Source organism: Zobellella endophytica, from assembly GCF_003012775.1.
GTDB lineage: Bacteria > Pseudomonadota > Gammaproteobacteria > Enterobacterales > Aeromonadaceae > Oceanimonas > Oceanimonas endophytica.
Map to the genome: position 1 here is coordinate 169,918 of NZ_PXYG01000001.1, position 112,970 is coordinate 282,887.

The following is a 112,970-nucleotide window of genomic DNA, read 5'->3' on the forward strand; positions in this document are numbered from 1 at the left end:
AGGATGACGCGTTGCACCGGTACCTCGACCTCCACCTGACGGTTGGCGATGTCGGTGACGGTAATGGTTTCGGCACTCAGGGCCAGCGACCAGACGGCCGCCACGGCGGTGATCGCCTTGGTCAGAAGGGGGCTTCGAAGCATGGTGTTCTCGTGCGGTTATTAGGACGGGATATGATACTACAAACGATTCTTATTTTGTAAGTGGGAAGTATTCATTCCAATATCACACGGGGCAGATTTTAATCGTCGTCAAAAAACGTAACAGCAACAAATGATTAGCAAAGGGGAATAGCTTGGTATACTCATTGAGTACCATCATAACGAGGACTCGCTCATGGATCTTATCCGCATTATCGTCGCCATTCTGCTGCCGCCCCTGGGGGTATTTTTGCAGGTGGGCTTCGGCAAGCACTTCTGGCTCAATATTCTGCTGACCCTGCTGGGCTATATCCCCGGCATCGTGCACGCGGTGTGGATCATCGCCAAAAAATGAGCCGCCGGCCTTTATGCTCGGGAGCGGCGGATGCCTGACCGGCGCCAGGAGCAAGCGGGCGGTGGTGCGGATGCCACCAGGGCTCGCCTGAGTCGTCTTGCCTGGCTGCTGGACAGCTCAATAAGGCTGCCCGGCGGCTTCAGGATTGGCCTGGACGGCCTTATCGGCCTGGTTCCCGGGGTGGGGGATCTGGTCGCCGCCGGCCTGTCGGCCTATATCATCGCGGAAGCCGCCCGCATGAAGCTGCCCGCCGGCGTGCTGGCCCGCATGGGGCTGAATGTGCTGCTGGAGCTGCTGGTCGGCGCCATCCCGCTGTTCGGCGATCTGTTCGACTTCGCCTTCAAGGCCAACCAGCGCAACGTGCGGCTGATGGATGCCCACTTCGACAAGATGGATCGCACGCGGGCCTGAGCGACGTGCTTGGGGCCATTTTGTTGAAGTGGAAGGGGCAACGCCTGTCGGCTTGCCCCTCTGTCGTCCTGCCTCAGGGCAGGCTCTGCGCCGCCAGTTGGCGGCATTCCCGTCGATCCTGGTCGATCTCCGCCATGCTCAGGCGGGCGGTTTCCCGCAGCAGGCAGGAACACAGGGCGACCAACCCCAGGGCGCCGGCGGCATAGAGCGCCACCCCCAGGGGGTTCTGATCGCTGGCGATCAGGATGGCGGTGGCGATGCTCGAGGCGGTGCCGCCGCCCAGGGCCGCGCCTATCTGGTAGGTGGCGGAAATGCTGGAAAAGCGCATCTCCCGCGGGAACTGCTCGCCCAGAAAGGCGGGAATGGGCCCCTGGGTGGCCCCCATCAGGGCGCCGACGAGGGCATAGGCCGCGAGGCTGAGCCAGAGGCTGTGCTGGCTGATCAGCGGGAAGAAGGCGAAGAAGCCCGCCGCCATCAGGGCCGAACCCAGTATCATCACCCTTTTCCGGCCAATATGGTCGGACAGCAGGGCGAACAGCGGCGCGGAAATGACGATGGTGATCGACAGGGCAAAATCGAACAACAGGGCCTCGGTATTGCCGTAGCCGATCAGGGTCGCGTAAGACAGGAAGAAGGTGGTGCCGATATAGGCGATGGTGGTGTAGCCGAAAGCGACGCCGATGCACAGCAGCAGCTCCCGCGGCCGGGCGCGCAGGGCGGCGAGCAGCGGCACCGGGGTCTCTTTCTGACGGGGGGCGGGCGCTTCCCGCGGGGCCTGCAGCCGGGCGTAGAGGCCGATCAGCACCAGTACGCCGCCCAGCAGGAAGGGGATGCGCCAGGCAAAGCCGGTGAGATCGTCGTCGTAGGCCAGGCTGACCGTGGCGAACACGGCGGAAGCCAGGATGCCGCCGATGCCGATGCCCATGCTGGTGAAACTGCCCCAGAGGCCGCGGCGGCCGCGGGGTGCGTTCTCGATGCCGAACAGGGCCGCGCCGCCCCATTCGCCGCCGGCGGCGAAGCCCTGCAGCAGACGCAGCAGCACCAGCAGGACCGGCGCCGCCACCCCCACACTCGCGTAGCTGGGCAGGCAGCCGATCAGCAGGGTGCTGACGCCCATCATCAGCAGGGTGAACACCAGCACCTTCTGGCGGCCCACCTTGTCGCCGAAGTGGCCGAACACGATGCCGCCGAGCGGGCGGGCCAGAAAGCCGGCGCCGAAGGCGCTGAAGGCGATCAGGGTGGCGGTGAGCCGGTCCATCTCCGGGAAGAACACGGCGGGAAAGACCAGCGCCGCCGCGTAGCCGTAGATGAAGAAGTCGTAATACTCGAGGGCCGTCCCCATGCCGGAGACCCAGAAGGTCTTGCGGGCGGACAGGGCGCCCGTTCCTTGATGCTGATTGTCCATTCCTTGTACTCCTTTACTGCTGTTTACGATTAAAAACGGATCTGCCCCCGGCGGGCAAGCGCCATGGGGTTGCCGGCGCCGTATTCGAGCGCGCAGTTGTCCGTGTCGATGCCGACGGTGAGCAGGGTTTCCCAGCGCTCGGTGGGCGGCATGGCCGGATCGGGGGTAAAGCAGACGGGCGCCCGCTCTCCGGCCGCGCCGCACATGGCGGCGGCCCGTTGCCGGATATCCCCCTCTGCCATGGCGGCGCGGGCCGCATCCACATGCGCCAGCCGGGCATAGGTGGTGCCGGCGTCCGGGGTGCGTTCGCCGCGGCTCAGCGCCGGGTCCAGGAAGTGGTTGGTGTGGGTGAGCCAGCCGTCTGCGAGGGGTGGCACCACCGCCGTTCCCGCCGGTGCCAGTTCGATGCTGGCGGCACGGGGCGAAGCGTCCTCCCGGCTGAACACGGTCAGCACGGTGGAGGCGCTGACCCGGGCGGAGCGGGCGAGGGCGACGGCGTCCGCCACCGTGGTGGCCTCTTCCAGGATACGGCGGGCGATAGCGTGCACCGGCACCCCGGCATCGGCATGGTCGCTGGCGTGGTGGAGGATGTTGAAGTGCAGGCCCAGGCCGGCGCTGTTCACCCCTATCTTGCCGAGCATGCCGGACTCGGTAAACAGCTTGACGGTCAGGCCGCCACGGCCGAGCAGCCGCAGCATCAGGCCGTGGGGCACCAGGCTGTCGTGCCAGTCCCAGGTCTGGATGGTCCTGGGCGCCGCCATGCCCTTGGGGGCGTACACGGCGGTGGAGCATTCCCCTTCGGTGGCGGGCATGGTGGCGAGCACCTCGGTGCGGGCGTTGAGGCAGGCCAACTGCCATAACGGCAGACCGGCGCCGCTCGCCATGGCCGCCACCTCGCGGGCGAGGTCCGGGCTCCAGGCTTCGAGCGCGCCCAGGCTCCGCTCGCCGAGGGTACGGGCCTGCTGCAGGCTCACGCCCACTTGGGGGAAGAAGTCGAGATAGAGCCGGACCGTGTGGGCGATTTCATCGGCCCATTGTTCACCCAACTGCCGGCCACGGGCTTCGGGATCCTGGATATCGGTACTGAAGGTATGGATATGCACTGAAATCACTCCTTGTTGTTATTGCGGTAATGGCGTCATGAAGCGGCGCGGCCTCAGTCGGGCCGGGCGTCGTCCCGGCGGAAGACTTCCCGTCCGGCAAAAAAGGTGTTGAGCACCCGGGTGTCGCGCAGCTGTTGCGGCGCGACACCGAAGACGTCCCGGTCGAGCACGATCAGGTCCGCCTGCTTGCCGGGCTCGAGGGAGCCGGTCTTGTGGTCGAGGCGCAGGGCCCGGGCCCCGTTGAGGGTGTAGGCCAGGAGCATGGCTTCGCGGTCGATGGTTTCGTCGGCGTTGAGCAGGCCCTTCGGCCCTTGGCGGCTGACCGCCTGGTAGATGGCCTTCCACGGGTCGGCGGTGGTGATCGGCCAGTCGCTGGCGCCGGCGAGGGTGGCCCCCTGTTGCAGCAGCGAGCGGGCCGGGTACATGTAGTGGTAGGCCATGGCGCTGACGTAGGGCTGCACCAGGTCCACGCTCATTTCGTCGGCCATGGCCCAGTACAGCTGCATGGAGGCGATGACGTCGAGCGGCTTGAAGCGGGCGAACTCCTCGGGGTTGACCAGTTGCAGGTGGGTGATGGAGTGGGGCACGCCGCTGTTGCGCTGCCGGCGCGCCTGCTCGATGGCGTTGAGCGACTCGCGCACCGCGCGGTCGCCGATGGCGTGCACGTGTACCAGCCAGCCGCGGGCGTCGGCGGCGTCGACCAGCCGGGCGAAGTCCTCGGGCTCGAACAGCAGCTCGCCGCGCTGGCCCGAGTTCCGGTAAGGTTCGAGCAGGGCGGCGCTCTGGGCCGGATGCTCGGCCACGCCGTCGGCGAACACCTTGATCCCGGGCAGGCTCAGGTTGGGGATATTGGCAAACCGCCGGCGCACCCGATCCAGCTCGTCCAGATCGGCGGGACCGGCCTTGGCGTCTGCCATCAGCAGGGCGGCCACGTGGGCATTGAGTTCGCCCCGCTCCGCCAGCGCCCGGTAGGCGGGGAGCACGCCGACGGATGCATTGTCGATGGGCCCACCGGGGTTCTCGTTGGCCAGCGGCTCCATCCAGGCGGTGATGCCGAGGCGGTGGTAGTGGCGCATGGCATCGCGCGCGGCGACCAGCAGTTCGGCATCGCCGGCCAGCGGCAGCAGCTCATGGACCTGATAGAGTCCTTCATCGACCAGGAAGCCGTTGGCCTCGCCGTCCGGGTGCCGGCCGATGGTGGCGATCTTTTCGCCCCCCAGGGCCGCGATCCGGGCGGCGTCGATGCCGGCGCGTTTGAGCATGGCCTGGTTGGCCCAGCCGGTGTGGTAGTCCCAGCCCGCGAACAGCATGGGCACCCCGGCCCATTCGCCCCGGTTGAAGCGTTGCTCGAACTCCGCGATCTGCTCCCAGTAGCGGGAAGGCAGGCCACCCACCACCAGGAAGTCGCCGCGCCTGGCCTTGCCGTCGTCGCGCCACTGGCGCAGGCGCCGCTCCAGCTCGTCGAACGGCAGCCAGTCGCCGTCCAGGCTGGCCTGGCGCAGCTGCAGGCCGCCCTTGACCACATGGGCGTGGGAGTCGACAAGGCCGGGCATCAGCACCTTGCCGTTGAGGGCGATGTGGGTGGTGCCCTCGCCGCCGAGGGGGAGGATGTCCTCGTCGGTGCCCACCGCCAGGATCCGGCCCTGCTCGATGGCCACCGCCTGCTGCAGGGGCTGGCCCGCGACCGCGGTGAACACCTTGCCGCCGTGCAGGATGAGATCGGGGGCGGCCATCGTTTCCCATGAGGAAAAAGCGAGGGCCGTGGTCAGCAGCGATGGTAAGAGTCCCTTCATGTTAATCACCCTGGCTGGTTGTTAATTGTTTGATATATTAGCCGGGGTGTTCTTGCCCCATCATTACCCCTTTGCACACAACTTTTTTTCCAGTGAGGAAAAAATCATGGACAAGCTGAGCGTGCTCACCACTTTCGTCACCGCCGCCGAGCTGGGCAGCTTCAGCCGGGCCGCCGAACGGCTGGGCAAGACGCCGTCCGCCGTCACCAAGGCGGTGGCGCAGCTCGAGGCCGAGCTCGGCACCCGGCTGTTTGAGCGCACCACCCGGCAGATGGCGTTGACGGAAGCGGGCCACACCTACCTGGAAGGAACCCGCCAGGCGCTGATGCAGCTGCAGATCGCCGGCGAGGAAGTGGAGCAGCTGCAGCAGGAGCTGCGCGGCCGGCTGCGCATCATTTCGCCGCCGTCCTTCGCACCCGCCTTTCTGCGCGAAGTGTGCTGCCGTTTTATGACCGAACATCCCCTGGTGCGGCTGGAGGTGGACCTGAAGGAAGGGAGCCAGGACCTGATCGAGGGCGGCTACGATCTGGCGGTGCGGGACGGGCCCACCGATCTGCCGGGGCTGATCGCCCAGCCCCTGTTGGAAAACCGGGTGGTGCTGTGCGCCAGCCCCGCCTACCTGGCCCGCAAGGGCATGGAAGTGACGCTGGACAACATCGAGCAGCACGACTGGCTGATCCTGCGCAACCCGCTGCTCAGCCGCCATTACTGGTGGGTGGAGCTGGAAGGCAGGAACACCCGCCTGCGGCAACCGGTCCCCCGGCTGACGAGCGATGATTACGACTTTCTGCTGGCCTGCCTGCTCGACGGCCAAGGCCTGCAGTTTGTCCCCACCTGGAGCGTGGCGCCCTACCTGGCCCGCGGCGAACTGGTGGAGGTGCGGGTGAACCAGTGGCGGGTGCTCAGCGCCTTCGGCCCCTGGATCCACGCCATCTTTCCTCCCCATTGCCGCAACAACCGCAAGGTGAAAGCCTTTATCGAGCTGTTGAAGGCCCATGTGCAGGAAAGCGGACGCTGCGCGCGCTGATGTTCATCACCGCTGTTCTCGATTTGCCATTCCCGCTGCCAGCCTTGTCACTCCCGCGCAGGCGCTGAGGAGTCCAGGGGCTTGCTCCGTTGATAGCGGCGAGATGGCAAGCCCGCCATTGTTGTGTGGATTGCGCCTCCTTTTTTAGTTAGTTAGTCTAACTAAAATTATTTCGGAGAAGATCCCATGACACTGACCGACAGCCTGAAGCAACTGGAGTGGTTTATCTGGCACCGCTGGCGCGAGCATTCGCGCCAGAGCGGCAGCATGGAGCTGACCAGCAGCGAACTGGAATACCTCTATGCGCTGATGTCGGCCCAGGGGCCGGGCCTGCGGCTGACCGAACTGGCGGCGCTGATGCAGGTGAGCAAGGCCTCGGCCAGCACCATGGCGCGCAAGCTGGATCGCCAGGGTTACCTGCGGCGCGAAGCCTGCCCCGAGGACGCCCGGGCCAGCCGCCTGTTGCCCACCGACAAGGCGCTCTACCTGCAGAAGGAAGAAACCAGCGTCTACCGGGAAACGGCGACGGCCATGGGGCGGGCGCTGAGCGAGGAAGAGCTCGCCCAGCTCGAACGGCTGTTGGCCAAGGCCTGTCGCGCCCTGGAACTGCCCCAGGCGCCGCTGCCCGTGCCGGATATTTCCCCCCGCAAACAGGACTGACACCATGAACCTGAGTTCGGCGCCGCTCCAGCGCGCCTTTTGGCATTACACCCTGCCTTCTCTGGCCGCGCTGCTGGTCAGCGGCACCTATCAGGTGGTCGACGGCATTTTCGTCGGCCACTTTATCGGCGGCGACGGCCTGGCCGGCATCAACCTGGCCTGGCCCTGGGTGGGCGTCATGCTGGCCACCGGCATGATGATCGGCATCGGTACCGGGGCCCAGGCGTCCCTGGCCCAGGGTGGCGGCAAGCGCGGCCGGGCCGCCCTGTTTGTGGCCCAGGGGTTGTGGCTGCTGCCGCTGCTGGGGTTGCCGCTGGCACTGGTGTTGACCCGCTCGAGCCCGTTATTCCTGGTCTGGCAGGGGGCCGAGGGTGCGGCGGCGGCCCATGCCCAGAACTACCTGGATCTGATGGCGCCGGCCACGCCCCTGGTAATAGCCAGCGTGGCGCTGCCGTTTCTGGTGCGCAACCTCGGGGCGCCCCGGCTGGCGACCCTGGCGCTGCTGCTGGGGGCCGTCGGCAATATCCTGCTCGATGCGGTTTTTATCGCCTGGCTGCAGTGGGGGCTGACCGGCGCCGCCCTGGCCACCCTGCTGAGCGAGGCGCTGGTGGTGGTGCTGTGCCTGGGCTTCGTGCTGAGCCGCCACAGCCGGGCGCCGCTGGACCGCCGGGCCTGGCGGTGGCGGCCGAGGGCGGGCACCGTGCTGCTGGGCACCGGCTTTTCCAGTATGCTGATGTACCTGTACCTCAGCCTGGCGGTGGTGCTGCACAACCTGCTGCTGCTCAAACATGGCCAGGCGGTGCAGGTGGCGGCCTACGGCATCGCCGGCTACCTGATGGCTTTCTACTACCTGGCGGCGGAAGGGGTGGCCGGGGGCATGCAGCCCCTGGTGAGCTACTACCAGGGCGCCGGTCAGACGGCGCGGGTGCGCCAGACTCTGCGCCTGGCCTGCCTGGTCGGGGTGGGGGGCGGTGTGCTGCTGGTACTGGCCATGATGGCGGCGCCGGCCTGGTTCGCCTCGGTCTTTATGGGGGAGGATCCGGCCCTGCTGGCGGCCACCACCTGGGCCATCCGGCTGCACCTGTGGGCCCTGTTCCTGGACGGCTTCCTGGTGCTGGCGGCCTGCTGGTTCCAGTCTCTCGGCCTGGGCCGCAAGGCGACCCTGATCACCCTGGGCAACATGCTGATCCAGCTGCCCTTTCTGGCGTTGTTGCCGCTCTGGCTGGGGCTGGACGGGGTCTGGCTGGCGCTGCCCCTGTCCAACGTCTGCCTGTCGTTGTTCGCCGGTTGGCTGCTGTGGCGGCAGTGGCGGCGGCTGGCACCAGGGCCAGCCGCCGCCACTGGCGAGCGATCCTGAAATGGGCACAGTCGGCGCTCGTGTGCCGGGAGTGATCACCGGGCAGAGAGTGCCTCTGCCAGCGTCACCTCTCCGGCAACGCCGCCTGCGCTCACGGCGGGTCGCTGCTGCTCGACGGCATGGGCGAAGATCACCGCCGGATCCTGCGCCAGTTTGCTGTACAGCCGTTGCAGGTTTGGATAGTCACTGCGATCCACAACCTGGAGATACTCGGCCCAGCGGGCGATACCGGTAAAATAGGCGTCGGCCACACTTCGCTGCGCTCCCAGCAGCCATGGCCGGTCGGCCAGCATCATCTCCAGTTGCCGATTATCCTGGTTGCGGCTCCCGCCTATTTGCAGTGGCGACGGGAACCGGCCGCACCGGACGACGTGGCCGGACACGGCGGCATTCTTACCGGACCGGCGGCGGGCTGCTGGTCGCTGAGCGACGGGCAGGGCCGCTCCGCCAGCGTGACACCACATCCTGTGATGGTAGCCAATGAGTCGGTCATGCTGCTGGGTGCCGCCGAGGCCGGGTTGGGCATTACCTGCCTGCCGGCGGACATGTGCCGGGCGTCGATGGATGACGGCCGGCTGGTGCGGGTGCTGCCCGAGTGGGAAGCCGGGCAGGTAACCACTTCCCTGGTGATGCCGCATCGCCGCGGCCAGTTACCCGCGGTGCGCGCCGTAGTGGAGTGCCTGGTGGAGATGTTTGGCGCCGGGGAGGGGCCTGCGGATTGACTGCCGTTGTCCGTATGATTGCATGACTGGGCTAACCCGATGAACCTCAGGCACTACGCCATTTCCCGGTACCCGATGATACCCGACGAGCCAACTTCACATTATTTTTACCGGCATCCCTCGTCCTGGAGGGAGGGAGATGAAATATTATTCATCCGTGTTCTTTATATTTCGGTGATTTGTTGAAGGTTGGTGGTATTAAATATTCAATGCATGAATAATTATTCCAGGCTCTGATTTTGTTGATATTTTGTTTTTGTTGTGTGATATTTCATCTCGCTGCTATTTATCCAATTGGATGTTAATACTGACAGGGTGTCTTTATGGGATTGTCTTTAAGTTATAGAAAACTGATCGTACCTGCCGTTTTATTGTGTGCGGGTTCTTTTTCTGCATTGGCCTCCGAAGAAGCCGAGCCTTCCAAACCTCTTTCAGGTTCGAACCTGCTGATATCCGCAGTGGCCTGGAAGCAGACAGCTGCGGAATATCGAGCCTTGTATTATCAGGGATTCAATATCGCGAAACTGCACTTGGACAATGCCTTGCAGCGCCACGGCGAGGGAGATAAACCCCTGGCCATTATTACCGATGCCGATGACACTATTCTGAGTACCAATGCTTATTGGGGCCACCTTATCGAGCAGGATATGGAGTTTTTCAATGATCCTATATGGGACAGGTGGGTGGTCGAGGCTCAGCCGGTCGCGACTCCTGGCGCGAAAGAGTTCCTGGACTATGCGGCATCGAAAGGGGTAGAGATTTTTTATGTGACCAGCAGAGAACAAGGCGAGGATACATTCAATATCGCCTTGAATAACTTAAAGGGAAACGATTTTCCTTTTGTCGATGCTGAGCACTTGACCGTTTTAAGGGAAACATCAAATAAAGAAACAAGGCAAAAGGAAATTGCCAATGACTTTAATGTTGTTCTCTATCTTGGTGACAATCTGAATGATTTATCACGAAGCTACTATGTGACCGATGTGGAAGAAAGGCTGGCCTTGGTTGATGAACAAAAAAGCAAGTTTGGTTTTGAACATATCATTTTCCCCAACCCCACCGATGGTCATTGGGTAAGGGCCATCTTCGGTGAATCGGAACCGCCGGCCAGTGTTGAAAACGTGAACAAGTTCCGGGATGCGGCAACCAGACATTCCTGGCAAGCACCTACGGAATAACTGAACTGACGGAACCATAAAATCGAAGTAAACGGATCCCGCGGATGGTGAGACTATCCGCGGGATTTTTTACTGGCCGGAACAAGAGTCACGATGCTGCTTTATGCCCCGGTGCGAGTCAGGAGGTGGCGGTGTCCAGTAGGCCGCTTAACTGTTGGGCCAGCGCCTGGACCAGGGGATCGGCGGTGGGTTTGTGCAGTATCACCACCTCCATGGTGTCCACGGTGGGAAAGCCGTCCACTTCGGTCAGCACCCGGTGCGCCGGCGTCCTGGCGCGGGCCGGCAGCAGGGTGACGCCCAGGCCGTCGGCCACCGCGCCCTGAATGCCGCTCAGGCTGGAGCAGGTAAAGCTGATGCGCCAGCGCCTGCCCGTCAGCTCGACGGCGGTGATCATGTCGTCCCGGTACAGGCCCCGGGGTGGAAAGGCCACCAGCAGCAGCGGATCCTGCTGCCAGGTCGGGTTAGCCGCGCTGTCCAGCCACAGCAGCGGCTCGGGGCGACAGGCCACCCCGGCCCGGCTGTGGCGCCGCTGCTTGATAAGGATCAGATCCAGCTCGCCGTGATCGTAGCCGGTGGCCAGATCCGGGCTCAGGCCGCTGGTGACTTCCAGTTTCAGCCGGGGATGCCGGCGGCTGAAGGCGGCGAGGGTGGCGGTCATCGACGGGGTGACAAAGTCGTCCGGCACTCCCAGGCGAATGGTGAGCGCCACATCCGGGCCGGCCAGGGCTTCCAGCAGCCCGTCGTTCAGCGCCAACATGCGCCGGGCATAGCCCAGCAGCGCCGGCGTCGGTGGGTTGAATGTCCCGGCTGCCCCGTTCCAGCAGCCGGTGCCCGGCCATCTCTTCCAGCCGGCGCACCTTCTGGCTGATGGTGGACTGGGTGGAATGCAACCGGGCGGCGGCGGCGGTAAAGCTGCCGCTGTCGGCCACGGTTACCATCACCCGCAGCAGGTCCAGCTCGAACAGGGGCCTATTCGGTTTTTCACTGATATCCATTCAAATATTTAATTTTCAAATAATGTGTCCGACTTCTACCATGCTCACAGCGGCGCTGGCAAGCCTGCCACCCCCCTTTTTCCTATTCCCGAGAGACGATGCGATGACGACAGTAAGCAGGCCGGTGGAGCAGGGAGCCATGCTGCTCCTGGTGGTGTTGATTGGCCTGAACCTGCGGCCCTTTCTCACCGGGCCCGGACCCATCATCGAGCTGATCCGGGCCAGTACCGGCCTGAGCTATACGGGCGTGGCGCTGCTGACCCTGCTGCCCACCCTGCTGATGGGGGTGGGCGCCTTTGTTTCGCCGCGGATCCAGGCCTGCTGGGGCACCCGCCGGGGCATGCTCACGGCGCTGGTGCTGCTGATGTTGGGCTCGGGGCTTCGGCTGCTGGTGCCCGGCGGCGCGACCCTCATCCTGACCGCCCTGCTGTGCGGGCTGGGGGTGGCCTTCGTTCAGTCCGCCTTTCCCGGCATCATCAAGCAGTATTTTCCCGGCCGGGTGGCCATGGTCACCGGTCTCTATTCGGCCATGATCATGGGCGGCGGCGCCATCGGCGCCCAGTTGACCCCGCTGCTGGCCGGCGGCAGTCACGACTGGCGCGCGGCCCTGGCCTGGCTGGCGTTGCCGGCGCTCATCGCCCTGGCCTGCGCCTGGCGGACCCTGTCGGACCGGCAGAGCCGCCCGCCCGATCCGGGCCTGGCCCGGCGCCTGCTGGGGCGGCCACGCACCTGGCAGCTGATGCTGTGCTTCGGCCTGGTCAACGCCGGCTATTCGACCATGGTCACCTGGCTGGCGCCCTACTACCAGCAGCAGGGCTGGAGCGCCGCCGACAGCGCCGTTCTGGTGTCGGTGATGGCGCTGGCCCAGGCCCTGTTCGCGGTGGGTATCACCCTGCTGGCGCGGGGGCGGGACCGGCGGCCCTGGCTGTGGCTGACCCTGCTGCTGCAGGCGACCGGCTACGCCGGCCTGTTGTTCTGGCCCGGGCAGTGCCCGCTGGTGTGGGCTGCGGTGTGCGGCATGGGGCTGGGCGGCAACTTCTCCCTGTCACTGGTGACGGCCCTGGATCACCTGCCGGTGCCGCAGCAGGCGGGCGTGCTCACCGCCCTGATGCAGGGCGGCGGTTTCCTGATCGCGGCCATGGGGCCTCTGGTGGTGTCGTTGATTCGGGAAGCGAGCGGCAGTTTCGCCGGGGGCTGGGCGCTGCACCTGACGCTGGTCGGCGTGGTGATGCTGATCTGCCTGCGCTTCGATCCCCGACGCTACCCCCAGGCCATGGCCACGGCCTGAAACCCTCCTCCATTACCCGACGGACGAAAAGTCATCGACCATGGCGGGTCCATGGTGCATGCTTGTTATTCAATCGGGTCTCCAGGAGGCGTGGTCTGGGTGGTACCTCCATTCCCATTGGCAACGCTGAAAATATTCGGCCGTTAATGGTCCCATTCGACAGGAGTCGTCCATGAAGCTATCCGTCCACGCGATCGCCTTATCCCTGCTGCTCGCCGGCTGCACCGGCCAGCCCGAGTCATTCAGCTATCAGGCCCCGCCACCCCAGCCCGAGGTTGCCTCCGGCTATCAGGATAAACCCGGCTGGTCGCTGCGGGACTATGCGGTGGCGGCCGCCAATCCGCTCGCCACCGACGCCGGCCGCCAGGTGCTGGCGGCGGGGGGATCGGCGCTGGACGCGGCCATCGCGGTGCAGATGGTGCTGGGCCTGGTGGAACCCCAGAGCAGCGGTATTGGCGGGGGCGCCTTCCTGATGTATTACGACGGCGAGCGGGTCAGCGCCTACGACGGGCGCGAGACGGCGCCGGCCGCCGCCGATGAAAACCTGTTCCTCGATGCCGACGGCGCGCCGCTGCCGTTCAACGAGGCCGTGGTCGGCGGCCGTTCGGTCGGCGTGCCGGGCGTGGTGGCGATGCTCGAACTCGCCCATCGTGAGCACGGCTTGCTGCCCTGGGCCGACCTGTTCCAGCCGGCGATCCGGCTCGCCGAACGGGGCTTTACGCTCAGCCCGCGCCTGTACACCCAGCTCGAGTCCGACGCCTTCCTCAGGCAGGATCCGGTGGCCGCGGCCTACTTCTACCAGCCCGACGGCAGCCCCTACCCGGTCGGCCATGTGCTGCAGAACCGGCCCTACGCGGCGGTGCTCCGGCACATCGCCGCCCAGGGCAGCGCGGCCTTGCACCGCGGCGAGATAGCCGAGGCCATCGTCGCGAAAGTCCGGGGCCATGCGACCAATCCCGGCCAGATGACGCTGGCCGATCTTGCCGGTTACCGGCCGAAGCAGCGCGAGCCCTTGTGCAGCGACTACGGTGCCCGTGGCCGGGAATATGTGCTGTGCGGCTTCCCCCCGCCCAGCAGCGGTGCCATCGCCGTCGCCCAGATCCTCGGCATCCTAGGCCATACCGAGGCCGCCGGGCTGCCGATGCAGCGCACCGACGACGGCAAGCCACAGCCCTCGCCACAGTGGCTGCACCTGTACACCGAAGCCTCGCGGCTCGCCTTTGCCGACCGTGCCAAGTACATCGGCGACCCCGACTTCGTCAGCGCGCCCGGCGGCAACTGGTCGAGCATGCTGGCACCCGACTACCTCGCCGCCCGGGCCGGCTTGATCGGCGAACGCAGCATGAAGACCGCCGAGCCCGGCCGGCCCGGCGAGATGCAGGTATCCCTGGGGTTATCCGCAGTGCAACCCGAGTACGGCACCAGCCACATCAGCATCATCGACCGCGAGGGCAGGGCGCTGAGTATGACCACGACCATTGAGGCCCAGTTCGGCTCCCGCCAGATGGTGAACCCCTACGGCACGGACACCGGCGGCTTTCTGCTCAACAACGAGCTGACCGACTTCAACTTCGCGCCCAACGACGCCGCCGGCCTGCCCACCGCCAACCGGGTGCAGCCGGGCAAGCGCCCGCGCAGCTCGATGAGCCCGACGCTGGTCTTCGACAAGCCGAGCGGCCGGGTGCTGATAAGCGGCGGCAGCCCCGGCGGCGCGCTGATCATCCACTACACCGCCAAGACGCTGTACGGCATGCTCAACTGGGGTATGGACGCCCAGACCGCGATTAACCTGCCGAACTTCGGCGCCCTCGGCGCGCCGACCCTGCTCGAAGGCAACCGTTTCCCGGCCGAGACCCTGGACTGGCTCAGGGCGCGCGATCACGAGTTGACCGAAATGGACATGACCAGCGGCCTGCAGGCGATCGGACGCACCGACCAGGGCTGGTTCGGCGGCGCCGATCCGCGCCGTGAAGGCGTGGTGATGGGGGAGTAACCACGCCCCGCCGTCAGGGCCATGACGACGGCCTGGGGCGGCGGGGCCGTTGGGAAGAGGTGCTCAGCCGGCAAGCCACTGGGGCAGCCACAGGGCCAGGCCCGGGTACAGGCTCACCAGGGCGGCGGCCAGGCACATCAGCATAAAGAATGGCAGGGCGGAGTAGGCCACCCGGCCGATATGCTCGCCGGTGAGCCCCTGCAGTACGAACAGGTTGAAGCCCACCGGCGGGGTGATCTGCCCCAGCTCCACCATGATCACCAGAAAGACCCCGAACCACACCGGATCGAACCCCGCCTGCAGCACGATGGGCAGGGTAATGGGCAGGCTCATCACCGTGATGGAAATGCCGTCCAGGAACAATCCCAGCACAATATAGAACAGCGCCAGTGCCACCAGCAGCAGGGCGGGGGAAAGTTCCAGCCCGGCGATAAACCCCGCCAGCTCCCGCGGCAGATGCAGGTAGCCCATGGCGGTGGAAAGCAGGGCGGCGGTGACCAGAATGCTGCACACCATGGTGGCGTTGAGCAGGGTGGCGGCCAGGGCCTCTTTGAACATGGCCAGGCTCAGTTGCCGCTGTGCCGCCAGCAGCCCCAGGGTGGCGGCCACGCCCACCGCTGCCGCCTCCGACGGGGTGGCGATACCCGAGTAGATGGAGCCCATCACCAGTGCAATCAGCAGGATCACCGGGGCCAGGCAGGCAAAGCTGGCCAACAGCGAGAGCCCGGCGGTCGTGCCGCGCGGGGCTTTTTCGGGCCGGCGCAGGGCCACGGCCGCGATATAGCCGGAGTAGAGCAGGGCGATCAGCAGCCCGGGTATGACCCCGGCCATAAACAGCTGGCTGATGGACACCTCGGCCTGCACCCCGTAGACGATCATCACGATGGACGGCGGGATCAGCAGGCCCAGGCTGCCGGCCCCGGCCAGGGAGCCGATGGACAATTGCCGGTCGTAGCCCCGGCGGGACAGCTCGTGGGTGGTTATCTTGCCGATGGTGGCGGTGGTGGCGGCGCTGGAGCCGCTCACGGCGGCGAAGATGGCGCAGCCGAACACATTGGTGTGCAGAATTCCGCCTGGGATCTTCTGGGCCCAGGGCTCCAGCCCGCGGAACAGCCGCTCCGAAATATTGGAGCGGAAAATCAGCTCCCCCATCAGGATGAACAGCGGTATGGCCGACAGCTCCCAGGCGTTGCCGGCGCGGTAGAGGATGCGGCTCAGGATCATGCCCGCCCGATCCAGGTCGAAACCGCCCAGCCACACCAGCGAGCCCAGCGCCACCGCCGCCAGCCCGGCAAACACCCAGGTGCCCAGGCCCAGCAGCAGGAAGATAAGGCCGATCACCCCGGCCGCGGTCAGAAGGGTATCCATCAGTGTGTTCCTTGCCGGGTAGCGGCCCGGGTAACGAGGCCGAGCACCCGGCCCAGCAGGCTGAGGCACAGCAGCGCCATGCCCAGCCAGACCATGCCTTCGGGCAGCCAGAGCGGGGTGTCGGCCAGGGTGTCGCTGGTGGTGCCGCGCTGGTAGCTGCGCCAGACGTTCCGGCCCCAGAACCAGGCCAGGGTGGCGAAGGTGAACAGCGCCACCAGGGTGGCCAGCAGTTCGGGCAGCCAGTGCCAGCGGGGCGGCAGCTTGTCCACAAGCAGTTTCACCCGGATAAGGGAGCCCCGCTCCAGGGCGTAGCCGAGCCCGAGAAAGGTCATGGTGGCCACCCCGTAACCCACGAACTCATCCAGTACGAAGGTGGAGCGGCCGAACAGCCGCAGCACGATTTCCAGCAGGATATGGCCGGTGATATAGAGAATAAGCCCCATGGCGAGCCCGCCCGCCAGCTGGTTGAGCCGGTGGCTGAGCAAGTTGACCAGCGCGGCCATGGCTCAGCCTTCCTGCCGGAACTGCTCGAGGAGCTGCCGCCCGCGTTCGCCGGTTTCCTTCAGCCAGCCGTCTATCGCGACCTGGGCGGCCTGTTGCAGCGCCTGGGTGAAGTCGGCGGGCAGCTCCTCCCTGATGGTGACGCCGTGCTCGTTCAGGGTCCGGTAGTTGGCGGCTACCCGGGTGCGTACCTGCTGCCAGTTGTGGGCGTCGGTCTGGCGCGCGGCCTCCAGCAGGGCGGCCTGCTGTTCGGGCGTGAGCCGGTCGAACTCGTCCTTGTTCATGTGCACCATATTGAGCGGAATGGCGTACTGGATGGCGCTGTAGTGCCGCAACTGCTCCCAGAAGCTGGCGTTGGCGCCAGCCTCGGCGGAGGTGAGCACGGCGCTGATGCCCCCGGTGGAAAGCTGGGGCACCACGTCGGCCCAGGACAGGTTCACCGGGGTGGCGCCGGCTTCCTTCAGGGTGAGGGTGCCATTCTTGTCGTAGGTGCGGATCTTCAGGTTTTTCAGGCCGGCGGCGGAGGCCACCTCCTGCTTGGCCCAGATGCCGCTGGCCGGCCAGGGCGAGGCGTAAAGCAGGATCTGATCGTTGTCGGCGAACACCTGGTCGTAGTGGGGGCGGGCCAGACGGTACAGCTGCTCGGCCTGGTCTTCATCGCGCACCAGGAAGGGCAGGGATGATAGCGAGAAAATCGGGTCTATCCCCGCCAGAGTGCCGGCCAGGGTATCGGCCAGCTGGATGGCGTTGTCCGCCACCGCGTAGAAGTGATCCGCCGACTTGTAGCCTAGGGCGCCGCCGGTATGCAGGGTGATCACCACCTCGTCGTTGGTCAGCTCCTTCACCTTGTCGATGAAGTAGCTGTCGCCTTCGGCATGGATGGAGCTGTGGTTGTATTCGTTGGAAAAGTCCATTCGGGTAGCGGCGGCCCCCTGCAGCGGCAGCAGGGCGGCGAGGGAAAGGGCGAGTACGGAAAGGGTGTGTTTCATGGCGGCGTCATCCCTGAGAGTGAGTTTCACTCGAGTATGGGAGCTTGTCGCGAGGGGGAAAGGCGCAGAAACGACACGGAAATAGCCGACAGCGGCGTGGCCAGGCGGGCATTAACCCGGTTGTCACATTCGGCCGGGTTGTGCTACATCCTTGGGCTGCAGGAGCCGCTTGTCGTTATTGGGCAGGAAGCCCTTCAGGGTTGCTTGTCGAACACCCTGACGCCCTCGGGGATCTGGAACCAGTCCTGTTTCTGGCTCACCCACACATGGGCGCTGGGCTGGATCAGGCGGGTGTCGGCCAGGTTGGAGGGCTTGAGCTTGATGACGCCCGGTTCATCGGGATTGAAGTGGTAGAGGCGGTTGCCGCAGACCGGGCAGAACCTGGCGCCGTTGATATTGCCGCTCTCGGCCACCCGGCGCCACTCGGCCATCTCCCCCTCGAATTGCACCGCCTCGGCGCGCACCACGGCGGTGATGCTGAAGGTGCTGGTAGAGAGCTTCTGGCACTCCTTGCAGTGGCAGGCCACCACCATCAGCGGTGGTTCTTTCAGTTCGTAGGTTACGCCGCCGCACTGGCAGGAACCCTGGATGGGGTAGTTCATCGTTGTTACTCCGCATGGGCGATACAGGGAACAAAGAAGTGGCTCTTTGGGAACCATCCTTGAGTATGCCTCATATGAAACCACAAGTGCGGCGAGCCGGGAAGTGACTCACCGCCGGGCCCGCAGCCGATGAAGCCGCAGGCCACGGCGGTTATTAACCTGGCCTACAAATAGATAAAGTGTTACCTTTGTCATCTATGGACAAAATTGACACCAGAAAACTGAGCTCTGAGCTTCAGCAGCATAATCGAAACCTGGCTATCCGCATGTTCAACTCCGGTCATTCTCGCCAACAGATTGCCGAGGTGCTGGATGTTCACTACGGTACCGTGTGTCGCTGGATACGGGGATATCAACAGCAGGGCGAGACAGGCTTTCAGCTTGGCAAGCGAGGTCGCCGAACCGGCGAAGACCGTTTGCTTACCCCTGCTCAGGAAGACACACTTCAGCAGCTGCTGCGTGAAAAGTGCCCGGATCAGCTCAATCTGCCCTTCGCGCTCTGGAGCCGACCGGCCATCAAGGCGCTGATCTGGCAACGCTGGCGGGTCAAGATCGCCACGCGTACCCTCAGTACTTACCTGGCCCGCTGGGGATTTACGCCCCAAAAACCGGCGAAGCAGGCCTATGAGCAATGTGACAAGGCCGTGCAACAGTGGCTGGACACAACCTATCCGTTTATCCAAGCGCGAGCCAAGCTGCATTACGCCGAGATCTTCTGGGGCGATGAGACAGGCATCAAGAATCAGTGTCAGCATCAGCGAGGTTTTGCTCCCAAAGGCCAGACACCGGTGGTGAGACTCAACGCCAAGCGCTTCTCGGTCAACATGATGTCGGCCATCAACAACCAGGGCAAAGTTCGCTTCATGGTGTACGAAGAGACGATGACCACGAAGGTACTATTGCGTTTCTTCAAACGTCTGATCGCCTCTTCACGCAAGAAAGTCTTCCTGATTCTGGACAATTTGCGGGTCCATCATGCCAAGCTGGTTCGCTCCTGGCTGGAAAAGCATAAGCAAGAGATAGAGGTGTTTTATCTGCCGTCTTATTCACCCGAGCTCAACCCAGATGAATACCTGAATGGTGATCTGAAGCAAGGGATCCGGGCGTCATCGCCGGCTCGCAGTCACCAAGATCTCAAGGCTAAGGTCACACGACATATGAAGGGGCTTCAGAACAAACCTGACCGGGTTAAAAAATACTTCAAACATCCTCTTATCCGGTATGCGGCGTGATCTATTTGCAAGCCGGGTTAATATGCCGCTACACCAGGCGGCAGCGGGCGCTCAACCCCCGTAGCGCGATGTCGCTCAGGCCCTGGGTGGGCGCCGCGCAGCCCTTGGCGATGATATGAACCCGCATGCCCTGTGCCTGGGGCGACAGCGCGGTGTGCGTCACGCAGTGCTGGGTCATCATGCCGGTCAGGTAGATGTCGGTGATGTCCGCGTCACGCAGGATGGGCTCCAGTCCGGTGTCGAAGAAGCTGTCGGCCTGATGCTTCGGGATGACCGGCGCATCGCCCAACGCGGCGGCGATGGCGGGATGAAGGTCTGCGCCTTTGGTGCCGGAGCCAAGCGCCGAGGCCAGTGGCGGATTGAGGTGCTGCACCCCCACCACCAGCCAGCCGTCGCGCCTGGCCTGTTCAATCGCTTCCACGGCCGCCTGGCAGGCTGCTTCTGCATTTTCCAGGGTGAAGGCGCCGCCGGGGAAGTAGTCATTCTGGATATCGATCACGATCAATGCGTTGTTCATGGCATTTTTCCTTTGGTGAATCGGGATGAAGACTGCCTCGGGCATAGAGGCAGCCGGGATTGTTCGGAACGTCATCACTTCGCCGTCGGCCGGCACCCGCACCCGGTCCTGGGTGTCCCGGTTCGGGCAACGGCGTTGCCTGTGCTCAGGGCCAGCGCCAGGATCAGGGAATGGGCGAGGGTGTTGATTTTCATGGTATTGCTCCTGAGTGGTTAAGCGACGGAAGCCATTATCGACGCCTTTGGCCACGCAAAAAATTGACCTGTATGCCAATGATCGAAAAGATTGGGCCATGCTGTTAGGATAATGCTCCCGCCATTTGCAGAGGTATCCTTATGTCCAGGCCCCTGGTCGCCCTTGTGCTCTATCCGCGCTTCAGTCCCTTCCATGTGTCGGTGCCTTACGCGATATTCGATTCGATGCTGCCGGATAACCCCTTGTTCGAGCTGAACATCGTGTCTCCCGGGGGCCGGCCGCAGCAGGCCAAGCGGGCGATGACGATAGCGCCCGACGGCGGGCTCGAATTGCTGGACAGGGCAGACATCGTGGTGGTGCCGGGATGGCACGATCTGAGCGAGCCGCCGGAGCCGGCCCTGGCCGAGGCGCTGGTCCGTGCCCACACCCGGGGGGCCCATGTGGTGGGACTGTGCTACGGTGCCTATGCCCTGGCCTACGCGGGCCTGCTGGATGGCCGCAAGGCGGCGACCCACTGGATGGCCGAGCAGGACTTCGGCCGGCGCTTCCCCTCGGCGGCGCTCGATACCAATGCTCTCTACGTGGAAGACGATCGTTTGATCACTTCCGCCGGTACGGGGGCGGGGCTGGATTGCTGCCTGTACATAGTGCGCGCCTATTACGGCACCCGGATAGCCAACAGGGTTGCCCGCATCATGGTGGTGCCGCCGCACCGCGAGGGCGGGCAGGCCCAGTTTATCGAGCAGCCCGTCGCCCTCTCCACCCAGGACGCCCATATCAACCGCCTGCTCGACTACCTGCGGGAAAACCTGGCCCGGCCGCACGGTATCGACGAGCTGGCCGCCCGCACCGCCATGAGCCGGCGTACCTTTACCCGCCATTTCCACAAGGCCACCGGCATGACCTTCGGCGAATGGCTGGTGAACGAGCGCTTGCAGCGCAGCCTTGAACTGCTGGAAAACCATTCCTTCTCGGTGGAAAAAGTCGCGGAAATGGTGGGCTTTCATACCGCAACCTCATTCCGCCAGCACTTCCGGCAACGGTACCAGGTCAGCCCCCGGGCCTGGCGCAAAACATTTGGCGAAGTTGAACGCTGAGGCTTCGCGCTGCCCGTCCGAACGGTGGTGGAGCAGCTAAAAGCCTGTTTAAATGGTAAAATAAGCGAAAACGGACTGTTGCCGGATCGTATCCAGTATGACCATGAAGCTTAAACCGCTGCCGCCCATGAACAGCCTGATCGTATTCGAGGCGGCGGCACGCCATCTGAGTTTTACCCTCGCCGCCAGTGAGCTGAACGTGACCCAGGGGGCGATCAGCCGCCAAATTCGCCAGTTGGAAGACTACCTGGGCAAGGCGTTGTTCGTGCGGGCCAGCCGCAGCATTACCCTGACGGCCACCGGTCTGCAGTATTACCAGACCGTTTACCGTGCCTTGCTGGACGTGGCCCAGGCCACCGGTGAAATCAAGAAGTGGCAGGGGGAGCAGCAGGTGACCGTGGCCACCACCAACGCCATGGCGGCGCTCTGGTTGCTGCCCAAGGTGGCGGCCTTTCAACAGCAGCACGAAGAGATCGACCTGCGCATACTGGCGACCGACAACATCATGGATCTGCGCCGGCTCGACTGTGATATCGCCCTGTTCTATTGCCGGGTGCCGCCGGCGGAGATGAAGGTGACCACCCTGTTCCCGGAGGAGGTGTTCCCGGTGTGCAGCCCTGCCTATCTGGAACGGCTGAAAGCATGCGAGACTCCGGAGGACATCTTCGGCAAGACGCTGCTGTATCTGGATGATTCGCAGCGGGACTGGGTCAACTGGCCGGAATGGTTCGAATCGGTGGGGCTGCCGGTGGTGGCGCCGCGCAACAGGGTCAACATCAACAACTATCCCATGTTGTTGCAGGCGGCCGTCAACGGGCAGGGCATCGCCCTGGCCTGGGGTTCGCTGGTGGATGACTACCTGCAAAGCGGGGCCCTGGTCAGGCCGGTGGACACGGTGCTGCGTACCCAGGACAATTTTTCCATGCTGGAGCCCTCGGGGCGGGGGGTGGTGCCGGCCAGCGTCAAGCTGTTCCGCAGCTGGCTGCTGGAGCAACTGCCGGGGCAGGTGGGAGAGAAGGGTCTGGCCTGAAGCCGAGGTGAATACAGCAAAACGCCGGGAAACTTCCCGGCGTTTTTTGCTCACTTGCCGAACTGGGGCTCGGCCTGCCACTGCTCTTCCGGCTCCTGCTCCGGCAGCGGGCCGTCCAGCCTGGCGGGCTCGGGCCGCACGTGCTCCGGCAGCATGGCCCAGGGCTGGGGTTCGCGGCGGATGCTGTGGAACAGCGTCAGGCTCATCACCGCGATAAAGATGGCGATGGGGAAGCCGGCGATGATGGAGGCGGTTTGCATCGCCTTCAGCCCGCCGGCATACAGCAGCACGGCGGCGATGGCGGCGATGATCACCCCCCACAGCACCCGGATCATGGTCGGCGGCTCAGTGTCGCCGGCGGCATCCAGGGTGCAGAGCACCAGGGTGCCGGAGTCGGCCGAGGTGATGAAGTAGGTGCCGAGCAGCACGCAGGCCAGCACACTCAACAGCTTGCCCAGGGCGCCGGCGTCCAGGTTGTCGAACAGGGTGAACAGCGCCCGGGTGGTGTCGGCCTTGGTGGCCGCCAGGATGGGGCCGCCGGCGAAGGGCGCCTGGGCCGGCTCGCCGGCCTCGGCCAGCACCACCGCCTGTTGTTCGTAGGCGGTGCGCGCATCCTGCTCTACCTTGAGTGCCGCGCCGCCGAACACCGACATCCACAGGAAGGTGATCAGGGTGGGCACGATCAATGCGCCGCCGATCAGCTCGCGGATGGTGCGTCCCCTGGAGATGCGGGCCACGAACATGCCGACGAAGGGCGCCCAGGTCATCCACCAGGGCCAGTAGTAGGCGGTCCACCAGTTCTGCCAGCCGGAATCGTTCTGGGCATCGCTCCACAGGCTCATGCCGACGATGTTCTGGGCATAGCTGCCGGTGCTTTCCAGCAGGGTGTTGAGCATGTAGCGGGTGGGGCCGACATAGAGCACGATCAGCACCAGCAGCAGCGACAGCAGCATGTTCCACTCGGACAGCCGGCGGATGCCCCGGCCCACGCCCGACAGCACCGAGGCCACGGCGCAGGTACAGAGCACCACGATGATCAGCAATTGCACGCCGAGGCCGATGCCCACCCCGAACACCTGGTTCAGGCCGGAGTTGATCTGGATGACGCCCATCCCCAGCGTCTGGGAAATGCCGAAGGCGGTGATGGCCACGGTGAGGATGTCCACCCCATGGCCGATGGGGCCGTAGATGCGGTTGCCGATCAGCGGATAGAGGATGGATCTGAGGGTAAAGGGCAGGTTCTTGCGGTAGGAAAAATAGGCCAGCGCCAGGGCGACGATGATAAACACCGACCAGGGATGCAGACCCCAATGGAAGAAGGCCAGCTGCATGGCGGTGCCGGCCGACTCGTTGCTCAGCCCGGTGGTGAAGGGATTGTCGGCATAGTGCCACATGGGCTCGGCCACCGACCAGAAGATAAGGCCGATGCCCATGCCGCCCGAGAACAGCATGGACACCCACGACAGATAGCTGAACTCGGGCTTTTCATCGTCCTTGCCCAGGCGGATATGGCCGTAGCGGCTGATCATCAGATACAGCAGAAAGCCGACCACCAGGGTGACCAGCCCAAGATAAAACCACTTCATGTTCTGCAGCAAAACGCCGGAAACGGTTTCGAAATATTGCCCGGCCTGGTTGGCCAGAATGGCACAGAACAACACGAAACCGATCACCAGCACCTTGGATGCAATGGTCACGGTTGGGTTCAGTCCCTTCAGGATCCCGGATGTCGCACGCATAACTCCTCCCTCTGCGTTACTCATTGTTGGTTAACCAGTTGTTAACATGGTGGGGAGGTTAGGGCGCGGCGTGGGTTCGCTCAATCGATTTATTCTCATCCATCGGTGAGTTTTGGTCATGGATAGCCGCTACCTCGGACAGGTTTCCGGGCAGGAAGGGCAGGGCCATGGATGGATGACAAAAGCTCATCCATACCCGGCCAAAAAGTCGTTTGTTTGTTGCCGCTATGTTAACGACACTCTCCCCCATCGGTACCCCGGGGTGCCAATGACAACAAACAGCGCAGGAAGCACTGCATCATTGTGGAGAGAACAGCATGATCAACGTCAGCCAAACCCTTATTCCGGTACAGCAGGTGGAAAGCGTACTGAACCCGATCGTCGAAGCCAACGGCATGCCGAATGCCTGTTATACCAGCCAGGAATATTTCGCCTTTGAGCGAGATCAAGTTATCGGCAAAACCTGGGCCTGCATCGGTTTCGCCTCCGACCTGCTGAAAAACGGCTACGTCAAGCCGGTGAGCTTTATGAATCTGCCGCTGCTGATGATGCGCAACCGCCAGGGCGAGGTGCAGGTGTTCCACAACGTGTGCAGCCACCGGGGCATGCAGCTGGTGCATGAAGCCGGCGAGGTGCAGGGCATGATCCGTTGCCCCTACCATTCCTGGACCTACGATCTGGACGGCAACCTCAAGGGCACTCCTCATATCGGCGGCACCGGCCAGCATAAAGATGAGCGCTTCAAGTGCGAAAAGCACGGCCTTAAAGCCCTGCGCTCCGCGGTGTGGATGGACATGGTGTTCGTCAACCTGTCCGGCGACGCGGCCTCCTTCGAGGAGCACATCGCGCCCCTGGTCGAGCGCTGGCAGCCGTTCTGGGGCGACGAGGGCCTGAGCCTGCTGCGCCGGGTCAACATGGGCGGCCACCTGGAAATCGAGGTGGAGAGCAACTGGAAGCTGACCGTGGAAAACTACTGCGAAGCCTACCACCTGCCCTGGGTGCACCCGGCCCTGAACACCTATTCCAAGCTGGAAGATCACTACAACATCATGTTCGAGGACCGTTTCGCGGGGCAGGGCAGCTACAAATACAACCTGTCGGACACCGCCGGCACCCATTTGCCCAAGTTCCCCGGCTGGCCCGCCGACAAGCTGCGCCACGCGGAATACGTGGCCCTGTTCCCCAACGTGCTGCTGGGCATCCAGGCCGACCACGCCTTCGCCATGATGATCGATCCCATCCACGCGGAGAAAACCGTGGAGAACCTGCGCCTCTATTACGTGGGCGACGAGTCGCTGAAGGACGAATACGCCGGCTGCCGCACCGCCACCCTGGAGTCCTGGCGGGTGGTGTTCGGTGAAGACATCGGCGCGGTGGAAGGCATGCAGAAGGGCCGCCATTCCCCCGGCTTCGGCGGCGGCGTGTTCTCGCCCGAGATGGATCTGCCGACCCATTTCTTCCAGAAGTGGCTGGCCAACCAGGTGAAAGCGGCGCTGGAGGCGTAAACGATGCAACATTATCTGAACTATATCGACGGCCAGTGGCGGGATGCCTCCCGCCAGATCACGGTGATGAACCCGGGCACCGGCGAGCCTTACGCCACCATCGCCCAGGCGAGCATCGAGGATGCGGATCTGGCCATGGCCGCCGCCCGCCGCTGCGTGGACAGCGGCGCCCTGACCGAGGTGCGCCCGGCCATTCGCACCGGCTGGCTGTTGCAGGCGGCCGAGGCCATCCGCGCCATCGCCGACGACGGCGCCCTGGTGGCCTGCCGGGAAAACGGCAAGGGCCTGAACGACGCCCGCGACGAATTTCTCGAGGCGGCCCGCTACTTCGAATATTACGCCGGCATGGCCGACAAGATAGAAGGCATCTCGGTGCCGCTCGGCAAGGACTACATGGACTTCACCCAGTACGTGCCCTTCGGCGTGTCGGTGCAGATCGTGCCCTGGAACTTCCCGGTGTCCATCTGCGCCCGCTCCCTGGCCCCGGCCCTGGCGGCCGGCAATGCGGTGGTGATCAAGTCGCCGGAAATCTCGCCGCTGGCCATGACCCTGCTGGTCAGGGCCGTCGAGCAGGCCGGTTTCCCCCGGGGGGCGGTCAACCTGCTGTGCGGCAAGGGCTCGGAGGTGGGCAGCCACCTGGTCAAACACCAGGACACCAACCAGATAGTGTTCACCGGCTCGGTGCCCACCGGCCAGCGCATCCTGCGGGACTCGGCCGAGCGGGCCACCCCCTCGGTGATGGAGCTGGGCGGCAAGTCCGCCGCCATCGCCCTGGCAGACGTGGATCTCGACACCCTGCTGGCCAGCGTGAAATCCGGCATCTTCTTCAACGCCGGCCAGGTGTGCTCGGCCATGTCGCGGCTGCTGGTGCACCGCAGCCGCTACGACGAGGTCAAGGCGGCGGTGGTGGCCCTGGCCGAGGGCCTGAGCATCGGCCAGGGCGAAGGCAACCCGGATCTGACCCCGGTGGTGTCGGCGGATCAGCAACAGCGGGTGCTGGCGATGGTCGAGCAGGCCCGGGCCGAAGGCGCCAACATCCTTACCGGCGGCACGGCGCCGGACCTGTCCGGCTACTTCGTGGCGCCCACCGTGATCGAGGCGACGCCCGACATGACCATCGCCCGGGAGGAAGTGTTCGGCCCGGTGCTGGTACTGATGCCCTTCGACGACGAAGACGAGGCGGTGACCCTGGCCAACGGCACCGATTTCGGCCTGGTAGCCGGGGTGTTCGGCGAGGGCCTGAGCCAGACCCTGCGGCTGGCCAACCGGCTGCGCGGCGGCCAGGTGTTCATCAACGAATGGTTCGCCGGCGGCATCGAAACGCCCTTCGGCGGGGTGGGACTGTCGGGCTTCGGCCGCGAGAAAGGACAGGAAGCGATCTACAGCTATGTCCAGACCCGCAATATCGGCATTCGTCTGAGCAACCGTTAAGCAGTAACAGGGTAGTGGGGAGGACAAGATGAAAAAGTGGTTATGCATCATCTGCGGACTGATCTATGACGAGGCCAAGGGCTGGCCCGCCGACGGCATTGCCCCGGGCACCGCCTGGGAAGACGTGCCGGATGACTGGGTTTGTCCCGACTGCCTGGTGGGCAAGGCGGATTTCGAAATGCTCGAGATCACCGACGAGGAGCCGGCCCCCCTGGCGGCGGTGGCCGGGGCCGTTACCCCGGTAACCGAGACGGCGCTCGAGCCGGTGGTGATCATCGGTACCGGCCACGGCGGCTACCAACTGGCGGCGGCGCTGCGAGCCCGCTCGCCCGAACTGCCCATTACCCTGTTTACCGCCGATGACGGCGCCCTTTACAGCAAGCCGGCCCTGTCCAACGCCCTGGCGCTGGGCAAGGACGGCGACAGCCTGGTGAGCGAGCCGGCGCTGGCCTGGGAGCAGCGGCTCGGGGTGCGGGTCTATCCCCATACCCGGGTCGAGCGTATCGACCGGGAAAACAAGCGGCTGCACACCAGCATCGGCGAGTACCCTTATGGCCGGCTGGTGCTGGCCACCGGTGCCTCGCCCATCGTGATCCCGGTGGAGGGCGAACAGGCGGCCATGCTGAGCGTCAACGATCTCGCCGACTACCGGCGCTTCCGCCAGCAACTGGCCGGCAAGCGGCACGTCACCATCCTGGGGGACGGTCTGATCGGCTGCGAGTTCGCCAACGATCTGGCGGCCCAGGGCACAGCGGTCACCGTGGTCGGCCTGGGCCAGTGGCCGATGGAACGGCTGATCCCGCAACCGCTGGGCCATGCCCTGCAACGGGCCCTGAGCGGCCTGGGCGTGGAGTGGGCATTGCAGGACAGCATCGGTCAGATAGACCGCCAGGGTGAGGGTTACCGCCTGCAACTGCAAAGCGGCCGGGTACTGGACACCGATCTGGTGCTGAGCGCGGTGGGCCTGCGCCCCAATGCCGCTCTGGCCAAGGCGGCCGGGCTGAGCATCGGCCGGGGCATCAGCATCGACCTGGAGCACAGGACCAGCGACTCGTCCATTTTCGCCCTGGGCGACTGTGCCGAAGTCGCAGGCCAGTGGGCACCCTATATCGCGCCCATCAACCAGGCCATACCGGCCCTGGTGAACAACCTGCTGGGCCAGCCTACCCAGGCGGCGCTCAAGGCCACCCCGGTGCTGGTAAAAACCCCGGTGCTGCCGCTGTCGGTGCTGCCGGCGGCGGGCGAGGGCGAGTGGCGCACCGAGGAACACGGCGCCGAACTGGCCGCCGGCTTTTACGGAGCGGACGGTGAACTGAAAGGATTTGCCCTGCTTGGCAGCCAGCTGCAGGGGCAGCGAAGCGCCTGGCTGGCCCGGCTTAATGTGCAACAGAACGCGGCTTGAGGAACAGAAGATGACAGCCTTACCCTTGGATGATAATAGCTGCGGTTGGTATCAGGCCCTGCCGGCACCCACCCCCGCCCGGATGCTGAACGGCAAGCACAATGCCGACTATGTGGTGCTGGGCGCCGGTTTCGCCGGCCTGGCCGCGGCCCGGCGGCTGGCCGAACACCAGCCCAATGCCCGCATCCTGCTGGTGGATGCCCAGCGGGTGGCGCAGGGAGCCTCCGGGCGCAACTCCGGCTTTGTAATCGACCTGCCCCACAAGTTCGCCCTCGAGCATCCGGATCCGGCCCATAAGCAGAAACTGCTGGGCCTGAACCGGGCCGCCATCGCCCAGTTACAGGGGCTGGTGGACCAACACGGCATCGATTGCCAATGGTCCCACGCGGGCAAGTACCAGGGAGCGGTGGGCGAGCGGGGCGAGGCCTTCCTCGACCATTTTGCACACCTGATGAAAGATCTGGGTGAACCCTACCGCCGGGTGGAAAAACAAGAGCTGGCCGGGGTGCTGGGCACCGAATATTACAGCCGGGCCATCTTCACTCCCGGCTGCTACCTGATGCAGCCGGCCGCCCTGGTGCGCGGCATGGCCGAACACCTGCCGGACAACGTCGAACTGCTGGAGCAGTCGCCCATCCGCGGCCTGCAACGGGAGCAGGGCCAGTGGCGGTTGCAGGGGGACGAGGGCAGCATCACCACGCCCAGGCTGCTGCTGGGCACCAGCATCTTTACCCGCGAGTTCGGTTACCTGAAGAACCGGCTGCTGCCGGTGATGACCTTTGCCAGCTGGACCCGGCCGCTGACCGACGAGGAGCTGGCCCGCTACGGTGGCCAGCTGAACTGGGGACTGACCCCGGCGGATCATGCCGGCACCACGGTGCGCATGACCGCGGATCGGCGGCTGTTGATCCGCAATACCTATAAGCACGTGCCCAAGTACGGCGCCAATGTTGATGAGGGCGTGCGCAAGAAGATCCGGGCCGATCACCGCAACGCCTTTGTGGCCCGTTATCCGGCCCTGGCCGAGGTGCCTTTCACCCATACCTGGGGCGGGGTTTATGCCATTTCCCGCAACTTCACCAACTTCTTCGGCCAGCTCGAGGAAGGGGTGTTCGCCAGCGCCTGCGACAACGGCGTGGGGGCGGCCTGGGGCACCATTTCCGGCACCCTGCTGGCGGACCTGGCGGTGGGCGCGGACTCCCGGCAACTGCAGGACATCCGGCAGGTGACCGGCATGCCGAGCCTGAACCCGCCCGAGCCTTTCCTCGGCCTGGGGGTGAAGAGCCGCATCCGGCTCGCCAAGTGGCAGAGCCGGAGCGAAATATGAGTGAAGTAAGATTAATCGACAGCAAGGAACTGGATTTTACCGTGCGTGGCGGCCCGCCCGGCGCCGCCTACGTGGCCAGGGCGCTGAGCCCGGAGGTGTCGCCCCATATCGGGGTCGGTTTCGCCCGATGGGAAGGCGCCGAGGTGGCCTGGACCGTGCTCTATGATGAGGTGGTGTTCGTGATCGAAGGTTGCTTCGAACTCACCGCCAACGGCAAGAAACATCAAGTCCGGCCGGGCCAGCTGCTGTGGATCCCGGAAGGCACCGAGCTGGTCTATGGCGGCCATGCCCTGTTCGGCTATGTGGTTCATCCGGGCAACTGGAAGGAACTGCACGGCCTGGTCTGAGCAACAGAGCGTCTCCAAGCACTACTTTGCCGGCCGATTGGCCGGCTTTTTTACTGGCTTATATTTTCATCCCCGGCTGGTTGGCAGGCAGGAGCACGGGAGCCGGAAAGGGGGCCTTCAGGACGTTTGCATACCCGCCTAAAATCCACATCGATGCGAACGGTCACGGATACCTCAATTCGGCACAATTGGCCCCGCCAATATGTCGGAGGTTGTTTGGCGCACCAGCGGCACCCGCTCTTGATGTGCGCCTGCGCCGCCGGAATGGGATGGACATCCGCCAGCTCGGGCCTGGGCAAGAGCGCCTTCGACCTGCCGTACTTGCAGTTCGGCGGCCAGCCCCTTGCTGCCAGCATGTCGGCACTGGCGTGCCGTTGTGCCACCGCCGCCTGGCCCAGGTACCGTTCCGGCATGGGCGTGTCGGGCCTGACGTAATCGGGGCCGACGGTGCAACCGGCAGCAAGGCCGGCAACGATAAGCATGGCAAGGGGGTGTTTTGGCAGCATAATGTGTTCCGGAATAAAAGATGTGGACCCTGAGCTTTGTGACTAAAATTCTATTTGGTTACTCGTTGTCAATCTCCAACACTGGCGGTACACTCCAGACCATGAGCAAAGCAAACACCTATCCCGTTTCGGCCCGTGGCCCGATGACGCACGACGTTCGAGATCAGATCGTGGCCGCCGCCACCGAGCACTTCCGCCGCTATGGCTACGAGAAGACCACCGTCTCCGATCTCGCCAAGGCCATCGGCTTTTCCAAGGCCTACATCTACAAGTTCTTCGCGTCCAAGCAGGCCATCGGCGAGATGATTTGCGCCAACTGCCTGCGCGAGATCGAAGCCGAGGTCAGAGCGGCCGTCGACGAGGCCGAACGGCCGCCGGAGAAGCTGCGGCGGATGTTCAAGGCCATTGTCGAGGCGAGCCTCCGCCTGTTTTTCCAGGATCGCAATCTCTACGAAATCGCGGCCGCGGCGGCCACCGACCGCTGGCCGGCCGCGCGAGCCTATGAGGAACGCATACAGCAGTTGCTGCAGGACATACTGCAGGAAGGGCGGCAGACGGGGGATTTCGAGCGCAAGACCCCCCTCGATGAAGTCACGATGTCGATCTACCTGGTCATGCGGCCTTACCTCAACCCGCTGCTCTTGCAGCACAGCTTCGATTACACCGACGACGCACCGGCCCAGCTGTCCGGCCTGGTGCTGCGCAGCCTGTCGCCATAATGTAGCGAGATGACTGGTGACTATTGACTAAATTGGTCACTGGTATCATAGTGGGAGCCCTGACTGGTTCACCAAGGGGGCTCCCATGCTTCGTCGCCGTCTCATTTTACCTACCGCCATCTGTGCATTACCGCTTGCCCTGGCCGCCTGCGGCGAAAAAGCGTCGCCGGATCCGCGCACCGAAGCGCCGCTGGTGCGTGCCGCCTCCGTCCAGCCAGCCACCTCCGCATCACGCGCTTTCACCGGGACCGTAGCCGCCCGGGTCCAGAGCGACCTGGGTTTTCGTGTTTCCGGCAAGGTGCTGGAGCGGCTGGTGGATACCGGGCAGAGCGTCCGGCGCGGCCAGCCGCTGATGCGCATCGACCCCGTCGATCTGAAGCTTGCGGCCCATGCCCAGCAGGAAGCGGTTGCCGCCGCGCGCGCCCGGGCGAAACAAACGTCCGAGGATGAAGCCCGCTACCGCAACCTCCGTGGCACCGGCGCCATATCGGCGTCGGCCTACGACCAGGCCAAGGCGGCGGCGGACGCCGCCAGGGCGCAACTCAAGGCGGCCGAGGCCCGGGCCGAAGTGGCCCTCAACGCGACCCGCTATGCGGAGCTGGTGGCCGATGCCGATGGCGTGGTCATGGAAACGCTGGTCGAACCCGGCCAGGTGGTGGGCGCCGGTCAGGTGGTGGTGCGCCTGGCCCACGCCGGACCGCGCGAAGCCGTTATCCAGTTGCCGGAAACCCTGCGTCCCGCCATCGGCTCGACCGGGCAGGCCAGGCTCTTCGGCACAGAAAGTCGTCGTGTTCCTACCCGACTCAGGCAGCTCTCGGATACGGCGGACCGACTGACCCGTACCTTCGAGGCGCGCTATGTGCTGGAGGGGGAACTGGCCGACGCGCCCTTGGGCACCACCGTCACCATCCGGATCCCGGATGAACCTCCGTCCGTACAACATGGCCTGCAGGTGCCGATCGGCGCCTTGTTTGACCCGGGCAAGGGGCCGGGAATCTGGGTTATTGATGGCGATCCGGCAAGGGTTTCCTGGCGTCCGGTCAGGGTCCTGCGCCTGGATGAGGATGGCGCCCTCATCGCCGGCGAACTCGAGGACGGCGACCGGATCGTCGCGCTCGGCGCCCACCTGCTGCGCGAGGGCGAACAAGTGCGGGTGGCCGGCCAGGCCGCTGCCGTTGCGAGTGCAGGAGTACAGCCATGAGCGAGGGCCGTTTCAACCTGTCGGCGCTCGCCGTACGCGAGCGCGCCATCAGCCTGTTCCTGATCTGCCTGATCTCATTGGCCGGCGTTGTTTCGTTCTTACAGTTGGGGCGGGCGGAAGACCCGGCCTTTACCATCAAGGTGATGACCATAGTGACCGCCTGGCCCGGCGCGACCGCCCAGGAAATGCAGGACCAGGTCGCCGAGAAGATAGAAAAACGGCTGCAGGAGCTGCGCTGGTACGACCGCACCGAAACCTACACCAGGCCCGGGCTGGCCTTTACCACCCTGACCCTGCTCGACAGTACCCCGCCTGCACAAGTTCAGGAGCAGTTCTACCAGGCCCGCAAAAAAGTCGGCGACGAGGCCATCAACCTGCCGGCCGGTGTGATCGGGCCCATGGTCAACGACGAATACGCGGACGTCACCTTTGCCTTGTTTGCGCTCAAGGCCAATGGCGAGCCGCAGCGCCTGCTGGTGCGCGATGCGGAGACGCTGCGCCAGCGGCTGCTGCACGTGCCGGGGGTGAAGAAGGTCAATATCGTCGGCGAGCAATCCGAGCGCATTTATGTGGAGTTCTCCCACGAGCGCCTGGCCACCCTGGGCGTCAGCCCGCAGCAGGTGTTTGCCGCGCTCAACAACCAGAATGCCCTGACTCCGGCCGGCTCGGTGGAAACCCGGGGGCCGCAGGTGTTTATCCGCCTGGACGGCGCTTTCGACGAATTGCAACAGATCCGCGACACGCCGGTGGTGACACAGGGGCGCACCCTGACGCTGTCGGACATCGCCACCGTCAAGCGCGGCTATGAAGATCCGGCGACTTTCCTGGTCCGCAACGGCGGCGAGCCCGCCCTGCTGCTGGGCATTATCATGCGCGAAGGCTGGAACGGGCTCGACCTGGGCAAGGCGCTGGATGCCGAAGTCACGGCGATCAACGCCGAGCTGCCGCTGGGCATGAGCCTGACCAAGGTCACGGATCAGGCGGTCAACATCAGCGCCGCGGTCGATGAGTTCATGCTCAAGTTTTTCGCCGCGCTGCTGGTGGTGATGCTGGTGAGCTTTCTGAGCATGGGTTGGCGCGCGGGCCTGGTGGTCGCCGCGGCCGTGCCGCTAACCCTGGCGGTGGTGTTCCTGGTGATGCTCGCCACCGGCAAAAACTTCGACCGTATCACCCTGGGCTCCCTGATCCTGGCGCTGGGCCTGCTGGTGGACGACGCCATCATCGCCATCGAAATGATGGTGGTGAAAATGGAAGAGGGCTTCAGCCGCGCCGCCGCCGCCGCTTATGCCTGGAGCCATACCGCCGCGCCGATGCTGTCGGGCACGCTGGTCACGGCGGTCGGCTTTATGCCCAACGGCTTTGCCCGCTCCACCGCGGGTGAATACACCAGCAACATGTTCTGGATCGTCGGCATCGCCCTGATCGCGTCCTGGGTGGTGGCCGTGGTGTTCACGCCCTACCTGGGCGTCAAACTGCTGCCTCATTTTAAGAAGACCGAGGGAAAAAAAGTCGAGGGTGGCCACGCTGCGCTCTACGACACGCCGCGCTACAACCAGATGCGCCGGGTGCTGGAGCGCGTCATCGCCCGCAAGTGGCTGGTCGCCGGCTCGGTGGTGGGCCTTTTCGTCCTGGCCATCCTCGGCATGGACGTCGTCAAGAAGCAATTCTTCCCGATCTCCGACCGTCCCGAGGTGCTGGTCGAGGTGCAGATGCCCTATGGCTCTTCGATTGCGCAGACCAGCGCCGCCACGGCCAAGGTGGAAGCCTGGCTGGCCGAACAGGAGGAGGCCGGGATCGTCACCGCCTACGTCGGTCAGGGCGCGCCGCGCTTCTTCTTGGCGATGGGGCCGGAGATGCCCGATCCCTCGTTCGCCAAAATAGTGATCCGCACCGGCAGCCAGGAGGCACGAGAAGCCTTGAAACACCGGTTGCGCCGGGCGATCGCCGATGGCCTGGCCCCCGAGGCGCAGGTGCGCGTCACCCAACTGGTGTTTGGCCCCTATTCGCCGTTTCCGGTCGCCTACCGGGTCACCGGCCCGAACCCGGACACGTTGCGCGACATCGCCGCCGAGGTGCAGCGGGTCCTGGATGCCAGCCCGATGATGCGCACGGTCAACAGCGACTGGGGCACGCGTACGCCCACGCTGCACTTTACCTTGCAGCAGGACCGCCTGCAGGCCCTGGGCCTGACCTCCAGTGCCGTGGCGCAGCAACTGCAATTCCTGCTGAGTGGCGTGCCGGTCACCAACCTGCGCGAGGACATCCGCACCGTGCAGGTCGCCGCCCGTTCTGCCGGCGATACCCGGCTCGATCCGGCCAGGATCGGCGATTTCACCCTGGTCGGCGCTAACGGCCAGCGCATCCCGCTGTCGCAGCTGGGCGAGGTCGAGGTACGCATGGAAGAGCCGGTCATGCGCCGGCGCGACCGCATGCCGACCATCACCGTGCGCGGCGACATCGCCGACCATTTGCAGCCGCCGGACGTGTCTGCCGCCATTACCCGTCAGCTCCGGCCCATGATGGAAAAACTGCCGAGCGGCTACCGCATTGAAGAGGCCGGCTCCATCGAGGAGTCGGGCAAGGCGATGAGCGCTATGCTGCCGCTATTCCCCATCATGGTGGCGATCACCCTGCTTATTATCATCCTTCAGGTGCGCTCGAACGCCGCCATGGCCATGGTGTTCCTGACCGCGCCGCTGGGGCTGATCGGCGTGGTGCCCACCCTGCTGCTGTTCCAGCAGCCGTTCGGTATCAATGCGTTGGTCGGCCTGATCGCACTGGCCGGGATCCTGATGCGCAACACCCTGATCCTGATCGGGCAGATCGAGCACAACAAACAGGAGGGACTGGACCCGTTCCGGGCGGTGGTCGAGGCCACGGTGCAGCGTGCCCGGCCGGTGATCCTGACCGCGCTGGCGGCGATCTTGGCCTTCACGCCGCTGACCCAGTCGGTGTTCTGGGGGACGCTGGCCTACACGCTGATCGGCGGCACTTTCGCGGGGACTGTGCTTACCCTGGTGTTCCTGCCGGCTATGTATTCCATCTGGTTCAGGATCAGGCCCGACAACGGTGCCTGAGCGGCCTGTTATTCCGTTTATCTGTTTATTAAAGAGAGGTGGTTATGTCGAACTCAAAAGTTGTCGTTGTGACCGGTGTATCGTCAGGCATCGGCCGCGCCGCCGCGGTGAAGTTTGCCGCCCGGGGTTGCCGGGTATTCGGTACCGTGCGCAACAGGGCAACGGCACAGCGAATAGCCGGTGTTGAGCTGGTCGAGATGGATATCCGTGACCAAGTGTCAGTTCAAGCCGGGATCCTGGCCATCATGGCTCAGGCCAAGCGCATCGATGTGCTGGTCAACAGTGCGGGCGTGACCTTGCTCGGCGCGACGGAGGAAACGTCGATTGCCGAAGCGGCATCGCTGTTCGACACCAACGTTTTTGGTATCTTGCGCACCACACAGGCGGTATTGCCACACATGCGCGAGCAAGGCTCTGGTCGCATCGTCAACATCAGCTCGGTGCTGGGCTTTCTTCCGGCGCCCTACATGGGGCTCTATTCGGCGTCCAAGCATGCGGTGGAGGGGCTGTCCGAGACCCTGGATCACGAGGTGCGCCAGTTCGGCATCCGCGTCGCGCTGGTCGAGCCATCCTTCACCAACACCAATCTGGACATCAATGCCCCCCAGGCGGCCGCCAGGATCCCGGTCTACGACACCGAGCGCAGCGTCGTTTCCCAGGCCATTCAAAACAATGTCCATAAAGCGCCGGATCCCGATGGGGTCGCCACCACGGTTGTCGATGCCGCTTTGGGTGCATGGAAAATGCGGCGCACGCCCAAAGGCGAGGCCTCTCTTCTGAGCAAGTTACGCCGCTTTATGCCTGCGGGCCCCGTCGCTGCCGGCATACGGAAAACCTTTGGGCTAGCCTGACAACGCAGCGGCGCCCGCGGTGAGGCGCCGCAACTGTGAAAAGCGAGGAATAATGATGGGTGATCGAGATGCAGTTCGAATCGTGGTGACGGGGACAGGTACCGTCGGACCACTGGGGTGCGGTACGGAGACGGTCTGGTCCCGTCTGTTGGCGGGACAATCCGGCATTCGGGCCCTGTCTGCCGATGTGGCCGACGGCACCGGCTCCGCCATAGCCGGACAGGTGCCAACCCTGGCGGACGATAGCGAGGCGGGCTACGACCCGGAGCGCAGAATCGCTGCGAAAGAGCGCAAGAAGATGGATCGCTTTATCGAGTTTGCGCTGGTTGCCGCACAGGAAGCCCTGGCGCAGGCTGGCTGGCAGCCCACGGACGAGAAGCAGCGGGGGCGAAGCGCGACCATCATCGCTTCCGGCGTCGGTGGCTTCGGCGCCATCGCCGAAGCCGTGCGCACCACGGACCAACGCGGGCCGCGCCGGCTCTCACCCTTCACCGCGCCGTCGTTTCTCGCCAACATGGCGGCCGGGCACGTTTCCATCCAGCACGGCTTCAAGGGGCCGCTCGGGGCGCCGGTGACCGCCTGCGCGGCCGGGGTGCAGGCGATCGGTGATGCGGCCCGGCTGATCCGCAGCGGCGAAGCGGATATCGCGCTATGCGGCGGGACCGAGGCCGCCATCCATCGCGTTACCCTCGGAAGCTTTGCCGCGGCACGCGCCTTGTCCACCGGGTTCAACGACCGTCCCCGGGAAGCATCGCGCCCCTTCGACCGCGACCGGGACGGCTTCGTCATGGCCGAGGGCGCCGGCCTGCTGGTGATCGAATCGCTGGAGCATGCGCTGGCACGCGGCGCACGTCCGCTGGCGGAGCTGGTCGGCTACGGCACCAGCGCTGATGCCTACCACCTGACCGCCGGCCCCGAGGATGGCAGCGGCGCCCGGCGAGCCATGCAACAGGCGTTGCGGCAGGCCGGCATTGTGGCCGGCGACGTTCAGCATATCAACGCCCATGCGACCTCCACGCCAGTTGGCGACCGCGGCGAGCTGGCCGCCATTCGCTCGGTGTTCGGCAGCGACTCGGGCGTGGCGATTACCTCGACCAAATCCAGTACTGGCCACCTGCTGGGCGCCGCGGGTGGGATCGAAGCCATCTTCACCGTCCTGGCGCTGCGCGACCAGGTGGTCCCGCCCACGCTGAACCTCATCAACCCCGACGCCGCCGCCGACGGCCTCGACCTGGTTGCCCTGACCGCACGGCACATGCCGATCCAGTACGCCCTGTCGAACGGGTTCGGATTTGGCGGAGTCAATGCCAGCGTACTGTTTCGACGCTGGGAGTAAAGTCAATAACACGATATTCGCGAGAGGTAACCAACATGGAAATAGGTATCATCGGAACCAGTAGCATCGGCGGTACCATTGCCCGCAAGCTGAAGGCCGCAGGGCACAAGATACGTGTGGCGAACTCGAAAGGGCGGGAGGGCGCACAACATTTTGCCGATGAGGTTGGTGCAACGTCTGCTGACATGCAGGGGGCGGTCGACGGTGTTGAACTGGTTATCCTGTCGAACCTGCTACCCGCCATGGTCAAGCTCCCAACCGACCGGTTTTGGACCTGCCGATGCCGGTTCTCTCGATGGTCCCAACAGAGTTAAGCCCAGCTGTCACGCCGATACAGTATTCCGTGTTGATGGGTGGTCTAAAGCCTCAAGGATGCTGGTCTGAACGAAGACCGTCTCCAGGCACTACCTTGCCGGCCGATTGGCCGGCTTTTTTATCCCTGAGGCTCGATATTCACAATTTCCTGTTTTCCATTTTATTGTCTTCGCGTTCTTGACACTGAACCAAACAATAACCTGAAGTTATCACTAGCGCGTCATCTATGTTGCTTGAGCTGGCAGGATCAAAGCCATATCGTAACAAATAACCATCAACACCAGAAAAGGGTTGTTGGAGAGGCTTCCTCAAACTCTGAAGCCTTAACTCATTCAAGTAATGATGCAGGAGAAGAAAAAAATGGATTTGTCTATAAAGCAGTTTTTGAGTCTTTCGCAAGCAGTTGCTATTTCCACGACCATCATGCTCGTCAGCGCCAATGCGGTTGCCAGTGATCAGAAATACAACTTCAAACTGGCGCTGGAATCGGGAGATCGCGATTCGGCATCGGGCAAGTCCATGCAGATGTGGGCCGATCTTATCGAAGAAAAATCCGCTGGGCGAATGAAGGTTGGTATTTTCTATCAGGGTGAGCTGGGTGGCCAGCAGGAGCTGTTCGACCAACTGGTCAAGGGCAACATCGACATGATGTTGACCTGGCCGCAAACCTCTTATGACGAGCGCCTGGCGGTTAACTATATCCCCTATCTGACGTTGGGCTGGGAAGATGCGCTGAATGCCTACAGCGAAGATGGCTGGCTGAAAAACATCCTGGGTCCGGTGTACGCGGATATCGGACTTAAATACTTCGGCCCTTACCCGGAAGGCTTCGGCGGCATCGCGACCAAGGGCCGCTACGCCACCAATTTCGACGATGCCCAAGGTATAAAAGTGCGTTCACAGCCCGTTTTCCCCCTTCCCCAGACCGTGCAGGCCATGGGCTTCCAGGCCGTACCCATCGACTGGGCTGAAGTCTATACCTCCATCCAGACCGGGGTGGTCGACGGTGACTCCAGCAACGTTATCTACTGGGACTACGAATACTTCCGCGATCAGCTGGATTACTTCGTCCACTCCAAGCACAACTTCTCCTCCTATGCCTTGCTGATGAACAACGATACCTGGGAAGAAATGGACGAGGAAGATCAGGCGATCGTCGCAGAAGCCGCACAAGTCGTGATTGACAAGCAGTTCAAAGACGCCAGGGCGGAAGACGAAAAGTGGATCAAGGCGGCCCAGGAAGCGGGAATGGAGTACGTAGTGCCGACCCGGACCGAGATGCAAGCCTGGGTCGATCGTGTCAGGGCCGAAGTCTGGCCGCAGGCCGAACCGTTAATTGGCAAGGAACTGATGGACCAGCTCCACGCCAACGCCTCTGACCCGCACACTGCCTCTCAACAGTAAGCATTGATATTGACTGTCTGACAGAGGCACCCGGATGGATGCCTCTTAATTCAAAAACGGAGTTTTCGATGAACAAGCTACTTGGGATCATGGCGGCAATAGACCGGATGCTGGCATTCGTTATCAAGCCGGTCGTCGTGTTCATCAGTCTTGCCGTGGCCACCATGCTGGCTTACGGGATCTTCAGTCGCGCCGTGCTGAATGTACCGGTGTTCGGCCTGGAGGAACTGGTATTGCTCGGCGCCATGTGGCTGTACATGCTGGGCGCCGTACTGGCTTCTCGCGAGCGCTCCCACCTCAGTGCCGATTTTATTCAGGTGATATGCAAGAACCAGACGGTGATCCGCGTTATGCACATGGTCGCGACGATCATTTCGCTGTTTATGGCCATCATGTTTGCCACTTGGAGTTATGACCTGCTCGCGTGGGGGATCAGTAAAGGCCAGTCAAGTACGGTGCTTAAACTGCCCTGGTACCTGTCTCAAAGCAGTCTCTTTTTCGCCAGCGTACTGTTTATATTCTACCTGTTCCGGGATTTCATCGGCGATCTACGTGATTTTTGTTCTCCGGAGCAGGTCACGGCTGAACCTGAAAAACAGTCTTAATTTTTAACAGGAACTTATTATGGGCGCTTTACTTGCAATTGTGGCAGTGGTGCTGCTGATGATGATCGGCGTTCCGGTTGTCTTCTCGTTCGCTGCCATGACCTTGATTCTTTCGATCATCTACGAGGTTGATATATCGTCGTTGATGACCACCGGCTTCTGGTCGGTCAACTCCATCATTCTGCTGGCGTTGCCGTTATTCGTCATGACCGGTTACCTGATGCAGGCAGGGGGCATGGCCGCCCGCCTGGTGAGTTTTGTCGAGGCGCTGGTGGGCAAATCACGCAGCGGCATGGGCTCATCCATGGTGGTTGCCTGCGGCGTATTCGGTGCCATCTCCGGTACGGCCTCCGCTGCCGTGGCCTCCATCGGCACCATCATGATCGATCCCATGGAAAAGCACGGCTACAAGCGGGAATACACCAGCGCCCTGCTGGGCATCTCCTCCCTGCTGGGCCTGCTTATCCCTCCCAGCATCACCATGATCCTCTACGCCGTGGTGACGCGACAGTCGGTCGCGGCCTGCTTTCTGGCCACCATCGGTCCCGGTATCCTGCTGATCCTGGTGCTCTGCGTTCTCAACTGGTTGAAGATGCGTCGCCATCCCGACGCGGCCGCAGAGATACTCAGTTTTCGCCAGCGGGTGGATGCTGTCGGCAGCAATATGTGGAAGGCGCTTCCGGCCTTGATGCTGCCGGTGATCATTCTCGGCGGCATTTATGGCGGCGTGTTCACGCCGACCGAAGCCGCCGCCATCGCGGTTGTCTACGCCATTCCGGTCGGTTTGTTTGTTTATCGCGAACTGGACGTCAAAAAGATGGTGCAGTGCCTGGTCGCCGCCGCCACCACTACCGGCGTCATCATGGTGATCCTGCTGTTTTCGTTCGTGGCCAGCCGCATCTTTACCTATGAGCGCGTGCCTCAACAGCTGACCGATCTGCTGATGGATCTGTTCCAGAACAAGCTCCTTATCCTGCTGATGGTCAACATCTTTCTTATCCTGCTGGGCATGATCATGGACGATGTCAGCGTGGTGGCCATCGTCAGCCCGCTGCTGCTGCCGGTCATGGTCAATATCGGTATCGATCCCGTCCACTTTGCCGCCATTGTAGGGACCAGCGTGGTCATCGGCTGTAACAGCCCGCCCATGGCCCCCATCCTGTTCATGACCTGCCGCATCGGCAAGGTGGGCATGTCTCAGGTGATGCGTCCAGCCCTGGGCTTTATGGCATTTGCCGCCTTGCCGGTGATGCTGGTTACCACCTATTGGCCGCCGCTGGCACTCTATCTTCCCAGGTTGTTCGGCTATATCAATTAAATAGCTGTTCCGAATAGTAGATCAATCAAGACAGCGGGCGGGTACTGCTAAGCAGACCCTCTGCGCCAGGGATGGCGCGGCGGAGCCCCCAGGGATGGGTTTACGGCGTGTCTGTGTGCGGTGCCCGGCCGATGTAGCACCATTAGGATCAGTTAATTAACCCAACAGACAAGAAGCAGGATTTCATCCTGCTTCTTGTCTGGACAGCCTGACTAACGGAACCGACTTACGATGGTAGATAAACAAAACATTCAACCAGGTGGGAAGCGTTTTGTTCTTGAGGGGGTAAAGGATTTGCTGCCCATGATCCCGGGCGTATTGCCGTTTGGCCTTATCACCGGGGCCAACAGTGCCAGCCTGGGGTTGAGCCCCGAGATGACCATAGGGGCCACACTGTTGTTTTTTGCCGGCTCGGCACAGCTCGCCGCCTATCAGCTGATTCAGGATAATGCACTGCCGGTCGTCATCCTGTTTACCACTCTGATGGTGAATATACGCTTTGTCATTTATAGCGCGGCCTTTGCTCCTCTGTTGCACACGATGAAAATCCGCCATAAATGGCCGCTTGCCTACCTGTTGAGCGATCAGGCCTACGGCTTGTGCGCATCAAAATTTGCTCCTGATGACCATGGCCGGGAGAAGCTGTTTTACTATATCGGGGCGGCAGTGGCGATGTGGGCGAGCTGGGTTGCCTGTGTCATCATGGGGATGCTGGTCGGGGAGAAAATACCCTCATCGTGGTCGCTTGAGTTTGCCATTCCCCTGGCTTTCCTGGCCATGCTGGTATCGATAATCCGTGACCGGGTATCGTTGATAACGGCGGTTTCCTCCGCGGTGATCGCGAGTTGTTTTGTTCACCTTCCTTATAATATGGGATTTATCTCGGCCATTATTGGCGGTGTGATCGCCGGTTTTTTCTTCAGCTCCTTTTTTTCCCTAGTACGTTTGAAAAACCAGGAGGGGAGAGATGGATAGTACTTCGCTTTGGCTGCTTTTTATCGCCATCGGCATCGGTACCTTTGCCATTCGCCTGTCGTTCATCCAGCTCCATGGCAGGGGAGGCTTCAATATGGGGCGATATCAAAAGATATTGCAGCTGTTGGCGCCGGCCGTGCTGGCCGCACTGTCAATCCCCGCCATCGTGTTTCAACGTGATGACGCCATGGGGGAGCTGAGCATGGTACAAATCGTCGCCGCCGCTGTTACCGCGTTACTATCCTGGTATTTCAAAGGGGTATTCTGGCCGCTGTTGATGGGCATGGTGACCTTTTGGATGATGCAGTTTTATCAGCTGTGATAATCCTCGTGCTTCACCTTATTCCTGCCCTCTCTCTGGAGCTTTTGCTGTACCGCGATGGCCGGCTGAACATCGACCTGCTTCCCGTCGGCTAAGGTGGCGGCGACAGGCATGCGCTTTCTCTGGCCCTGACGATAGCCGGTGGATTAGGGCTGTGTCGCAAACAGAATGGTATATCGGCCTGGGCCGGTTTTGTATCCTGCGCCGACCTGACAAGTGCTATACAATGGGAGGAACCGATTTTTCGCCATGGAAATTGAAAAAAATATTATGACCAAGCATGTAGAGCCGGACAAAATCCTGGTCAGGATGCCGTCATTAAGGGCCGTCAGATCCTTTGTGGCCGCGGCCAAGTACCTGAGCTTTACCCGGGCTGCGGAGGCGCTCTGTGTTACCCAGGCGGCGATCAGCCGCCAGATCCGCGAGTTGGAGGCCCACCTGGGCGTGGAACTGTTCAAGCGGACCGGGCGGGCGGTCGAGCTGACCGAGGCCGGCACCCTCTTTTACGACGCGGCCTACCTGTCGTTCGTGAATATTGCCCAGGCCGCCGAACGTATCCAGAGCACCAGGGCCGGCAAGCCGGCCCTGACCATCTGCTGCTCCACCGCCTTTTCCGGACTCTGGCTGTCGCGCCGCCTGCCCGACTTTTTCGCCAACAACCCGGATATCGACATCAATGTGGTGACCACCGGTAACTTCCTGCAGATGGAGCCGGGTGTGCACCCCGACTTGTTTATCAACAAGATTTCGGACCCGCGGGAAGGGTATCACTCGATACCCTTGTTTTATGACCTTATCTATCCGGTCTGTACCCCCGATTTTCTGCGGGACAATCCGGCCATCGCCAGCCTGGAAGGGCTGCGGGACACCGTGCTGCTGAACCTGAGCCCCTATGGCAGAGCGCAGGTGGCCGAACATGTGGACTGGAGCGTCTGGTTTTCCTTTTTCGATATCAACCTCGAAACCCGTACCCGGGACGACAAGCACCTGTTCAATGCCAATGACTACAACATGTTGATCCAGATGGTGCTGAATCACCAGGGCGTGTCCCTGGGCTGGCACCACCTGGTGGCGCCGCTGGTGGAGCAGGGCCTGCTGGTCAGGCCGGTGGCGCAGGAGATGATCTTCCGGGAGAAACGGCATTACCTCACCTACCCCGAAAGCAAGGCCGATAACGAGGTATTGTGTCGTTTCCGTGACTGGTTCCTCGGCTGCATGGACGACGAGCGGATCTCGGCACTTGAAGCGAAATAAATTGGAGTGGCTCTCATATGGCGCCATTTTGCGTTCATGATTTGGCTCGGTCAATGTCGTGAATGAAGCATGCCTTGGTTAAAATAAATAACCTGCCGTTATCACTTTTTTGAGGTCAATGTCACTCGTCGTTTCACTCGCTTTATCTTAATGTGTGGCTGTGAGTGATAACGGTTTATCTGTCCTCTCGGTTTATTGTCCGTTTAATTTATGAAATGATTTTTTATATCAAGTTCTGATTGCGACGTTGTGAAACATTGTCATTTTTGGCCTGTCTTGTGTGGGCTTTTTTTAGGCTGCCGGGATTGGATAACGTAAGGTTATGTTTACCCTTCAGTAAATGTTTGTTGTGGCTTCCGGGGGCATCTGGTTAATCTTTCGTTGAACAGATAATTGAACCCTGCCTGGATTGTCACATATCCGTTGTGCAGAAAATTGAAACGAAAAGATATAAGGATATAGGTGAAACCGATGCGATTCGAAGGAATTTACACCCCCGTTATTACCCCTTTTGCCGAAGACAGCAGCATTGATTATCCGGCATTCGAGTCTCTGATCGACTCGCTGGTCGACGCTGGTGTCCATGGCATTATCGTCGGTGGCACCACCGGCGAGTACTACGTTGAAACCCTCGAAGAGCGGGTCAAGCTGCTGCAGCTGGCCGTGGCGCGCTGCGCCGGCCGGGTGCCGGTAATTTTCGGTACCGGCTCCATCAACCCGGAAGAATCGCTGGCATTGGCCAGGGCCGCCGTCGAGCAGCGGGCCGACGCCATCCTGGTGGCCACACCGCCCTATTCACTGCCCACCGAGCGGGAAGTGGCGGAGCACGTGCTGGCCGTGGACAAGGCCGCCAACCTGCCAGTCATGCTGTACAACTACCCCGCGCGCATGGGGGTTTCCATGGGCGAGGAATTCTTCGAGCGGGTGAGCGGTTCCGCCAATATCTGCGCCATCAAGGAAAGCTCCGGTGACATCAATCGCCTGCACCTGCTGGCCAATAACTATCCCGCCATCCAATTGTCCTGCGGCATGGATGACCAAGCGCTGGAGTTCTTTGCCTGGGGCGCGAAGAGCTGGGTCTGTGCCGGCTCCAACTTCCTCCCCGAAGAGCATGTCGCCCTGTACAACGCCTGCGTGGTGGAAGGCAACTTCGACAAGGGCCGCCGCATCATGGCTGCCATGATGCCGCTGATGAGCGTGCTGGAGCAGGGGGGCAAGTTTATCCAGAGCGTCAAATACGGGGTCACCCTGTCCGGTCAGTTCGCCGGCGCTACCCGCAAGCCCCTGCTCGGCCTGGAAGAAGGCGAGAAACGTGAGCTGGAACAGGTGATCGGCACCCTGAAGGCGACCATCGCCGGCATCCAGAAGGGAGAATAAATCATGAGTGATCTGTTGACCCGGGAACAATACCACGCCATCGCCGCGGACCTGACATTTCCAACCCTGAGCTTTATCGACGGCCGCTTCCGCCCTGCGCTGTCCGGCAAGACCCTGCCGACCGCCAATCCGGCCACCGGTGAAGTGCTGGCGGAAATCGCCGCCTGTGGGCGTGAAGACGTGGATCTGGCCGTGCTGGCTGCACGGGAAGCCTTTGATGATGGTCGTTGGAGCCGCCTGCATCCGGCCGAGCGCAAGAAAGTGCTGGTCAAGCTGGGCGAGCTGATGCAGCAACACAGCCGCGAGCTGGCGGTGCTGGAAAGCCTCGACTCCGGCAAACCGATTGCCGAGTGCGAGACCGTCGATGTGCCCGAAACAATCCACTTTATCAAGTGGCACGCCGAGTCGACCGACAAAATCTACGACCAGACCGCGCCGGTCGGCTCGAACGCCGTGGCCATGGTGGTGCGCGAGCCCATCGGGGTGGTGGGTGCCGTGCTGCCCTGGAACTTCCCGCTGCTGATGCTGGGCTGGAAGCTGGGGCCGTCGCTGGCGGCCGGCTGCTCGGTGGTGGTCAAGCCCGCCACCCAGACCTCGCTGACCGCCCTGCGCGTGGCCGAGCTGGCCCAGGAAGCGGGCCTGCCGGCCGGCGTGCTCAACGTGGTCACCGGCCGGGGTTCCGAGGTGGGCGCGGCCCTGGGCCGCCATCCGGATGTGGACATGGTGACCTTTACCGGTTCCACCGAAACCGGTCGTCTCTTCCTGAACTACGCCGCCGAATCCAACCTGAAAGAGGTGGTGCTGGAGTGCGGCGGTAAAAACCCCTGCATCGTGCTGGACGATGCCGAAGATCTGGATACGGTTGCCGACCACGTGGTGGCCGCCGCCTTCTGGAATATGGGAGAGAACTGCTCCGCCGGCTCCCGCCTTATCGTGCACGAGAAGATCAAGGATGCCCTGCTGGAGCGCGTGTGCGCCAAAACCCGTGAGTGGCGCACCGGCGACCCACTGGATCCGGCCAACAAGTTGGGCGCCCTGGTCGACAAGGGCCATTTTGACAAGGTGGTGAGCTACCTGAAACGAGGCAAGGAAGACGGTCACACGCTGTTGCTGGGTGGCGAACCGATGGAAGGCAACTGTGTACCGCCGACCATTTTCGACGGGGTGAAGAATGGTGATGCCCTGGCGCGGGAAGAGATCTTCGGCCCGATACTGGTAGTGATCACCGTTGCCAGCATTGAGGAGGCGATCGTGGTCGCCAACGATACCGACTACGGCCTGGCGGCCTCGGTGTTCACGGCCAATGCCAAGAAGGCGCTGCGTGCGGCCCGGGCGATTCGGGCCGGTACCGTCACGGTGAACTGCTTCGGCGAGGGGGATGCCACCACCCCGTTCGGTGGCTACAAGCAATCCGGCTTCGGCGGGCGAGACAACTCCATTCATGCCCACGATCAATACACCCAACTGAAGACCATCTGGATTGACCTGAGCGAGTAACCCGAGAACGCCCGGCATGATGCCGGGATCCGGTATGGTTTGGGCCTAAAGCCCAAACCATACCCCATCGTTTCTCCCCGAGAGGAACTGGATAATGACCAGAACCATCAATGTCAGCCGCATCCCCAAGGATACCGGGCCTGCCGGCTGGAACTGCATCCTGCCCCCCGCCAAACACTACCCACAGCTGAAGGAAGATATCCGTGCCGACTGGGTGGTGGTGGGTGGGGGCTTTGCGGGCATTGCCGCTGCCCGGCGCCTGAGCCAGTTGGCCGGCAATGACCGCATCGTGCTGCTGGAAGCGAGCCGGTTGGCGGAAGGGCCGGCGGGCCGCAACAGCGGCTTTATGATCGACCTGCCCCATGATCTGAATTCGGAAACCTATGCGGGGGCGGCGGACGCCGATGTGCAGCAGATCCGGCTCAACCGGGCCGCCATCGACTTTGCCCGCCGGATGGCGGAAGAGTTTGCCATGCCGGAACGGGTGTTCGACCCCTGCGGCAAGCTGACCGGCGCCGCCTCGTTAAAAGGCGAGCACCATATCGACAGCTATGCGAACCACCTCGCCAGCCTGGGCGAGCAGTATCAATTGCTGGGCGCGGCCGAGATGAAGGCCCGCACCGGCATCGATTTTTACCGCAAGGGGCTTTATACGCCGGGAGCGGTGATGATCCAGCCGGCGGCCTTTATCCGGATGGCGGCGGAGGGGATTGATGAACGCGTTTCTATTTACGAGCAAAGCCCGGTTCTGGCGATGGATCTGGGCGACGAGCATGTGCTGCACACGCCCAAGGCCAGGATCCGCGCCCGTAACGTGATACTGGCGGTGAACGGCCATATCCAGTCGTTCGGCTTTTTCCCGCGCCGGTTGCTGCATGTGTTTACCTATGCGTCCATGACCCGAGCCTTGAGCCCGGAAGAAGTGGCCCGCCTGGGGGGGGACCCCGACTGGGGAGTATTGCCGGCGGATCCCATGGGCACCACGGTGCGCCGGGTATCGAGCCTGATGGGCAGCGGTGACAGGGTGACGGTGCGCAACCGCTTTACCCTGAACCAGTCCATGGAAATCTCGGAGCGTCATATCCGGGATGTGGTGCGGGCCCATGACAAGGCCTTTGCCGCCCGTTTTCCCATGCTGGAAGGGGTGCCGATGGAGCATCGCTGGGGCGGGCGGCTGTGTCTGTCCTGGAACTCGGTACCGGCCTTCGGTGAGCTGGAGCAACGTGTCTTTTCCGCCGCCTGCCAGAATGGCCTGGGGACGGTAAAGGGCACCTTGTCCGGTATGATGGCGGCGGAGCTGGCGATGGGCCAACGTTCTTCCTTGTTGGATGAGTTTGTTGGCTGTGATTCCCCGCGACAATTGCCGCCCGAACCCTTTCTGTCGGTGGGCGCGAATCTGACCATGCGCTGGAAGGAGTGGCTGGCAGGTATCGAACTGTAATGGCCGTGTATCCAGGGATGAACGAGTAAGGTCCCAACCTCGGTGAAACGACAAAGCCCCGGACGCAACGCCGGGGCTTGTTTTTTCGCTTGCCGTTACCACAGCGCATTCGTAAGTAATGCCGAGTATGGCTATCTCCATGCTCAGCTGTGGTTTCATGGAAAACTAAGCGAAACTTGGAGAACATTGCCCAGACGCAGCTCTCTGGTTCTCTTTCATACCCGTCCAAACAGAGAGGGGAGGGAAAGGTATATTCCGTGGGTGTAGTCCCACCGACCCGCCAACTGCAACCCCCATCGAAAACGACGTGGGTTGCAGTTGGCGGGTTTTCCTACAGGGCTCCTGGTGTTACTTGGCCCACGCCTGGGTAGCCAGGGATTCGGTACCGCCGGTTTGAGCGGCTTCCTCCGCACTCAGCCGGGGCGAGAACCAGCCCAGGTAGCCGTACATCATGCCGATCAGCGGCGACAGCCAGCAGGCGAAGGCCAGGGGGATGTACAGCAGGTTGATGGTGTTGCCCTCCGCAATGCCGAGCCCCAGGGCGGTGATCACCACGGCGCCGCCGGCGTTCCAGGGCACGAGCGGCGAAATCAGGGTGCCGCCTTCCTCGGTGGCCCGCGACAGGTTCAGGGCCGAGTAGCCCCTGGCCTTGTAGGCCGGCGCAAACATACGGCCGGGCAGGGCGATGGACAGGTAGGGGTCGCCGCCGATCACATTGGTCATGGCCGAGGTGGCGATGGCCGAGGATTGCATGGCGCCGAAGCTGTTCGAGCGGGACAGGATTTTTTCCACTATCACCGCCAGGCAACCGGTGCGTTCCAGCACGCCGCCGAAGGCCAGGGCCACCAGCATCAGGGTGATTACCCAGGTCATGGACTGGATGCCGCCGCGGTTGAGCAGGGCGTCTATCTCGTGCACGCCGGTCTCTATCCGGTAGCCGCTGAACATGAACTCGAAGGCCTGCTGCAGATGCACTCCCTGCATCAGCATGGCGGTGGCCAGGCCCAGCATGGCGCCGGCGAACAGGGTAGGCAGGGCGGGCATTTTCTTCAGCGCCAGCACCACGGTTACCGCCAGCGGCAGCAGCAGGGGCCAGGACAGGCTGAAGTGCTGATCCAGGCCGCCGATGATGTTCTCGATGCGGACAAAGTCCACCGCCTGATCGCCGATCAGGCTGAATCCCGCCACAAGGTAGACGACCAGGGCGATCAGCATGGCGGGGATGGTGGTGGGCAGCATGTTGCGGATATGGGCGAACAAGTCCACTCCGGTCACGGCCGGCGCCAGGTTGGTGGTGTCCGACAGCGGCGACATCTTGTCGCCGAAGAAGGCGCCCGACACCACGGCGCCAGCGGTCCAGTACATGGGGATGTCGAAGCCGTTGCCGATGCCCATCAGGGCCAGGCCGACGGTGCCGGTGGTGCCCCAGGAGGTGCCGAGCGACACCGACACCAGGGCGCAGATCAGCACGCTGGCGGCCAGGAACAGCTCGGGCGAAATCAGGCTCAGGCCCAGCTTGATCAGATAGGGCACAGTGCCGCTGGCAATCCAGATACCGATGATCATGCCGACGATGATGAGGATGCCCACCGACTGCAGGCCCAGGCGCACCACGTGCATGATGCCGTCTTCCATGTCGTGCCAGCGGTAGCCGCGCAGCCAGCCGATCAGGGCGGTCACGGCCACGCCGATGGCGAGCGGGATATGGGGGGTGAAATTGTTGAAATAAAACAGCTGTATGCCCAGCACTACAAAGGTCAGGGCGATGGGCAGGCAGGCCAGCCAGAAGCCGGGTTTTTGAGGCATTCTCGTTGTCATCATGGTTCTCTCCTTAGATCCTGCGCAGGTAACCGGCGTTGTTGTCGGACCTGCATCGATTATCCCGAGGGATACCTCAGGCTAAGGGGTGACTGTAAAGAGGGTTTGCGCCGGCTGTGCGGAATTGTAAAAAGTTGTACCGTTAATCCACCACCAGCCTGGCCTGCACTGCCGCCAGCTCCGCCAGGGTCTGCGTCAGCAACAGATCCAGCCTGGTTTTTTGCTCCTCCGATATCGGTTGCCGGTCCTCTGCCAGCGACTCCATCTCGTTCAACAGGGTGGCCAACTCATCAAAACCGAGCAGCTGGGCCGAGCCGCGCAGGCGGTGAGCCAGCTGCGCCAGCTCCAGATGATCGCCGTCGGCCAGCTCCCGGCGCAAGACGGCGTGCTGGCGGGGCAGCTCCTCGGCAAAGCGGGCGAGCAGGGCTTGCAGTCGTGGCCGGCCCAGCATCCGCAGGTGTTCCTGCAACAGCGGGTGAGCGAGTTCGGGCGGCAGATCCGTGGCCAGCGCCATGCCGGTGCCCAGCGCCATGGCCTGATGCAGCCGGGGCCATTGTACCGGCTTGGCGACCACCGCTTTTATCCCTGCCGCCAGGTAACGGCTGATGTCCTGCGGGGTGACACTGGCGGTCAGGGCCACCACCGGGGTATCCCGGTTCAGTCCCTGTTGCTGTTGCTGAATGTGGCGGCGGGTCTCCAGGCCATCCATGCCGGGCAGGTGCATGTCCATCAGGATCAGATCAAAGGCCTGCTGTGCCGTCAGCGACAGGGCCTGTTCGCCGCTTTCCGCCAGGCAGACCAGGTGGCCCTGCTGTTCGAGCAGGGTGCCGATGATCTCCTGGTTGATGGCCACGTCTTCCACCAGCAGCAGGCTCAGGCTGGGCAGGGGAGGGAGAGTGTGGCTGGCGGTGACCGGTGCCGGTCCGGCGTTGTCCAGCGGCAGCGAAAACCAGAACCGGCTGCCCCGGCCCGGCCGGCTTTCCACCCTAATCCGGCCCCCCATGGCGTTCACCAGCCGCGCGGAGATGGCCAGCCCCAGGCCGGTGCCGCCATAACGCCGGGTGATGCTTTCATCGGCCTGGGTAAAGCGCTGGAAGACGCGCGACTGTTGCTCGGGTGCGATACCGATGCCGTTGTCCTCCACGCTGAACTGCCAGTGTCCGTCCTGTCGGTTAACCCGTACCGCTACCCGCCCCCCTTCATCGGTGAACTTGATGGCATTGGACAGCAGGTTGATCAGCACCTGGCGCAGCCGGTTGGCATGCCCCAGCAGCCGGGTCGATGGCGGTGCGCTGTTTTCCAGCCGCAGCCTTATCCCCTTGGCATCGGCATAGCCCTGCATCATGGCCAGGGTGCTGTTGAGCAGTTCATGCAAGACAAAGGGTGCGGCCTCCTCGGACAAGGGGCCCTGCTCCAGGGCGGCGAAGTCGAGCACGTCGTTCAGCAGCATCAGCAGATGCTCGGCCGATTGCTGGAGGGTGTCCAGCCGGTGCTGCTCGGGGCCGTCGGCGAGCACCGGCCGCAGCAGGGTGATGGTGCCCAGAATGCCGTTCATGGGCGTGCGCAGTTCGTGGGTCATGTTGGCGATGAATTGGCTCTTGGCCCGGTCGGCCGCTTCCGCCGTGTCCTTGGCCTGGCGCAGGCGCTGGGTGCGCTTGTCCACCAGGGCTTCCAGCCTGGCCTTGTCCAGCTGCAGTTCGCTCTGGCGTTGCTCCCGGTGTTGGCGGTCCTGTTCGACCGACTGGCGCAGGATGTTGATGGCGCGTACCAGGGTATCCAGTTCGTCCTGCTGCCGGCGAGGCCGGCGGTTCAGTTGCAATGCCTGGCTCCACTGTCCCCGGCCCAGTTGCTCTACATGGTGGGCCATCCGCTCCAGGTGGCGAGTGACCAGGCGCTGGAACAGCAGCATCAGGCTGAGGGCGATGGCCAGCACCGTCAGGCTGTGGCCGAGCAGGGCCGAGAGGGCGTTTTGCGTCAGTTGCCGGCGGATGCTGGACTGGCTGAATTCCAGCTCGAGCTTGCCTACCTGTTGCGGCCCCAGCACCGGGCTGGGGTAGATCAGCTCGAAGACGTGACGGTAGGGCTCGCTGTCGCCGGCCTGGTCCCGGGCCAGTACCAGCGGCACGGCCAGGGCGTCGGCGGTCACGCTGAGGCGGGCCATGTGGGGCATGTCGAGCATGCTCTTGAGCTGTAACCTGGCCTGGGGCAGGTTCAGATCCCACAGACTCTGGGTCAGCCCTTCCAGGTAGCTCTGCTCGATAAGGGACAGCCGCGCCGCCATGTCCTGCCTGGCCTGGCGGTAATCCAGGGCCAGTTGCACCGCGGTGGAGATCAGGGAAAAGACCAGGCTGAACCCCAGGATCAGCAGGAACAGCCGGAAACCCAGCGGGTGGCGGCGGCGGTAGCGGGGCAGTAGGGCGAGAGGGTTATGCATCTCAGGGGCCGTCCAGGTAGCGGCGTTCGTAATAGCGGGTGATATGGCTGATGTACTTGTCCTCGGTCAGTTGGCGCAACCGCTCCGACAGCGCCGGCAGGAGCGGCGCCAGCACCGAGCCCCTGGGCAAGGACAGGTGGTAGCGTTCCACGGTCAGGACCTGATCCAGGGGAAATACCCGTTCGGTCAGGCTCAGCTTGCGGGCCTGCAAGCGGCCGGTGGTGAGCCCGATGGGCATGTAGTCGATGCGTCCTTGTGCCAGTTTATGAAAATTCTGCTCGCCGGTGGAGACGCGCTCCACATGAGGGTGCCGGGCCATCAGCCGGTCGAATTCATCGCCGAAGCTGTCGCCGAACAGCAGCCCCAGGGTGCGGCCGCCCAGCTCGGGGGCCTTGCCCGATGGCATTGCATGGCCGGCATGGGTAAAGAGCACTACGGGATCGGCGATGATGGGGGTGTCGCTGAACAGAAAATCCTGCTCCCGCCGGCGGGTTTTGTAGGCGGCCACGATCAGGTCGACCTTGCCCTGGCGGGCGGCCAGCTGACAGCGTTCCCAGTTGCCGAAGATGCGCATGTCGAGGCGGTAGCCGAACTCGCCGAGCAGCCGGCGGGCCAGGTGGGGAGCAATGCCGGTGAGTTCGCCTCGTTCGGCCCAGGATAGGGGCGGATACATGGGATGGCCGCAGGCCACCAGGGTTTTGGCCGCTGATGCGGGCAGGGCCAGCAGCAGCCCGAGCAGCAACAGGCTGAGGTTCAGTGGCACGGCACAGGCCTGGGGGTGAACACGTAACCCGTGCCGTGTACGGTGAGAATGGTTTTGGGGTGGGCCGGGTTGTCCCCGAGTTTGCGCCGCAGGCGGCCGACCAGCACGTCCACTGTCCTGTCGTTGGGGGCCCATTCCCGGTTCTTGATCTGATCCAGCAACTGATCTCGGGACAGGGTCTGGCCCGAGTGGCGGATAAAGGCGCACAGCAGCTGATATTCACCGTGGGTGAGGGGTGTCTGCTGGTCGTCCCCGTCGATCAGCACCCGGCGATCCAGATCGAAGCGCCAGTCGTCGAATTGGCGCACGTTGCCGGTGGTTGCAACGGGCTGGTTGTTGGCCGCGGCGCGTACCCGCCGCGCCAGGTTCTTGGCGCGGGCCAGCAGTTCCCTGGGATTGAAGGGCTTGGATACATACTCGTCGGCACCGCATTCCAGCCCGATGATGCGCTCTATCTCGTCCTGGCGGCTGGTCACCAGTATGATGCCGGTTTCGGCGTTGGCCCGGATTTCACGGGTGAGGGTCAGGCCGTCCTTGCCGGGCAGCCGGATATCGAGCAATACCAGATCGATTCGTTCATCTTGCAGTATTTTTTCGGCCTGTTCGGCGCACTCGGTCGAATAAACCCGGTATTGCTCCGTCTTGAAATACTCCACGAGGCAGTCCCTCGTTATATCGTCATCTTCAACAATCAAGATGCTGATATCCATATCGTGCTCACCTTCAGGTCAATCGCGTACCGGGCGTCCGCGGGCCGGAAACTTCTAACACCGCGCGGCCTGGCTTGTCAACGGCGGTGCTGTTCGCCGCAAATGCGAACAAATCGGCACATATTATTACATTTTTTACAACCCGGATGGTTCACCCCTTGCGCAGCTGCCGGGCCTGGCTGGGGGAGACGCCGAAGAAGTCCTTGAAGCAGTGGCTGAAGTGGGTGGAGCTGACGAAGCCGCAGGCCACGGCGATGTTGGCGATGCTGGCGTCGCTCTGCAGCAGCAGGCGGCGGGCGTGGGTGATGCGCAGTTCCAGGTAGTAGCGGGAGGGGGTGGTTTCCAGATGACTCTGGAACAGCCGCTCGATGCGCCGGCGCGACAGGCCCACGTAGGCGGCCAGCTCCTCGATGCCCAGCGGCTCTTCGATATTGCTGTTCATCAGGTGCAGCAGGTTGCGCAGGGGCTCGGGCAGGCTGGGGTCGTTTTCCGCCAGGGTGAGCCGGGTTTCATTGCTGTCGGCGATGCGGTCGCTGCTCAGGATTTCGCGGATGGCGCGTACCGTGTCCTTGCCGTGCAGCCGCTCGATCAGCACCAGCATCATCTCCAGGGCGCTGCTGGGGCCGGCGCTGGTCAGCACCCGTTCGGTCACCACCATCACCTGGTGCGACACCTGCACCTGGGGGAAGCGCTCCCGGGCGAAGGTGTGGTTGTCCGGGTGGACGGCGCAGGCCAGACGGTCGAGCAGGCCGGCGTGGGCCAGGGCCACGGCGCCGTTCCACAGGCCGCCCAGCACCTTCTGGCGCTTGGCGGCCAGTTTCAGCTTGTGGCTGAGCGGCGCCTGTTCGTTCAGGCTGCAGCGAAAACCGCCGCACACGATCACCACGTCCGGTGCTTCTTCCCCTTCCAGCGGCAACTGCGCCAGGGTGGCGTTGGCGGAGATGTCGATGGCCAGATCGCTGCGCACCGTGGTGCTCTCCAGGCCGTAGGTGGCAAAGGCGAACAGGGGGGTTGCCTGCACCAGGTTGGCGGTGACCAGGGCGTCCACCGCGGCGGTGAAGGCCATCATCGAAAAATGGGGCAGCAGCACAAAGCCCACCCGGGTCGGCCGCTCCTCTTGCTGGCGGGCCGGGAGAAAGGCGCTGTTGGTGTCGCGCAGGCGATGGCTGAAAAGGCGTTTTTCACTCACAGGGGATATGGCATCTGTTAACGGTCCGCAAGGGCAAGTTGCGTGACGGTGACAACCTGGTTGGGATAGTACCCCGCCGGGCCTGGCTTTGCATCACCATCAGACGATATCGGGGTTGGAAGAGGCAACAGGGATTACCTCCGCCGACCGTCACATGCCAGGGGGCGCGAAGCGCCTTGCACCGGAGGTATCGCCGCGACCGAGTTGCCAGTGACAAGTCGCAGCGCGGCGATACCGACGGTTTCCGCGACATCCGGCATGTGCGAGCTTACATGGGGCGAGCTTGCCTCGCCGTGACGAGCCGTTTCAGTCTGACCGAACATCCAGTGAATGTTCGCAGCAGACTGAAAGGGCGAGTGTCATTTATTGCGGCGTGTCGGCGGAGGTGACCCTGTTGCCTCTTTGCGGCGTCGTACTAGGCAAGCTTCACAAAGATTTCAAACCGGCCTTATCACATCCATTATCTGTTTCCGACCTCTTGCCGGTGTTGGGGCTTTATCCCCCGGCACCGGTGGCCGCGGTCTTCGGCGGCACGGCGGCGTGCCCGCCCGCGCCATCCTTGTCGCAAATACGCAGCTTTAGGCCGCAGCCAGTCATCCCCGCCCGCCGGGCCCTCAGTAGTATGCAAGTCAAAGCAGAACCCGGCAGCCCGCCGAGACGCGGCGCCGAAGGGATGGACAATGTCAGGCTGGGGGAGGCCCGAGCCGAGCAAGGAGGTCACAAGATGTTCAGCAAACACACCCGCATTCAGGATATGGACCCGGCACTGTGGGCCGCCATGGAAGAAGAGGCCACCCGCCAGGAGCAGCATATCGAGCTGATTGCCTCGGAAAACTACACCAGCCCGGCGGTGATGGAAGCGCAAGGGTCCGTGCTTACCAACAAGTATGCGGAAGGCTACCCCGGCAAGCGCTACTACGGCGGTTGCGAGGCGGTGGACAAGGTGGAGCAGCTGGCCATCGATCGTGCCAAGGAGCTGTTCGGCGCCGACTACGCCAACGTCCAGCCCCACTCCGGCTCCCAGGCCAACGCCGCCGTCTACATGGCCCTGTGCGCCCCCGGCGACACCGTGCTCGGCATGAGCCTGGCCCACGGCGGCCACCTCACCCACGGCGCCAAGGTCAGCTTTTCCGGCAAGATCTACCACGCGGTGCAATACGGCCTGAACGAGGCCACCGGCGAGGTGGACTACGACCAGGTCGAGGCCCTGGCCCTGGAGCACGAGCCCAAAATGATCGTGGCCGGCTTTTCCGCCTATTCCCGGGTGATGGACTGGGCCCGTTTCCGCGCCATCGCCGACAAGGTGGGTGCCTACCTGTTCGTGGACATGGCCCACGTGGCCGGCCTGGTGGCCGCGGGCTGCTACCCCAACCCGCTGCCCTACGCGGACGTGGTCACCACCACCACCCACAAGACCCTGCGCGGTCCCCGTGGCGGCCTGATCCTGGCCAAGGCCAATCCGGAGATCGAGAAAAAACTCAACGCCGCCGTCTTCCCCGGTGGCCAGGGCGGCCCGCTGATGCACGCCATCGCCGCCAAGGCGGTGGCCTTTGCCGAGGCGCTCACCCCCGAATTCCGTGACTACCAGCAGGCGGTGGTGGACAACGCCCGCGCCATGGTGGAGGTGTTCAAGAGCCGCGGTTTCGATGTGGTGTCGAACGGTACCGACAATCACCTGTTCCTGCTCGACCTGTCCGCCAAGGGCATCACCGGCAAGGACGCGGATCGGGTGCTGGGCGAGGCGCACATCACCGTCAACAAGAACGCGGTGCCGAACGACCCGCAGCCGCCCTTCGTGACCTCGGGCCTGCGCATCGGCACCCCGGCGGTGACCAGCCGCGGCTTCAAGGTGGAGCACTGCCGCCAGCTGGCGGGCTGGATCTGCGACATTCTCGACAACATGGACGACCCGGAAGTGATTATCGCGGTGAAGGACCAGGTGGCCAGCCTGTGCAGCTACTTCCCGGTATATCGCTGATTGCTGATGGCCAACTGCCTCGTAGCCAGAGCGCAGATTGGGGCAGTCCTCTAAGCCGACCGTTGGCGCCAGGGATGGCGCCGTCGAGCCCCCAGGGATGGGTTTACGGCGAGTCGGCGTGAGGATGGCCCAAGCTGCGGACGCCGAGGTCCGGACACTGACTTAAAGATAACAGGTGACACTATGCAAAAATATTCCGGGTTCGGGCTCCTCAAGCATGCCCTGAGCCATCACGAGAACTGGCAGAAGGTGTGGCGCAACCCCACTCCCAAACAGGAAGGCTACGAAGTGGTGATCGTCGGCGGCGGCGGCCACGGCCTGGCCACCGCCTATTACCTGGCCAAGGAGCACGGCATCACCAACGTGGCGGTGATCGAAAAAGGTTATCTCGGCGGCGGCAACACCGCCCGCAACACCACCATAGTGCGCTCCAACTACCTGTGGGACGAGGCCGCCTGGCTCTACGAGCATTCCATGAAGCTGTGGGAAGGCCTGGCCCAGGAGCTCAACTACAACCTGATGTTCAGCCAGCGCGGCGTGCTCAACCTGGGCCACACCCTGCAGGACATGCGTGACATCGAACGCCGGGTCAACGCCAACCGGCTGAACGGCATCGACGGCGAAGTGCTCAACACCAAGCAGGTGCAGGAGCTGGTGCCGATCCTGGACTGCTCCAAGAACGCCCGCTATCCGGTGCTGGGCGCCTCCTGGCAGCCGCGTGGCGGCACCGCCCGTCACGACGCCGTGGCCTGGGGCTTTGCCCGTGCCGCCGACGCCATGGGTGTGCACCTGATCCAGCAGACCGAAGTCACCGGCATCCGCCGGGAGAACGGCGCCGTGGTGGGGGTGGAAACCAACCGTGGCCTGATCAAGGCGCGCAAGGTGGCCTGCGTCACCGCCGGCAACTCCGGGGTGATGGCCAACATGGTGGGCATGAAGCTGCCGCTCGAGTCCCATCCGCTGCAAGCCATGGTGTCCGAGCCGGTCAAGCCGATCCTCGACACCGTGGTGATGTCCAACCACGTGCACGGCTATGTGTCCCAGTCCGACAAGGGCGACCTGGTGATCGGTGCCGGCATCGACAGCTACCTGGGCTACGGCCAGCGCGGCTCCTTCCCGGTGGTGGAACACACCATGGCGGCCATCGTGGAGATGTTCCCCATCTTCAGCCGGGTGCGCCTCAACCGCACCTGGGGCGGCATCGTCGACACCTGTCCCGACGCCTGCCCGATTATTTCCAAGACCCCCATCAAGGGGCTGTATTTCAACTGCGGTTGGGGCACCGGCGGCTTCAAGGCCACCCCGGGCTCGGGCAACGTGTTCGCCCACACCATCGCCCACGACGAACCGCACCCCCTGGCCAAACCGTTCAGCGTGGATCGCTTTACCAGCGGCCACCTTATCGACGAGCACGGCGCTGCCGGCGTAGCCCACTGAGGAGAGAGCCGATGTTACATCTTTACTGTCCGCACTGCGGCGAGCACCGCGAAGAAGAAGAGTTCCACTACGCCGGCGAGGCCCACATCGCCCGTCCGGCGGATCCGGACGCCCTCAGCGATGAGGAATGGGCCCAGTACCTGTTTATGCGCAAGAATCCGCGCGGCCTGCATCGGGAAATGTGGTACCACGCCGCCGGCTGCCGCAAGTTCTTCAACGCGGCCCGGCACACCGTGACCTATGAAATCGAGGAAACCTACAAGGTTGGCGAGCAAGGAGGCCAGTCATGAGCCAGCAACACCGTATTCAGGGCAAGGGCCGGGTGGACCGCAGTAAGCCGCTCAGCTTTATTTTCAACGGCAAGCGCTACCAGGGTTATGCGGGCGATACCATCGCCTCGGCGCTGCTGGCCAACGGGGTGGACGTGGTCGGCCGCTCCTTCAAGTACGCCCGGCCGCGCGGCATCATGGCCGCCGGGGCGGAAGAGCCGAACTGCATCCTGCAGGTGGGCGGCAGTGAAGCCACCATGATCCCCAACATCCGCGGCACCCAGGCCGAGCTGTACGACGGCCTGACCGCCGCCAGCACCAACGGCTGGCCGAGCGTCGACAAGGATCTGATGGGCGTGATGGGCAAGCTCGGCGGCAGCATGATGCCTCCCGGCTTCTACTACAAGACCTTTATGTATCCCCAGTCCATGTGGCCCAAGTACGAGCACCTGATCCGCAAGGCCGCCGGCCTGGGCCGGGTGCCGCAGGAGCGGGATCCGGACAGCTACGACAAGCTCAACCACCATTGCGACGTGTTGGTGGTGGGCGGTGGCGCCGCCGGCCTGGCCGCGGCCCTGGCCGCCGGTCGCCGTGGCGCCCGGGTTATACTGGTGGACGAGCAAAATGAATTCGGCGGCCACCTGCTGCACAGCACCCAGCCCATCAACGGCCAGGCGCCGGGCCACTGGGTGGCGGCGGCGGTGAAGGAACTGAGCAAGCTGCCCGACGTGACCCTGCTGCCGCGCAGCACCGCCACCGGCTATTACGATCAGAACTTCGTGTCCGTGCTGGAGCGGCGCACCGATCACCAGGGCGAGCGGGTGAGCGGCAAGACCCGCCAGCGCCTGCACCGCATCCGCGCCAAGCGGGTGGTGCTGGCCACCGGCGCCCACGAACGCCCTCTGGTGTTCGGCAACAACGACTTGCCCGGCTGCTACGTGGCCGGCGCCATCTCCACCTACGTCAACCGTTACGGCGTGGCGCCGGGTCAACGGCTGGTGCTGATGACCTGCAACGATTACGGCTACCAGGCCGCACTCGACTGGCTGGATGCCGGCCGTGAGCTGGTGGCGGTGGTGGACAGCCGCCACCAGCCCGACGGCGCCCGCTACCAGCAGCTCAAGGCGCGCGGCGTGAAAGTCTACACCGGCCACGGCCTGATCGAAGCCACCGGCAAGAAACGGGTGAACGGCGCCAAAGTGGCTCCGCTGTCCAGCGACGGCAGCAAGGTCACCGGCAAGGCCGACACCCTTGCCTGTGACACCATCGCCAGTTCCGGCGGTTGGAGCCCGGTGGTGCACCTGACGGCCCACACCGGCTCCCGTCCGGTATGGAATGACGACATCATCGGCTTCGTGCCCGGCGACACCGTGCAGAAGCAACTGCTGGCCGGCGGGGTGCAGGGCACCTATGGCCTCTCAAGGGTGCTGTCCGAAGGGCTGGAGGCCGGTCGCGCCGCCGCCGAGGCCACCGGCTACGGCGAAATCGCCGCCCAGGTGGTGGATGCGGAGATCAACACCGTGGATCCGCGGGAAGACAAGTCCCAGGCGCTGTTCCTGGTGCCCCACGACAAGCCGGTGAGCCGTGCGCCCAAGCAGTTCGTGGATTACCAGAACGACGTAACCGCCGCCGGCATCGAGCTGGCCGTGCGCGAGGGCTTCGAGTCCATCGAGCACATCAAGCGCTATACCGCCATGGGCTTTGGCACCGATCAGGGCAAGCTCGGCAACATCAACGGCATGGCCATCGCCGCCAAGGCCATGGGCAAGTCGATTCCCGAAACCGGCACCACCGTGTTCCGCCCCAACTACACCCCGGTGACCATGGGCGCCCTGGCCGGGCGCGACGCCGGCCAGCTGTTCGATCCGGCCCGCTTCAGCGCCATGCACGCCTGGCATGTGAAGCACGGCGCCGAATTCGAGGACGTGGGCCTCTGGAAGCGCCCCTGGTACTTCCCTCAACCGGGTGAGGATCTGCACCAGGCGGTGAACCGGGAGTGCGTGGCCACCCGCACCAGCGTGGGCATCCTCGATGCGTCCACCCTGGGCAAGATCGATATCCAGGGCCCGGACGCCCGGGAATTCCTGTCGCGCATTTACACCAACGCCTGGGCCAAGCTCAACCCCGGCAGCTGCCGTTACGGCCTGATGTGCAAGGAAGACGGCATGGTGTTCGACGACGGCGTCACCTCCTGCATCAGCGACCAGCACTTCATCATGACCACCACCACAGGTGGGGCCGCCGGGGTGCTGCAGTGGCTGGAGCTGTGGCACCAGACCGAATGGCCGGAGCTGGAAGTGTACTTCACCTCCGTCACCGACCACTGGGCTACCATGACCGTATCCGGCCCCAACAGCCGCAAGGTGCTGGAAAAAGTGGTGGAAGGCGTGGATCTGTCCGGCGAGGCTTTCCCCTTCATGGCCTGGAAGGATGCCACCATCGCCGGGGTAAGCGGACGCATCTTCCGCATCTCCTTCACCGGCGAGCTGAGCTTCGAGGTGAACGTGCAGGCCAACTACGGGTTGCATGTGTGGGAGGCGCTGATGGCGGCGGGGACCGAGTTCAACATCACCCCCTACGGCACCGAGACCATGCACGTGTTGCGGGCCGAGAAGGGCTTTATCATCGTCGGCCAGGATACCGACGGCTCCGTGACCCCTTACGATCTGGGCATGGACTGGTGCGTGGGCAAGACCAAGCCCTTCCCCTTCATCGGCAAGCGCTCCTGGTCGCGCAGCGACACCGTGCGCACCGATCGCAAGCAACTGGTGGGGCTGAAGTGCAAGCAGCCGCAGGCGGTGATCCCGGAAGGGGCGCAAATCGTGCTGGATCCCAAGCACCCGGTGCCGGTGCCCATGGTCGGCCACGTGACCTCCAGCTACTACAGCGCCAACCTGGGCTACAGCATCGCCATGGGTGTGGTGAAAGGCGGCCTGGGCCGCATGGGTGAAACCGTGTTCTTCCCCCTGGCCGACGGCCGGGTGCTGGAAGCCGAGATCACCAGTCCCGTTTTCTATGATCCCAAAGGAGAGCGTCAGCATGTCTAACGTCACCGCCAAACTGGTTCAGGCCCAGAGCCGGGTGCGGGTGGAATCCCCGCTCTATCACGCCAACCTGCCGGCCCTGGCGGCCGAGCGGCAGCAGGGGGAGGTGGTGCTACGCGAAAAGGCGATGCTGGGCCACCTGGTGCTGCGCGGCAACGCCGGCAACGAGCTGTTTGCCAAAACCGTGGAGAAGGTGCTGGGGGTGGCGCTGCCCACCCAGGCCTGCAGCTCGGTGGAAACCGACCGGGTGCTGGTGCAGTGGCTGGCGCCGGACGAGTGGCTGATCATCACCGAAGGCGGCCGGGAAGGGCAGCTCGAGGCCCAGCTGCGCGAGCAGCTGTCCGGTCACTACGCCATCACCGACGTGAGCGGCGGCCAGACGGTGCTGGAGCTGTCCGGTCCCAAGGCGGAGCTGGTGGTGCGCAAGTCCTGCCCCTACGACGTGCACCCCTCCAACTTCCCCACCGGCAAGTGCGTGGGCACGGTGTTCGCCAAGAGCACCGTGCTGCTGCGCCGCACCGGGGCGGAGAGCTTCGAACTGGTGATAAGGCGCAGCTTCGCCGACTACCTCTGGCTCTGGCTGCAGGACGCCAGCCGCGAATACGGCCTGGTGATCAGCCGGTAAGGGCGGCGGCGCCAAGGCTGGAAGTTGGGCAAAGGGAGCGGCTCCGCCGACCGTCACATGCCAGGGATGGCATGTGCGAGCCTACATGGATGTATTTACGGCGTGTCGGCGGAGTTGGCCCTTTGGCCGACTGATATGAGCGGTTCCAAACCGGACTGTTTTCCACAAGGAGGTTGCCAATGAACACCCCCGATACCCTGATCCTCACCGCCACCTGTGCCAGCCGGCTGGGCACCGTGGATGTGGTTACCCGCTACCTGTACGAACAGGGCTGTTACGTGGCGGATATGCAAACCTTCGACGACGCCCGCGCCGGCCAGTTCTTTATCCGTGCCGAGTTCCGCCGGCCGGCGGACGGCCAGTTCGACGAGGTGGCTTTTCGCGACGGCTTCGCCCCCCATGCGGCCCGGTTCGAGCTGCAATGGCAGCTGACCGAACGCAAGCGCAAGCCCAACGTAGTGATACTGGTGTCGAAATTCGACCATTGCCTGAACGATCTGCTGTACCGCTACCGTACCGGGCAGCTGGCCATCGAGATCCCGGCCATCATCTCCAACCACCCGGATCTGCAGCGGCTGGCCGACTGGCACCATATTCCCTACTACCACCTGCCGGTGACCGCCGACACCAAGGCCGAGCAGGAGGACAGGATGTGGGACATCATCAACGAGAGCGAGGCGGAGCTGGTGGTGCTGGCACGCTACATGCAGGTGCTGAGCCCCGAGCTGTGCGACAAGCTCGCCGGCTGGGCCATCAATATCCACCATTCGCTGCTGCCCGGCTTCAAGGGCGCCCAGCCCTACCACCAGGCCTACGCCAAGGGCGTCAAGCTGGTGGGGGCCACCGCCCACTACATCAACAACGAGTTGGACGAAGGCCCCATCATCACCCAGGGCATCCAGCCGGTGGATCACAGCCACTACCCGGAAGACCTGGTGGCCAAGGGGCGGGATGTGGAATGCGTCACCCTGGCCAAGGCCATCCAGTACCATATCGAAAAGCGGGTATTCATGTACCAGGGCAAGACGGTGGTGCTGGGCAACTGACCAATCCGATATAAACCAATAACCACAAGCGACAAGGAGACATCATGTCCGACAAGATCACGGTATTGCGCGATACCCAGCCCACCGTCCTGCTGGATGCCACCAAATGGGAAAAGCTCTCCGGCGACCCCCACACCGTCAACCTCAACGCCTACACCTCGGAAGACGGCAGCAAGATCATGGGCACCTGGCTGTGCACCCCGGGAAAATGGGCGGTGAACTACACCAAGTGGGAATACTGCGACTTCCGTGAAGGCTACTGCATCCTCACCCCGGAAGGCGGCGAGCCCATCCACCTCAAGGCCGGCGACATCTTCGTGGTCGAGCCCGGCTTCCGGGGCACCTGGGAAGTGGTGGAAACCGTGCGCAAATACTTCGTGTTTGCCTGATAACCCTACTGCGGTGCCGGCGCGAGCCGGCACCAACCATCCAGAACGCCATATAGTTTAAAAATCAAGCGGTCCGGCGTGTACTACCCCTGCCGCTCTCGCCGGCAGGAAAACACCGCCGTTTGCAGATTTGCACCTGGCTGGTGGAGCGCAGGCGGCCCGCCTGCCTTCGCGCCCAGCGCGCGCCCTCGGATTGGCCTGCCACACCACAGGTTTAAAAAGGCGCGAGGCCGAACAGGCATCACGGGTTGGGCTGTGCCTTTGCCCTCCTCGGTGCCACCCTCATGCGGGCGGGCCGCCCGCGCCCCAAGAGTCCGACGGCGGCACAGTCTCTCTGTCACCCCCTCCCAACCTCCCCCAGGCGAGACATGGGGGGCCAGTCCGCCGCCAAGGGGGAGGTGCGGCCCGCGCCGGCTGCACGCTTTGCTCTCTCCACCGAACACCGGATGGCCGGACTGGCTGCGTGATGGTGCGAGGTGACCCGGTACGGCTCTTGTCACTCCCCCTTGCTATGCTGAAAAAGAGGATCACAACCCGGGAGGCGTTATGAATGGGCGATGGCAAGGTGTGCTGGTCTTGCTGGCGGCGCTGGGGCCGGCATGGGCCGAGCCCATGCCGGCCCGGCTCGATGCCGACGGGGTGCAGCGGGTGGAGGTGGTCGGCGGCAACTATTTCTTCCGCCCCGATCACATCGTGGTGAAAGTGGGGGTGCCGGTGGAACTGATGGTCAGCAAGGAACCGGGGCTCACGCCCCACAGCCTGGTGATCTGGTCGCCGCGCATGGGTATCGACGTGGATGCCATGCTGGGCGGCAGCAGCCGGGTGATCCGCTTTACCCCCACGGTCACCGGCCGGGTCGATTTTTACTGCCAGGAAAAGCTGCTGTTTTTTGCCAGCCACCAGGAGCGGGGCATGGCCGGGGTGCTGGAGGTGGTGGAGTGAACCATGCTGAGTGGAATGCTGTTGCTGATGGCGCTTGCACTGGATAGTCCGGACCCGCTGGAGGAAGCCCTGGCGCGTTTCGAGGCGCTGCAGGGCTACCGGCTGGAGCTGCGCAGCGAAGGGCCCGGGGGCAACCAGCAACTGCGCTATGCCTACCGCAAGCCCGGCCTGGTGCGGCTGGACGTGATTTCGCCCCACGCCGGCGCCGTGCTGATCTACAGCCCCTACAGCGAGCGGGTGCGGCTCTGGCCCTTCGGTCTGAAGGGGCCGTCCCTGAGCCTGAGCCCCGACAACCGGCTGGTAAAAAGTCCCCGCGGCCACCGGCTGGACCGATCCGACGTGGGGGCGCTGCTGGACAATGTGCAGTGGCTGCGACGGCAGGGGGAGGGGCGGCTGCTGCGAGACATCACCCTGGCGGGCCGACCGGTGCGGCAACTGCTGGTGCGTGGCCCGGCGGAGCCGGGACAGGTGGCCCGCTACGAGCTCTGGCTGGACAAGATCCTGCAATTCCCGGTGCGGGTGATAAGCCATGATGCCCGGGGCAATTTGCTCGAAACCGTCTGGCTGGAGCACATCGAGCTGGATCCGGATTTTGCCGACGATGTCTTCTTTCCCTGAGCGAGGCGGCATGGCGGCGTACCGGTTTGTCACCTGCTGGCGGATAGAAGCCCCCCTGGCGGTGGTATACCAGGCCATCAGCCAGTCCCAGCGCTGGCCCCTGTGGTGGCCGGGGCTGGCCCGGGTGCGGGAGCTGGCCCCCGGCGACGAGCGGGGCATCGGCCGGGTATACCGCTATCACTGGCAGAGCCGGCTGGGCTACGGGCTCTGTTTCGACATCCGGGTGCTGAAGGTCTACCCGCCCCGGGTAATAGTGGGGGAGGCCCGCGGCGATGTGCGCGGCTGGGGTTGCTGGCAACTGACGCCGGAGGGCGATATTACCCGGGTCCGCTACGAATGGCGGGTAGAGACCACCCGTTGCTGGATGAACCTGGCCGCGCCCCTGGCCCGGCCGCTGTTCGTCTGGAGCCATCACGCCATGATGCATCAGGGCGCCACCGGCCTGGCCCGCTGGCTTCGCGCCCGGCTGCTCGACAGCCGCCGGGGGTAGCGCCGGGCTTGTTCCCCCCTTGCCGGGCAGGATAAGCTGCGAAAGGACCTTATCGAATACCTAACGGCGAGGGAACGGGATGAACATCATCAATGCCAGGCTGAGAAAAAAGGAAGGGCTCTTTACCCTGGAAGTGGCCGAGGGGCGCTTCACCGCCATTCGGCCCCAGGTCGCCGCCCTGAGTGCGGCTCCGGAAGCGCTGAATGCGGGCGGCAACCTGTTGTGCGCGCCCCTGGTCGAGCCCCATATCCACCTGGACGCGGCGCTGACCGCCGGCGAGCCGAACTGGAACATGAGCGGTACCCTGTTCGAGGGCATAGAGCGCTGGGCCGAACGCAAGCCGCTGCTGACACCGGAGGATGTGGAGCGGCGGGTGCTGAGCACGGTGGAGCTGCTGGCGGCCAACGGCGTCCAGCATGTGCGCACCCATGTGGACGTGACCGATCCGGAGCTGGTGGCGCTGAAGAGCATCGTCCACCTCAGGGAGCGGTTGGAACCGGTGCTCGATCTGCAGATCGTGGCCTTTCCCCAGGAGGGGATTCTGTCCTACCCCGACGGCCAGGGGCTGATGGAGCAGGCGCTGGCGGAGGGCGCCGACGTGGTGGGCGGCATTCCCCATTTCGAGTTCACCCGGGAATACGGGGTGGAGTCCATGCGCTGGGTGATAGATCTGGCCAAGCGGCATAACAAGCGGGTAGACGTGCACTGCGACGAAACCGACGATCCCTCTTCACGCTTCCTGGAGGTGCTGGCCACCGCCGCCCTGGAGGCCGGCATGGGGGACAGGGTCACCGCCAGCCATACCACCGCCATGCATTCCTACGACAACGCCTACTGCTCCAAGCTGTTCCGGCTGCTGAAGCGCTCCGGCATCCACTTCGTGTCCTGCCCCACCGAGAGCATCCACCTGCAGGGGCGCTTCGACCCCTATCCCAAGCGCCGGGGCGTGACCCGGGTGAAGGAGCTGCTGGCAGCGGGCATCAACGTGGCCCTGGCCGAAGACTCCATCCGGGATCCCTGGTACTCCCTCGGCAACGGCAAGCTGCTGCGGGTGCTGGACGCGGGCCTGCACATCTGCCAGATGATGGGCTACGAAGACATTTCCCGGGCGCTGGATCTGATCACCGACAACGGCGCCCGGGTGCTGGGGCTCGACGACTACGGCATCGAAGTCGGCAAGCCGGCCAGCTTCGTGATCCTGGAAGGGGAGGATGATTTCGAGGTGATCCGCCGCCAGGGCGAGGTGCTCTGTTCGGTGCGCCGGGGCCGGGTGCTGGTGGAGCGCCGGCCGGCGGAACTGGTCCGCCGGCCGGTGATCTGAACGGAAGGGGCCGGCGAAAAGAGGGTCATTGCCGCGAAGGCGGGAATCCTGGGGCGGCGCGAGCCGAACCGGACTGCCCCAACCGCCGCACCATGGGCCCCGCCTGCGCGGGGGAGACGAGCTTAAGTCGCGGGGCGACGGTCTGTCACGCCTGGCCAATGGCTCCGGCATGGTTATCAGGGTGCCGGATTGGACCATTTGCTGTGGATCTCGGCGATGCCTTGCAACACCTCGGCACCGAGCTCGATCTCCACCGACGCGATATTTTCCTTCAACTGCGCCAGGGTGGTGGCGCCGATCAGGTTGCTGGTCACGAAGGGCCGGCTGTTGACGAAGGCCTGGGCCAACTGGGTCGGGGTCAGGCCGTGGGCCCGGGCCAGCGCCACATAGGCGGTGGTGGCGGCGCGGGCCTGCGGGTTGCAGTAGCGCTGGAAGCGGCTGTACAGGGTCAGGCGGGCGTTTTCCGGCCTGGCGCCGTTCTCGTACTTGCCGCTCAGCATGCCGAAGGCCAGGGGCGAGTAGGCCAGCAGGCCCACCCGCTCGCGCAGGCTGAATTCCGACAGCCCCACCTCGTGGGTGCGGTTGAGCAGGTTGTAGGGGTTCTGGATGCCCTGGATGCGCGGCAGGCCGTGCTGGTCCGCCGCGGCCAGGAATTTGTGCACGCCCCAGGCGGTTTCGTTCGACACGCCGATATGGCGGATCTTGCCCGCCTTCACCAGCTCGTCCAGCGCCGTCAGGGTCTCCTCGATAGGGATGCTCTCTTCCTCCACCAGGGTCTCGAAGCCGAGCTGGCCGAACATGTTGGTGGTGCGATCCGGCCAGTGCAACTGGTAGAAGTCGATGTAGTCGGTCTGCAGCCGGCGCAGGCTGTCGTCCAGGGCGGCGACGATATTGGCCCTGTCGAGTTTGGGCTGGCCGTCGCGGAAGTAGGAGGGGCGCTTGGGATCCCGGGAGCGGCCCACCACCTTGGTGGCCAACACTATTTTGTCGCGGTTGCCGCGTGCGGCCAGCCAGTTGCCGATCATGGTTTCGGTGCGCCCCTGGGTCTCCTGGCGCGGCGGCACCGGGTACATCTCGGCGGTGTCGACAAGGTTGACGCCCTGATCCATGGCCAGGTCGAGCTGGGCGTGGGCCTCGGCCTCTGTGTTCTGCTCGCCCCAGGTCATGGTGCCCAGGCCGATCAGGCTGACGTCGAGGTCGGTGTTGCCCAGTTTTCTGTATTTCATGATATTTCCTTAACGGGATTAATGAGTTGGAACAGAAACGCCATGACCACAGGGTAACAGTAAAAGCGGGGGGAAATCACGATGGCGGCTCATCTTCGTGCTGCTCCTGCCGATAATACGGGGTCGGAGTCCATGACGGAAAAATCACTCCGGCCCCATTGATTCAGGAGGATGTGATGACGGTGCCACCCATTTTGAAGACCCAGGTCACCCACCCTGGCCGGGCCAATCCGGAAAACGCCAAGGCAACGGACAAGCAGGCCGAGCACAGGCCGGGAGGGGCGCTGTCGAACCCTCGGGATGAAATCAAAGCCCGTACCAACAAGGGGTTGATCGAGGCCATGTTCGGGGCGGCGGATAAAAGCAACGACAAGGCCATGCGTATCTTCTACCGGGAGGTGCTGGACAAGCTTAATACGGAGCTGGGCGAGGCATTCGCCGCGACCGAGGACAGGCTGGCGAGTAAGGCGGACGATTTCTGGTCGCCGGAAAATACCGCCGAGCGCATCGCCAACGGGGCCCTGGGCCACTTCGATACCTTTAAAAAGCAACATCCCAGCCTGAGCGAAACGGAGCAGGTAGAGCAGTTTCTGGTGAAGATCGGCGGGGCCATCGACGAGGGGTTCGGCGAGGCGCTCAAGGTGCTGGACGGGCTGGGGGTTTACGCGGGCAGCATCAAGGACAACGCCGACAGCACCCGTGCGCTGGTGGACGAGCGGCTGGCCGCCTTCCGCGAGGCCAGGCTCAATCCGCAGCAATAAAAACGGGGTCGGCGTCACTGACGCCGACCCCGTTTATCCGTTTATCAGGCGCCGATGATGCCGCCGTCTTCCCGGGTGACTACCATCACGCTGGAGCGGGGGGTGCTGTCGCCGCCCAGGGGGAAGTGGGAGCCGGCCAGCTCTTCGCCCGGGTGCTGGATGCCCACGAACAGGGTCTTCTGATCCGGGGTAAAGGCCAGGCCGGTCACTTCACAGGCGACGGGGCCGGTGAGGAAGCGGCGGATCTCGCCGCTATCCGGGTCGGCGCACAGCATCTGGTTGTTGCCCTGGCCGGCGAAGTCGCCTTCGTTGGAGTAGTTGCCGTCGGTCTGGATCCACAGCCGGCCGCCCTGGTCGAAACCGATGCCGTCCGGGCTGTTGAACATGTTGTCGGCGCTGACGTTGGCGGAGCCGGCGTAGAGATCGCCGTTATGCACCTCGGGGTTGCCGGCCAGCACGAACAGATCCCAGTCGAACTCGGCGGCGGTGTGGCGACCCCCCGCCGGGCGCCAGCGCACGATTTGGCCGTAGTGGTTTTCGGCGCGGGGGTTGGGGCCGCCCACCGGCTGCTTGTCGTTGGTGCCGCGGTTCTTGTTGTTGGTCAGGGTGCAGTACACCACCGGCTCGGTGGGATGGGCCGCCACCCACTCGGGCCTGTCCATGGTGGTAGCGCCCACCCGGGTTGCGGCGAGGCGGGCGTGGATCAGCACCTCGGCCTGGCTGTTGAAGCCGTTTTCCGGGGTCAGGCCGTTCTTGCCGAAGGAGAGCTCCAGCCACTCGCCCTTGCCTTTCAGCTCGCTGTCGGGGCCGTTGTGAAATTTGGCCACGTAGAGGGTGCCGTTGTCCAGCAGGTTGCGGTTGGCGGCCTGGTCGTCGGGGTTGTATTTTCCTTCGCTGACGAAGCGGTACAGGTGCTCGCCGCGCTCGTCGTCACCCAGGTAGACCACCACGTGGCCGTCCTGGTCGACCACCAGCTCGGCATTCTCGTGCTTGAAACGGCCGAGGGCGGTGCGCTTGATGGGGGTGGACTGGGGATCCTTGGGATCGATTTCCACCACCCAGCCGAAGCGGTTGGGTTCGTTGGGGTTTTTGGCCAGATCGAAGCGCTCGTCGAACCGGTGCCACTGGTAGCCGGCGTCTTCGGCGGCCACGCCGTAGCGGGCCAGGGCCGGGGTGATGTCGGCCTCGCCGTCGGTGCCGAAGTAGCCGTTGAAGTTTTCCTCACAGGTGAGGTAGGTGCCCCAGGGGGTCATGCCGTTGGCGCAGTTGTTGAAGGTGCCGAGTGCCAGTTCGCCCTTGGCATCGGCGCCGGTCTGCAGCAGGGCGTGGCCTTTGGCCGGACCGCCGATGGCCATGGGAGTGTTGGCGTCGATGCGGCGGTTATACTTGCCGTCCTTCTCGAAGCGCCAGCCGTCGGCCTGCTTCTTGATGGTGATGACGGACACCCCGTGGGCGGCCTGGGCGCGCTTGACGTCGTCCTCGCTCATGTCCTTGCCCTGGTGGGAGAACATCAGCTCGTAGTTAGTGTATTCGTTGTTGATGGCCAGGATGGCGGTGCTGTCGTCGACCGGGAAGAAGCTCATGCCGTCGTTGTTGTCGCCGAACTGACCGGCCTGATCCGCCGCGGTGTTGCCGCCGTGGTTGGCGAACTCGGCCACGTTGGAGAACAGAGGGTCACCCCAGGAGATCAGCCGCTCTACCTTGTAGCCTTCCGGCACCACTATGGTGTCGGCAGTGCTGGTCGGCACGGCCTTGAAGCCCAGCAGCGGGCTGTTGCCGGTGGCGGCGGCGATGGCGCGGGAAATCGGCGAGGCGGTGAAGAAGGCGGCGGCACCCAGGGCGGCGGCGCCACCGAGGAAGCGGCGGCGGCTCAGGCCACGCTCGACCATCTGGGTAAACGCGGGCACCTGGTCACGGGGATGGTTCTGTTCATCCTTCAGTTCAAACTGGCTCATTTTAATTAATCCTTTGCTCACATGGGGTTACGACCACGCCATGGTAGAAGGCAAAAATGGCAGTTTGATAACGGCGAGATGACAGGAAGACGACAATGAAAGTGGAAACCGCCGAGCAGGACGCCGCCTGGCTATGCCGTGCCGCCGGGCCCGGTCCGGTTCTCTGTCGACCGGGGGCATGAGGCGACAGTGGCCGTTCTGGGTGCGGGCGGCGGTGCAGCTGCCGTCCTTTCCCCTGGGCACCGTCATGGGCGCGGGGCTGACTTTCCTGAAGATCAGGTTCCATCCCCACAGCCAGTAACAAAAAGGCCTTTTGTGGGGCGCGGGCGGCTCGCCCGCAAAAGTGTTGCACCGCCGGTTTCCCGCTGCGCTCCTGTTGTAGGGTCGACTTCAGTCGACCAAATCACGGCGCCGTGGGTGGGCGGTCCATTGAAATGGACCCTACGGCAAACCCGGCTCCCCCGTAGGGGCGACTTCAGTCGACCAAAAACAGGCCTGGTTTTTACCGGGCCTTCTTACTATCAGTCGTCCCAACGGTGACGATGCTTGTGTTTGCGCTTTTTCTTCTTCTTGCCGTGATAGTGGTGGTGCACATCGGTGCGGTGGTAGTTGTCACCGGACTTGGCGCCCAGCGCCGAGCCGGCGGCGCCGCCCACCCCGGCGCCGATCAGCTGGCCGCCGTCGCCGGCCAGGTTCTTGCCCAGGGCCGCGCCGCCCAGGGCTCCCACGGCGCCGCCCAGGGCGGCTTCGTTCTTGTTGCCCCGGTTGGCGGTGGCGGCCCCGCCGGCGGCGCCACCCAGGGCGGCCCCCACCAGGGCGCCGGTGTCACCGGCCATCTGTTTGCCAAGCAGGGCACCGGCGGCACCGCCGGCGCCACCACCGATAATGGTGTTGAGCGTCTCGCCGGCCATGGCCGGGCTCAGACCGAACATCAGCGGCAACAGGGCAAGGGTCATGGTTTTTTTCAACATACAGACTCTCTATCAGACTGTTTAATTTGCGGCCGACTATACAAAGCTTTGTGCGCAAGAACAGGAAAATCGGCAAGGCTCCACTCGGGTCTTCTTGTGTGGTTGGATATTAACGCATTGTTATAAAAGAATTTTTTGTTTTCACCTTCGGTCTGGCGACCACTTGTGACCGACAGATATTGTCGACAGCGGCCGCTTATCCGTTCTTGTACACCCATACCAGGGTGCGCAGGCCGTTCTGGCCGTAGCGGGCCAGGCGGTCGAAGCGGCTGCGCTCTATCGGCAGGTACTGCTTGTCCACCGGGCTTTCGCCGGCGTCGTCGTCGATGTCCGGATCGTGGATGTAGACGAACTCCTTGTCCATGGCACACACCAGCACCCAGTGCGGGGCCTTGCGCCCGTCCAGGTGATAGGTGCTGATCAGCACCAGCGGCAGCCTTCCCAGGCGCAGGCCCTGCTCCAGCTCGTCGAGGCTGAAACTGCCGTAGCGGGGGGAGATGCCGAGTTCGGTCATCTGGGCCAGGAACTGCTCGTGCACCCGCTCGAGTATCTGCTTCTTGTCGGCGGTGCGCACGCTGCTGACGAAGAGGGCGCCCTGCTGGTTCAGCATCAGGGCCACCTCGAAACCGCGCCGCTTGGCGGCCAGGGCCAGGCCGTGGGGGCCGCAGCCGCCGTGGCCCCGGGTCATGAAGATGGTGGTGGCTTCCCGCCACAGTTGCAGCTCTTCGTCGATTTCCGGCCGGTAGTCCGGATCCAGGGCGCTCACCGCCATCATCAGCGAGGCGGGACCGCAGGTGAAGTCGGTGGTCTGGCGGTAGTAGGGCACCGCCTTGGTGCCGGTGAGCGGGTGGTAGCTGTGGATCCGCTTCTGGTAGCGCAGGGCGTCCTGGTGATCTTCGTAGTAGTCGTGGAACACCCCGAACTGGCGGTAACCGAGCCGCTGGTACAGGTTCTGGGCGGCCACGTTGTCGGCGCGCACCTCCAGGCGCATAAACACGGCGCCCTTGTCCCGGGCGCCGTCCTCGGCGGCCAGCATCAGCACCTGGCCCAGCCCCAGGCCGCGGGCGTCCGGCGCCACGGCGATGGAATAGACCCGCGCCAGCCGGGTATTGCGGCGAAACAGCACCAGAATGTAGCCCGGCAGTTGCCCGTCCTGCTCGGCCACCAGCAACAGGTCCTGGGAGTGCTCGACAAAACGCTGGAAGCTGCGCCGGCTGATCCTGTCCTGGTCGAAACAGCGGGCTTCCAGCGCCAGCAGCAGGGGCAGATCGGACTTGAGCGCGGGGCGGAGGACGGGGTCGGCCATGGGTCACCGGATGGGCCAGATGAATACCTTCAACATACGTCAAAAATATTCCGCCAGCGAGCAAATTTCCATGATCCCCATGGCGATTTGGGGTTAGAGTTAGCCACACGAACGCCTGTTGCTATCACGGATTTCCGCATGACCCAACTTATTCTGGTGGTGGATGAACTCAGCGCCTGGGCGCCCTATTTCCCCAGCGAAAACCTGGTCGATTTTCAGACCTATCTCAAGCAGGCGCCGGCCAGGAACGCGCCCCGCACCCGGGTCATCAACCTGTGCAAGAGCGGCAAGTACCTGTCCAACGGCTACTACTGCTCGCTGCTGGCGGAAGCCCGGGGTCAGCATGTGATCCCCTCGGTGTCGACGCTCAACAACCTGCGCAACAAGGGGCTGTTCGCCTTCGGCTTCGACGGCGTGGCCGAGGCCCTGGACCAGTGGCTGGCGGATGGCGAGCCGGTGAAACAGCTGAAGCTCAAGAGCTATTTCGGCCACTGCGTGGTGCCCGGGCTCGGCAGCCTGTGCCGGGAGCTGTTCGAGCGGCTGCCGTGCCCGATCATGGAGCTGACCTTCAAGCGGCGCGCCCATTGGGAGCTGACCGGCCTGGCCACCCTGGCGCCGCGGGATCTGGCGGGGGAGGAGGAGGATCAGTTTGCCGACGCACTGGAAGCCTATTCCCGCATCATCTGGCGCAAGCCGAAATCGGTGAAGCGCTACCGCTACGATCTGGCGATGCTGATCAACCCGGACGAAGAGTTGCCGCCCTCGGATCCCGCCGCCATCAAGCGTTTCATCCGGGCCGGCGAGCGGGCCGGGGTGAACGTGGAAACCATCACCCGCAAGGACTACCAGCGGCTGGCGGAATACGACGCCCTCTTTATCCGCGAAACCACCGCCATCGACCACCATACCTTCCGCTTCGCCCAGAAGGCGGAGCACGAGGGCCTGGTGGTGATCGACTCTCCCACCTCCATACTGCGCTGCGCCAACAAGATTTTCCTGGCGGAGAGCTTCGCCAAGCACGGGGTGCCGGCGCCGAAGACGCTGATGGTCAACCCCAAACAGAAGGACGCCGCCGACTGGCTGGCGCGGGAGCTGGGTTACCCGCTGGTGTTGAAAATCCCCGACGGCGCCTTTTCCCGCGGGGTGTACAAGGTGGCCGACAAGGCGGCCTTGGTGGAGACCCTGGCCAAGTTGCGCAACGCCTCGGCCCTGGTGCTGGCCCAGGAATACTTTTTTACCGAGTTCGACTGGCGCATCGGGGTGCTCAACCACCAGCCGATCTTCGCCTGCAAGTACTTCATGGTGAAGGGCCACTGGCAGATCTACCGCCACAACGGCGGCGGCCAGGAGGCGGACTCCGGCGGCTTCGTCACCCTGCCCACCTTCGAGGCACCCAAGGCGGTGATCAACGCTGCGCTCAAGGCGGTCAAGCCCATCGGCGACGGTCTGTACGGGGTGGACATCAAGGAAGGCAAGGGCCGGGTGGCGGTGATCGAAGTCAACGACAACCCCAATATCGATCACGGGGTCGAAGACGTCTTCCTCAAGGACAAGTTGTACGACATGGTGATCGAGGACTTCGTGCGCCGGCTGGAAGCTGATTAGTCCGCGACGAGTCCGGGATCCGGAGGGTTGAACCGGCTTTGCAGATCCGTCCATAGCGCCTGCTCATGCCAGCCGCGGATCCAGTCCGGCACCTGCTCCGCCGGCATGGGGGCGGCGATGCCGTAACCCTGGGCAAAATGGCAGCCGAGCCGCAGCAGTTCGGCCCCGAGCTCGGGGCTTTCCACCCCTTCCGCCAGCACCGGGTGGTGGAAGGTCCGGGCCAGGTAGAGCACGCAGTTCACCAGGCTCAGATCCTCGTCGTTGGTGAGCATGTCGCCGATGAAGCTCTTGTCTATTTTCAGCATGTCGAGCGGCAACTGGCGCAGGGAGGAGAGCGAGGAATAGCCGGTGCCGAAATCGTCCAGGATGATCTGCACGCCGAGCCGGTGGCATCGCTCCAGTACCCGGGTGACTTGCTCCAGATGGCGGATGGCGGCAATCTCCTGAAACTCGAGCTCCAGGCGGGCCGGCGGCACCCGCGGATAGCGGCGCAGCGTGGCCGCCAGCTGCTCGACGAAGTCCGGCAACAGCAGTTGATCGGCCCCGACATTGAGGCTGATGGCCAGCTCCAGCCCCTGCTGCTGCCAGTCATCGATCTGCTGCAGCACCGAATTGAGCTCCCACTGGGCGAGCTTCCACTCCAGCCGGGTGCCGGTCAGCTGATACAGAAAGGCGGCGGGCACCTGCAGGCCCCGCTCCGGGTGCTGCCAGCGGATCAGCGCTTCCATCCCGATCACCCTACCGTTCAGCAGGTCCACCTTGGGCTGGTAATAAAGCACGAACTCCCGGTTGCGCAGGGCCTGATCCAGCGCCTGCAACTGGTGGTGGCGTGACAGCTGCCGGGCGTGCTGGCGCAGATCGTAGAGCTGGTAGCGGTTCTTGCCCCCCTGCTTGGCCTGGTACATGGCCTGATCCGCGTGCTGCAACAGCAGGTCGGCGCCAACGTTGTCGTGCGGGTAGAGGGTGACTCCGATGCTGGCCGATACCTGCACCTGCCGGTCGTTGATCGTTACCGGGCCGGCCACGGCGTCCAGCACCCGGGTCAGGATGGGATCGAGATCGCGCTCCTGCTGCAATTCGGCGAACAGCAGCACGAATTCGTCGCCGCCCAGCCGCGCCAGGGTGTCGTTCTGGCGCAGTATGGCCTTGAGGCGGCGGCTGATTTCAATCAGCAGTTGATCGCCGGCGGGGTGGCCGTGTTCATCATTGATCTGCTTGAAACCGTCGAGATCCAGGTAGCACACCGCCAGCGGGCTGCCCTGGCGTTTGGCCCGGGCCATGGCATGGATCAGCCGGTCCGCCAGCAGGCGCCGGTTGGGGATGCCGGTCAGGGCGTCGTACTGGGCGATGTGTTCGAGCTCGGCGGTGTCGGCCTTGAGCTGGCTGATGTCGCTGAATACCGCTACGTAATGGCTGGCCTGGCCCTGCCGGTCGCGCAGGGCGGAAATGGCCAGCAGCTGGGGATACACCTCGCCGTTCTTACGCCGGTTCCAGATCTCGCCGCGCCAGTGGTCCCGGGTCTTCAGGCTGTGCCACATGGCCTCGTAAAAGCCGGCGTCGTGGCGACCGGAAGACAACAGGGCGGGGGAGTGCCCCTGCAGCTCCTCCACCGCATAACCGGTGATCTGGCTGACCGCCGGGTTGACCCGGAGAATATGGTTCCGGGCATCGGTGATCATGATGCCGTCGTAGCTGCATTCGAACACCCGGGCCGCCAGCTGCAACTGGGTTTCGGCCCTTTTCTGCTCGCTGAGATCGTGGCCGATGCACACCAGCTCGCCGTTGGGCAGGGCGATATTGGCCCACAGGCTGGGCAGGGGCCGGCCTTGGCGGGTGAGCGGCTGCCATTCGCGAAAGCAGGATCCGGCCTGCTCGTTGAAGGTGTCCTTCACCGCCTGTCGTTGCTCCGGATCCGGATAGAACAGCGCCAGGGGATCCGGGTGGGCGAGCAGCTCCTCCAGGCACCAGCCGAACAGCCGCTCGCACTCGTGGTTCCACAAAATGCAGCGGCCCTGCCGGTCGAAACCGTTGACCAGCAGCGGGCTGTCGGCCAGCACGCGTTTGAGGTGGCTGAATGGCTGGTTGTCGTGCGGGCCGCCGCTGTCTGGCATCACCGTTTCCTAGAGAAATTCCTGCTCCCCCCGTCTGAGCGGATCCGGCTTGCTATCGCCGTCGGCACAGAAGGTGAGGGAAGCGGAGTTGAGGCAATAGCGCAGGCCGGTGGGGGCCGGTCCGTCGGGGAACACATGGCCCAGGTGGCCGTCGCAGCGGCCGCAGCGGATCTCGACCCGGCGCATGCCGTGGCTCACATCCACCAGCTCGCGGATATGATCCGGGTGGTAGGGCGCATAGAAGCTGGGCCAGCCGGAGCCGGACTCGAACTTGCAGGCCGAGGAAAACAGCGGCAGGGTGCACAGCCGGCATACGTAGCAGCCTTCCTGCTTGTTGTCGAGCAGGTTGCCGCAGAAGGGCGGCTCGGTGCCCTGGTTGAGCAGGATGCGCCGCTCTTCCGGGCTGAGTCGTTCGGCCAACTGTTGCCGCTGGGCGTCCGTCGGCGGGCCGAGATCGTAGGGGCTGGGTGTTTGCGCCATGATTAGAGATCCTTCTTCAGCCGGTGTTTGAAGTAATGCTGCACCTTGGCGACCTTGGGCTGCGCCACGGCGGCGATGTAGGGCTGGTCGGGGTGGCTTGCCGCGTAGTTCTGATGATAGCCCTCGGCGGGGTAAAATGCCTCCAGCGGCTCCAGGGTGGTGACGATGGCCGCCCTGAACACCTTTTGCGCTTCCAGCAGGGCGATATAGTCCGCCGCCAGCCGGCGCTCCGGCTCATCCTGGTAGAACACCGCCGAGCGGTACTGGCGACCCCGGTCGTTGCCCTGGCGGTTGAGCTGGGTGGGGTCGTGGGCGATGCCGAAGAACACCTTCAGCAGGGTAGAAGGACCTATTTGGATGCTGTCGTATTCGATGCGGATCACTTCCGCGTGATCGGTGGTGCCGCCGCAGACGCTGTCGTAATCGGCGGTGTCGGCGGTGCCGCCGGCGTAGCCGGCTTCCACTTCCAGCACCCCGTCCAACTGGCGGTACACCGCCTCGGTACACCAGAAACAGCCACCGGCGAGCACCAGCCGGCGTATGCCGGTGTTGCTGAAGGCGCTGTCGTCGATATCGGGAAAGTCGCCCGGCAGCAGACTCAATACGGAATCCGTCATTTTATTATCTCCTCGTGGGTACGGGGCTACGTTACCATAGCTGTCCACCGGGCAGAATGGCCAATGTTAACGAAAGGTAGTGATATCGGTAATTGATGAATAACAGGAATAGATGACAGTCTCCTCTTTCGCTGTTGCCCGGCGGGCCATGCTGTTAGTCTGGGCACCTTCTTGTTGCGGTACGGGATAATAATGGAACTGGATCTGCTCACCCTGGGCCTGCTGGCGCTGGCCGCTCTGCTGGCCGGCTTTATCGATGCCATCGCCGGCGGCGGCGGCCTCATTACCGTGCCGGCGCTGCTGGCCACCGGCATGCCGCCGACCATGGCGCTGGCCACCAACAAGCTGCAAAGCAGCTTCGGCTCCTTCTCGGCGTCGCTCTACTACCTGCGGCGGGGCCTGATCGACTGGCGCACCATGAAGTGGGCGGTGGCCTGCACCTTTGCCGGCAGCATGCTGGGCACCCTGCTGGTGCAGCGCATCGACGCCAGTCTGTTGCAGAAGGTGCTGCCCTTCCTGCTGGCGGCCTTCGCCCTTTATTTCCTGTTTTCGCCCCGCATCGGGGACGAGGATCGCCACCGGCGCTTAAGCATGCTCCCCTTCGCCCTGCTGGTGGGCACCGGGGTGGGCTTTTATGACGGCTTCTTCGGCCCCGGAACCGGCTCCTTCTTTGCCCTGGGATTTATCGCCCTGGCGGGATTCAGCATGGCCAGGGCCACCGCCCATACCAAGCTGCTCAACTTCACCTCCAATATCGCCTCCTTGCTGTTCTTTATTCTGGGCGGTCAGGTGGCCTGGATCGCCGGCCTAAGCATGGCGCTGGGGCAGTTCCTGGGGGCCCGGCTCGGCTCCAGGATGGTGGTGACCAGGGGCACTACCATCATCCGCCCCATGCTGGTGACGGTGTCGCTGGTGATGTCGGTGCGGCTGCTGTGGCAGCAGTACCCCGAGTGGTTCGCCTGGATGGGGTAAAAGGCGTCGGTGATTGGGTGGTCCGTTGCAACGGACTGCATTTTGTAGGGTCGAATTTATTCGACCAAACCACGGCACCGGGTGTGGGAATGGTCCGTTGACACGGACCCTCCGGCAGAGCTCGCAGGGCCGACCGACTTACCTTGCCAGCTTGGCAAAATGCCGCTCCAGCACCGCGATCAGGCTGGCCAGCCGCCCCCGTTTGCGGGCGTTGGGCCGGAACACCAGGCTGACCGGCCGGGTCAGCCGGCTGCCCGTGGGCGGAGCGTGCCGCAAGGCGGCGTCGATGCCCATCAGCCGGGCCACCCGGAGTGGCACCACCGCCGGCGCCACCCCGGCCCGGCCCAGCTCGGCGGCGGCGAAGTAAGAGTCCATCTGCATCCAGGGGGTGAGCCCGGTGGCGCGCAGCCGGTGTTCCAGGTAGCGGTTGGCCGGGTTGCCCAGATCGATGGTCACCACCGCCAGCGGCGCGCCGAAGTCCGGCGGCGAGGGGGACACCAGCACCATCTCTTCTTCCAGCAGCGGCACCACTTCCAGCCCCCGGGCATGCACGATTTCCCCGGCGCAGACGCCCAGGGCGGCGTCGCCGGCGCGCACCCGCTCCAGGATCACCGGGGTGTGGTGGGTGGAAAAGCGCAGGTAGGGATCGCGGCGCAGGTAGCGGTTGAGCAGGGGCCCGAGGTAACCGGCCAGTATGGTCTCGGAGCAGGCCACGGCGAGCGGGCTGCTGTCGGCCAGGTGCTGGCTGTCGAACAGCTGGCCCTGCAGCTCGTTCAGGCTGGGGCCGATGCGCTCCAGCAGGGCCAGGGCGTCGGGGGTGAGCCGCAGGTGGCGGCCCTCGGGTTCGACCAGCTTCTTGCCGAGCCGAGCCTCCAGGTTGCTGATCCGTTTGCTCACCGCCGACTGGGTGATGTACAAACGGCTGGCCACCTTGCCCATGGTTTTTTCCCGGGCCAGCAGGGCGAGGGTTTCCAGTCCTTCGAGCAGCATGATGTCATCTATTCCGGTGGGGAATAGTCCAGTGTAACAGCGATGATGGGGCGGCGTCAGCCGCCGGGAACAGCGGTCTGGTATGAAACCGCCTCCCCGTGTTTTGCCATTCGCCCCGGGGTGTTACCATGCCTTTTATTTACCACACGGGCACCCTCCATTGCTGGCCGCACTGCTCAACCAACAACAACGTAAGTACCGCTTCTGGCTGCTGGGCCTGGCGCTGGCGCTGCTGGGCGCCATGCTGCTCAGCCTGCAGCTCGGCGCCGTGGGCGTGGGCATCGAGGCCCTGTGGCGGCCGGTATCGGCGCTGGAGCAGCAGGTGTTCTGGCAACTGCGGTTGCCGCGGACCCTGCTGGCGATACTGGTGGGCGCCAGCCTGGCCCTGTGCGGCGCCGTGCTGCAGGTGCTGCTGCACAATCCCCTGGCCGAGCCGGGGCTCATCGGCATTTCCAGCGGCGCCAGCCTGGCGGCGGTCGGCACCCTGGCCCTGTCGGCCCATCTCGGCCTGGTGCTGCCTTACTGGATCCTGTCGCTGGCCGCCTTTGTCGGCGCCCTGGTGGTGACCGGGCTGCTGTTGTCCCTGGCCCGCCGCCGGCTGGGGCAGGGGGCGCTGCTGTTGTTCGGGGTGGCGGTAAGCATTTTCGCCAACGCCATCATGACCTGGCTGCTCTACCTGGCCGACGATGCCTCGCTGCGCACCTTTCTGTTCTGGATGATGGGCAGCCTGGGTTACGGCCAGCAACTGTCGTTCTGGTGGTGGCTGCCGGCGGTGCTGACCCTGGGCTGGCTGATGGCGCAGGGCCGGCGGCTCGATCTGCTGGGGCTGGGGGAAAACCAGGCCCGGCTGCTCGGCCTCGACGTGCGCCGGCTGCGGCCGCGGCTGGTACTGGCGGTGTGCCTGCTCACCGCTTTCTGCGTGGCCATGGCCGGGGTGATCGGTTTTATCGGCCTGGTGGTGCCCCATCTGTTGCGGCTGCTGGTGGGTGGCCGGCAGCGTTTCCTGCTGCCGGGCTCGGTGCTGGCGGGCGCCACCCTGCTGGCCCTGGCCGATGTGGCGGCGCGCCAGACCCTGGCGGTGGGAGAGCTGCCCATCGGCGCCGTCACCGCCACCCTGGGGGCCCCGGTGTTCATCTGGCTGCTGGTGCGTCGTTATGCTGGAACTTGACGGTTTTACCCTGGCAGGTCGGGTCGGGCCGGTGAGCGGCGAATTCCGGGCCGGTGCCCTGACCTTGTTGATCGGCCCCAACGGCAGCGGCAAGTCCAGCCTGCTGGCGGGCGCCGCCGGCCTCGTCGAGGGTGAAGGACGGGTGCGGCTGTTGGGCAAGGATCTGCACGGCTTCGACTTGAGTGAGCTGGCCCGGCAACGGGCGATGCTGGCCCAACAGGCCTCCTTGCCCCAGGGCTTGCGCGGTTACGAGCTGCTGGCGCTGGCCGCCGAGCCGGTGGGTGGGGTCAGCGAGGCGGTATGCGTGGCCATGGCCGGGCTCGGCGCCCCGTTGGGACTGGACGGCCTCTATGCCCGCCATGTGAACCAGCTGTCCGGCGGCGAACAGCAACGGCTGCTGATCGCCAGGACCTTGCTGCAGGTGGATCCCGGCGTGAACCCGGACGGCGCCCTGTTACTGCTGGACGAACCCCTGGCCGGGCTCGACTGGCAGCACCAGCTCGCCACCCTGCGCCTGCTGCGCCGTTACGCCGATCTGGGGTTGGCGGTGGTGGCTTCCATCCACGATATCAACCTGGCCTGCCAGTACGCGGACGAAATCTGGTGCCTGCACCGGGGCCGGCTGGCAGCCCGGGGCGGACCCGAGGTGATCACGCCGGAGTTGATTGCCGAGGTGTTCGGGGTGGCGGTGCGGCTGCTGGAGCAGGACGGCGCCCGATTGCTGCTGCCCGACACCGAAGCTGGATGCTAGATGCTGGAAGCTGGAAGAAAAACCCTTGTGGATGTGGCATCGAGCTTGTTCTTAAACAGGGTGTTGCCTGGCTGCCTGCTCTGCGTTCCCATGTAAAAAAGCTGCGATTTTGCACTAAATCGCAGCCATCATCATTTCCAGCTTCCAGCTTCCAGCTTCCAGCTTCCAGCTTCCAGCTTTCAGCTTTCAGCTTTCAGCTTACCGCCTGGTACAGCATCTCCAGCAGCCGTTCGCTGTCCGCCCAGCCCAGGCAGGCGTCGGTGATGCTCTGGCCGAACACCCCGGCCTGGCCGTTCACCACCTCCTGCCGGCCCGGCTCGATAAAGCTCTCGGCCATGATGCCGGCGACAGAATGGCTGCCCTGGCGCAGCTGGCGGCAGATGTCCTCCGCCACCAGCAGCTGGCGCTGGTGTTGCTTGAGGCTGTTGCCGTGGCTCAGATCCACCACCAGCCGGGGAGAGAGCCCGGCCGCGGCCAGGCCCTCGGCCGCCCGGCGGATGCTCTCTTCATCGTAGTTGGGCGCCTTGCCGCCGCGCAGGATCAGGTGGCCGTGGGGGTTGCCGTCGGTCTGGTAGATGGTCATGCGGCCGTCCTTGTCCGGCGAGCAGAAGATATGGGGGTGGCTTGCCGCCCGCACCGCGTCCAGGGCGATCTGGATATTGCCGTCGGTGCCATTCTTGAAGCCCACCGGGCAGGACAGGGCCGAGGCCATTTCCCGGTGCACCTGGGATTCGGTGGTGCGCGCGCCGATGGCGCCCCAGCTGATCAGATCCGCAATATACTGGCCGGTCACCATATCCAGGAATTCGGTGGCGGTGGGCAGGCCCAGGACATTGATGTCGCACAACAGCTTGCGCGCCAGGCCCAGGCCGGTGTTCACATCGAAGCTGCCGTCCAGGTGTGGATCGTTGATCAGCCCCTTCCAGCCGACGATGGTGCGCGGCTTCTCGAAGTAGGTGCGCATCACAATGCACAGCCGGTCGGCATAGCGGGCGCGCAGGGGCGCCAGCCGTTCGGCGTAGGCCAGGGCGGCGGCCGGATCGTGGATGGAGCAGGGGCCGATGATCACCAGCAGCTTGTCGCTCGCGCCGGTGAGGATGGCTTCGATCCCGGCGCGGGCGCCGAGCACGGTCGCGGCCATGGCGTCGGACAGGGGATATTGTTCGCTCAGTTGGTGTGGGGTGATCAGGGCCGCCAGCCGGCGACTCCTCAGTTCATCGGTATGCAAGGACATGGAGTTTCTCTAAATACGGGAAAAATCGAGGTGCGTACGCACTATGTCCTTACCATAACGGAAAGCCGTGGCAGGGAAAACCACGGCGAAGGGAGAAAGCGGGATTTATTCCGGCCGGCTGAAGCGCTGGCCGGAGATGGCCGGGTGGTAGATGGGCTGGATCACGTTGCCGGCGGGATCGGTGATATGGAAGCTGCGGGCGCCGTCGCCATGGTCGAAGGGCCGGTCCAGCAGAGTGACGCCCTGGCTCTTGAAGTACAGGTACCACTGGTCCAGCTCTTCCTTGCTGTTCACGATAAAGCCGAAGTGATCCATGCGCTGCACGCCGCTGGCGGGCAGGTCGGAACGGCCCAGGGAGAGGTTGTCGTTGCCGCAGGTAAGGTACACCAGATCCTCGTGGGCCCGGTTCAGTATCTCCATCCCCATGATCTCGGTGTAGAATTGCACGCATTCTTCCAGGTTGGGCATGGTGAAGGCGATATGGCGCATGCCGTTGAAACGACCGGGTCTTTCCATGGCGGGGCTCCTTGTCTCTTTACTGAAAATATTGTGTACTTATTGTTTAAGTAAAATAAACAAATGGAGTTTACAATGTATTCAATTATTGTCAAAACCAAGCTCAAGCCCGGTACCACCCAGGCCTTTCTCGATGCCATGCTGCCCAATGCCGCCGCCTCGGTGCGCGACGAGCCCGGCTGCCACACCTTCGACGTGTTGCAGGACAAGGCGGATCCCGAGCTGTTCTGGCTGTACGAGATCTACCGGGACGAAGCGGCCCTGGCGGCCCACAAGGAAACCCCGCACTACCTGGCGAGCCGCGCCGTGGTCAACGAGCTTATCGCCGAGCAGTCGGTGATCCGCGCCGGGGTGCTGGCGGTCAACCCGGCACGGTAAGATCCGTGCCCGGAGCCCGGGCCCCCGCCTGCACGGGGGAGACGGCATAAAGGCAGTCATTCCTGCGAAGGCGGGAATCCAGGGGCCGGCGACGGAGCAGAGTCCGGCCACTTATCCTGCCGAGACAGCTTGCGCCCGTAGGAGAAATGATTACGCTTCCCGCTTTCACCCCACCAGACCCGCCAGCAGCGACAGGCTGTGGTGGCGGGCGCCCTGATCGTAGATATCGGACACCACCATCAGTTCGTCGGCGCCGGTCCGGGCCAGCAGCACTTCCAGCTGCTGCGCCACCCGGGCCGGGCCGCCGATCACGGCGGCGCCGAGGAAGCCCTCCACCCCGCGCTGCTCATGGGGCAGCCAGCGCTGGTCCATGTCGGTAACCGGCGGCTGCAGCAGGCGGGTGTCGCCGCGCAGCAGCGACAGTACCTTCTGCTGCGCCGTGCTGGCCAGAAACTCGGCCTCCCGGTCCGTATCGGCGACGATGGCCGGCACACCCAGCATCAGATAAGGCTCGGCCAGCACCGCCGAGGGCCGGAACCGGTCTTTGTAGATGGCCACCGCCTCATGCAGCATGCGCGGCGCGAAATGGGAGGCGAAGGCGTAGGGCAGGCCGAGCTGCGCCGCCAGTTGGGCGCTGAACAGGCTGGAGCCGAGCAGCCAGATGGGCACATTGGTGCCGGTGCCGGGAATGGCCATCAGCTTCTGGCCGTGGTGCGCCGGCCCCAGCAGTTGCTGCAGCTGTTGCACCTGCTCGGGGAAGTCCTCGCCGTCTTCCGGCCGGCGGCGCAGGGCGCGCATGGTGTCGGGATCCGTGCCCGGCGCCCGGCCCAGGCCGAGATCGATACGACCCGGGTAAAGGGTGGCCAGGGTGCCGAACTGTTCGGCCACCACCAGCGGAGGGTGGTTGGGCAGCATGATGCCGCCGGAGCCGACCCGGATGCGGGAAGTATGGCCGGCGATATGGCCTGCCAGCACGGCGGTGGCGGAGCTGGCGATGCCGTCCAGGTTATGGTGTTCGGCCAGCCAGAAGCGCGCGAAGCCGAGATTTTCCACATGGCGGGCCAGGGCGACCGAGTTGGCGATGGCGTCGGCGGCGTCGAAACCGCTCCGGATATGCACCAGATCGAGCAGGGACAGGTTGACCTTGGATAATAGACTCATGAATGGTAATGGTATCGCTTGAAACAATAGTCCGATAACAGCATATTTTGCTGAAAACTGCTATCCGAAGAAGGTATATCTTATGCCAAAGGCTGAAAACCGGAGATAAAACATGGATATTATGGCGCGGCTGGCCAGTTGGCAAATCCGCCCGAAGCTTATCGAACACCCGCCGCTGCACCGCTGCGACGACGCCGACCGGCTGCTGGTGGACAGGCCCGGCACCCGGCTCAAGAACCTGTTCCTGCGCGACAACTACGGCCGTCGCCACGCCCTGCTGCTGACCCGGCCCGACAAGCAGGTGGATCTCAAGGTGCTGTCCCGCCGTCTGGGCTGGTCCCGGCTTGGCTTCGCCTCGCCTGCGCGGCTGCGGCGCTACCTGGGCGTGGACCCCGGTCATGTGTCGGTGCTGGCGCTGGTGAACGACATGGAGCAGGAGGTGGAATTGTGGCTGGATGAAGAGCTGAGGGAAGGGGACGACTTTCACTGCCATCCCCTGCGCAACACCGCTACCGTGCTGCTGAGTCGTGCCGATCTGCTGCGCTTCGCCGGCTATACCGGCCACCGGATCCAGTGGCTGGCGGTGCCGGAGCGCTAGCCGTCTTGTCGAAGGTTCCCGCTGGCGGGAATGCAGGCAGGCCGCCCGCGCTCCGGAACCGTCTCCTTTGTTGATTGAGCTCCGTCTTGTCAGCCATTAGCTTCCGGCTATCCCGCCGGGCTCAACTCGCCCCTCAGGCTCTGGCCCATCAGCTGGCGGACTCGCTCGGGCGGCAGCTTTTTGCTGAGCAGGTAGTGCAGCTTGGTCAGTGCTGCTTCCGTGGTCATGTCAAAGCCGGAGATCACCCCGGCGTCGGCCAGGGCCTGGCCGGTGGCGTAGCCGTCCATGTTGACGGTGCCGCGCAGGCACTGGGTCAGGTTGACGATCACCACGCCCCGGGCCGAGGCTTCGGCCAGCAGCTTGAGCATGGCGTCGTTCTGGGGCGCGTTGCCCACCCCGTAGGACAAGAGCAGCAGCGCCTTCACCGGCTGGCGCAGCAGGTTGCCGATCACCTCGGCGGAAATCCCTGGATACAGGGTTACCACGCCGATGGGCTGGGGGGTGATGGGGCTGACCGTCAGCGGCTTGCCGCGGGCGACCCCGAGCCGGCCCGCCTCCAGGCTGATATGGATGCCGGCGTTGAGCAGGGGCGGAAAGTTGGGCGAGTCGAAGGCCTGGAAGCCGTCGGCGTGTACCTTGCTGGCCCGGTTGCCGCGATAGAGACGGTTGTTGAAGAACAGGCCGACCTCGTGGATGGGGTACTCGGCGGCAATATAGAGGGCGTTGAGCAGGTTGGGCCGGCCGTCGGAGCGCAGCTCCACCAGGGGGATCTGTGAGCCGGTGACGATCACCGGCTTTTCCAGATCCTCCAGCATGAACGACAGCGCCGAGGCGGTGAACGCCATGGTGTCGGTGCCGTGCAGCACCACGAAGCCGTCGTAGTGATCATAGTTGGCCCTGATGTCGTCGGCGATGCGCTGCCAGTCGGCGGGGGTCATGTCCGAGGAGTCGATCAGCGGATCGTACTCGTGGATATGGTAGCCGGGCATTTCCGGGCGATGGAATTCCGGGGTGTGCGCCAGGCAGTCGGTCATAAAGCCCGCCTGGGGTACATAGCCCTTGGCAGACTTCTGCATGCCGATGGTGCCGCCGGTATAGGCGATATAAATTTTCTTCTCGTTCATCAGAATTCCTGACAGGCTATGCAGAGCACGTACTGGCCCTTGATGTCGTCGAAGCGGCCCAGGGCGGACAGCTCCCGCTCCAGCTGTTCCCCGGCCGGGCGCAGGGCCGCGGGCAGGGTGGACTGAACCAGGCCGCTGAGGGTGCCGGAGCCCAGCAGCAACTGCTCCAGCAGTATTTCCCTGGCCGAGGCCGGCAGCCGCACCGGCTTGACCCGGTAGCTCGGCAGGCCGGCCAGCCCGGCGGCACCGGCCAGGGCGTCGTCCAGGTAGCCCAGCTCGTCCACCAGGCCCAGCGCCTTGGCGTCCACCCCGGTCCAGACGTGGCCCTGGGCGGCGCGCTCCACCTGCTCCGGGCTCAGCCCCCGGCCCTCGGCCACCAGGCTCACGAACTGCTCGTAGGTGTGCTCCACCCCGAGCTGGATCAGTTCCTTGGTATGCTCGGGCAGGCCGGTGGTGAAACCGCTGCCGACGAAGTCGGTGGTGCCCACGCCGTCGGTGTTGAGGCCGAGCTTCTCGAAGGCCTCCTCGAAGGTAAGGAAGAGGCCGAACACCCCGATGGAGCCGGTGAGGGTGGTGGGGGCGGCGTAGATGCGGTCGGCGTCCGCCGCTATCCAGTAGCCGCCGGAAGCGGCGGTGCTGCCCATGGACACCACCAGCGGCTTGCCGCTGTCCTTGAACTGCAGCAGGGCGGTGCGGATCTGCTCGGCGGCGAAGGCGCTGCCGCCGGGGCTGTCGATGCGCAGCACCAGGGCCTGGATATCCGCATCCAGCCGGGCCTCCTCGATCAGCTGGCCGAGGTATTCATCGTTGATGGTGTTGGCGCCGGCGTCGCCGCTCATGATGGCGCCACTGGCGGTGATCAGGCCCACCGCCGGCGCCTCGTTGCCATCGCGGGATTTGTGTGCCAGGTACTGGGTTACCTCCAGGCTCATATACTGATTGGCCTGGCTGTCCCAGCCCACGTGTTCGGCCACGCTTTGCAGCATGTCGGTGCGGCTGGCCAGCCGGTCCACCAAACCAAGCTCCAGGGCGTAGCGGGCCGGATCGCCGCCCACGGCGCGGAACCGGCTCAGCAACTGCTCCTTGTCCGGGTTGATGTGATCCGCCGGGATTTTGCGCAGCCTGGCGACCTTGTCCTGATAATGCTGCCACAGCTGGCCCAGCCAGCGCAGGGTGTCTTCCCGGCTCTCCTCGGACATGTCGTCGCGCAGGTAGGGCTCCACGAACGACTTGTAGGTGCCCACCCGGAACACATGGGGGGTGATGTTGAAGCGTTCGAAGGCCGACTTGTAATGCAGCCGGTACACGCCGAGCCCCTGAATGGTCACGGCCCCGGCCGGGTTGAGCAGGATCTCGTCGGCGTGGGCGGCCAGGTAGTACTGGCCCTGAGTGTAGTAGTCGCCGATGGCGTACACCGGCTTGCCGGACGTCTTGAAGCCTTCGATGGCCTCGCCGATCTCATCCAGCTTGGTCAGGCTGGATTCGGTCATGTTCTGCAGCCGGAGCACCAGGGCACCGATGCGTTCGTCGTGGCGGGCCTGGGCCAGCGCCTCCTTGATCTGGCTTAAGCTGGTGGGCGGCGGGGTGGTGTCGCCGGCCAGCCATTTCTGCAGCAGGCGCTGGGGGCTCGCCGGCTCGTCCTGCTCCAGCACCGGGCCGGCCAGGGTCAGGGTGAGGGCGGCGTTGTCCGGCAGGGCGGGGGTATCGTCCCGGGCGGTGAAGATAAGGAAGAAGGAAACCAGGATGACCAGGAAAAACAGGTTGATAATCAACATGCGAATGGCATTCAGCACCCGGCCCAGGGTGCGGAAAAACCATTTGATGGCAGACCACATAGCGACGCCTTAATCGGAAAATTGTCGAATCGGCCTATTATGACCCGAGCGGCAGCACAATACCATGAGCGGCCATGATCCATGGATATAAAACAAGTGTTTGAAAAAGGTGTTTGAATCCATTAGCCTGAGCGGGTCATGTCGGCATTCTATCGGCGGAGGGATCATGAGCCGTTACCCCCATTTACTGGCCCCCCTGGATCTGGGCTTCACTACACTGAAAAACCGGGTCCTGATGGGCTCCATGCACACCGGTCTGGAAGAAGAGCAAGGCGGCTTCAAGAAGCTGGCCGCCTTTTACCGGGAACGGGCCCGGGGCGGGGTGGGGCTGATCATCACCGGCGGCATCGCCTCCAACTTCCGCGGCCGGCTGATGCCCCACGCCGCCCAACTGAGTTTTCCCTGGCAACTGGCCAGGCACCGGCTGGTGACCGAGGCGGTGCATCAGGAAGGCGGTAAGATAGCCCTGCAAATCCTGCATGCGGGGCGCTATGCCTACCATCCCTTCCTGCAGGCGCCCTCGCCCGAGCAGGCGCCCATCAGCCCGTTCAAGCCGGCGGTGATGAGCGAGCGACAGATCCGCAACTGCATCGACGACTTCGCCAACACCGCTCGACTGGCGCGGGAGGCCGGCTATGACGGGGTCGAGATCATGGGATCCGAAGGTTACCTCATCAACCAGTTCATCTGCGCCCGCACCAACCGGCGGGAAGATGGCTGGGGCGGAGACGCCGGGCGGCGCAACCGTTTCCCCCTGGAGACGGTGAAGGCGGTGCGCGCCGCCGTGGGCGAGGATTTCATCATCATCTTCCGGCTGTCGATGCTGGATCTGGTGGAGCAGGGCTCCAGCCTGGAAGAGGTGATCGCCCTGGGCCAGGCTCTGGAGCGGGTCGGGGTGACCATCATCAACACCGGCATCGGCTGGCACGAGGCGCGGGTGCCCACCATCGCCACCAGCGTGCCCCGGGCCGCTTTCAGCTGGGTCACCGAGCGGGTGAGCCAGACGTTGTCGGTGCCGGTGGTGGCCACCAACCGCATCAACACCCCCGAGGTAGCGGAAACCATACTGGCCGGCGGCCAGGCGGATCTGGTGTGCATGGCCCGGCCCTTCCTGGCGGACGCTGACTTCGTCGCCAAGGCGGCGGCGGGCACGCCCGAGCTCATCAACACCTGCATCGCCTGCAACCAGGCCTGCCTGGACCATATCTTCAAGGGCCGGCGCGCCTCCTGCCTGGTCAATCCCCGGGCCTGCCATGAAACCGAGCTGAACTTCCTGCCCGCGGCCGCCCCCAAGCGGTTGGCGGTGGTGGGGGCGGGGCCGGCGGGCATGAGTTTCGCCTGCGAGGCAGCGGCACGCGGCCACTGCGTGACCCTGTTCGACCGGGCCGTGGACATCGGCGGCCAGTTCAACTATGCCAAGCAGATCCCGGGCAAGGAGGAGTTTTACGAGACGCTGCGCTATTTCCGCGAGCGGCTGGCGCGAAGCGAGGTGAGCCTGCGCCTGGGCACCGAGGCCACCCCCGAGCTCTTGGCGGAGTTCGACGAGGTGGTGCTGGCCACCGGCATCCGCCCGCGCACTCCCGAGATAGAGGGCATCCATCATCCCAGGGTGCTGAGCTACCTGGATGTGCTGGCGCGCCACGCCTTGGTGGGAGATAAGGTGGCCATCATCGGTGCCGGCGGCATCGGCTTCGATCTGGCCGAGTACCTGGTGGCCAGCCCGGGCCAGGACACCGAGCAGTGGCTGGCGGAGTGGGGCATAGACCGGGATTACCGGGCTCCGGGTGCCCTGATGACACCGGCGTCGGTGGTCCCCGGTCGCCGGGTCTGGCTGTTGCAGCGCAAGGCCGGCAACCCGGGCCGGGGCCTGGGCAAGACCACCGGCTGGATCCACAAGGCCAGCCTGCGCCATCACGGGGTGCAGATGTGGGGGGGAATCAGCTACCAGCGCATCGACGACGCCGGCCTGCATATCGAGAAGGACGGCGAGCCGCTGTGCCTGGCGGTGGACAATGTTATCGTCTGCGCCGGCCAGGAGCCGGAGCGTAGCCTGCAGGCGGCGCTGGCGGCGCGCGGCCAGCCGGTGCACCTGATCGGCGGCGCCGACGTGGCGGCGGAGCTGGACGCCAAGCGCGCCATCCGCCAGGGCGCCGAGCTGGCGGCGAGGATATGAGCCACCCGGCCGAGCACAGGTCCGGATAACACCGCCCGGTCTGCAGGCGCACCTGGACTCCCGCCTGCACGGAAGTGACGGCAGATGGTTGAAGCGGATACCAAGGCCGCTGGGCCCGCAGCGGCCATTTGAGAATGCCTCTTTTTTGCTTTGCACCGTTCCGGTCGGCTGCTAAGGTAGCGCCATCGCAAATAGGAGTGACATGATGGACGCACTGGAACTGTTACTGAACCGCCATTCCTGCCCCCGCCTGGCCGAGCCGGCCCCGGCGGGCGAGCAGCTCGACACCATTTTCAAGGCCGGGCTGCGCGCCCCGGACCACGCTACCCTGACCCCCTGGGAGTTTATCGTCTTTACCGGTGAACAGCGCAGCCGGTTGGGCGAAATCCTGGCCTGGGCCGCCGAGGCCAGGGGCGAAGCGGAAGAGAAAATCGAAAAGGCCCGCAACGCTCCTCTGCGCGCGCCCCTGGTGATCGCCGTGGCGGCCAAGGTCAAACCCCACGACAAGGTACCCGAACTGGAGCAGCAGCTGTCCGCCGGTTGCGCCCTGATGGCGATGCAGATGGCGGCCCAGGCCCAGGGCTTCAACGGCATCTGGCGCTCCGGCTGGTTTATCTTCGATCGCGCCGTGCATGAACAACTGGGGCTGGGCGAGCAGGATCAATTGGTGGGTTTTCTGTACCTGGGCACCCCGCAGGTGGAAGTGCGCAAGCTGCCGGAGCGGGATCCGGCCCAGTTTGTGCGCTATTTCGGCCAGGAGTGGCGATAGGGGCGGGAGCACGGTAGCAACATCAGGGGGCTGTCAGCAGTCCAGAGGGCGGCTCAGCCTTTTCCTTTTTGCTCCAGCCGTGCCAGCGCCTCGCTGGTATTGAGGTTGAAAAAGGCCTCGGCCTCGTCGCTGAAGTCCACCGGCACCAGCTGGTGGCGCTCGTACCACAGCTGCAGCTTGCGATCGCCGCCGTCCAGGTAGTTGCACAGGGAGGGCAGCAGCGACTGGTGCAGCAGGGCGGTGGCGGCGTGCAGCTGGTTGCCGTCGTCCACCACCGCGATTTGGTCGTGGCGCTGCACGGCGCCACACAACCGGCTGGCCAGATCGAGGGGGATCAGCGGGCTGTCGCAGGGCACGAACAGCACCCACTCGCTCGGTGCATGGGTCAACCCGGCCTCGAACCCGGCCAGCGGGCCCACATAGCCGTAGCCGTCGTCCCGTACCACCGGCGCCAGCTTGCGGTATTCACCCAGGTTGCGGTTGGCGTTGATCAATACTTCTCCCACCTGGGATCTGAGTCGTTCCAGCACATGGATTACCAACGGCTTGCCCCACAGCGGCAGCAACCCCTTGTCGGCCCCATTCATGCGCCGGCCTTCGCCTCCGGCGAGGATTACGGCGGTAATTTGTTTCGGATCCAGCATAACGTTCCCGAGTGTTGCGGCTTTCTTTTTCAATATTAACCGCTTAACCCTGCCAAGAGCAGGGGGTGAATCAAACTAATGGCATATTTGTGGCGCTTGCTCTCCCGGGCGCCAGCTCCTAACATGAATGCCCGTTCAACATAGATAACCGGCGAGTCCATCTTCCGTGGTGACGGCCCATTCGCGCGAAAGCTCCGCTTTTGCCCGCGCTGTATCTTGCGCTCTTCCGGTATCGGCATCCTTAAGGTTATAACAATGACAATCTCTGCCCTGCCCGACGGCCCTTTTCGTGGCCGCCCTCTGGTTGCTCTGCTCGCCATCGTGGCGCTGATGCTGGCCGCCGCCAACCTGCGCGGCGGCTTGGTGGTGGTGGGCCCCCTGGTCGAACCGATCCGGGCCGCCCTCGACATCAGCGCCAGCGCCTTCAGCCTGCTCACCACGCTGCCGCTGATCTGCTTCGGGGTAGTGTCCATTTGCGTACCCTGGCTGACCCGGTGCTGGGCCCCGCAACGGCTGGCCATTGCCGGCCTGCTGACCATAAGTCTCGGTGTGGCGCTGCGGCTGGTGGACCATTACCCGCTGGTGATCCTCGGCACTCTGGTGCTGGGCATGGCCATCGCCGTGCTCAACGTGCTGATCCCCGGCCTGGTGAAAGACTTCTTTCCGCGCCAGGTGGGGATCATGACCGGCTTCTATTCGGTGACCCTCAGCCTGGGGGCCGGCTTGGGGGTCTACCTGGCGGTGCCGCTGATGGAGCAGTTCGGCAACTGGCGCTATCCGGTGGCGTTGTGGGCGCTGCTGCCGCTGTTCTGCCTGCTGTTCTGGCTGCCGATGCTCCGGGTGAGGGGAGTGGGCCGGCCCAGCAACCCGGTGCGGGTGAGCCTGTGGCGGGACAAGATAGCCTGGGCCATCACCTGCTACATGGGGCTGCAGTCGTTCTATTTCTATTCCATGGCTACCTGGCTGCCCAAGATACTGCTCGAGAGCGGCCTGGACGCCCACCAGGCCGGCACCGCCACCGCCCTGATCAACCTGGTGAGCATTCCCTTCAACCTGTTCGTGCCCATTCTGGCGGCCAGGCTGCGCAGCCAGCAATGGCTGGTGCTGGGGATCTTTGCCGCCTCCTTCGCCGGGGTGGCCGGCCTGTGGTGGCAGGCCGCCGCCGCGCCCATGCTGTGGGCGTCGCTGATCGGCATGGGTTGCGGCGGCTCACTCAGCCTGGCGCTGTCATTCTTCGTGCTGCGGGCCGACAACACCGCCCAGGCCACGGCGCTCTCGGCCATGGCCCAGAGCATCGGCTATCTGCTGGCGGCGCTGGGGCCGGTGGCGCTGGGTGTGTTGCGGGATCTCAGCGGCGCCTGGCAGTGGGCGCTGGGGCTGATGCTGGTGCTGCAACTGATGCAGCTGGGCTTTGGCTGGTTCTCCGCCCGGCCGGTGAACGTGGTGCCGGATCAGGATAAATAGGTTTTCCCCCGTTTGGGGGAAGCGGGACTTTTCCGCGCCTTTCTGTCTTATGCTTGGCATCAGCGGGGAGGGTGAGAAATGCGACATTATTCGGTGTGGCTGGCGGGGGTGCTGGTGCTGCCCGGCCAGGTCGGGGCGCTGACCCCACCGCTGCAACTGGCGGGGGTGTATCAGCAGCAGGACACGGCCCTTTACCGGGTGAGCGAAAAGCTCGACGGGGTGCGCGCCTACTGGAACGGCCGCGAGCTGTTGTCCCGCGGCGGTCACCGCTTCTCGGCACCGGACTGGTTTGTGGCCGGTTTTCCCGCCACTCCGCTCGACGGCGAGCTGTGGCTGGGGCGGGGTCGCTTCGACGAGCTGTCCGCCGCCGTGCGTCGCTACGCTCCCGTCGAGGCCGAATGGCGGCCGCTGCGCTTTATGGTGTTCGACCTGCCGGCGAGCGAACTGCCGTTCGAGGCGCGACTGACCGCATTACAGGCCCTGTTCGCTACCCTTTCCTCGCCCCATCTCGAGCTGGTGGAGCAGCGTCTGGTACTGGACCGGACCGCCCTCGCGGCATACCTGGACGAAGTGGAGGCCGGCGGCGGCGAGGGGCTGATGCTGCGGCATCGCCAGAGCCGTTACCAGCCGCAGCGCAACGAGGATCTGCTCAAGCTCAAGCGCCACCAGGATGCCGAGGCGGTGGTGCTGGCGCACCTGCCCGGCCAGGGCAAGTACGAAGGCATGCTGGGTGCGCTGCTGGTGGAAACCCCGGACGGCCGGCGTTTCCGGCTGGGCACCGGCTTCAGCGACGAGCAACGCCGCCGACCGCCGGCACCGGGCGTAACCGTTACCTACCGCCACCGGGGCGAAACCGCCACCGGCCTGCCCCGCTTCGCCAGCTTTCTGCGGGTGAGAAATGAAGAGCCCGGGCGGCCCTGAGGCTGGCGCCCCTTACTGCCCGGGGGTAAGGTAGAAGGCAACGCCACCGAACCGAGGATCCGCACCTTGTGCCTTATCGTCTTTTCCTGGCAGCCGGGGAGCCGGCGCCCGCTGCTACTGCTCGCCAACCGTGACGAATTCTACCACCGGCCCACGGCCCCGGCCCGGTGGTGGCCGGATCACCCCCATGTCTGGGGCGGGCGGGATCTGCAGGCGGGCGGCAGCTGGCTGGGGGTTACGCGCCACGGTCGCCTGGCCGCCATCACCAACCACCGGGACGGCCGGGCCGCGCCCCTGGCGAATGCCCGTTCCCGGGGCGAACTGGTGGCGGATTTTCTGACCGGCGGCCTGAGCCCGCGGGACTACATGGCGGGGGTGATGGCCCGGCGCGACGCCTACCAGGGCTTCAACCTGCTGGTGGGGGATCTGCTCGGAGGTGAACTCTGGTACGGCGGCAACCGGCCCGGCGCCGATGCCCGTCCGCTGGCGCCCGGGCTCTATGGCCTGTCCAACGCCGTGCTGGACAGCCCCTGGCCCAAGGTGGAGCGGCTCAAGCGCGGGTTGGCGAGCCTGGCTACGGACCATGATGAAACCGGGGCCCTGGCCCTGCTGGGAGACAAGACGCAGGCGGCGGACGAGGCGCTGCCGGACACCGGCATCGCTCTGGAGTGGGAGCGGGTGCTGTCGGCGGTGTTTATCGTGCACCCCGGCTACGGCACCCGGGCCCAGACCCTGGTGAGCCTGGCCGATGACGGCACCCTGAGCGCCGTGGAGCTCGGCTTCAATGACGAGCGGCAGGGGCGGGCACTGCAGCCGGACACCCTGTGCCGGCTGCAGTTGTCGCTTGGTATCGAGACCGAGCCGGCCTCAGGAGTGTTGTGCCGAGGCCAGGCGGGCTGAGCGCCGGTACAGGAGCGGCGCCTGTTGCTGCCTTGCTTACAATCCCTGGTGTCGCACCATTCCGACCAAAGTAAGGCGGCAACGCTGATTCTTGCTGCGGGATTTGTCCGCTTGGGTCATTTCCACTCATCCGCCTCCAGTGCCGGCAACAGATACAGCTTGCGGGAGTTTTCCCTGTCGGCCAGTCCCTCTGGCTGCTGCAATGCCAGCTTGCTCCTCCTGCCGGCGAGACGGTCTGACGGTGGGAAGAGCGCCCCGCTTTTGTTCTTTGCTGATATGTGAGTCAGCTCTCAGGCTGGTGGCCCAAAGTTCAAAAAAGGACACGGTCATCACAGTTTGTTTCCCGATGGATTGAAAGCCCTTTATCGGGACTAGAGTGAATTATGATGAATCGATTCACTTGTTCTTGGTACGCCCCGTTATATCTGGGGGGTGTCCTGGTTTTTCTTTTTCATCTGGTCAATTGTTTCTGATAGGGAGTCAACATGCTTAAGAAAACCTCGCTTGCATTGCTGGTGCCATGGGATCGTTGTCGAGCCAGGCTGCAGAATTTGTACTGACCGATGCTAGCGCCGGAAGTGATGTCGGCAACTGGCAGATCTCCAACAGCGATCTGGGCATTGACAGCCCGGCTCCCTTCACTGTCGAGAAGAAGCGGCTGTTCGGTGGCAAGCAGGCCGGCGTAGACATCATCGTTATCGATCGATAACGGCGTGATGGAGATCACCCTGGTGCCGACCCGGGGATGGGGATTTACGAGGTGAAAAGCGGTGACCTGCGCCTGGGCTGGACGTTGCCGGTCAAGGAGATCGTCAACCCGGCGTTCATCGATCTGGAAAGCCGTAACGGGCTGGGTTGGCTGGACGGCTTCAACGAGATGCTGGTGCGCTGCGGCTATGAGTGGACCGGCCACCCGGGAGTCGACGATGACGGTTTCCTGAAGAGCCTCCACGGACGGGTACAGGACACCCCGGCCTTGATGGTCAAGGTGGTGATTGACGAGCAACCGCCGTACGCCATCCATGTTTCCGGCGAAGTTTCTGAAAAGACGTTCACATTCAGCGATCTCAAAACCGAAATGACACTGACGGTGGTACCGGGCAAGAACAGCTTTGCGCTGCATGACGAGCTGACCAAGCCGGCCGACTATGACAACGAGTACCAGATCATCTACCACGGCAATTTCGGCACCCCTATCCTGGAAAAGGGGGCCAAGTTCTCCGCTCCGGCTAAAGAGGTGTCTCCCTTCAATGACTATGCCAAGGCGGGGCTGAAAGACTGGCAGACTTACCTGGGGCCGACCAAAGACTTTGATGAAATGGTCTTTAATATCATGCCGAACGCCGACGACAACGGTAATACGCTGGCGGTACTACATAACGCCGCCGGTGATCAGGGCGTGGCGGTTGGCTTCAACGTGACCGAACTGCCGGTGCTGACCCTGTGGAAAAACACCGACACCCTCAAGCAGGGCTATGTCACCGGCATTGAGCCCGGCACCAGCTTTGCTTACAACACCAAGTACCAGCGTCCGCTGGGGCTGGTACCCACCATCAAGCCGGGGGAAACCAAGGCGTTCAACCTGACCTACACCCTGCTGCAAAGCCAGTCGGACACCCGGCAGGCACTGGACAAGGTCGAGGCTATTAAGGGCAGTCAGGACACCACGTTGCGTGAAGCGCCGCTGGTGGCGCTTCCTTGATGAGAATCGCGCCCCCGTTTGGGCCGGGGTCGGCATAACCCAAAGGCGTTCTCATCGAGAACGCCTTGTTATGAAAAATCACCTGCTTGATGTTGCCAAACCAATACCAAAACCAACGAAAACGCCACCGCTAACTTTATTTAGAAGCACATTTCCTCTTGTGGAAGAAAGTTTCGATTTAGCAAAAGATGAAAAAAGTGCGTAGACCGTATGAATTACTATGACCAGCATGCTGAAAGTTACCGACAATAAAATAAACTGCGGCCTGTATTCTTGAGATAAATTAATAAATTGGGGGAATATGGACATGAAGAAAATAACGGCTTTTGGATTGGAAATGGAAACAAGAAAACCTTCAGTAAAGCATTTTAAAAAAGAGACCTTTTGATGGTTGGAACGAGCGTGGTTCACCTCTTTTGTACGCCACATTTTTATGCCAAGGTATATCAAATACACGGCTCCAATCATTTTTACCGCTGTGAACGCCATTGCTGAGCTTGCCAAGATGATACCTAGGCTTGTAGCGGAAATAATTGCCACAAGCAAAATTGCTAATGCTATGCCAAATATACCAGCAAGTGACTTGAACAACCCCCTCTGAATGGAGTTGTTTATCGTTAACATAACTGCGGGTCCAGGTAACAGGATTGTTGCTATTGCCACGCCCACATATATTACATAATTATCCATATATCCCTCTTATAAGATTTTAATATTTTTAATGCGGTTCTGTGCTTGGTATTTTTTACTATTTAAAATCAACCAGCTGATATTGTTATACTTTCCCTTGTCGATCCAGTGTTTTTTGAACCTGTGTTGGCGGTCAAGGCACCGCCACCGAGCTCGGCTATCAGCATCATAAAACCGGCCATTCGGGCTGGGCAAACGAAGACTCGGCCGGGGAGGGAATATGCCCGCAACGGGGCGTAAACACTGTCGGGCCGGTCGGGGTGAAGGCCCGGCAGTGTTGCGTGAGCCGGTGCGGGCGTGTTGGGTCAATCGCGCCGGTATAACGCCTCTATGGTGCTGGAGCCCAGCGAGTGTGCCTTCACCATATAACCCACCAGGGCCCCGGAGGGATTGTCGGGCAAGTCCAGCGTTTGCGACAGGGCATGCAGGGTAAACTGGTAGCGGTGGGTGCCATGCCCCTGGGGCGGGCAGGCGCCGCCAAAGCCTGGGCTGCCGTAGTCGTTGGCGATCTGGAGACTACCGGCGGGGGCCAGCTGTTTGCCCGGGTCGCCGGCGCCGGCCGGGAGGGAGCGCACGTCCACGGGGATATTCACCAGCTGCCAGTGCCACCAGCCGCTGCCGGTCGGGGCGTCCGGATCATAGGCCAGGATGGCGAAGGCCCGGGTGCCTTGCGGGGTGCCGGACCAGGAAAGCTGGGGCGACAGGTTGCCGCCCGCGCAGCCGAAGCCCTCGAACTCCTGGGCGCTGGCCATAAACTCACCGGGCGCGATGTCGGTGCTGGTCAGCGTGAATTCCTCGGCCAGGGCCGGGCCGCAAGCCAGTGCGGCCAGCACCGCCAGGGAACATTTTTTTGCGTGAGTGAACATAAGAGCCTCCTGAAAATACCTTGGTTTGAGAGGCCGATCATACGGGGGCATCCGGGCCCGGGTTAGCACCCAATCCTTCATTCATTCGCCCGTTTCAATCATTCTGGTTTTTCTGAGCTCGGTCGGCGTAATGCCGAACAGCGACTTGAACTTGTCGGTAAAGCGAGACTGGGAATGATAGCCGCATTGCTCGGCAATCAGCCCGATGGGGCTGGCGGTGGTCTGCACCAAATGCAGCCCGTGGCCCAGTTTCACCCTGTCCTTGATGGCCTGCAGGCTGGTTCCCTCATGGGCCAGCTTTCTGCGCAGGGTGGACTCACTCATCGCCAGTGCAGCAGACAAAAACGGCATGCCCACCTCTTCCGCCATCCGGCTGCCGATAAGGCACTGGACCCGGTACCCGAGGCTGGGCGGCGCGACCAGGGCGGCCACTTCCCGATGGCCCAGATGGTGAAGGGTGTGCAGGATTTCCCGACGCCTCAGCCCCCACAGCGCGGGCGGGGCATAGGCCGACCACTCGATCAACTGCCTGAGCGCGTCTGTCAGCAATGGCTGGAGGAGGCCCTGGAGATGCCTCCGGGCGCTGGCCTGATGGCCGGTAAAGCCATCGAAGTCTTCCTGCTCGAACTCCAGCAGCAGGGCGAAATATTCCGCTCCGGCCGGAATGTTGCGCATGTCGATGCCGGGGCGGTTGGATAAAAAGACAAAGCTGCCCGCCGGGCAATGGGTCGCGTCCTGGCTGCCCAGCTGTTTGTGGCCGTTGAGCACACAAACCAGCAAGGGGTTGTTCACCGGCACATTGAGGATGTGCTGCTCCTGGCCGGATGAATACACCGAAAAGGGCAACGGAGAGTGTGCCTTCACGATGCGCTTTGCCGATGTGATCAATGCCTGCATGGGTCAACTCGGGGTCTTATGTGTTGTTGTTCGGGACGGCCGGGGTGTTGAAACATGTTCCTGGTCCAGCACCTGTTATCGCGCTGCTTGCTGGGGGCCAGAAACCAGGCCAGCCAGCGGGCGATCTCCATTATCAGGCGCGAATCCCCCTTAACAGTAACTCCATGGCGCCTAGTGCCTGTGACAGCCGTGCTTTGCTGTTTTCGGACTCGGCGATCCAGAACGCAGCCTCGGCCAGGCTGCCGTAGATCAGCAGGGCCAACGCTTCGGGATCGGATTGCTCCACGATGCCGTGCTGCATGAGCTGAGCCAGCAGTGTTTGCATAGAGGTTATGCAGTGCCGTTGATCCCCGGGGGAGGGATTGCCTAAGACAGCCCTGGCATCACGCAGCACTATGCGCTGGATCTCGGGTTCCTGTGCCATCTCCAGGTAGGCCCGGCAGCGGCTCCTGAAGCCTTCCCAGGCATCGCCGGCGCCATCTGAAATGGCCTGCAGCCTTGCATCCATTTCAGCATCGATCTGGGCTACCACCGCTAGCAGCAGCCCTTTCTTGTCACCGAAGTGATGATAGAGCGCGCCGCGGGTCAAGCTGGCCTGTGCGGTAAGGTCGTCCATCGACGTCTCGGCATAGCCCCGTTCACTGAAAACCCGACGTGCGGTTGCCAGCAGTGTGGCACGGGTTTCTTCCATCTCGGCTCGGGTACGTCGCACCATCGCCTTCTCCTTCTTCATCAATCCATGGTTTGACCATTTACATTCACAGCGTATGAATATAGGCTCTTAATCATACGCCATGTATGTATTATTCCCACCCAGCGATGCTTTGGCAAGCCGGGCTCTGTAGGAAAGGAGAGTTGATATGCCTAATCCGTACCGCGAACTGTTCGAAGCCCGTGGCGCCAAAAGCTTTTCTCTGGCTGGCCTTGTCGCCCGCATCCCGCTGCCGATGACCGGTATAGGTATCATTACCATGCTATCCCAGTTGCGCGGCAGCTATGGTTTGGCTGGTGCAGTTGCCGCCACCTTCGTGCTGACCTATGCGCTGATGTCACCGCAGATTTCACGCCTGGTGGATCGGCACGGCCAAGGCCGGGTCCTGCCAGCCGCTGCCGGTATCAGTGTTCTGGGCATCTTGCTGTTGCTTGCTTGCTCGTATTGGCAAGCGCCTGATGGGGCGCTGTTCATAGGGGCGGTGCTGGCTGGCTTCATGCCCAGCATGTCGGCGATGGTGCGTGCCCGCTGGACTGCCGCCTATAGGGGAAAGCCCCGGCTGCAGACTGCGTATTCGCTGGAGACGGTGCTGGATGAGGTTACCTTCATCGCGGGCCCCCCTCTGTCGGTAGGCCTTAGTGTGGCGCTATTTCCTCAAGCCGGCCCACTGGTGGCGGCGATGTTGCTGGCTATTGGCGTACTGGCCTTTGCCGCATTGCGTGGCACCGAGCCACCGGTAGATCAGCACGCCGCCGCTCTGGGCAGCGCGGGCTCGGTTATTCGATTGGCAGATGTGCGGTTGCTTACTTTGCTGATGGCCGCGATGGGCGTCATTGTTGGCACTGTCGACATCGTCAGTGTTGCGTTTGCCGAACAAGTGGGGCGTCCGGCGGCGGCCAGTATCGTCCTGTCGGTTTACGCTATTGGTTCCTGCCTGGCCGGTTTGCTGTTCGGTGCGCTCAAATTGAAAACCCCGTTGTATCGGCTGCTGCTATTGGGGGGATTGGCGACCGCAGCAACGACACTGCCCCTGCTGTTTACCGGTAATATTGCCGGACTGGCCGGCGCGGTGTTTGTGGCGGGTTTGTGCTTCGCCCCCACAATGATTGTGGCAATGTCGTTGGTCGAGCGCATAGTGCCGGGAAACAAGCTGACCGAGGGGATGACCTGGTTACTCGCGGGGTTGAATGTCGGGGTGGCGCTTGGCGCCGCAATATCTGGCCAGATAGTGGATATGGATGGCGCACGCGGTGGTTTCAGCGTTGCCCTGATCGCGGGAGGAGCTGTGCTGCTCGTGGCGTTGTGGGGATATCACCGTATGCGGGAGTACTCGTGCGCAGTACCTTATTCCATCTAATCAAAGCCGCCCCAGAACCTACTCTCTCCTCGCCAGCAGTGCGCGCAGCGCGGCGGGCAACTGCCGTTGCAGGCGCTCGGTCAGTTGTTGCTGGTGGCGCTGCCAGAGGATGCCGAGGCCCATCACGGCCAGGCCGATGGCGGTGAGGGCCAGGGGGAACAACAGGCTGTCCTCGAATACGTCCCAGGCCAGCCAGCCCAGATACCAGGCCAGGCCCAGGCCGCCCAGGGCGACGAACACCCGCCGGGCCAGCAGGGTGCCGGTGGCTATCAGGGCGACGAACACCCGCCGGGCCAGCAGGGTGCCGGTGGCTATCATCACCAGGTTGACCAGCAGGAACAGCAGCCGCTCGCCGCCGCCGTTGTCGGTCAGCAGGCAGAGCCCGCCCCAGAAGGTGACGGCGCCGAACAGGTAAAGCCAGAAGGCGAAGTCCCGCCGGCTCCGGTTGCGGATGTCCACCCAAAAGGCCAGCACCACCATCAAAAGCCCGAACCAGAGCGATACCCACTGGCGGAACTCCCAGCTGGCGACATCCCGGCCGCTCAGCCACAGGCTCAGGTCCATGCTCATATACCAGAGGGTGGCGGCCAGGGGCAGCAGCAGAAAGGGCTGGCGATAGCGCCACAGCATCAGGGCGCCCACCGCCAGGGTGGCCAGCTCCAGGCTCAGCCAGCGGCCGTGGATGCGGGTGTGGTACTGGCGGTAGTCCAGATCCGGATCCCACCAGCCCAGGGCAACTTGCAGGCCGTACACGGTGATGGGTGTCAGGCAGATCACCAAGGCGGCGAGGATACCGCTCGGCACCCACAGCCGGCGGCGCTGGAGCCCTTCGGCCAGTGCCAGGGCGGGCAGGGCGTAGAGCAGGCCCAGACCCACCAGGGCCCAGCCGCCGTACTGCTGCCAGCCCAGGGTCATAAAGAGGGTCATGGCGCCGATGGCGATTAGGCCGCCCAGGTAATAGAGGATATGGGCGAAGCGAAAGCCGGCAGGGGCGTCCTGCTCGAGGAACTGCCACAGGGGCGCCACCTGCTCCGCTTGCAGCAGGCCCCGGCGGGCCGCCTGCTCCAGTTGTTGGCGATCTATCTTCATGGTTCAGGCTCCCTTGCCCGGGGGGTGGAGATGGGCCAGCAGCCTGGCCAGGTCATTGTGGATATAGCGGCTGTCGATGCAGCTTGCCAGGTTGTCGTTGATAAAGCGGACAAAATTCGCCGCCGGGTAGGGCAGGCGGCGGTTGTTGTGGCACACCAGGTACCAGTGGCTGGTGAGCGGGAACTCGGGCAGCGCCGGGCGGCCCAGGCGGTGTTCGCCTTCCGCCAGGGTATGCTCCGACAGCACCGCCAGCCCCAGGCCCTGCTCCACGCTCATGCGTACCACCTCGTTGCTCTCTATCTGCATCACCCGTTTCAGCTGCAGGTTGTGGTTGCGCAGCCACTCCTCGAACACCAGCCGGGTGGCGCTGCCCGGCTCGCGCAGCAGAAAGCGCTCGCCCAGCAGGGCGGAAAAGTCCGTCGGTGGAGTCTGCACCGCCCAGTGGTCCGGCGGGGTGATCAGCACCAGCGGGTTGCGGATAAAGCGGCCGCTCAGGGTATGCTCGCCGGCGGGCGGATGGCTGAACAGGTACAGGTCGTCCTGTTGGTGGCGGTGGCGATCCAGGATGTAACCCCGGTTGCCCACGCTGATGGACACCTCCACCTCGGGAAAACGGCGGTTAAAGGGTCCGAGCAGGCGCGGCAGTATGTATTTGGCGGTGGTCACCACCCCGATGCTGAAGCCGCCGCGGGTACCCTGGCGAGCGTCCTGCAGAAAGCCGTTGAAGTCGTCGAAACGGGAGAGGGCGTCGAGGGCGGCGTGGTAGAGCTCGGTGCCCACGGCGGTGGGGCGGATGCTGCCGGTCTGGCTGTCGAGCAGGGGCTCGCCCACCGCCTCGGCCAGGCGCTTGAGCTGCTGCGATACCGTCGGCTGGGTCAGGTGCAGCTGGGCGGCGGCGCGGGACACCGAGCCCAGCCGCACCACGGCCACGTACACCTGCAGCAGGCGAAAGGTCAGGTGGCGTATATTCATAGGTAATTATCTATATCTACTGTTATTAACATTTATTGGTAACTATAGCGCCGGCGCCGCACAATGTCCGCATCTGTCAAGCAAGGCTTCGCCCGACTCCTTATCACGCCGGTGACCCTGTTCTTACCGTTGATGCCCCGGGCCGCAACGGCGGGCCCGGCCGTGTCCGGAAATGGGCGGGCCACATCATCAAGAGAGGATCTGATGCCGGATATTGTAGTGGCGTTTTTTGCGCTGGGGGTGGTGGCGGGGCTGGCCCGCTCGGATTTGAAGGTGCCCAAGGCGGCCTACGACACCCTCAGCATACTGCTGATGCTCACCATCGGTTTCAAGGGCGGGCTGGCGCTGCACGGCAACCTGCACTGGCGGCTGCTGCCCGAGCTGCTGGCGGTGGCCGCCCTGGGCGTGCTGATCCCGCTGCTGTGTTACCCGGTGGCACGCAAGCTGCTCAGGCTGAACAGCGCCAACAGCGCCAGCCTCGCCGCCCACTACGGCTCGGTCAGCGCCGGTACCTTCGCAGTGGCCCTGGCCTACGCCCAGAGCCGGCAACTGGAGATAGCCCCGCAAACCACCCTCTACCTGGTGCTGCTGGAGCTGCCGGCCATCATCGTCGCCATCTACCTGTACAAGACCCTGTCGGGGCAGGACACCGGCAGCAAGGCGGCGGTGTGGCACGAGGCGCTCACCAGCCGGGGCGTGGTGCTACTCACCGGCGGGGTGTTGATCGGCTACTTCTACGGCCCCGAGCAGGCGGCGCCGGTGAGCGATCTCTTTATCACCGCCTTCAAGGGCCTGCTGGCGCTGTTCCTGCTGGAGATGGGGCTGTGCACCGCCAAGGCGCTCACTCCGGTGCCCTGGTGGCGCTGGCCGGTGATGCTGTTCGCCCTGCTGGCGCCATTGGTGCTGGCCGGCATCGGCATGGTGGCGGCCTGGCTGCTGGGGCTGCCCCAGGGCTCGGCGCTGATCCTGGTGGCCCTGGTGGCCAGCGCCTCCTACATCGCGGCCCCGGCCGCCATCGCCGCCGCCATCAAGGAGGCGGACATCGGCCTGGCCATGCTGGCGGCGCTGGCAGTGACCTTTCCCTTCAACGTGGTGGTGGGCATACCGCTCTATGCCCGCTGGGTGATCGGCGGCTGAAATGGACGCAGTCTGCCACCAGCCCGACAGGAGTAATGATATGCCCTGGCCCGGTGATCGCCGTACCGAAAGCCGTGACCGGATCCTGCTCAGTGCCGAGCGCCTGTTCACCGAAAAGGGGGGCGATCAGGTCAGCATCGACCGGGTGATGCAGGAATCCGGCATCACTCACGGCGCCTTTACAGCCATTTCGATTCCAAGCGGGATTTATGCCGAGGCGATACTCTCGGCCACCCACCGATGCCGCGGCGCTGAGAACGGTGGTGATAATGATAGGGGTGTAGGGCCTTGAGTGATCCCGCCCTGACCGTGCAGGGGGGCAATTTTACCTCGGCGTCAGAGGGTCAGTATTACCTCGGCGTCAGAGGGTCAGTATTACATCGGCGTTAACAGCAAAGCTCCCACATCGAATAAGGGCGGACCTTGCCGGTTCGCCTGTGCGAGTGACAACAGCATAACTGCCGGCCCGGTCAGGGGGCCGGGCTGTAGAGCCTGGGCGGGCTGCGGTGGGGCAGGTGGATCAGGTTCAGCTTGTGGCGGCGGGCCCATTGTACCGTCATGGTGGTGGGGGCCGACAGGCTGACCAGTGTGCCTATGCGGGCCCTCACCGCCTTCTGGATAAGCTCCAGGCTGCAGCGGCTGGTCATGGCGGCAAAGCCTTCCCGTGGGTTGATGCGGGCTTGCGCCATGGCGCCGATCAGCTTGTCCAGCGCGTTGTGGCGGCCGATGTCTTCGCGGCAAAGCCGGACAACCCCTTCAGAGTCGACATAAAGGGCGGCATGCAGCGCGCCGCTGCTTTGTGCAAGCTCCTGCGCATTGTGGATGCGCCGGCGCAAATCGTGCAGGAGTGCGGCACGCGGTGGCGGCACCGGCTGCAGAGGGGTTAACCGGGGCAGGGCCTGTTCGATGGCTTCAATGCCACAAATACCGCAGCCACTGGTGCCGGCCAACCGGCGGCGGTAATTTTTCAGCGCCCAGAAGGCCCGGTTGGAGATGGCCACCGTCGCGTGGAGGGCTTCACCGGATACACTCAAGGTGATGTCATGGATTTCGTTTACCGAGTGGATGATGCCGTTGCTCAGGCTGAAGCCTGTTACAAAGTCTTCAATGTGACCAGGCGTCACCATCATCACGGCTTGGCTGATGCCGTTGTAGCTGATGGACAAGGCGGTTTCACCGGCCAGCGCCGCGCTTTCCACGGCTCCGTCATCGGCCAGCTCACGATAGCCGAAGGTCTCTGGCAAGGGGGAGGCCGCATTAATATCGGCGATATCACAGTCGGCGTTAAGGGGATCGGTCATGGCCATGCCTTTACATAAAATACGGCCCCAGGTTATGTAAATGTTACCCCGCCGTCCAATGGCTTGCCTCTATACGCTGATAAATGCCCTCTATCGGTATTGGCTTCGTATCATCAAGACGTGTTTTAACGAGCCAGCCTTTCCGGCTGAAAAATAGACAACGCATCCGAAAAGCATTTGTCGGCCAAGGCGGAACGAGGCTCGCTCCGGCGCATCAGTAATCCGATGGGCGACTGGACGACCGCGTCGGCAATGGGAATGATCCGCAACTGTTCATTCAATGACTCAATTCCGCTTTGCAACGGCATAATGGCGCAGCATATGCCGGCACTGACCGCCTGAATCAGCTGAAAGGTGGAGTCGCTCTCCAGTATTGAGTGCGGTTCAATGCCATGGCTGCTGAAGCTGAGGTCTATCGACTGGCGGTAATGCATGCCTTTGGTCAACAAGCCCAGCGGCAACTCGCCGAGCGATGCCCAGCTTAATTCGGGCGCGGAGAACTCGAAGTGACGGACGTCATGCAGCAGGCCCATGCGGGTGGCCGTCAGCCTGATGACCTCGAAGAAACGGCTGTCGATCCGATCCAGGTAACAGAGGCCAAGATCAAGCTGATTGCGGTTCAGGCCGTCGATGATCTGTTCCGATGTCATGGAAGCAAGCTGGAATCGCAGCTCCGGATAACGCTGCGCCAGGGGCTTGAGCAGTTGCATCGGGTTCAGGCTGGCCAGGGGCACCATGCCCAGCCGCAGGCTGCCGACCAGCTGACCGCGGCAGCTTGCTGCTTCCGCCCGCAGGCCGTCGTGGGCGGCAAGCAGGGTTTTGGCCCAGGCGAGAATTCGCTCTCCCTCTTCCGTAAACCCCTCGAAGCGCTGGCCGCGAGTGACGAGCACAAGATCCAATTCGTCTTCAAGCTTGCGGATCCGCATGGAAAGGGTGGGCTGGGTAATATGGCAAAGGGCCGCAGCCTGACCGAAGTGCCTGGTTTTATCGAGTGCGATCAGGTACTTGAGTTGTTTAATATCCATGATGGGGCCGCCTAAGGGTCAGCATGCTGATGGGATGGTGTATAAATATTCAACGTCAGGCGGCGAGTAAAAGGCCGGTCCGGCGCGTCAGCCGGTTGCTCACAAGATATCTGCATGTTGTGCAACTGTTTGATCTATAGTGTTTTTTACTGTCATGATAGATGAGCCCTATTGCTTCTTCAGGCATCTCAATTAGACACCCTTCCTGAATATCCATAGTCTTTGACCGAGATCATGTTAATCGAAAAACGGTTGCCTGGTTCGTTATTATTTTCACTTTAAGGGCCATAAACGGATGTCAGCCTGGTTGGAATTATTAATGCCCCATTAAAGCACCTTCGCGGCTTTGGCGTACCGGACCGTTACTACTGACATTGCAATTATTCCCATCAACGGGAGACGTTTATGAGCCAAAAAAAACACATTAAAGATTACACCGGCCCGGCGGCAGGCTGGGGCGCCTTGAAGAGCGTAACCAAAAGCTGGCTCGGCAGCGAGAATGGCTTCAGAAACCTGAGGGCCATGCTGAAAACAAATCAGAATAGCGGATTCGACTGCCCGGGTTGTGCCTGGGGCGAGTCGCCGGAAAATGACATGGTGAAATTCTGCGAAAACGGTGCCAAGGCGGTGAACTGGGAGGCCACGGGCCGTTTGGTCGATCCGGATTTTTTTGCCAAATACAGCGTGTCGGAACTCGCGAAGCAGACCGATTATTGGCTGGAGTACCAGGGGCGGCTGACGCACCCGATGCGCTACGACGCGGCAACCGATCATTATGTCGAAACCAGCTGGGACGAGGCATTCGCCCTGACAGCCAGCCATTTGCGGGGGCTGGATTCACCGGATCAGGCCGACTTCTACACCTCCGGCCGAGCCAGCAATGAAGCGGCCTTTCTCTATCAGCTTTTCGTCCGCGCCTTCGGCACCAATAACTTTCCCGACTGCTCGAACATGTGCCATGAAGCCAGCGGCATCGGCATGGCCGACACCATTGGCGTCGGCAAGGGTACCGTGGTGTTCGAGGATCTGGCGTTGGCCGACGCTATTTTTGTCATTGGCCAGAACCCCGGTACCAACCACCCCCGCATGCTCGAGCCGCTGCGGGAAGCGGTGAAGCGCGGCGCCCAGGTGGTGTGTTTCAACCCGCTGAAGGAGCGGGGGCTGGAGCGTTTTCAGCATCCCCAGCATCCGCTTGAAATGCTCGGTAATGACTCGGAACCGACCAGCACGGCGTATTTTCGTCCGGCGTTGGGCGGTGACATGGCGGTGATGCGGGGTATTGCCAAGTTCCTGTTGGCCTGGGAGCGCGAGGCACAGCAAAAGGGCGAGCCGCCGGTGTTCGATCACGACTTCATCAAGGCCCACACCACCGGCCTGGAGCAATACCTGGCCGAAGTGGACGCCACCCGTTGGGAGCACATCGTCGAGCAATCCGGCCTGAGCCGGTCCGAGATCGAGCTTGCCGCCCGCATGTACCGGCGTGCGGAGCGGGTGGTGATGTGCTGGGCAATGGGGCTGACGCAGCATCGCCATTCCGTGCCGACCATTCAGGAGGTGGTGAATCTTCAGCTGCTGCGTGGCAATATCGGCAAGCCCGGTGCGGGCCTGTCGCCGGTGCGCGGCCACAGCAACGTGCAGGGCGACCGGACCATGGGCATCAATGAACAGCCGCCCGAGTCGCTGCTGAATGCCCTGGAAGCGCGCTTCAACGTCAAGGTGCCGCGCGGTCATGGCCATAATGTGGTGCAGGCCATCAAGGCGATGGAAGAGAAGCGTACCAAGGTCTTTATCGGCCTGGGCGGCAATTTTGCCCAGGCCACGCCCGACACGCCGCGTACCCACCGCGCCCTCGGCAACTGCGAACTGACCGTGCAGATTTCCACCAAGCTGAATCGCTCCCACCTGGTGACCGGCCGCGAGGCGCTGATCCTGCCGTGCCTGGGGCGCACCGAGGTGGATATGCAGTCGACGGGGCCGCAGGGGGTGACCGTCGAAGATACCTTCAGCATGGTGCACCTCTCCCACGGCCAGTTGTCGCCGTGCTCTTTGCAGCTGCGCTCGGAGCCGGCCATCATCGCCGGTATCGCCAGGGCGACCCTGGGCCGTCATCCCATCGACTGGGAGTGGGCGGTCGCCGACTACCGCCGCATCCGCGACCTGATTGCGGACACCATTCCCGGCTTTGGGCATTTTAACGAGAAGCTGGACCAGCCGGGCGGCTTTTACCTCGGCAACGCCGCCGCCGAGCGCAAGTGGCACACCCCGGGTGGCAAGGCCTGCTTCACGGCCAGCACACTGCCGGGGCAACTGGTCAACGAGGCCGTGCTGGCCAGTGGCGAAAAACCGGATCTGATCCTGCAGACCCTGCGTTCCCACGACCAGTACAACACCACCCTGTACGGCCTCGACGACCGTTACCGTGGCGTATTTGGGCTTCGCGAGGTGATCTTCGTGAATGAAGAGGATATCCGCCGCCTCGGGTTTGAACCCGGTGAAAAAGTGGATCTGGTGTCCCTGTGGGAAGACGGGCAGGAACGCCGTGTGTCCGGTTTTATGCTGGTGGCCTACGACATCCCGCCCGGGCAGGCCGCGGCCTATTATCCGGAGACCAACCCGCTGGTGCCGCTGGAAAGCTACGGTGACCGCACCTTTACCCCCACCTCCAAGTTTGTCGCTGTCCGGCTGGAAAAAGCCCGGGCCGGCAACCGGATCCCGTCTTCCCCGGTGTGACCACGACCGTCGGCCTGGCACTGCTCTGGATGGCTCGGCATGCCGCCAGACGCGAAACGAGCGCTTGAGCGCGGCACCGGCTGCGAAACGGGTCAGGCCTGCGGCAACAAACTAGCCGCCATACCGCCGTTTCGCTATAATCCGCGCTCCCCCCGGATCCACCATAATGCTGAACGTTGTTGAACAGGAGTAGTCATGCAAGCAAAAGTTGCCGTCATCATGGGTTCCAAGAGTGACTGGCCCACCATGCAGGGCGCCGCGGAAATCATGGACAAGCTGCAGGTCGCCTATACCGTGGAAGTGGTGTCGGCGCACCGTACCCCCGACAAGCTGATGGAATTCGGCGAGCAGGCGGTGGCCCGCGGCTTCGAGGTGATCATCGCCGGTGCCGGCGGCGCGGCCCACCTGCCGGGCATGGTGGCGGCCAAGACCCGGCTGCCGGTGCTGGGCGTGCCGGTGCAGAGCAAGGCGCTCAACGGCCTCGACAGCCTGCTGTCCATCGTGCAGATGCCCAAGGGCATCGCCGTGGGCACCCTGGCCATCGGCGCCGCCGGTGCTTTCAACGCCGGCCTGATGGCTTGCCAGATCCTGGCCAACAACGATGCCGCCCTGGCCGAGCGGCTGGAGGCCTTTCGCACCGAGCAGACCGAGGCGGTGCTGAGCCAGCCGGATCCGCGGGAGGAAGCATGAGCCGTATCTGGGTTCTCGGTGCCGGCCAGCTCGGCCAGATGCTGAAGCACGCGGGCATGCCGCTCGATCTTGAAGTGTGCCCGGTGGACATCGAATCGGAAGAGACTTTTCCGCTGCAGCTGCACGAGCAGGTCACCGCCGAGCGGGAACAGTGGCCGGACACCGCCGCCACCCGTCAGCTCGCCGCCCACCCCGGCTTCGTCAACCTGAACACCTTCCCGATACTGGCGGATCGCTTCACCCAGAAGTCGCTGATCGACAAGCTGGAGCTGGCCACCGCACCCTGGCGCCTGGTCGAAACCGATACCACCGCCGAGGCCCTGCACCAGGCCTTGGGCGAGCGGGTGTTGCTCAAACGCCGTACCGGCGGCTACGACGGCCGCGGCCAGCACTGGCTGCGCGAGCCGGGCCGGGATGCCATTCCCGACGACTGGCACACCCAGGCCATCGCCGAACAGGCCATCGATTTCGACGAGGAAGTGTCCGTCGTCGGCATGCGCGGCGACGACGGCCAGTGCTATTTCTATCCGCTTACCCTCAACCTGCACGTGAACGGCATCCTGCTGGGCTCGGTGTCGCCCCTGGCGCGGCTGAGCCACCTGCAGGCCGAGGCCGAAGGCATGCTGGGCAAGCTGATGAACGATCTGGACTACGTGGGCGTGATGGCCATGGAATGCTTCCGGGTCGGCGATCACCTGCTGATCAACGAGCTCGCGCCCCGGGTGCACAACAGCGGCCACTGGACCCAGGCCGGCGCCAGCGTCAGCCAGTTCGAGGCGCACCTGCGCGCCGTGGCCGGCTTGCCGCTGGTCAAGCCGCGGGTGAAGAACCTGAGCGTCATGGTCAACCTGGTGGGCACCGAGCGGGACAACGACTGGCTGGCGGTGGACGGCGCCGAGCTGTACTGGTACGGCAAGGAAGTGCGCCCCGGCCGCAAGGTGGGCCACATCAACTTCTGCCTCGACAGCCAGGCCGAGACCCGTTCGGCCCTGGACCGTCTCGAGCCCCTGCTGCCCGCCAGCTACGGCCCGGTGCTCGACTGGCTGCGCAGCCAGCTCGACTGAGCCCCAAAGCCCCGCTTCGGCGGGGATTTTTGTGTGGCAATCCATGGAAATGGATCTACGGCAGATTAAGGTTCCATATGGAGCTTCGCAGGGTCGGCTTCAATCGACCAAACCCCCGCGCCGTTGGTGGAATGGTCCACTGAAGTGGACCCTACGGCGGACCTGGTAGGGCCGAATTTATTCGGCCAACACACTCCCGCCTGATTTGTCACCCACTCTTCATCTCGCCCCCTGCCGGCTCTGCTAGTCTTTAGAAGGTTTTTTTGATCTCTTAAGGAGAGCACGATGAGCGCGAAAAAAATTCTGATGCTGGTGGGCGACTATGTGGAAGACTACGAGGTGATGGTGCCCTTTCAGGCGCTGCTGATGGTGGGCCACCGGGTGGATGCGGTCTGTCCCGACAAGCAGGCCGGCGAACAGATCCGCACCGCCATTCACGACTTCGAAGGCGATCAGACCTACAGCGAGAAGCCGGGCCACAACTTCACCCTCAACGCCAGCTTCGCCGACATCAACGAAGCGGACTACGACGCTCTGGTGGTGCCGGGCGGCCGGGCGCCGGAATACATCCGCCTCAATCCGCGGGTGCTGGAAATGGTGCGCCACTTCGCCCAGGCCGACAAACCCATCGCCGCCGTCTGCCACGGCGCCCAACTGCTGGTGGCCGCCGGCGCGGTCAAGGGCAAGGGCTGCTCCGCCTACCCGGCGGTGGCGCCGGAGATCGCCCTGGCCGGCGGCGACTGGGTCGATATCGCGATGGACCAGGCCCATGTGGACGGCAACCTGGTCACGGCGCCGGCCTGGCCCGCCCATCCCGCCTGGCTGGCGGCCTTCCTGCAGCTGTTGGGCACCCGCATCAGCCTGTAACCCTGTTATCCGCCCGCGGCGTCCCCTCGCCGGTTCAACACCCTCTTCCGCCGGGAGAGGGTGTTTTTCGTTCAGGTCCCTTTCTCGCGGTGCTACACCCCTGAGGCGATAAATGATGGTTTTTCCGAGGTATTGGCTGCCGGTGAATTTTCGCTCAGTTGCTATGCTCAAGAAGTGACTCCATCAGCCTGAGCAGGGACGCATATGGCGAGCAACGGAGCTGGACCGTGGTTGGTAAACCAAAAGGGACTTTGGTGGTTA

At 63.7% G+C, this 112,970-nt stretch carries 105 protein-coding genes and 1 pseudogene (1 of these 106 running past the window's edge); 66 read left to right on the plus strand and 40 right to left on the minus strand.

The genetic code is table 11. The annotated features are described in order from the left end of the window. Positions 1-143 carry the start of an ABC transporter substrate-binding protein gene (locus C7H85_RS00740; RefSeq protein WP_106727816.1) on the minus strand. It extends 991 nt beyond the left edge of the window, so 143 of the gene's 1,134 nt are visible here — the first part of the coding sequence; it begins with the start codon at positions 141-143; its stop codon lies off the left edge, out of view. A 193-nt stretch (positions 144-336) separates the two neighbouring features. Between C7H85_RS00740 and C7H85_RS00745 the strand changes: the two genes are divergently transcribed. Beyond that, positions 337-495 carry a YqaE/Pmp3 family membrane protein gene (locus tag C7H85_RS00745; protein WP_106453246.1) on the plus strand — a complete coding sequence of 53 codons (159 nt, stop codon included), beginning with the start codon at positions 337-339 and terminating at the stop codon, positions 493-495. A gap of 30 nt (positions 496-525) precedes the next feature. Next, positions 526-906 (plus strand): DUF4112 domain-containing protein, encoded by a 381-nt coding sequence (locus tag C7H85_RS00750; RefSeq protein WP_106727817.1) that lies wholly within the window; start codon positions 526-528, stop codon positions 904-906. 73 nt (positions 907-979) lie between these two features. On the opposite strand, the gene C7H85_RS00755 is transcribed toward C7H85_RS00750, so the two are convergent. The 3 genes from C7H85_RS00755 to C7H85_RS00765 are packed head-to-tail and all read right to left on the minus strand — an operon-like array spanning position 980 to position 5,207. Next, positions 980-2,311 (minus strand): MFS transporter, encoded by a 1,332-nt coding sequence (locus C7H85_RS00755; RefSeq protein WP_106727818.1) that lies wholly within the window; start codon positions 2,309-2,311, stop codon positions 980-982. A 29-nt stretch (positions 2,312-2,340) separates the two neighbouring features. Further along, the gene (locus C7H85_RS00760) at positions 2,341-3,414 is read right to left on the minus strand and encodes a C45 family autoproteolytic acyltransferase/hydrolase (RefSeq protein WP_106727819.1); all 1,074 of its coding nucleotides are present in this window, start codon (positions 3,412-3,414) and stop codon (positions 2,341-2,343) included. A 53-nt stretch (positions 3,415-3,467) separates the two neighbouring features. Next, a complete protein-coding gene (locus C7H85_RS00765; protein WP_106727820.1) occupies positions 3,468-5,207 on the minus strand; it encodes an amidohydrolase in 1,740 nt (579 codons plus the stop codon). A gap of 106 nt (positions 5,208-5,313) precedes the next feature. On the opposite strand from C7H85_RS00765, the gene C7H85_RS00770 reads away from it, so the two are divergent. The 3 genes from C7H85_RS00770 (at position 5,314) to C7H85_RS00780 (ending at position 8,251) form a co-directional block, all read left to right on the plus strand. Then, positions 5,314-6,234 (plus strand): LysR family transcriptional regulator, encoded by a 921-nt coding sequence (locus C7H85_RS00770; protein ID WP_106727821.1) that lies wholly within the window; start codon positions 5,314-5,316, stop codon positions 6,232-6,234. Between the two features lie 186 nt (positions 6,235-6,420). Continuing rightward, the gene (locus C7H85_RS00775; RefSeq protein WP_210433526.1) at positions 6,421-6,894 is read left to right on the plus strand and encodes a MarR family winged helix-turn-helix transcriptional regulator; all 474 of its coding nucleotides are present in this window, start codon (positions 6,421-6,423) and stop codon (positions 6,892-6,894) included. 4 nt (positions 6,895-6,898) lie between these two features. Then, positions 6,899-8,251 (plus strand): MATE family efflux transporter, encoded by a 1,353-nt coding sequence (locus tag C7H85_RS00780; protein WP_106727822.1) that lies wholly within the window; start codon positions 6,899-6,901, stop codon positions 8,249-8,251. A gap of 35 nt (positions 8,252-8,286) precedes the next feature. Here the strand turns inward: C7H85_RS00780 and C7H85_RS19840 are convergent, their stop codons facing one another. Beyond that, on the minus strand, positions 8,287-8,547 hold the full coding sequence (locus C7H85_RS19840) for a glutathione binding-like protein (RefSeq protein WP_210433527.1): 261 nt from the start codon (positions 8,545-8,547) through the stop codon (positions 8,287-8,289). A gap of 6 nt (positions 8,548-8,553) precedes the next feature. Here C7H85_RS19840 and C7H85_RS19845 point away from each other — a divergent pair, with 6 nt between their 5' ends. Next, positions 8,554-8,973: a LysR substrate-binding domain-containing protein gene (locus C7H85_RS19845; RefSeq protein ID WP_210433528.1), complete on the plus strand. Its 420-nt coding sequence runs from the start codon at positions 8,554-8,556 to the stop codon at positions 8,971-8,973. A gap of 323 nt (positions 8,974-9,296) precedes the next feature. After that, a complete protein-coding gene (locus C7H85_RS00790) occupies positions 9,297-10,151 on the plus strand; it encodes a 5'-nucleotidase, lipoprotein e(P4) family (RefSeq protein WP_106727824.1) in 855 nt (284 codons plus the stop codon). Between the two features lie 118 nt (positions 10,152-10,269). Here the strand turns inward: C7H85_RS00790 and C7H85_RS00795 are convergent, their stop codons facing one another. Together C7H85_RS00795 and C7H85_RS20310 are read right to left on the minus strand one after the other, a co-directional pair. Further along, positions 10,270-10,908 carry a LysR substrate-binding domain-containing protein gene (locus C7H85_RS00795; protein ID WP_245879522.1) on the minus strand — a complete coding sequence of 213 codons (639 nt, stop codon included), beginning with the start codon at positions 10,906-10,908 and terminating at the stop codon, positions 10,270-10,272. Positions 10,909-10,942: 34 nt separating this feature from the next. Next, positions 10,943-11,146: pseudogene (locus C7H85_RS20310) on the minus strand (helix-turn-helix domain-containing protein); the annotation flags it as partial. 103 nt (positions 11,147-11,249) lie between these two features. On the opposite strand from C7H85_RS20310, the gene C7H85_RS00800 reads away from it, so the two are divergent. Next, positions 11,250-12,434 (plus strand): cyanate transporter, encoded by a 1,185-nt coding sequence (locus tag C7H85_RS00800; RefSeq protein WP_106727825.1) that lies wholly within the window; start codon positions 11,250-11,252, stop codon positions 12,432-12,434. A 172-nt stretch (positions 12,435-12,606) separates the two neighbouring features. Further along, positions 12,607-14,427 carry a gamma-glutamyltransferase family protein gene (locus C7H85_RS00805; protein WP_106727826.1) on the plus strand — a complete coding sequence of 607 codons (1,821 nt, stop codon included), beginning with the start codon at positions 12,607-12,609 and terminating at the stop codon, positions 14,425-14,427. Between the two features lie 63 nt (positions 14,428-14,490). Here C7H85_RS00805 and C7H85_RS00810 read toward each other — a convergent pair whose 3' ends face one another. The 4 genes from C7H85_RS00810 to C7H85_RS00825 all read right to left on the minus strand — a co-directional run bounded on the left by C7H85_RS00810 (position 14,491) and on the right by C7H85_RS00825 (position 17,887). Beyond that, positions 14,491-15,795 (minus strand): TRAP transporter large permease, encoded by a 1,305-nt coding sequence (locus C7H85_RS00810; RefSeq protein WP_106727827.1) that lies wholly within the window; start codon positions 15,793-15,795, stop codon positions 14,491-14,493. Continuing rightward, entirely contained in the window at positions 15,795-16,298 is a 504-nt protein-coding gene (locus C7H85_RS00815; RefSeq protein WP_106727828.1) for a TRAP transporter small permease subunit, read from the minus strand. The genes C7H85_RS00810 and C7H85_RS00815 overlap by 1 nt, the downstream gene beginning before the upstream one ends. Before the next feature lie 3 nt (positions 16,299-16,301). Further along, entirely contained in the window at positions 16,302-17,285 is a 984-nt protein-coding gene (locus tag C7H85_RS00820; protein ID WP_106727829.1) for a TRAP transporter substrate-binding protein, read from the minus strand. Between the two features lie 194 nt (positions 17,286-17,479). Further along, positions 17,480-17,887 carry a GFA family protein gene (locus C7H85_RS00825; RefSeq protein WP_106727830.1) on the minus strand — a complete coding sequence of 136 codons (408 nt, stop codon included), beginning with the start codon at positions 17,885-17,887 and terminating at the stop codon, positions 17,480-17,482. Positions 17,888-18,084: 197 nt separating this feature from the next. Between C7H85_RS00825 and C7H85_RS00830 the strand changes: the two genes are divergently transcribed. After that, positions 18,085-19,119, plus strand: a complete 1,035-nt coding sequence (locus C7H85_RS00830) for an IS630 family transposase (protein WP_106727831.1) — start codon at positions 18,085-18,087, stop codon at positions 19,117-19,119. Between the two features lie 28 nt (positions 19,120-19,147). On the opposite strand, the gene C7H85_RS00835 is transcribed toward C7H85_RS00830, so the two are convergent. After that, a complete protein-coding gene (locus tag C7H85_RS00835) occupies positions 19,148-19,636 on the minus strand; it encodes a cysteine hydrolase family protein (protein ID WP_106727832.1) in 489 nt (162 codons plus the stop codon). A gap of 335 nt (positions 19,637-19,971) precedes the next feature. Here C7H85_RS00835 and C7H85_RS00840 point away from each other — a divergent pair, with 335 nt between their 5' ends. Then, positions 19,972-20,928, plus strand: a complete 957-nt coding sequence (locus tag C7H85_RS00840) for a GlxA family transcriptional regulator (protein WP_106727833.1) — start codon at positions 19,972-19,974, stop codon at positions 20,926-20,928. Between the two features lie 103 nt (positions 20,929-21,031). Then, entirely contained in the window at positions 21,032-21,958 is a 927-nt protein-coding gene (locus C7H85_RS00845) for a LysR substrate-binding domain-containing protein (protein WP_106728582.1), read from the plus strand. A gap of 50 nt (positions 21,959-22,008) precedes the next feature. Here C7H85_RS00845 and C7H85_RS00850 read toward each other — a convergent pair whose 3' ends face one another. Further along, on the minus strand, positions 22,009-23,697 hold the full coding sequence (locus tag C7H85_RS00850) for a BCCT family transporter (protein ID WP_106727834.1): 1,689 nt from the start codon (positions 23,695-23,697) through the stop codon (positions 22,009-22,011). A gap of 317 nt (positions 23,698-24,014) precedes the next feature. Here C7H85_RS00850 and C7H85_RS00855 point away from each other — a divergent pair, with 317 nt between their 5' ends. The 21 genes from C7H85_RS00855 to C7H85_RS00955 all read left to right on the plus strand — a co-directional run bounded on the left by C7H85_RS00855 (position 24,015) and on the right by C7H85_RS00955 (position 47,907). Continuing rightward, on the plus strand, positions 24,015-25,202 hold the full coding sequence (locus C7H85_RS00855) for an aromatic ring-hydroxylating oxygenase subunit alpha (protein ID WP_106727835.1): 1,188 nt from the start codon (positions 24,015-24,017) through the stop codon (positions 25,200-25,202). Positions 25,203-25,205: 3 nt separating this feature from the next. Next, positions 25,206-26,633 carry an aldehyde dehydrogenase family protein gene (locus tag C7H85_RS00860; protein ID WP_106727836.1) on the plus strand — a complete coding sequence of 476 codons (1,428 nt, stop codon included), beginning with the start codon at positions 25,206-25,208 and terminating at the stop codon, positions 26,631-26,633. 28 nt (positions 26,634-26,661) lie between these two features. Next, a complete protein-coding gene (locus tag C7H85_RS00865; protein ID WP_106727837.1) occupies positions 26,662-28,035 on the plus strand; it encodes an FAD-dependent oxidoreductase in 1,374 nt (457 codons plus the stop codon). Between the two features lie 10 nt (positions 28,036-28,045). Next, the gene (locus C7H85_RS00870) at positions 28,046-29,362 is read left to right on the plus strand and encodes an NAD(P)/FAD-dependent oxidoreductase (RefSeq protein WP_106727838.1); all 1,317 of its coding nucleotides are present in this window, start codon (positions 28,046-28,048) and stop codon (positions 29,360-29,362) included. Further along, positions 29,359-29,709: a cupin domain-containing protein gene (locus tag C7H85_RS00875; protein WP_106727839.1), complete on the plus strand. Its 351-nt coding sequence runs from the start codon at positions 29,359-29,361 to the stop codon at positions 29,707-29,709. The genes C7H85_RS00870 and C7H85_RS00875 overlap by 4 nt, the downstream gene beginning before the upstream one ends. Positions 29,710-29,973: 264 nt before the next feature. Then, positions 29,974-30,144 (plus strand): hypothetical protein, encoded by a 171-nt coding sequence (locus C7H85_RS19665; protein ID WP_158260044.1) that lies wholly within the window; start codon positions 29,974-29,976, stop codon positions 30,142-30,144. A gap of 172 nt (positions 30,145-30,316) precedes the next feature. Beyond that, positions 30,317-30,934, plus strand: coding sequence for a TetR/AcrR family transcriptional regulator (locus tag C7H85_RS00885; protein WP_106727840.1), 618 nt, complete (start codon positions 30,317-30,319; stop codon positions 30,932-30,934). A gap of 85 nt (positions 30,935-31,019) precedes the next feature. Beyond that, entirely contained in the window at positions 31,020-32,135 is a 1,116-nt protein-coding gene (locus C7H85_RS00890) for an efflux RND transporter periplasmic adaptor subunit (protein WP_106727841.1), read from the plus strand. Next, positions 32,132-35,212: an efflux RND transporter permease subunit gene (locus C7H85_RS00895; RefSeq protein ID WP_106727842.1), complete on the plus strand. Its 3,081-nt coding sequence runs from the start codon at positions 32,132-32,134 to the stop codon at positions 35,210-35,212. The genes C7H85_RS00890 and C7H85_RS00895 overlap by 4 nt, the downstream gene beginning before the upstream one ends. Positions 35,213-35,256: 44 nt before the next feature. Then, a complete protein-coding gene (locus tag C7H85_RS00900) occupies positions 35,257-36,063 on the plus strand; it encodes an oxidoreductase (RefSeq protein ID WP_106727843.1) in 807 nt (268 codons plus the stop codon). 55 nt (positions 36,064-36,118) lie between these two features. Next, a complete protein-coding gene (fabF, locus tag C7H85_RS00905) occupies positions 36,119-37,399 on the plus strand; it encodes a beta-ketoacyl-ACP synthase II (protein WP_106727844.1) in 1,281 nt (426 codons plus the stop codon). 5 nt (positions 37,400-37,404) lie between these two features. Further along, positions 37,405-37,713: an NAD(P)-binding domain-containing protein gene (locus C7H85_RS00910; protein ID WP_281257564.1), complete on the plus strand. Its 309-nt coding sequence runs from the start codon at positions 37,405-37,407 to the stop codon at positions 37,711-37,713. Positions 37,714-38,074: 361 nt separating this feature from the next. Further along, a complete protein-coding gene (gene dctP, locus C7H85_RS00915; RefSeq protein ID WP_210433531.1) occupies positions 38,075-39,118 on the plus strand; it encodes a TRAP transporter substrate-binding protein DctP in 1,044 nt (347 codons plus the stop codon). Between the two features lie 68 nt (positions 39,119-39,186). Further along, the gene (locus tag C7H85_RS00920) at positions 39,187-39,723 is read left to right on the plus strand and encodes a TRAP transporter small permease (RefSeq protein ID WP_158260045.1); all 537 of its coding nucleotides are present in this window, start codon (positions 39,187-39,189) and stop codon (positions 39,721-39,723) included. A 19-nt stretch (positions 39,724-39,742) separates the two neighbouring features. Continuing rightward, positions 39,743-41,041: a TRAP transporter large permease gene (locus tag C7H85_RS00925; RefSeq protein WP_106727848.1), complete on the plus strand. Its 1,299-nt coding sequence runs from the start codon at positions 39,743-39,745 to the stop codon at positions 41,039-41,041. A 231-nt stretch (positions 41,042-41,272) separates the two neighbouring features. Beyond that, positions 41,273-42,016, plus strand: a complete 744-nt coding sequence (locus tag C7H85_RS00930) for an AzlC family ABC transporter permease (RefSeq protein ID WP_106727849.1) — start codon at positions 41,273-41,275, stop codon at positions 42,014-42,016. Then, complete coding sequence (locus C7H85_RS00935) at positions 42,009-42,338, plus strand: AzlD domain-containing protein (RefSeq protein WP_106727850.1); 330 nt, start codon at positions 42,009-42,011, stop codon at positions 42,336-42,338. The genes C7H85_RS00930 and C7H85_RS00935 overlap by 8 nt, the downstream gene beginning before the upstream one ends. Positions 42,339-42,608: 270 nt before the next feature. Next, a complete protein-coding gene (locus tag C7H85_RS00940) occupies positions 42,609-43,592 on the plus strand; it encodes a LysR family transcriptional regulator (RefSeq protein ID WP_106728583.1) in 984 nt (327 codons plus the stop codon). Positions 43,593-44,063: 471 nt separating this feature from the next. After that, positions 44,064-44,969 carry a dihydrodipicolinate synthase family protein gene (locus tag C7H85_RS00945; protein WP_106727851.1) on the plus strand — a complete coding sequence of 302 codons (906 nt, stop codon included), beginning with the start codon at positions 44,064-44,066 and terminating at the stop codon, positions 44,967-44,969. A gap of 3 nt (positions 44,970-44,972) precedes the next feature. Next, entirely contained in the window at positions 44,973-46,466 is a 1,494-nt protein-coding gene (locus C7H85_RS00950) for an aldehyde dehydrogenase (protein ID WP_106727852.1), read from the plus strand. Between the two features lie 94 nt (positions 46,467-46,560). Further along, complete coding sequence (locus tag C7H85_RS00955) at positions 46,561-47,907, plus strand: NAD(P)/FAD-dependent oxidoreductase (protein WP_106727853.1); 1,347 nt, start codon at positions 46,561-46,563, stop codon at positions 47,905-47,907. Positions 47,908-48,255: 348 nt separating this feature from the next. Here C7H85_RS00955 and nhaC read toward each other — a convergent pair whose 3' ends face one another. The 5 genes from nhaC to C7H85_RS00980 form a co-directional block, all read right to left on the minus strand. Beyond that, positions 48,256-49,728 carry a Na+/H+ antiporter NhaC gene (gene nhaC, locus C7H85_RS00960; protein ID WP_245879523.1) on the minus strand — a complete coding sequence of 491 codons (1,473 nt, stop codon included), beginning with the start codon at positions 49,726-49,728 and terminating at the stop codon, positions 48,256-48,258. A gap of 139 nt (positions 49,729-49,867) precedes the next feature. Then, entirely contained in the window at positions 49,868-52,159 is a 2,292-nt protein-coding gene (locus tag C7H85_RS00965; RefSeq protein WP_106727854.1) for an ATP-binding protein, read from the minus strand. Between the two features lies 1 nt (position 52,160). Then, entirely contained in the window at positions 52,161-52,922 is a 762-nt protein-coding gene (locus C7H85_RS00970; RefSeq protein WP_245879524.1) for a substrate-binding periplasmic protein, read from the minus strand. Next, a complete protein-coding gene (locus C7H85_RS00975) occupies positions 52,913-53,632 on the minus strand; it encodes a response regulator (RefSeq protein WP_106727855.1) in 720 nt (239 codons plus the stop codon). The genes C7H85_RS00970 and C7H85_RS00975 overlap by 10 nt, the downstream gene beginning before the upstream one ends. Positions 53,633-53,783: 151 nt before the next feature. Further along, the gene (locus C7H85_RS00980; protein ID WP_245879525.1) at positions 53,784-54,821 is read right to left on the minus strand and encodes a GlxA family transcriptional regulator; all 1,038 of its coding nucleotides are present in this window, start codon (positions 54,819-54,821) and stop codon (positions 53,784-53,786) included. A gap of 724 nt (positions 54,822-55,545) precedes the next feature. On the opposite strand from C7H85_RS00980, the gene glyA reads away from it, so the two are divergent. The 11 genes from glyA (at position 55,546) to codA (ending at position 66,980) form a co-directional block, all read left to right on the plus strand. Beyond that, positions 55,546-56,799 (plus strand): serine hydroxymethyltransferase, encoded by a 1,254-nt coding sequence (gene glyA / locus C7H85_RS00985; RefSeq protein WP_106727857.1) that lies wholly within the window; start codon positions 55,546-55,548, stop codon positions 56,797-56,799. Between the two features lie 183 nt (positions 56,800-56,982). Next, the gene (locus C7H85_RS00990) at positions 56,983-58,236 is read left to right on the plus strand and encodes a sarcosine oxidase subunit beta family protein (RefSeq protein WP_106727858.1); all 1,254 of its coding nucleotides are present in this window, start codon (positions 56,983-56,985) and stop codon (positions 58,234-58,236) included. Between the two features lie 11 nt (positions 58,237-58,247). Beyond that, entirely contained in the window at positions 58,248-58,526 is a 279-nt protein-coding gene (locus tag C7H85_RS00995; protein ID WP_106727859.1) for a sarcosine oxidase subunit delta, read from the plus strand. After that, a complete protein-coding gene (locus C7H85_RS01000) occupies positions 58,523-61,552 on the plus strand; it encodes a sarcosine oxidase subunit alpha (protein WP_106727860.1) in 3,030 nt (1,009 codons plus the stop codon). Before C7H85_RS00995 ends, C7H85_RS01000 begins: the two co-directional genes overlap by 4 nt. Continuing rightward, entirely contained in the window at positions 61,545-62,174 is a 630-nt protein-coding gene (locus C7H85_RS01005) for a sarcosine oxidase subunit gamma (RefSeq protein ID WP_106727861.1), read from the plus strand. The genes C7H85_RS01000 and C7H85_RS01005 overlap by 8 nt, the downstream gene beginning before the upstream one ends. Before the next feature lie 179 nt (positions 62,175-62,353). After that, positions 62,354-63,220 carry a formyltetrahydrofolate deformylase gene (gene purU, locus C7H85_RS01010; protein ID WP_106727862.1) on the plus strand — a complete coding sequence of 289 codons (867 nt, stop codon included), beginning with the start codon at positions 62,354-62,356 and terminating at the stop codon, positions 63,218-63,220. Positions 63,221-63,264: 44 nt separating this feature from the next. Next, on the plus strand, positions 63,265-63,609 hold the full coding sequence (locus C7H85_RS01015; RefSeq protein ID WP_094041384.1) for a cupin domain-containing protein: 345 nt from the start codon (positions 63,265-63,267) through the stop codon (positions 63,607-63,609). Positions 63,610-64,155: 546 nt separating this feature from the next. After that, positions 64,156-64,551: a cupredoxin domain-containing protein gene (locus C7H85_RS01020; protein ID WP_106727863.1), complete on the plus strand. Its 396-nt coding sequence runs from the start codon at positions 64,156-64,158 to the stop codon at positions 64,549-64,551. 3 nt (positions 64,552-64,554) lie between these two features. Further along, positions 64,555-65,169, plus strand: coding sequence for a LolA family protein (locus C7H85_RS01025; RefSeq protein ID WP_210433532.1), 615 nt, complete (start codon positions 64,555-64,557; stop codon positions 65,167-65,169). Further along, positions 65,153-65,659: an SRPBCC family protein gene (locus C7H85_RS01030; protein ID WP_210433533.1), complete on the plus strand. Its 507-nt coding sequence runs from the start codon at positions 65,153-65,155 to the stop codon at positions 65,657-65,659. The genes C7H85_RS01025 and C7H85_RS01030 overlap by 17 nt, the downstream gene beginning before the upstream one ends. Positions 65,660-65,738: 79 nt before the next feature. Continuing rightward, positions 65,739-66,980 carry a cytosine deaminase gene (gene codA, locus C7H85_RS01035; RefSeq protein ID WP_106727865.1) on the plus strand — a complete coding sequence of 414 codons (1,242 nt, stop codon included), beginning with the start codon at positions 65,739-65,741 and terminating at the stop codon, positions 66,978-66,980. Positions 66,981-67,156: 176 nt separating this feature from the next. Here the strand turns inward: codA and C7H85_RS01040 are convergent, their stop codons facing one another. Beyond that, a complete protein-coding gene (locus tag C7H85_RS01040; protein WP_106727866.1) occupies positions 67,157-68,206 on the minus strand; it encodes an NADP(H)-dependent aldo-keto reductase in 1,050 nt (349 codons plus the stop codon). 176 nt (positions 68,207-68,382) lie between these two features. On the opposite strand from C7H85_RS01040, the gene C7H85_RS01045 reads away from it, so the two are divergent. Further along, positions 68,383-68,967, plus strand: coding sequence for a DUF5610 domain-containing protein (locus C7H85_RS01045; RefSeq protein WP_106727867.1), 585 nt, complete (start codon positions 68,383-68,385; stop codon positions 68,965-68,967). A 44-nt stretch (positions 68,968-69,011) separates the two neighbouring features. On the opposite strand, the gene C7H85_RS01050 is transcribed toward C7H85_RS01045, so the two are convergent. Then, positions 69,012-70,922: a PhoX family protein gene (locus C7H85_RS01050; protein WP_106727868.1), complete on the minus strand. Its 1,911-nt coding sequence runs from the start codon at positions 70,920-70,922 to the stop codon at positions 69,012-69,014. Positions 70,923-71,100: 178 nt separating this feature from the next. Here C7H85_RS01050 and C7H85_RS20185 point away from each other — a divergent pair, with 178 nt between their 5' ends. After that, the gene (locus C7H85_RS20185; RefSeq protein ID WP_281257548.1) at positions 71,101-71,223 is read left to right on the plus strand and encodes a hypothetical protein; all 123 of its coding nucleotides are present in this window, start codon (positions 71,101-71,103) and stop codon (positions 71,221-71,223) included. 220 nt (positions 71,224-71,443) lie between these two features. On the opposite strand, the gene C7H85_RS01055 is transcribed toward C7H85_RS20185, so the two are convergent. Beyond that, complete coding sequence (locus C7H85_RS01055; protein WP_106727869.1) at positions 71,444-71,893, minus strand: hypothetical protein; 450 nt, start codon at positions 71,891-71,893, stop codon at positions 71,444-71,446. Between the two features lie 196 nt (positions 71,894-72,089). Beyond that, a complete protein-coding gene (locus tag C7H85_RS01060) occupies positions 72,090-73,199 on the minus strand; it encodes a GNAT family N-acetyltransferase/peptidase C39 family protein (protein WP_106727870.1) in 1,110 nt (369 codons plus the stop codon). Positions 73,200-73,337: 138 nt separating this feature from the next. Here C7H85_RS01060 and C7H85_RS01065 point away from each other — a divergent pair, with 138 nt between their 5' ends. After that, complete coding sequence (locus C7H85_RS01065) at positions 73,338-74,804, plus strand: RimK family protein (RefSeq protein ID WP_106727871.1); 1,467 nt, start codon at positions 73,338-73,340, stop codon at positions 74,802-74,804. Here C7H85_RS01065 and C7H85_RS01070 read toward each other — a convergent pair. From C7H85_RS01070 to msrA, 3 genes are read right to left on the minus strand one after another with little or no spacing between them, the layout of a single operon-like run. Beyond that, positions 74,801-76,915: a putative bifunctional diguanylate cyclase/phosphodiesterase gene (locus C7H85_RS01070; RefSeq protein ID WP_106727872.1), complete on the minus strand. Its 2,115-nt coding sequence runs from the start codon at positions 76,913-76,915 to the stop codon at positions 74,801-74,803. The two genes, C7H85_RS01065 and C7H85_RS01070, sit on opposite strands and share 4 nt — an antisense overlap. Before the next feature lie 9 nt (positions 76,916-76,924). Further along, entirely contained in the window at positions 76,925-77,395 is a 471-nt protein-coding gene (gene msrB, locus C7H85_RS01075; protein ID WP_106727873.1) for a peptide-methionine (R)-S-oxide reductase MsrB, read from the minus strand. A gap of 2 nt (positions 77,396-77,397) precedes the next feature. Next, positions 77,398-78,012, minus strand: coding sequence for a peptide-methionine (S)-S-oxide reductase MsrA (gene msrA / locus C7H85_RS01080; protein ID WP_106727874.1), 615 nt, complete (start codon positions 78,010-78,012; stop codon positions 77,398-77,400). 192 nt (positions 78,013-78,204) lie between these two features. Here msrA and C7H85_RS01085 point away from each other — a divergent pair, with 192 nt between their 5' ends. Next, the gene (locus C7H85_RS01085; protein WP_106727875.1) at positions 78,205-78,984 is read left to right on the plus strand and encodes a TSUP family transporter; all 780 of its coding nucleotides are present in this window, start codon (positions 78,205-78,207) and stop codon (positions 78,982-78,984) included. 138 nt (positions 78,985-79,122) lie between these two features. Here the strand turns inward: C7H85_RS01085 and C7H85_RS01090 are convergent, their stop codons facing one another. Next, positions 79,123-79,974 carry a LysR family transcriptional regulator gene (locus C7H85_RS01090; protein ID WP_106727876.1) on the minus strand — a complete coding sequence of 284 codons (852 nt, stop codon included), beginning with the start codon at positions 79,972-79,974 and terminating at the stop codon, positions 79,123-79,125. 160 nt (positions 79,975-80,134) lie between these two features. Between C7H85_RS01090 and btuC the strand changes: the two genes are divergently transcribed. Continuing rightward, positions 80,135-81,142 (plus strand): vitamin B12 ABC transporter permease BtuC, encoded by a 1,008-nt coding sequence (gene btuC, locus C7H85_RS01095; RefSeq protein WP_168388225.1) that lies wholly within the window; start codon positions 80,135-80,137, stop codon positions 81,140-81,142. Next, the gene (locus tag C7H85_RS01100; protein WP_106727878.1) at positions 81,129-81,893 is read left to right on the plus strand and encodes a vitamin B12 ABC transporter ATP-binding protein BtuD; all 765 of its coding nucleotides are present in this window, start codon (positions 81,129-81,131) and stop codon (positions 81,891-81,893) included. The genes btuC and C7H85_RS01100 overlap by 14 nt, the downstream gene beginning before the upstream one ends. A gap of 193 nt (positions 81,894-82,086) precedes the next feature. Here the strand turns inward: C7H85_RS01100 and C7H85_RS01105 are convergent, their stop codons facing one another. Then, positions 82,087-83,127: a 3-deoxy-7-phosphoheptulonate synthase gene (locus tag C7H85_RS01105; protein WP_106727879.1), complete on the minus strand. Its 1,041-nt coding sequence runs from the start codon at positions 83,125-83,127 to the stop codon at positions 82,087-82,089. Positions 83,128-83,232: 105 nt separating this feature from the next. Beyond that, the gene (locus C7H85_RS01110; RefSeq protein WP_106727880.1) at positions 83,233-83,643 is read right to left on the minus strand and encodes a VOC family protein; all 411 of its coding nucleotides are present in this window, start codon (positions 83,641-83,643) and stop codon (positions 83,233-83,235) included. A 75-nt stretch (positions 83,644-83,718) separates the two neighbouring features. Between C7H85_RS01110 and C7H85_RS01115 the strand changes: the two genes are divergently transcribed. Beyond that, positions 83,719-84,021 (plus strand): putative quinol monooxygenase, encoded by a 303-nt coding sequence (locus C7H85_RS01115; protein ID WP_106727881.1) that lies wholly within the window; start codon positions 83,719-83,721, stop codon positions 84,019-84,021. Positions 84,022-84,186: 165 nt separating this feature from the next. On the opposite strand, the gene C7H85_RS01120 is transcribed toward C7H85_RS01115, so the two are convergent. Continuing rightward, complete coding sequence (locus C7H85_RS01120) at positions 84,187-85,182, minus strand: LLM class flavin-dependent oxidoreductase (RefSeq protein WP_106727882.1); 996 nt, start codon at positions 85,180-85,182, stop codon at positions 84,187-84,189. A 112-nt stretch (positions 85,183-85,294) separates the two neighbouring features. Between C7H85_RS01120 and C7H85_RS01125 the strand changes: the two genes are divergently transcribed. Beyond that, positions 85,295-85,780 carry a prolyl-tRNA synthetase associated domain-containing protein gene (locus C7H85_RS01125; RefSeq protein ID WP_106727883.1) on the plus strand — a complete coding sequence of 162 codons (486 nt, stop codon included), beginning with the start codon at positions 85,295-85,297 and terminating at the stop codon, positions 85,778-85,780. A gap of 107 nt (positions 85,781-85,887) precedes the next feature. On the opposite strand, the gene ansA is transcribed toward C7H85_RS01125, so the two are convergent. Beyond that, positions 85,888-86,904: an asparaginase gene (ansA, locus tag C7H85_RS01130; protein ID WP_106727884.1), complete on the minus strand. Its 1,017-nt coding sequence runs from the start codon at positions 86,902-86,904 to the stop codon at positions 85,888-85,890. Continuing rightward, positions 86,904-88,739: a signal peptide peptidase SppA gene (sppA, locus tag C7H85_RS01135; protein WP_106727885.1), complete on the minus strand. Its 1,836-nt coding sequence runs from the start codon at positions 88,737-88,739 to the stop codon at positions 86,904-86,906. Before sppA ends, ansA begins: the two co-directional genes overlap by 1 nt. Positions 88,740-88,905: 166 nt before the next feature. Between sppA and C7H85_RS01140 the strand changes: the two genes are divergently transcribed. Together C7H85_RS01140 and C7H85_RS01145 are read left to right on the plus strand one after the other, a co-directional pair. Continuing rightward, on the plus strand, positions 88,906-90,912 hold the full coding sequence (locus C7H85_RS01140) for an oxidoreductase (protein ID WP_106727886.1): 2,007 nt from the start codon (positions 88,906-88,908) through the stop codon (positions 90,910-90,912). A gap of 205 nt (positions 90,913-91,117) precedes the next feature. Next, a complete protein-coding gene (locus C7H85_RS01145) occupies positions 91,118-91,681 on the plus strand; it encodes an NAD(P)H nitroreductase (protein ID WP_106728587.1) in 564 nt (187 codons plus the stop codon). A gap of 53 nt (positions 91,682-91,734) precedes the next feature. Here C7H85_RS01145 and mobA read toward each other — a convergent pair whose 3' ends face one another. Beyond that, positions 91,735-92,325 carry a molybdenum cofactor guanylyltransferase MobA gene (mobA, locus tag C7H85_RS01150; RefSeq protein ID WP_106727887.1) on the minus strand — a complete coding sequence of 197 codons (591 nt, stop codon included), beginning with the start codon at positions 92,323-92,325 and terminating at the stop codon, positions 91,735-91,737. Positions 92,326-92,580: 255 nt separating this feature from the next. Here mobA and C7H85_RS01155 point away from each other — a divergent pair, with 255 nt between their 5' ends. The 5 genes from C7H85_RS01155 (at position 92,581) to C7H85_RS01170 (ending at position 97,312) form a co-directional block, all read left to right on the plus strand. Then, on the plus strand, positions 92,581-93,789 hold the full coding sequence (locus C7H85_RS01155) for a CynX/NimT family MFS transporter (RefSeq protein ID WP_106727888.1): 1,209 nt from the start codon (positions 92,581-92,583) through the stop codon (positions 93,787-93,789). A 78-nt stretch (positions 93,790-93,867) separates the two neighbouring features. Beyond that, positions 93,868-94,710: a DNA ligase gene (locus tag C7H85_RS01160; protein ID WP_106727889.1), complete on the plus strand. Its 843-nt coding sequence runs from the start codon at positions 93,868-93,870 to the stop codon at positions 94,708-94,710. Positions 94,711-94,776: 66 nt separating this feature from the next. Beyond that, positions 94,777-95,610, plus strand: coding sequence for an NRDE family protein (locus C7H85_RS01165; protein WP_106727890.1), 834 nt, complete (start codon positions 94,777-94,779; stop codon positions 95,608-95,610). Between the two features lie 520 nt (positions 95,611-96,130). Then, positions 96,131-96,319 (plus strand): hypothetical protein, encoded by a 189-nt coding sequence (locus C7H85_RS19965; RefSeq protein WP_245879527.1) that lies wholly within the window; start codon positions 96,131-96,133, stop codon positions 96,317-96,319. Positions 96,320-96,370: 51 nt separating this feature from the next. Further along, entirely contained in the window at positions 96,371-97,312 is a 942-nt protein-coding gene (locus tag C7H85_RS01170; RefSeq protein WP_245879528.1) for an aldose 1-epimerase family protein, read from the plus strand. A 78-nt stretch (positions 97,313-97,390) separates the two neighbouring features. On the opposite strand, the gene C7H85_RS01175 is transcribed toward C7H85_RS01170, so the two are convergent. The 4 genes from C7H85_RS01175 to C7H85_RS01190 form a co-directional block, all read right to left on the minus strand. Continuing rightward, positions 97,391-98,002 (minus strand): LysE family translocator, encoded by a 612-nt coding sequence (locus tag C7H85_RS01175; RefSeq protein WP_106727891.1) that lies wholly within the window; start codon positions 98,000-98,002, stop codon positions 97,391-97,393. 305 nt (positions 98,003-98,307) lie between these two features. Continuing rightward, positions 98,308-98,868: a YbhB/YbcL family Raf kinase inhibitor-like protein gene (locus C7H85_RS01180; RefSeq protein WP_106727892.1), complete on the minus strand. Its 561-nt coding sequence runs from the start codon at positions 98,866-98,868 to the stop codon at positions 98,308-98,310. Between the two features lie 81 nt (positions 98,869-98,949). Next, a complete protein-coding gene (locus tag C7H85_RS01185) occupies positions 98,950-99,765 on the minus strand; it encodes a helix-turn-helix transcriptional regulator (protein ID WP_106727893.1) in 816 nt (271 codons plus the stop codon). Positions 99,766-99,898: 133 nt separating this feature from the next. After that, a complete protein-coding gene (locus tag C7H85_RS01190) occupies positions 99,899-100,480 on the minus strand; it encodes a TetR/AcrR family transcriptional regulator (RefSeq protein ID WP_106728588.1) in 582 nt (193 codons plus the stop codon). 145 nt (positions 100,481-100,625) lie between these two features. On the opposite strand from C7H85_RS01190, the gene C7H85_RS01195 reads away from it, so the two are divergent. After that, positions 100,626-101,834, plus strand: coding sequence for an MFS transporter (locus C7H85_RS01195; protein WP_106727894.1), 1,209 nt, complete (start codon positions 100,626-100,628; stop codon positions 101,832-101,834). Between the two features lie 18 nt (positions 101,835-101,852). On the opposite strand, the gene C7H85_RS01200 is transcribed toward C7H85_RS01195, so the two are convergent. After that, the gene (locus C7H85_RS01200) at positions 101,853-102,923 is read right to left on the minus strand and encodes a DUF2157 domain-containing protein (protein WP_106727895.1); all 1,071 of its coding nucleotides are present in this window, start codon (positions 102,921-102,923) and stop codon (positions 101,853-101,855) included. Between the two features lie 3 nt (positions 102,924-102,926). Next, complete coding sequence (locus tag C7H85_RS01205) at positions 102,927-103,895, minus strand: LysR family transcriptional regulator (protein WP_106727896.1); 969 nt, start codon at positions 103,893-103,895, stop codon at positions 102,927-102,929. 204 nt (positions 103,896-104,099) lie between these two features. On the opposite strand from C7H85_RS01205, the gene C7H85_RS01210 reads away from it, so the two are divergent. Both C7H85_RS01210 and C7H85_RS01215 read left to right on the plus strand, forming a co-directional pair. Further along, positions 104,100-105,032, plus strand: a complete 933-nt coding sequence (locus C7H85_RS01210) for a sodium-dependent bicarbonate transport family permease (protein ID WP_106727897.1) — start codon at positions 104,100-104,102, stop codon at positions 105,030-105,032. Between the two features lie 40 nt (positions 105,033-105,072). Continuing rightward, entirely contained in the window at positions 105,073-105,324 is a 252-nt protein-coding gene (locus C7H85_RS01215) for a TetR/AcrR family transcriptional regulator (protein WP_106727898.1), read from the plus strand. A gap of 178 nt (positions 105,325-105,502) precedes the next feature. On the opposite strand, the gene fdhD is transcribed toward C7H85_RS01215, so the two are convergent. Then, complete coding sequence (gene fdhD / locus C7H85_RS01220) at positions 105,503-106,333, minus strand: formate dehydrogenase accessory sulfurtransferase FdhD (protein WP_106727899.1); 831 nt, start codon at positions 106,331-106,333, stop codon at positions 105,503-105,505. Between the two features lie 125 nt (positions 106,334-106,458). After that, on the minus strand, positions 106,459-107,358 hold the full coding sequence (locus C7H85_RS01225) for a LysR family transcriptional regulator (RefSeq protein WP_106727900.1): 900 nt from the start codon (positions 107,356-107,358) through the stop codon (positions 106,459-106,461). 405 nt (positions 107,359-107,763) lie between these two features. On the opposite strand from C7H85_RS01225, the gene C7H85_RS01230 reads away from it, so the two are divergent. From C7H85_RS01230 to C7H85_RS01245, 4 genes are all read left to right on the plus strand, one after another. Then, a complete protein-coding gene (locus C7H85_RS01230) occupies positions 107,764-110,088 on the plus strand; it encodes an FdhF/YdeP family oxidoreductase (protein WP_106727901.1) in 2,325 nt (774 codons plus the stop codon). Positions 110,089-110,283: 195 nt separating this feature from the next. Further along, positions 110,284-110,778: a 5-(carboxyamino)imidazole ribonucleotide mutase gene (purE, locus tag C7H85_RS01235; RefSeq protein WP_106727902.1), complete on the plus strand. Its 495-nt coding sequence runs from the start codon at positions 110,284-110,286 to the stop codon at positions 110,776-110,778. Beyond that, positions 110,775-111,842, plus strand: a complete 1,068-nt coding sequence (gene purK, locus C7H85_RS01240; RefSeq protein ID WP_106727903.1) for a 5-(carboxyamino)imidazole ribonucleotide synthase — start codon at positions 110,775-110,777, stop codon at positions 111,840-111,842. The genes purE and purK overlap by 4 nt, the downstream gene beginning before the upstream one ends. Positions 111,843-112,127: 285 nt before the next feature. After that, entirely contained in the window at positions 112,128-112,709 is a 582-nt protein-coding gene (locus tag C7H85_RS01245; RefSeq protein WP_106727904.1) for a DJ-1/PfpI family protein, read from the plus strand. Positions 112,710-112,970 lie beyond the last annotated feature (261 nt).

Excerpts from the sequence above, each read along its gene's own strand:
- C7H85_RS01230 (WP_106727901.1), top strand. The coding sequence starts at position 107,764 with ATGAGCCAAAAAAAACACATTAAAGATTACACCGGCCCGGCGGCAGGC.
- C7H85_RS01015 (WP_094041384.1), top strand. The coding sequence starts at position 63,265 with ATGTCCGACAAGATCACGGTATTGCGCGATACCCAGCCCACCGTCCTG.
- sppA (WP_106727885.1), bottom strand. The coding sequence starts at position 88,739 with ATGTGGTCTGCCATCAAATGGTTTTTCCGCACCCTGGGCCGGGTGCTG.
- C7H85_RS00920 (WP_158260045.1), top strand. The coding sequence starts at position 39,187 with ATGAACAAGCTACTTGGGATCATGGCGGCAATAGACCGGATGCTGGCA.
- C7H85_RS01045 (WP_106727867.1), top strand. The coding sequence starts at position 68,383 with ATGACGGTGCCACCCATTTTGAAGACCCAGGTCACCCACCCTGGCCGG.
- msrA (WP_106727874.1), bottom strand. The coding sequence starts at position 78,012 with ATGACGGATTCCGTATTGAGTCTGCTGCCGGGCGACTTTCCCGATATC.
- C7H85_RS00995 (WP_106727859.1), top strand. The coding sequence starts at position 58,248 with ATGTTACATCTTTACTGTCCGCACTGCGGCGAGCACCGCGAAGAAGAA.
- C7H85_RS00830 (WP_106727831.1), top strand. The coding sequence starts at position 18,085 with ATGGACAAAATTGACACCAGAAAACTGAGCTCTGAGCTTCAGCAGCAT.
- C7H85_RS01005 (WP_106727861.1), top strand. The coding sequence starts at position 61,545 with ATGTCTAACGTCACCGCCAAACTGGTTCAGGCCCAGAGCCGGGTGCGG.
- C7H85_RS00990 (WP_106727858.1), top strand. The coding sequence starts at position 56,983 with ATGCAAAAATATTCCGGGTTCGGGCTCCTCAAGCATGCCCTGAGCCAT.
- C7H85_RS00765 (WP_106727820.1), bottom strand. The coding sequence starts at position 5,207 with ATGAAGGGACTCTTACCATCGCTGCTGACCACGGCCCTCGCTTTTTCC.
- C7H85_RS00820 (WP_106727829.1), bottom strand. The coding sequence starts at position 17,285 with ATGAAACACACCCTTTCCGTACTCGCCCTTTCCCTCGCCGCCCTGCTG.
- C7H85_RS01195 (WP_106727894.1), top strand. The coding sequence starts at position 100,626 with ATGCCTAATCCGTACCGCGAACTGTTCGAAGCCCGTGGCGCCAAAAGC.
- C7H85_RS00975 (WP_106727855.1), bottom strand. The coding sequence starts at position 53,632 with ATGGATATCAGCATCTTGATTGTTGAAGATGACGATATAACGAGGGAC.
- C7H85_RS00850 (WP_106727834.1), bottom strand. The coding sequence starts at position 23,697 with ATGCGTGCGACATCCGGGATCCTGAAGGGACTGAACCCAACCGTGACC.
- C7H85_RS00940 (WP_106728583.1), top strand. The coding sequence starts at position 42,609 with ATGACCAAGCATGTAGAGCCGGACAAAATCCTGGTCAGGATGCCGTCA.
- C7H85_RS01070 (WP_106727872.1), bottom strand. The coding sequence starts at position 76,915 with ATGCCAGACAGCGGCGGCCCGCACGACAACCAGCCATTCAGCCACCTC.
- C7H85_RS00955 (WP_106727853.1), top strand. The coding sequence starts at position 46,561 with ATGACCAGAACCATCAATGTCAGCCGCATCCCCAAGGATACCGGGCCT.
- C7H85_RS01110 (WP_106727880.1), bottom strand. The coding sequence starts at position 83,643 with ATGGAAAGACCCGGTCGTTTCAACGGCATGCGCCATATCGCCTTCACC.
- C7H85_RS01145 (WP_106728587.1), top strand. The coding sequence starts at position 91,118 with ATGGACGCACTGGAACTGTTACTGAACCGCCATTCCTGCCCCCGCCTG.
- C7H85_RS01160 (WP_106727889.1), top strand. The coding sequence starts at position 93,868 with ATGCGACATTATTCGGTGTGGCTGGCGGGGGTGCTGGTGCTGCCCGGC.
- C7H85_RS01000 (WP_106727860.1), top strand. The coding sequence starts at position 58,523 with ATGAGCCAGCAACACCGTATTCAGGGCAAGGGCCGGGTGGACCGCAGT.
- C7H85_RS01040 (WP_106727866.1), bottom strand. The coding sequence starts at position 68,206 with ATGAAATACAGAAAACTGGGCAACACCGACCTCGACGTCAGCCTGATC.
- C7H85_RS00800 (WP_106727825.1), top strand. The coding sequence starts at position 11,250 with ATGACGACAGTAAGCAGGCCGGTGGAGCAGGGAGCCATGCTGCTCCTG.
- C7H85_RS00795 (WP_245879522.1), bottom strand. The coding sequence starts at position 10,908 with ATGTTGGCGCTGAACGACGGGCTGCTGGAAGCCCTGGCCGGCCCGGAT.
- C7H85_RS00775 (WP_210433526.1), top strand. The coding sequence starts at position 6,421 with ATGACACTGACCGACAGCCTGAAGCAACTGGAGTGGTTTATCTGGCAC.
- C7H85_RS19840 (WP_210433527.1), bottom strand. The coding sequence starts at position 8,547 with ATGATGCTGGCCGACCGGCCATGGCTGCTGGGAGCGCAGCGAAGTGTG.
- codA (WP_106727865.1), top strand. The coding sequence starts at position 65,739 with ATGAACATCATCAATGCCAGGCTGAGAAAAAAGGAAGGGCTCTTTACC.
- C7H85_RS00870 (WP_106727838.1), top strand. The coding sequence starts at position 28,046 with ATGACAGCCTTACCCTTGGATGATAATAGCTGCGGTTGGTATCAGGCC.
- purK (WP_106727903.1), top strand. The coding sequence starts at position 110,775 with ATGAGCCGTATCTGGGTTCTCGGTGCCGGCCAGCTCGGCCAGATGCTG.
- C7H85_RS00745 (WP_106453246.1), top strand. The coding sequence starts at position 337 with ATGGATCTTATCCGCATTATCGTCGCCATTCTGCTGCCGCCCCTGGGG.
- C7H85_RS00810 (WP_106727827.1), bottom strand. The coding sequence starts at position 15,795 with ATGGATACCCTTCTGACCGCGGCCGGGGTGATCGGCCTTATCTTCCTG.
- C7H85_RS00945 (WP_106727851.1), top strand. The coding sequence starts at position 44,064 with ATGCGATTCGAAGGAATTTACACCCCCGTTATTACCCCTTTTGCCGAA.
- C7H85_RS01105 (WP_106727879.1), bottom strand. The coding sequence starts at position 83,127 with ATGTCCTTGCATACCGATGAACTGAGGAGTCGCCGGCTGGCGGCCCTG.
- C7H85_RS00780 (WP_106727822.1), top strand. The coding sequence starts at position 6,899 with ATGAACCTGAGTTCGGCGCCGCTCCAGCGCGCCTTTTGGCATTACACC.
- C7H85_RS01175 (WP_106727891.1), bottom strand. The coding sequence starts at position 98,002 with ATGGATAATTATGTAATATATGTGGGCGTGGCAATAGCAACAATCCTG.
- C7H85_RS00755 (WP_106727818.1), bottom strand. The coding sequence starts at position 2,311 with ATGGACAATCAGCATCAAGGAACGGGCGCCCTGTCCGCCCGCAAGACC.
- C7H85_RS00895 (WP_106727842.1), top strand. The coding sequence starts at position 32,132 with ATGAGCGAGGGCCGTTTCAACCTGTCGGCGCTCGCCGTACGCGAGCGC.
- C7H85_RS20185 (WP_281257548.1), top strand. The coding sequence starts at position 71,101 with ATGAGGCGACAGTGGCCGTTCTGGGTGCGGGCGGCGGTGCAGCTGCCG.
- C7H85_RS01225 (WP_106727900.1), bottom strand. The coding sequence starts at position 107,358 with ATGGATATTAAACAACTCAAGTACCTGATCGCACTCGATAAAACCAGG.
- C7H85_RS00815 (WP_106727828.1), bottom strand. The coding sequence starts at position 16,298 with ATGGCCGCGCTGGTCAACTTGCTCAGCCACCGGCTCAACCAGCTGGCG.
- C7H85_RS00825 (WP_106727830.1), bottom strand. The coding sequence starts at position 17,887 with ATGAACTACCCCATCCAGGGTTCCTGCCAGTGCGGCGGCGTAACCTAC.
- C7H85_RS01125 (WP_106727883.1), top strand. The coding sequence starts at position 85,295 with ATGGATATTATGGCGCGGCTGGCCAGTTGGCAAATCCGCCCGAAGCTT.
- C7H85_RS00835 (WP_106727832.1), bottom strand. The coding sequence starts at position 19,636 with ATGAACAACGCATTGATCGTGATCGATATCCAGAATGACTACTTCCCC.
- C7H85_RS01025 (WP_210433532.1), top strand. The coding sequence starts at position 64,555 with ATGCTGAGTGGAATGCTGTTGCTGATGGCGCTTGCACTGGATAGTCCG.
- C7H85_RS19665 (WP_158260044.1), top strand. The coding sequence starts at position 29,974 with ATGGGATGGACATCCGCCAGCTCGGGCCTGGGCAAGAGCGCCTTCGAC.
- C7H85_RS00855 (WP_106727835.1), top strand. The coding sequence starts at position 24,015 with ATGATCAACGTCAGCCAAACCCTTATTCCGGTACAGCAGGTGGAAAGC.
- C7H85_RS01190 (WP_106728588.1), bottom strand. The coding sequence starts at position 100,480 with ATGGTGCGACGTACCCGAGCCGAGATGGAAGAAACCCGTGCCACACTG.
- C7H85_RS00805 (WP_106727826.1), top strand. The coding sequence starts at position 12,607 with ATGAAGCTATCCGTCCACGCGATCGCCTTATCCCTGCTGCTCGCCGGC.
- mobA (WP_106727887.1), bottom strand. The coding sequence starts at position 92,325 with ATGCTGGATCCGAAACAAATTACCGCCGTAATCCTCGCCGGAGGCGAA.
- C7H85_RS01090 (WP_106727876.1), bottom strand. The coding sequence starts at position 79,974 with ATGCTGCTCGAAGGACTGGAAACCCTCGCCCTGCTGGCCCGGGAAAAA.
- ansA (WP_106727884.1), bottom strand. The coding sequence starts at position 86,904 with ATGAACGAGAAGAAAATTTATATCGCCTATACCGGCGGCACCATCGGC.
- C7H85_RS01085 (WP_106727875.1), top strand. The coding sequence starts at position 78,205 with ATGGAACTGGATCTGCTCACCCTGGGCCTGCTGGCGCTGGCCGCTCTG.
- C7H85_RS00885 (WP_106727840.1), top strand. The coding sequence starts at position 30,317 with ATGAGCAAAGCAAACACCTATCCCGTTTCGGCCCGTGGCCCGATGACG.
- C7H85_RS01030 (WP_210433533.1), top strand. The coding sequence starts at position 65,153 with ATGTCTTCTTTCCCTGAGCGAGGCGGCATGGCGGCGTACCGGTTTGTC.
- C7H85_RS00890 (WP_106727841.1), top strand. The coding sequence starts at position 31,020 with ATGCTTCGTCGCCGTCTCATTTTACCTACCGCCATCTGTGCATTACCG.
- C7H85_RS00930 (WP_106727849.1), top strand. The coding sequence starts at position 41,273 with ATGGTAGATAAACAAAACATTCAACCAGGTGGGAAGCGTTTTGTTCTT.
- C7H85_RS00845 (WP_106728582.1), top strand. The coding sequence starts at position 21,032 with ATGAAGCTTAAACCGCTGCCGCCCATGAACAGCCTGATCGTATTCGAG.
- C7H85_RS01245 (WP_106727904.1), top strand. The coding sequence starts at position 112,128 with ATGAGCGCGAAAAAAATTCTGATGCTGGTGGGCGACTATGTGGAAGAC.
- C7H85_RS00865 (WP_106727837.1), top strand. The coding sequence starts at position 26,662 with ATGAAAAAGTGGTTATGCATCATCTGCGGACTGATCTATGACGAGGCC.
- C7H85_RS01180 (WP_106727892.1), bottom strand. The coding sequence starts at position 98,868 with ATGTTCACTCACGCAAAAAAATGTTCCCTGGCGGTGCTGGCCGCACTG.
- fabF (WP_106727844.1), top strand. The coding sequence starts at position 36,119 with ATGGGTGATCGAGATGCAGTTCGAATCGTGGTGACGGGGACAGGTACC.
- glyA (WP_106727857.1), top strand. The coding sequence starts at position 55,546 with ATGTTCAGCAAACACACCCGCATTCAGGATATGGACCCGGCACTGTGG.
- C7H85_RS01215 (WP_106727898.1), top strand. The coding sequence starts at position 105,073 with ATGCCCTGGCCCGGTGATCGCCGTACCGAAAGCCGTGACCGGATCCTG.
- C7H85_RS00840 (WP_106727833.1), top strand. The coding sequence starts at position 19,972 with ATGTCCAGGCCCCTGGTCGCCCTTGTGCTCTATCCGCGCTTCAGTCCC.
- C7H85_RS00790 (WP_106727824.1), top strand. The coding sequence starts at position 9,297 with ATGGGATTGTCTTTAAGTTATAGAAAACTGATCGTACCTGCCGTTTTA.
- nhaC (WP_245879523.1), bottom strand. The coding sequence starts at position 49,728 with ATGATGACAACGAGAATGCCTCAAAAACCCGGCTTCTGGCTGGCCTGC.
- C7H85_RS00925 (WP_106727848.1), top strand. The coding sequence starts at position 39,743 with ATGGGCGCTTTACTTGCAATTGTGGCAGTGGTGCTGCTGATGATGATC.
- C7H85_RS01060 (WP_106727870.1), bottom strand. The coding sequence starts at position 73,199 with ATGGCCGACCCCGTCCTCCGCCCCGCGCTCAAGTCCGATCTGCCCCTG.
- C7H85_RS01115 (WP_106727881.1), top strand. The coding sequence starts at position 83,719 with ATGTATTCAATTATTGTCAAAACCAAGCTCAAGCCCGGTACCACCCAG.
- C7H85_RS00860 (WP_106727836.1), top strand. The coding sequence starts at position 25,206 with ATGCAACATTATCTGAACTATATCGACGGCCAGTGGCGGGATGCCTCC.
- C7H85_RS00875 (WP_106727839.1), top strand. The coding sequence starts at position 29,359 with ATGAGTGAAGTAAGATTAATCGACAGCAAGGAACTGGATTTTACCGTG.
- C7H85_RS00900 (WP_106727843.1), top strand. The coding sequence starts at position 35,257 with ATGTCGAACTCAAAAGTTGTCGTTGTGACCGGTGTATCGTCAGGCATC.
- C7H85_RS01200 (WP_106727895.1), bottom strand. The coding sequence starts at position 102,923 with ATGAAGATAGATCGCCAACAACTGGAGCAGGCGGCCCGCCGGGGCCTG.
- fdhD (WP_106727899.1), bottom strand. The coding sequence starts at position 106,333 with ATGACCGATCCCCTTAACGCCGACTGTGATATCGCCGATATTAATGCG.
- C7H85_RS01050 (WP_106727868.1), bottom strand. The coding sequence starts at position 70,922 with ATGAGCCAGTTTGAACTGAAGGATGAACAGAACCATCCCCGTGACCAG.
- purE (WP_106727902.1), top strand. The coding sequence starts at position 110,284 with ATGCAAGCAAAAGTTGCCGTCATCATGGGTTCCAAGAGTGACTGGCCC.
- C7H85_RS19965 (WP_245879527.1), top strand. The coding sequence starts at position 96,131 with ATGGGATCGTTGTCGAGCCAGGCTGCAGAATTTGTACTGACCGATGCT.
- C7H85_RS01020 (WP_106727863.1), top strand. The coding sequence starts at position 64,156 with ATGAATGGGCGATGGCAAGGTGTGCTGGTCTTGCTGGCGGCGCTGGGG.
- C7H85_RS00750 (WP_106727817.1), top strand. The coding sequence starts at position 526 with ATGCCTGACCGGCGCCAGGAGCAAGCGGGCGGTGGTGCGGATGCCACC.
- C7H85_RS01210 (WP_106727897.1), top strand. The coding sequence starts at position 104,100 with ATGCCGGATATTGTAGTGGCGTTTTTTGCGCTGGGGGTGGTGGCGGGG.
- purU (WP_106727862.1), top strand. The coding sequence starts at position 62,354 with ATGAACACCCCCGATACCCTGATCCTCACCGCCACCTGTGCCAGCCGG.
- C7H85_RS01205 (WP_106727896.1), bottom strand. The coding sequence starts at position 103,895 with ATGAATATACGCCACCTGACCTTTCGCCTGCTGCAGGTGTACGTGGCC.
- C7H85_RS00950 (WP_106727852.1), top strand. The coding sequence starts at position 44,973 with ATGAGTGATCTGTTGACCCGGGAACAATACCACGCCATCGCCGCGGAC.
- C7H85_RS00965 (WP_106727854.1), bottom strand. The coding sequence starts at position 52,159 with ATGCATAACCCTCTCGCCCTACTGCCCCGCTACCGCCGCCGCCACCCG.
- dctP (WP_210433531.1), top strand. The coding sequence starts at position 38,075 with ATGGATTTGTCTATAAAGCAGTTTTTGAGTCTTTCGCAAGCAGTTGCT.
- C7H85_RS01100 (WP_106727878.1), top strand. The coding sequence starts at position 81,129 with ATGCTGGAACTTGACGGTTTTACCCTGGCAGGTCGGGTCGGGCCGGTG.
- C7H85_RS01155 (WP_106727888.1), top strand. The coding sequence starts at position 92,581 with ATGACAATCTCTGCCCTGCCCGACGGCCCTTTTCGTGGCCGCCCTCTG.
- C7H85_RS01055 (WP_106727869.1), bottom strand. The coding sequence starts at position 71,893 with ATGTTGAAAAAAACCATGACCCTTGCCCTGTTGCCGCTGATGTTCGGT.
- C7H85_RS00770 (WP_106727821.1), top strand. The coding sequence starts at position 5,314 with ATGGACAAGCTGAGCGTGCTCACCACTTTCGTCACCGCCGCCGAGCTG.
- msrB (WP_106727873.1), bottom strand. The coding sequence starts at position 77,395 with ATGGCGCAAACACCCAGCCCCTACGATCTCGGCCCGCCGACGGACGCC.
- C7H85_RS00935 (WP_106727850.1), top strand. The coding sequence starts at position 42,009 with ATGGATAGTACTTCGCTTTGGCTGCTTTTTATCGCCATCGGCATCGGT.
- C7H85_RS01140 (WP_106727886.1), top strand. The coding sequence starts at position 88,906 with ATGAGCCGTTACCCCCATTTACTGGCCCCCCTGGATCTGGGCTTCACT.
- C7H85_RS01120 (WP_106727882.1), bottom strand. The coding sequence starts at position 85,182 with ATGAGTCTATTATCCAAGGTCAACCTGTCCCTGCTCGATCTGGTGCAT.
- C7H85_RS01065 (WP_106727871.1), top strand. The coding sequence starts at position 73,338 with ATGACCCAACTTATTCTGGTGGTGGATGAACTCAGCGCCTGGGCGCCC.
- C7H85_RS01185 (WP_106727893.1), bottom strand. The coding sequence starts at position 99,765 with ATGCAGGCATTGATCACATCGGCAAAGCGCATCGTGAAGGCACACTCT.